General features: G+C 71.9%; 103 protein-coding genes, 7 tRNA genes and 1 pseudogene (2 of these 111 running past the window's edge). 85 read left to right on the top strand and 26 right to left on the bottom strand.

Annotated features, from left to right (window positions below; genetic code table 11):
- Positions 1 to 480 carry the 3' portion of an arginine repressor gene (locus CP982_RS09165; RefSeq protein WP_030680925.1) on the top strand. 66 nt of this gene lie to the left of the window's left edge, so only the last 480 of its 546 coding nucleotides appear in the window; the start codon falls outside the window, past its left edge; its stop codon occupies positions 478 to 480.
- Positions 481 to 624: 144 nt separating this feature from the next.
- Here the strand turns inward: CP982_RS09165 and CP982_RS09160 are convergent, their stop codons facing one another.
- Entirely contained in the window at positions 625 to 1,632 is a 1,008-nt protein-coding gene (locus tag CP982_RS09160; protein ID WP_150510053.1) for a bile acid:sodium symporter family protein, read from the bottom strand.
- Between the two features lie 176 nt (positions 1,633 to 1,808).
- Here CP982_RS09160 and CP982_RS09155 point away from each other — a divergent pair, with 176 nt between their 5' ends.
- The 5 genes from CP982_RS09155 (at position 1,809) to CP982_RS09135 (ending at position 7,851) form a co-directional block, all read left to right on the top strand.
- Positions 1,809 to 3,002, top strand: a complete 1,194-nt coding sequence (locus CP982_RS09155; RefSeq protein WP_138958637.1) for an argininosuccinate synthase — start codon at positions 1,809 to 1,811, stop codon at positions 3,000 to 3,002.
- A gap of 93 nt (positions 3,003 to 3,095) precedes the next feature.
- On the top strand, positions 3,096 to 4,526 hold the full coding sequence (argH, locus tag CP982_RS09150) for an argininosuccinate lyase (protein ID WP_150510052.1): 1,431 nt from the start codon (positions 3,096 to 3,098) through the stop codon (positions 4,524 to 4,526).
- A gap of 123 nt (positions 4,527 to 4,649) precedes the next feature.
- Entirely contained in the window at positions 4,650 to 5,627 is a 978-nt protein-coding gene (locus CP982_RS09145; RefSeq protein WP_150510051.1) for an aldo/keto reductase, read from the top strand.
- A 131-nt stretch (positions 5,628 to 5,758) separates the two neighbouring features.
- Positions 5,759 to 6,310 carry a TetR/AcrR family transcriptional regulator gene (locus CP982_RS09140; RefSeq protein WP_184925423.1) on the top strand — a complete coding sequence of 184 codons (552 nt, stop codon included), beginning with the start codon at positions 5,759 to 5,761 and terminating at the stop codon, positions 6,308 to 6,310.
- Complete coding sequence (locus CP982_RS09135; protein WP_150510049.1) at positions 6,307 to 7,851, top strand: MFS transporter; 1,545 nt, start codon at positions 6,307 to 6,309, stop codon at positions 7,849 to 7,851. Before CP982_RS09140 ends, CP982_RS09135 begins: the two co-directional genes overlap by 4 nt.
- A gap of 72 nt (positions 7,852 to 7,923) precedes the next feature.
- Here the strand turns inward: CP982_RS09135 and CP982_RS09130 are convergent, their stop codons facing one another.
- On the bottom strand, positions 7,924 to 8,529 hold the full coding sequence (locus CP982_RS09130; protein ID WP_225987046.1) for a lysophospholipid acyltransferase family protein: 606 nt from the start codon (positions 8,527 to 8,529) through the stop codon (positions 7,924 to 7,926).
- A 501-nt stretch (positions 8,530 to 9,030) separates the two neighbouring features.
- Here CP982_RS09130 and CP982_RS09125 point away from each other — a divergent pair.
- The 3 genes from CP982_RS09125 (at position 9,031) to CP982_RS09115 (ending at position 11,385) form a co-directional block, all read left to right on the top strand.
- Positions 9,031 to 10,221: a glycerophosphodiester phosphodiesterase gene (locus tag CP982_RS09125; protein WP_150510048.1), complete on the top strand. Its 1,191-nt coding sequence runs from the start codon at positions 9,031 to 9,033 to the stop codon at positions 10,219 to 10,221.
- A 74-nt stretch (positions 10,222 to 10,295) separates the two neighbouring features.
- The gene (locus CP982_RS09120; RefSeq protein ID WP_150510047.1) at positions 10,296 to 10,820 is read left to right on the top strand and encodes an RNA polymerase sigma factor; all 525 of its coding nucleotides are present in this window, start codon (positions 10,296 to 10,298) and stop codon (positions 10,818 to 10,820) included.
- A 40-nt stretch (positions 10,821 to 10,860) separates the two neighbouring features.
- Positions 10,861 to 11,385 (top strand): GNAT family N-acetyltransferase, encoded by a 525-nt coding sequence (locus CP982_RS09115; RefSeq protein ID WP_150510046.1) that lies wholly within the window; start codon positions 10,861 to 10,863, stop codon positions 11,383 to 11,385.
- Between the two features lie 7 nt (positions 11,386 to 11,392).
- Here CP982_RS09115 and CP982_RS09110 read toward each other — a convergent pair whose 3' ends face one another.
- On the bottom strand, positions 11,393 to 11,824 hold the full coding sequence (locus CP982_RS09110) for a hypothetical protein (protein ID WP_150510045.1): 432 nt from the start codon (positions 11,822 to 11,824) through the stop codon (positions 11,393 to 11,395).
- A 7-nt stretch (positions 11,825 to 11,831) separates the two neighbouring features.
- Positions 11,832 to 12,191, bottom strand: coding sequence for a hypothetical protein (locus CP982_RS09105; protein ID WP_144002436.1), 360 nt, complete (start codon positions 12,189 to 12,191; stop codon positions 11,832 to 11,834).
- Between the two features lie 91 nt (positions 12,192 to 12,282).
- Between CP982_RS09105 and CP982_RS09100 the strand changes: the two genes are divergently transcribed.
- The 10 genes from CP982_RS09100 (at position 12,283) to CP982_RS09055 (ending at position 26,174) form a co-directional block, all read left to right on the top strand.
- On the top strand, positions 12,283 to 12,963 hold the full coding sequence (locus CP982_RS09100; RefSeq protein ID WP_150510044.1) for an HAD family hydrolase: 681 nt from the start codon (positions 12,283 to 12,285) through the stop codon (positions 12,961 to 12,963).
- A 392-nt stretch (positions 12,964 to 13,355) separates the two neighbouring features.
- A complete protein-coding gene (locus CP982_RS09095) occupies positions 13,356 to 14,408 on the top strand; it encodes a methionine ABC transporter ATP-binding protein (RefSeq protein WP_144002434.1) in 1,053 nt (350 codons plus the stop codon).
- Entirely contained in the window at positions 14,405 to 15,154 is a 750-nt protein-coding gene (locus tag CP982_RS09090) for a methionine ABC transporter permease (RefSeq protein WP_150510043.1), read from the top strand. The genes CP982_RS09095 and CP982_RS09090 overlap by 4 nt, the downstream gene beginning before the upstream one ends.
- A gap of 96 nt (positions 15,155 to 15,250) precedes the next feature.
- Positions 15,251 to 16,084, top strand: a complete 834-nt coding sequence (locus CP982_RS09085; protein WP_150510042.1) for a MetQ/NlpA family ABC transporter substrate-binding protein — start codon at positions 15,251 to 15,253, stop codon at positions 16,082 to 16,084.
- Position 16,085: 1 nt separating this feature from the next.
- Positions 16,086 to 16,913, top strand: coding sequence for a MetQ/NlpA family ABC transporter substrate-binding protein (locus CP982_RS09080; protein WP_150510041.1), 828 nt, complete (start codon positions 16,086 to 16,088; stop codon positions 16,911 to 16,913).
- 174 nt (positions 16,914 to 17,087) lie between these two features.
- Positions 17,088 to 17,735 (top strand): GNAT family N-acetyltransferase, encoded by a 648-nt coding sequence (locus tag CP982_RS09075; RefSeq protein WP_150510040.1) that lies wholly within the window; start codon positions 17,088 to 17,090, stop codon positions 17,733 to 17,735.
- 322 nt (positions 17,736 to 18,057) lie between these two features.
- On the top strand, positions 18,058 to 19,269 hold the full coding sequence (cbiE, locus tag CP982_RS09070) for a precorrin-6y C5,15-methyltransferase (decarboxylating) subunit CbiE (RefSeq protein ID WP_150510039.1): 1,212 nt from the start codon (positions 18,058 to 18,060) through the stop codon (positions 19,267 to 19,269).
- Between the two features lie 313 nt (positions 19,270 to 19,582).
- Positions 19,583 to 23,806, top strand: coding sequence for a nicotinate-nucleotide--dimethylbenzimidazole phosphoribosyltransferase (gene cobT / locus CP982_RS09065; protein WP_150510038.1), 4,224 nt, complete (start codon positions 19,583 to 19,585; stop codon positions 23,804 to 23,806).
- Between the two features lie 198 nt (positions 23,807 to 24,004).
- On the top strand, positions 24,005 to 25,276 hold the full coding sequence (cobA, locus tag CP982_RS09060; RefSeq protein WP_150510037.1) for a uroporphyrinogen-III C-methyltransferase: 1,272 nt from the start codon (positions 24,005 to 24,007) through the stop codon (positions 25,274 to 25,276).
- 70 nt (positions 25,277 to 25,346) lie between these two features.
- Positions 25,347 to 26,174: a TrmH family RNA methyltransferase gene (locus CP982_RS09055; protein WP_150510036.1), complete on the top strand. Its 828-nt coding sequence runs from the start codon at positions 25,347 to 25,349 to the stop codon at positions 26,172 to 26,174.
- Between the two features lie 30 nt (positions 26,175 to 26,204).
- On the opposite strand, the gene CP982_RS09050 is transcribed toward CP982_RS09055, so the two are convergent.
- Positions 26,205 to 27,527: a serine/threonine-protein kinase gene (locus CP982_RS09050; RefSeq protein WP_170316626.1), complete on the bottom strand. Its 1,323-nt coding sequence runs from the start codon at positions 27,525 to 27,527 to the stop codon at positions 26,205 to 26,207.
- Positions 27,528 to 27,723: 196 nt separating this feature from the next.
- Between CP982_RS09050 and CP982_RS09045 the strand changes: the two genes are divergently transcribed.
- From CP982_RS09045 to CP982_RS09030, 4 genes are all read left to right on the top strand, one after another.
- On the top strand, positions 27,724 to 27,990 hold the full coding sequence (locus tag CP982_RS09045) for a hypothetical protein (RefSeq protein WP_030680993.1): 267 nt from the start codon (positions 27,724 to 27,726) through the stop codon (positions 27,988 to 27,990).
- 220 nt (positions 27,991 to 28,210) lie between these two features.
- On the top strand, positions 28,211 to 28,414 hold the full coding sequence (locus tag CP982_RS09040; RefSeq protein WP_144002424.1) for a hypothetical protein: 204 nt from the start codon (positions 28,211 to 28,213) through the stop codon (positions 28,412 to 28,414).
- Positions 28,415 to 28,672: 258 nt separating this feature from the next.
- Positions 28,673 to 29,629 (top strand): aminoglycoside phosphotransferase family protein, encoded by a 957-nt coding sequence (locus tag CP982_RS09035; protein WP_150510034.1) that lies wholly within the window; start codon positions 28,673 to 28,675, stop codon positions 29,627 to 29,629.
- Between the two features lie 69 nt (positions 29,630 to 29,698).
- Positions 29,699 to 29,998: a TFIIB-type zinc ribbon-containing protein gene (locus CP982_RS09030; RefSeq protein WP_150510033.1), complete on the top strand. Its 300-nt coding sequence runs from the start codon at positions 29,699 to 29,701 to the stop codon at positions 29,996 to 29,998.
- 108 nt (positions 29,999 to 30,106) lie between these two features.
- Here CP982_RS09030 and CP982_RS09025 read toward each other — a convergent pair.
- From CP982_RS09025 to CP982_RS09005, 5 genes are all read right to left on the bottom strand, one after another.
- A tRNA-Val gene (locus CP982_RS09025) sits at positions 30,107 to 30,181 on the bottom strand.
- A 43-nt stretch (positions 30,182 to 30,224) separates the two neighbouring features.
- A tRNA-Val gene (locus CP982_RS09020) sits at positions 30,225 to 30,296 on the bottom strand.
- Positions 30,297 to 30,350: 54 nt separating this feature from the next.
- Positions 30,351 to 30,422: transfer RNA gene (locus tag CP982_RS09015), tRNA-Val, on the bottom strand.
- A 1-nt stretch (position 30,423) separates the two neighbouring features.
- Positions 30,424 to 30,497, bottom strand: a tRNA-Cys gene (locus CP982_RS09010).
- Positions 30,498 to 30,537: 40 nt separating this feature from the next.
- Positions 30,538 to 30,610 (bottom strand) — tRNA-Gly (locus tag CP982_RS09005).
- 156 nt (positions 30,611 to 30,766) lie between these two features.
- Here CP982_RS09005 and CP982_RS09000 point away from each other — a divergent pair.
- The 3 genes from CP982_RS09000 to CP982_RS08990 all read left to right on the top strand — a co-directional run bounded on the left by CP982_RS09000 (position 30,767) and on the right by CP982_RS08990 (position 33,518).
- Entirely contained in the window at positions 30,767 to 31,810 is a 1,044-nt protein-coding gene (locus CP982_RS09000; RefSeq protein ID WP_150510032.1) for a chorismate-binding protein, read from the top strand.
- Positions 31,807 to 32,628, top strand: a complete 822-nt coding sequence (locus CP982_RS08995; protein WP_150510031.1) for an aminotransferase class IV — start codon at positions 31,807 to 31,809, stop codon at positions 32,626 to 32,628. The genes CP982_RS09000 and CP982_RS08995 overlap by 4 nt, the downstream gene beginning before the upstream one ends.
- Before the next feature lie 65 nt (positions 32,629 to 32,693).
- Positions 32,694 to 33,518, top strand: a complete 825-nt coding sequence (locus tag CP982_RS08990; RefSeq protein ID WP_150510030.1) for a GNAT family N-acetyltransferase — start codon at positions 32,694 to 32,696, stop codon at positions 33,516 to 33,518.
- A 37-nt stretch (positions 33,519 to 33,555) separates the two neighbouring features.
- On the opposite strand, the gene CP982_RS08985 is transcribed toward CP982_RS08990, so the two are convergent.
- Positions 33,556 to 34,077 carry a DsbA family protein gene (locus CP982_RS08985; protein WP_150510029.1) on the bottom strand — a complete coding sequence of 174 codons (522 nt, stop codon included), beginning with the start codon at positions 34,075 to 34,077 and terminating at the stop codon, positions 33,556 to 33,558.
- A gap of 186 nt (positions 34,078 to 34,263) precedes the next feature.
- On the opposite strand from CP982_RS08985, the gene CP982_RS08980 reads away from it, so the two are divergent.
- Both CP982_RS08980 and CP982_RS41630 read left to right on the top strand, forming a co-directional pair.
- Positions 34,264 to 34,701, top strand: coding sequence for a hypothetical protein (locus tag CP982_RS08980; protein WP_150510028.1), 438 nt, complete (start codon positions 34,264 to 34,266; stop codon positions 34,699 to 34,701).
- 234 nt (positions 34,702 to 34,935) lie between these two features.
- Positions 34,936 to 35,106: a hypothetical protein gene (locus CP982_RS41630; protein WP_170316395.1), complete on the top strand. Its 171-nt coding sequence runs from the start codon at positions 34,936 to 34,938 to the stop codon at positions 35,104 to 35,106.
- Positions 35,107 to 35,178: 72 nt separating this feature from the next.
- On the opposite strand, the pseudogene CP982_RS08975 reads toward CP982_RS41630, so the two are convergent.
- Positions 35,179 to 35,751 (bottom strand): annotated as a pseudogene (locus CP982_RS08975) (CGNR zinc finger domain-containing protein); the annotation flags it as partial.
- Positions 35,752 to 35,956: 205 nt separating this feature from the next.
- Positions 35,957 to 36,370, bottom strand: a complete 414-nt coding sequence (locus CP982_RS08970) for an SsgA family sporulation/cell division regulator (RefSeq protein ID WP_003959770.1) — start codon at positions 36,368 to 36,370, stop codon at positions 35,957 to 35,959.
- 191 nt (positions 36,371 to 36,561) lie between these two features.
- Here CP982_RS08970 and CP982_RS08965 point away from each other — a divergent pair, with 191 nt between their 5' ends.
- The 4 genes from CP982_RS08965 to CP982_RS08950 all read left to right on the top strand — a co-directional run bounded on the left by CP982_RS08965 (position 36,562) and on the right by CP982_RS08950 (position 37,971).
- Positions 36,562 to 37,008, top strand: a complete 447-nt coding sequence (locus tag CP982_RS08965) for a TIGR02611 family protein (RefSeq protein ID WP_150510026.1) — start codon at positions 36,562 to 36,564, stop codon at positions 37,006 to 37,008.
- Positions 37,009 to 37,104: 96 nt separating this feature from the next.
- Positions 37,105 to 37,176 (top strand) — tRNA-Val (locus tag CP982_RS08960).
- A gap of 179 nt (positions 37,177 to 37,355) precedes the next feature.
- The gene (locus CP982_RS08955) at positions 37,356 to 37,826 is read left to right on the top strand and encodes an SRPBCC family protein (protein ID WP_150510025.1); all 471 of its coding nucleotides are present in this window, start codon (positions 37,356 to 37,358) and stop codon (positions 37,824 to 37,826) included.
- A gap of 73 nt (positions 37,827 to 37,899) precedes the next feature.
- Positions 37,900 to 37,971, top strand: a tRNA-Val gene (locus tag CP982_RS08950).
- A 118-nt stretch (positions 37,972 to 38,089) separates the two neighbouring features.
- Here CP982_RS08950 and CP982_RS08945 read toward each other — a convergent pair.
- Positions 38,090 to 38,815 (bottom strand): 3'-5' exonuclease, encoded by a 726-nt coding sequence (locus tag CP982_RS08945; RefSeq protein WP_150510024.1) that lies wholly within the window; start codon positions 38,813 to 38,815, stop codon positions 38,090 to 38,092.
- A 167-nt stretch (positions 38,816 to 38,982) separates the two neighbouring features.
- On the opposite strand from CP982_RS08945, the gene CP982_RS08940 reads away from it, so the two are divergent.
- The 4 genes from CP982_RS08940 to CP982_RS08925 all read left to right on the top strand — a co-directional run bounded on the left by CP982_RS08940 (position 38,983) and on the right by CP982_RS08925 (position 43,556).
- Positions 38,983 to 39,549, top strand: coding sequence for a DUF4365 domain-containing protein (locus tag CP982_RS08940; RefSeq protein WP_150510023.1), 567 nt, complete (start codon positions 38,983 to 38,985; stop codon positions 39,547 to 39,549).
- Positions 39,546 to 40,817 carry a hypothetical protein gene (locus tag CP982_RS08935; RefSeq protein ID WP_372503508.1) on the top strand — a complete coding sequence of 424 codons (1,272 nt, stop codon included), beginning with the start codon at positions 39,546 to 39,548 and terminating at the stop codon, positions 40,815 to 40,817. Before CP982_RS08940 ends, CP982_RS08935 begins: the two co-directional genes overlap by 4 nt.
- Before the next feature lie 120 nt (positions 40,818 to 40,937).
- A complete protein-coding gene (gene thrS / locus CP982_RS08930; protein ID WP_150510022.1) occupies positions 40,938 to 42,917 on the top strand; it encodes a threonine--tRNA ligase in 1,980 nt (659 codons plus the stop codon).
- Between the two features lie 78 nt (positions 42,918 to 42,995).
- Complete coding sequence (locus CP982_RS08925) at positions 42,996 to 43,556, top strand: HIT family protein (protein ID WP_144002411.1); 561 nt, start codon at positions 42,996 to 42,998, stop codon at positions 43,554 to 43,556.
- An 88-nt stretch (positions 43,557 to 43,644) separates the two neighbouring features.
- Here CP982_RS08925 and CP982_RS08920 read toward each other — a convergent pair whose 3' ends face one another.
- Positions 43,645 to 45,300 (bottom strand): hypothetical protein, encoded by a 1,656-nt coding sequence (locus CP982_RS08920; RefSeq protein WP_150510021.1) that lies wholly within the window; start codon positions 45,298 to 45,300, stop codon positions 43,645 to 43,647.
- 213 nt (positions 45,301 to 45,513) lie between these two features.
- On the bottom strand, positions 45,514 to 47,721 hold the full coding sequence (locus CP982_RS08915; protein WP_150510020.1) for an elongation factor G-like protein EF-G2: 2,208 nt from the start codon (positions 47,719 to 47,721) through the stop codon (positions 45,514 to 45,516).
- Between the two features lie 260 nt (positions 47,722 to 47,981).
- Here CP982_RS08915 and pgsA point away from each other — a divergent pair, with 260 nt between their 5' ends.
- From pgsA to CP982_RS08840, 15 genes are all read left to right on the top strand, one after another.
- Entirely contained in the window at positions 47,982 to 48,656 is a 675-nt protein-coding gene (pgsA, locus tag CP982_RS08910; protein WP_150510019.1) for a phosphatidylinositol phosphate synthase, read from the top strand.
- On the top strand, positions 48,653 to 49,597 hold the full coding sequence (locus tag CP982_RS08905; RefSeq protein ID WP_150510018.1) for a phosphatidylinositol mannoside acyltransferase: 945 nt from the start codon (positions 48,653 to 48,655) through the stop codon (positions 49,595 to 49,597). The genes pgsA and CP982_RS08905 overlap by 4 nt, the downstream gene beginning before the upstream one ends.
- Complete coding sequence (locus CP982_RS08900) at positions 49,594 to 50,754, top strand: glycosyltransferase family 4 protein (RefSeq protein ID WP_150510017.1); 1,161 nt, start codon at positions 49,594 to 49,596, stop codon at positions 50,752 to 50,754. Before CP982_RS08905 ends, CP982_RS08900 begins: the two co-directional genes overlap by 4 nt.
- A 103-nt stretch (positions 50,755 to 50,857) precedes the next feature.
- Positions 50,858 to 51,403 carry a LemA family protein gene (locus CP982_RS08895; RefSeq protein ID WP_150510016.1) on the top strand — a complete coding sequence of 182 codons (546 nt, stop codon included), beginning with the start codon at positions 50,858 to 50,860 and terminating at the stop codon, positions 51,401 to 51,403.
- Positions 51,404 to 51,667: 264 nt separating this feature from the next.
- The gene (gene pdxS, locus CP982_RS08890) at positions 51,668 to 52,516 is read left to right on the top strand and encodes a pyridoxal 5'-phosphate synthase lyase subunit PdxS (protein ID WP_216678465.1); all 849 of its coding nucleotides are present in this window, start codon (positions 51,668 to 51,670) and stop codon (positions 52,514 to 52,516) included.
- A gap of 3 nt (positions 52,517 to 52,519) precedes the next feature.
- Positions 52,520 to 53,131 (top strand): pyridoxal 5'-phosphate synthase glutaminase subunit PdxT, encoded by a 612-nt coding sequence (pdxT, locus tag CP982_RS08885; protein WP_150510015.1) that lies wholly within the window; start codon positions 52,520 to 52,522, stop codon positions 53,129 to 53,131.
- Between the two features lie 49 nt (positions 53,132 to 53,180).
- Complete coding sequence (locus CP982_RS08880; protein ID WP_030681062.1) at positions 53,181 to 53,933, top strand: YebC/PmpR family DNA-binding transcriptional regulator; 753 nt, start codon at positions 53,181 to 53,183, stop codon at positions 53,931 to 53,933.
- Positions 53,934 to 54,037: 104 nt separating this feature from the next.
- Entirely contained in the window at positions 54,038 to 54,568 is a 531-nt protein-coding gene (gene ruvC / locus CP982_RS08875; RefSeq protein ID WP_150510014.1) for a crossover junction endodeoxyribonuclease RuvC, read from the top strand.
- On the top strand, positions 54,565 to 55,176 hold the full coding sequence (ruvA, locus tag CP982_RS08870) for a Holliday junction branch migration protein RuvA (RefSeq protein ID WP_150510013.1): 612 nt from the start codon (positions 54,565 to 54,567) through the stop codon (positions 55,174 to 55,176). The genes ruvC and ruvA overlap by 4 nt, the downstream gene beginning before the upstream one ends.
- A gap of 48 nt (positions 55,177 to 55,224) precedes the next feature.
- On the top strand, positions 55,225 to 56,310 hold the full coding sequence (gene ruvB, locus CP982_RS08865) for a Holliday junction branch migration DNA helicase RuvB (protein ID WP_150510012.1): 1,086 nt from the start codon (positions 55,225 to 55,227) through the stop codon (positions 56,308 to 56,310).
- Positions 56,311 to 56,487: 177 nt separating this feature from the next.
- On the top strand, positions 56,488 to 56,955 hold the full coding sequence (gene yajC, locus CP982_RS08860; protein ID WP_144002398.1) for a preprotein translocase subunit YajC: 468 nt from the start codon (positions 56,488 to 56,490) through the stop codon (positions 56,953 to 56,955).
- A 171-nt stretch (positions 56,956 to 57,126) separates the two neighbouring features.
- Positions 57,127 to 58,950: a protein translocase subunit SecD gene (gene secD, locus CP982_RS08855; protein ID WP_150510011.1), complete on the top strand. Its 1,824-nt coding sequence runs from the start codon at positions 57,127 to 57,129 to the stop codon at positions 58,948 to 58,950.
- Between the two features lies 1 nt (position 58,951).
- Entirely contained in the window at positions 58,952 to 60,085 is a 1,134-nt protein-coding gene (gene secF, locus CP982_RS08850; protein ID WP_150510010.1) for a protein translocase subunit SecF, read from the top strand.
- A gap of 17 nt (positions 60,086 to 60,102) precedes the next feature.
- Positions 60,103 to 60,642 carry an adenine phosphoribosyltransferase gene (locus tag CP982_RS08845; protein WP_229879022.1) on the top strand — a complete coding sequence of 180 codons (540 nt, stop codon included), beginning with the start codon at positions 60,103 to 60,105 and terminating at the stop codon, positions 60,640 to 60,642.
- Between the two features lie 190 nt (positions 60,643 to 60,832).
- Complete coding sequence (locus tag CP982_RS08840) at positions 60,833 to 63,430, top strand: RelA/SpoT family protein (protein ID WP_150510008.1); 2,598 nt, start codon at positions 60,833 to 60,835, stop codon at positions 63,428 to 63,430.
- Between the two features lie 87 nt (positions 63,431 to 63,517).
- On the opposite strand, the gene CP982_RS08835 is transcribed toward CP982_RS08840, so the two are convergent.
- Together CP982_RS08835 and CP982_RS08830 are read right to left on the bottom strand one after the other, a co-directional pair.
- Positions 63,518 to 64,750 (bottom strand): DUF349 domain-containing protein, encoded by a 1,233-nt coding sequence (locus tag CP982_RS08835; protein ID WP_150510007.1) that lies wholly within the window; start codon positions 64,748 to 64,750, stop codon positions 63,518 to 63,520.
- Between the two features lie 177 nt (positions 64,751 to 64,927).
- A complete protein-coding gene (locus tag CP982_RS08830; RefSeq protein WP_150510006.1) occupies positions 64,928 to 65,755 on the bottom strand; it encodes a peptidylprolyl isomerase in 828 nt (275 codons plus the stop codon).
- Positions 65,756 to 65,933: 178 nt separating this feature from the next.
- Between CP982_RS08830 and CP982_RS08825 the strand changes: the two genes are divergently transcribed.
- From CP982_RS08825 to rpsD, 5 genes are all read left to right on the top strand, one after another.
- Positions 65,934 to 66,647: an MBL fold metallo-hydrolase gene (locus tag CP982_RS08825; RefSeq protein WP_150510005.1), complete on the top strand. Its 714-nt coding sequence runs from the start codon at positions 65,934 to 65,936 to the stop codon at positions 66,645 to 66,647.
- Between the two features lie 15 nt (positions 66,648 to 66,662).
- The gene (gene hisS, locus CP982_RS08820) at positions 66,663 to 67,925 is read left to right on the top strand and encodes a histidine--tRNA ligase (RefSeq protein WP_150510004.1); all 1,263 of its coding nucleotides are present in this window, start codon (positions 66,663 to 66,665) and stop codon (positions 67,923 to 67,925) included.
- A gap of 172 nt (positions 67,926 to 68,097) precedes the next feature.
- Positions 68,098 to 68,739, top strand: a complete 642-nt coding sequence (locus CP982_RS08815) for a vitamin K epoxide reductase family protein (protein ID WP_150515388.1) — start codon at positions 68,098 to 68,100, stop codon at positions 68,737 to 68,739.
- Between the two features lie 56 nt (positions 68,740 to 68,795).
- The gene (locus tag CP982_RS08810) at positions 68,796 to 70,151 is read left to right on the top strand and encodes a replication-associated recombination protein A (protein WP_150510003.1); all 1,356 of its coding nucleotides are present in this window, start codon (positions 68,796 to 68,798) and stop codon (positions 70,149 to 70,151) included.
- A 329-nt stretch (positions 70,152 to 70,480) separates the two neighbouring features.
- A complete protein-coding gene (rpsD, locus tag CP982_RS08805; protein WP_144002388.1) occupies positions 70,481 to 71,095 on the top strand; it encodes a 30S ribosomal protein S4 in 615 nt (204 codons plus the stop codon).
- A 21-nt stretch (positions 71,096 to 71,116) separates the two neighbouring features.
- Here the strand turns inward: rpsD and CP982_RS08800 are convergent, their stop codons facing one another.
- Positions 71,117 to 73,351: an ATP-binding protein gene (locus CP982_RS08800; protein WP_170316394.1), complete on the bottom strand. Its 2,235-nt coding sequence runs from the start codon at positions 73,349 to 73,351 to the stop codon at positions 71,117 to 71,119.
- Between the two features lie 167 nt (positions 73,352 to 73,518).
- On the opposite strand from CP982_RS08800, the gene CP982_RS08795 reads away from it, so the two are divergent.
- The 13 genes from CP982_RS08795 to nusB all read left to right on the top strand — a co-directional run bounded on the left by CP982_RS08795 (position 73,519) and on the right by nusB (position 86,480).
- On the top strand, positions 73,519 to 73,986 hold the full coding sequence (locus CP982_RS08795; RefSeq protein WP_150510001.1) for a DUF948 domain-containing protein: 468 nt from the start codon (positions 73,519 to 73,521) through the stop codon (positions 73,984 to 73,986).
- 7 nt (positions 73,987 to 73,993) lie between these two features.
- On the top strand, positions 73,994 to 74,347 hold the full coding sequence (locus CP982_RS08790) for a DUF6167 family protein (RefSeq protein ID WP_150510000.1): 354 nt from the start codon (positions 73,994 to 73,996) through the stop codon (positions 74,345 to 74,347).
- Positions 74,347 to 77,016, top strand: a complete 2,670-nt coding sequence (gene alaS / locus CP982_RS08785) for an alanine--tRNA ligase (protein WP_150509999.1) — start codon at positions 74,347 to 74,349, stop codon at positions 77,014 to 77,016. Before CP982_RS08790 ends, alaS begins: the two co-directional genes overlap by 1 nt.
- The gene (gene ruvX / locus CP982_RS08780; RefSeq protein WP_144002380.1) at positions 77,016 to 77,489 is read left to right on the top strand and encodes a Holliday junction resolvase RuvX; all 474 of its coding nucleotides are present in this window, start codon (positions 77,016 to 77,018) and stop codon (positions 77,487 to 77,489) included. The genes alaS and ruvX overlap by 1 nt, the downstream gene beginning before the upstream one ends.
- A 125-nt stretch (positions 77,490 to 77,614) precedes the next feature.
- The gene (gene mltG, locus CP982_RS08775; RefSeq protein WP_150509998.1) at positions 77,615 to 79,282 is read left to right on the top strand and encodes an endolytic transglycosylase MltG; all 1,668 of its coding nucleotides are present in this window, start codon (positions 77,615 to 77,617) and stop codon (positions 79,280 to 79,282) included.
- Entirely contained in the window at positions 79,263 to 80,105 is an 843-nt protein-coding gene (locus CP982_RS08770) for a shikimate dehydrogenase (protein ID WP_150509997.1), read from the top strand. The genes mltG and CP982_RS08770 overlap by 20 nt, the downstream gene beginning before the upstream one ends.
- A gap of 148 nt (positions 80,106 to 80,253) precedes the next feature.
- Positions 80,254 to 81,438, top strand: coding sequence for a chorismate synthase (gene aroC / locus CP982_RS08765; protein ID WP_150509996.1), 1,185 nt, complete (start codon positions 80,254 to 80,256; stop codon positions 81,436 to 81,438).
- Positions 81,439 to 81,491: 53 nt separating this feature from the next.
- Positions 81,492 to 81,974, top strand: a complete 483-nt coding sequence (locus CP982_RS08760; protein WP_150515387.1) for a shikimate kinase — start codon at positions 81,492 to 81,494, stop codon at positions 81,972 to 81,974.
- Positions 81,971 to 83,062 (top strand): 3-dehydroquinate synthase, encoded by a 1,092-nt coding sequence (gene aroB / locus CP982_RS08755; protein ID WP_150509995.1) that lies wholly within the window; start codon positions 81,971 to 81,973, stop codon positions 83,060 to 83,062. The genes CP982_RS08760 and aroB overlap by 4 nt, the downstream gene beginning before the upstream one ends.
- Before the next feature lie 158 nt (positions 83,063 to 83,220).
- Positions 83,221 to 84,171, top strand: a complete 951-nt coding sequence (locus CP982_RS08750) for an AAA family ATPase (RefSeq protein ID WP_150509994.1) — start codon at positions 83,221 to 83,223, stop codon at positions 84,169 to 84,171.
- 161 nt (positions 84,172 to 84,332) lie between these two features.
- The gene (locus CP982_RS08745) at positions 84,333 to 85,433 is read left to right on the top strand and encodes an aminopeptidase P family protein (protein WP_150509993.1); all 1,101 of its coding nucleotides are present in this window, start codon (positions 84,333 to 84,335) and stop codon (positions 85,431 to 85,433) included.
- A 46-nt stretch (positions 85,434 to 85,479) separates the two neighbouring features.
- A complete protein-coding gene (gene efp, locus CP982_RS08740) occupies positions 85,480 to 86,046 on the top strand; it encodes an elongation factor P (RefSeq protein WP_138958567.1) in 567 nt (188 codons plus the stop codon).
- Between the two features lie 2 nt (positions 86,047 to 86,048).
- Entirely contained in the window at positions 86,049 to 86,480 is a 432-nt protein-coding gene (gene nusB / locus CP982_RS08735; protein WP_150509992.1) for a transcription antitermination factor NusB, read from the top strand.
- Positions 86,481 to 86,690: 210 nt separating this feature from the next.
- Here the strand turns inward: nusB and bldD are convergent, their stop codons facing one another.
- The gene (bldD, locus tag CP982_RS08730) at positions 86,691 to 87,191 is read right to left on the bottom strand and encodes a transcriptional regulator BldD (RefSeq protein ID WP_016638847.1); all 501 of its coding nucleotides are present in this window, start codon (positions 87,189 to 87,191) and stop codon (positions 86,691 to 86,693) included.
- A gap of 240 nt (positions 87,192 to 87,431) precedes the next feature.
- On the opposite strand from bldD, the gene pyrR reads away from it, so the two are divergent.
- From pyrR to metK, 13 genes are all read left to right on the top strand, one after another.
- On the top strand, positions 87,432 to 88,007 hold the full coding sequence (gene pyrR, locus CP982_RS08725; protein WP_030674879.1) for a bifunctional pyr operon transcriptional regulator/uracil phosphoribosyltransferase PyrR: 576 nt from the start codon (positions 87,432 to 87,434) through the stop codon (positions 88,005 to 88,007).
- Between the two features lie 124 nt (positions 88,008 to 88,131).
- Positions 88,132 to 89,109, top strand: a complete 978-nt coding sequence (locus CP982_RS08720; protein WP_138958565.1) for an aspartate carbamoyltransferase catalytic subunit — start codon at positions 88,132 to 88,134, stop codon at positions 89,107 to 89,109.
- A gap of 5 nt (positions 89,110 to 89,114) precedes the next feature.
- Positions 89,115 to 90,401 carry a dihydroorotase gene (locus CP982_RS08715; protein ID WP_150509991.1) on the top strand — a complete coding sequence of 429 codons (1,287 nt, stop codon included), beginning with the start codon at positions 89,115 to 89,117 and terminating at the stop codon, positions 90,399 to 90,401.
- Complete coding sequence (locus CP982_RS08710; RefSeq protein WP_150509990.1) at positions 90,398 to 91,027, top strand: PH-like domain-containing protein; 630 nt, start codon at positions 90,398 to 90,400, stop codon at positions 91,025 to 91,027. The genes CP982_RS08715 and CP982_RS08710 overlap by 4 nt, the downstream gene beginning before the upstream one ends.
- Complete coding sequence (carA, locus tag CP982_RS08705) at positions 91,024 to 92,166, top strand: glutamine-hydrolyzing carbamoyl-phosphate synthase small subunit (protein ID WP_150509989.1); 1,143 nt, start codon at positions 91,024 to 91,026, stop codon at positions 92,164 to 92,166. Before CP982_RS08710 ends, carA begins: the two co-directional genes overlap by 4 nt.
- Positions 92,159 to 95,467, top strand: a complete 3,309-nt coding sequence (gene carB, locus CP982_RS08700) for a carbamoyl-phosphate synthase large subunit (RefSeq protein ID WP_150509988.1) — start codon at positions 92,159 to 92,161, stop codon at positions 95,465 to 95,467. Before carA ends, carB begins: the two co-directional genes overlap by 8 nt.
- Positions 95,468 to 95,522: 55 nt before the next feature.
- A complete protein-coding gene (locus CP982_RS08695; RefSeq protein ID WP_150509987.1) occupies positions 95,523 to 96,635 on the top strand; it encodes a quinone-dependent dihydroorotate dehydrogenase in 1,113 nt (370 codons plus the stop codon).
- Positions 96,632 to 97,474: an orotidine-5'-phosphate decarboxylase gene (gene pyrF / locus CP982_RS08690; RefSeq protein WP_150509986.1), complete on the top strand. Its 843-nt coding sequence runs from the start codon at positions 96,632 to 96,634 to the stop codon at positions 97,472 to 97,474. Before CP982_RS08695 ends, pyrF begins: the two co-directional genes overlap by 4 nt.
- Before the next feature lie 412 nt (positions 97,475 to 97,886).
- Entirely contained in the window at positions 97,887 to 98,210 is a 324-nt protein-coding gene (locus CP982_RS08685; protein WP_016638838.1) for an integration host factor, read from the top strand.
- A gap of 62 nt (positions 98,211 to 98,272) precedes the next feature.
- Positions 98,273 to 98,830 (top strand): guanylate kinase, encoded by a 558-nt coding sequence (gene gmk, locus CP982_RS08680; protein ID WP_144002353.1) that lies wholly within the window; start codon positions 98,273 to 98,275, stop codon positions 98,828 to 98,830.
- 38 nt (positions 98,831 to 98,868) lie between these two features.
- The gene (rpoZ, locus tag CP982_RS08675) at positions 98,869 to 99,141 is read left to right on the top strand and encodes a DNA-directed RNA polymerase subunit omega (RefSeq protein WP_005319902.1); all 273 of its coding nucleotides are present in this window, start codon (positions 98,869 to 98,871) and stop codon (positions 99,139 to 99,141) included.
- A 109-nt stretch (positions 99,142 to 99,250) separates the two neighbouring features.
- Positions 99,251 to 100,459, top strand: a complete 1,209-nt coding sequence (gene coaBC, locus CP982_RS08670; protein ID WP_229879021.1) for a bifunctional phosphopantothenoylcysteine decarboxylase/phosphopantothenate--cysteine ligase CoaBC — start codon at positions 99,251 to 99,253, stop codon at positions 100,457 to 100,459.
- Positions 100,460 to 100,768: 309 nt separating this feature from the next.
- Positions 100,769 to 101,983 carry a methionine adenosyltransferase gene (metK, locus tag CP982_RS08665; protein WP_144002349.1) on the top strand — a complete coding sequence of 405 codons (1,215 nt, stop codon included), beginning with the start codon at positions 100,769 to 100,771 and terminating at the stop codon, positions 101,981 to 101,983.
- Between the two features lie 62 nt (positions 101,984 to 102,045).
- Here metK and CP982_RS08660 read toward each other — a convergent pair whose 3' ends face one another.
- From CP982_RS08660 to CP982_RS08645, 4 genes are all read right to left on the bottom strand, one after another.
- Positions 102,046 to 103,149 carry a hypothetical protein gene (locus tag CP982_RS08660; protein WP_150509984.1) on the bottom strand — a complete coding sequence of 368 codons (1,104 nt, stop codon included), beginning with the start codon at positions 103,147 to 103,149 and terminating at the stop codon, positions 102,046 to 102,048.
- A gap of 21 nt (positions 103,150 to 103,170) precedes the next feature.
- The gene (locus CP982_RS08655) at positions 103,171 to 104,805 is read right to left on the bottom strand and encodes a hypothetical protein (RefSeq protein ID WP_150509983.1); all 1,635 of its coding nucleotides are present in this window, start codon (positions 104,803 to 104,805) and stop codon (positions 103,171 to 103,173) included.
- Between the two features lie 323 nt (positions 104,806 to 105,128).
- Positions 105,129 to 105,884 (bottom strand): toll/interleukin-1 receptor domain-containing protein, encoded by a 756-nt coding sequence (locus CP982_RS08650; protein WP_150509982.1) that lies wholly within the window; start codon positions 105,882 to 105,884, stop codon positions 105,129 to 105,131.
- A 12-nt stretch (positions 105,885 to 105,896) separates the two neighbouring features.
- Positions 105,897 to 107,207 (bottom strand): helix-turn-helix domain-containing protein, encoded by a 1,311-nt coding sequence (locus CP982_RS08645; protein ID WP_229879020.1) that lies wholly within the window; start codon positions 107,205 to 107,207, stop codon positions 105,897 to 105,899.
- A gap of 222 nt (positions 107,208 to 107,429) precedes the next feature.
- Between CP982_RS08645 and CP982_RS08640 the strand changes: the two genes are divergently transcribed.
- Complete coding sequence (locus CP982_RS08640; protein ID WP_150509981.1) at positions 107,430 to 109,580, top strand: primosomal protein N'; 2,151 nt, start codon at positions 107,430 to 107,432, stop codon at positions 109,578 to 109,580.
- 118 nt (positions 109,581 to 109,698) lie between these two features.
- Here CP982_RS08640 and CP982_RS08635 read toward each other — a convergent pair whose 3' ends face one another.
- Positions 109,699 to 110,241 (bottom strand): hypothetical protein, encoded by a 543-nt coding sequence (locus CP982_RS08635; RefSeq protein ID WP_144002339.1) that lies wholly within the window; start codon positions 110,239 to 110,241, stop codon positions 109,699 to 109,701.
- A gap of 551 nt (positions 110,242 to 110,792) precedes the next feature.
- Here CP982_RS08635 and fmt point away from each other — a divergent pair.
- Together fmt and CP982_RS08625 are read left to right on the top strand one after the other, a co-directional pair.
- A complete protein-coding gene (gene fmt / locus CP982_RS08630; RefSeq protein WP_150509980.1) occupies positions 110,793 to 111,737 on the top strand; it encodes a methionyl-tRNA formyltransferase in 945 nt (314 codons plus the stop codon).
- A gap of 71 nt (positions 111,738 to 111,808) precedes the next feature.
- On the top strand, positions 111,809 to 113,278 hold the full coding sequence (locus CP982_RS08625; protein ID WP_150509979.1) for an RsmB/NOP family class I SAM-dependent RNA methyltransferase: 1,470 nt from the start codon (positions 111,809 to 111,811) through the stop codon (positions 113,276 to 113,278).
- Positions 113,279 to 113,313: 35 nt separating this feature from the next.
- On the opposite strand, the gene CP982_RS08620 is transcribed toward CP982_RS08625, so the two are convergent.
- Positions 113,314 to 114,683, bottom strand: the 3' portion of a protein-coding gene (locus tag CP982_RS08620) for an MMPL family transporter (protein WP_150509978.1). Its footprint extends 823 nt past the window's final position; only the last 1,370 of its 2,193 coding nucleotides appear in the window; the start codon falls outside the window, past its right edge; its stop codon occupies positions 113,314 to 113,316.

Here is a 114,683-nt window from a genome sequence, read left to right as displayed (position 1 = left end):
GCACGGCACCGCAGGATCGTCGACATCCTCAACCGGCAGCCGGTGCGCTCGCAGAGCCAGTTGGCGAAGCTCCTCGCCGACGACGGCCTGAGCGTCACCCAGGCGACCCTCTCCCGCGACCTCGACGAGCTGAACGCCGTCAAGATCCGCAACGCCGAGGGCGACCTCATCTACGCCGTGCCGAGCGAGGGCGGCTTCCGCACGCCGCGGGCCCCGCTCGGCGAGTCGGCGAAGGAGGAGCGGATGCGGCGCCTGTCCGGCGAACTCCTCATCTCCGCCGAGGCCTCCGCCAATCTCGTGGTGCTGCGCACCCCGCCCGGAGCCGCCCAGTTCCTCGCCTCCGCGATCGACCAGGCCGAGCTGCACGACATCCTGGGCACGATCGCCGGCGACGACACGGTGATGCTTATCAGCAGGGATGCGACCGGGGGCCAGGCCCTGGCCGACCACTTGCTGCGGCTGGCGTCCAACGAGCACTGAGGCCGGGCCCCGGCCTTGGCGCGGCCTGATCGGCCTGCGGCCTCGTCCTCAATCGCCGGACGGGCTTCAGTTCCCGCTGCTGGTCTTCTGTCTGCGGGCCATCCATGCCGCCACCAGTGGGTCGGTCGGCCTGCGGCCTCGTCCTCAATCGCCGGACGGGCTCGAAGGGGCCCGGCCTGCCTTGTCCTTGTGGGCCATCCATGCCGCCACCAGTGAGCCCGACACGTTGTGCCAGACCGAGAAGATCGCTGCGGGCAGGGCCGCCAGCGGGCTGAAGTGGGCGGTGGCCAGGGACGCGGCCAGGCCCGAGTTCTGCATGCCCACCTCGAAGGCCATCGCGCGCGACGCGGGTGCCCCGAGCCGGGCCAGGCGGCCCGCGCCGTAGCCGAGGGCGAGGCCGAGCCCGTTGTGCAGCACCACCGCGAGCAGGACGAGCGCGGCGGCCGACTTGATCGCCGCCGCGCTGCCCGCGACGACCACCGCGACGATGACGGCGATGGTGGCGGCGGACAGCCACGGCAGCGCGCCGAGCGCCCGGTCCACGTACCGGCCGAGGAAGAGCCGCACCAGCAGGCCCGCGACGACGGGCAGCAGCACCGTCTTGAGGATGTCCGTCACCATCGAGCCCGCGTCCACCGGCAGGTACTCGCCCGCGAGCAGCAGCGTCAGCGGCGGTGTGACGAGCGGCGCGACCATCGTGGAGACGGTCGCGACGGACACCGAGAGCGCGACGTCGCCGCGCGCCAGATACGTCACCACGTTCGAGGCGGTGCCGCTGGGCGCGCAGCCGACGAGGATCACCCCGGCAGCCAACTGCGGTGACAGGTCGAGGGCGTGGGCGACCAGCCAGCCGAGGCCCGGCATGATCACGTAGTGCGCGACGAGGCCGAGCGCCACGGCCCAGGGTCGCCGTGCGACCCCCTGGAAGTCCGCCGGGGTCATCGTCAGACCCATGCAGAACATCACCACGCCGAGCAGGTACGGCACGCTCGGCTTCCAGCCCGCGAAGGCGTCAGGGGCCGCGAGTCCGACGGCGCCCGCGGCGAGCACCAGGACGGGAAAGACGGTGACGGCCCGGCGCGCGGCCCGGTCGGCGCCGCCCGGGGCCCCGACGGCCGCCGTGGCGCTGGGAGTCGTCTGTTCGGTCCGCACCCGGAGATGCAACGTCCAGCGACCGCGGGGGCGCAACCCCGTCTCGATATGTGGTCACTACATGCGTCCCGTGCGCCGCGGAGCGCGTCCCGGATTGACGAAACATGCGGAGCAATGCATACTCATGCATATCAGTGAATGCACTGAGCGAGCGAATGCACTGTGAGGAGAAACCCGTGACCGAGCGCGTCGTACTCGCCTACTCGGGCGGCCTGGACACCTCCGTCGCCATCGGCTGGATCGCCGAGGAGACGGGCGCCGAGGTCATCGCCGTCGCCGTGGACGTCGGCCAGGGCGGCGAGGACCTGGACGTCATCCGCAAGCGCGCGCTCGCCTGCGGTGCCGTCGAGGCCGAGGTCGCGGACGCCAAGGACGAGTTCGCCGACGAGTACTGCCTCCCGGCGATCAAGGCCAACGCCCTCTACATGGACCGGTACCCGCTGGTCTCCGCCCTGTCCCGGCCCACCATCGTCAAGCACCTGGTGGCCGCCGCGAACAAGCACGGCGCCGGCATCGTCGCCCACGGCTGCACCGGCAAGGGCAACGACCAGGTGCGGTTCGAGGCCGGCATCCAGGCGCTCGGCCCGGACCTGAAGTGCATCGCCCCCGTGCGGGACTACGCGATGACGCGGGACAAGGCCATCGCCTTCTGCGAGGACAAGGGCCTGCCGATCGCGACCAGCAAGAAGTCGCCGTACTCCATCGACCAGAACGTCTTCGGGCGGGCCGTCGAGACGGGCTTCCTCGAGGACATCTGGAACGCGCCGATCGAGGACGTCTACGAGTACACCTCCAACCCCGCGACCCCGCGCGAGGCCGACGAGGTCGTCCTCACCTTCAAGGAGGGCGTCCCGGTCGCCATCGACGGCAGGCCCGTCACCGTCCTCCAGGCGATCCAGCAGCTCAACGAGCGCGCGGGCGCCCAGGGCATCGGCCGGATCGACATGGTCGAGGACCGGCTCGTCGGCATCAAGTCCCGTGAGGTGTACGAGGCCCCGGGCGCGATCGCGCTGATCACCGCCCACCAGGAGCTGGAGAACGTCACGGTCGAGCGCGAGCTCGCCCGGTACAAGCGGCAGGTCGAGCAGCGCTGGGGCGAACTGGTCTACGACGGCCTGTGGTTCTCCCCGCTCAAGCGGGCCCTGGACGGCTTCATCAACGAGGCCAACCAGCACGTCAGCGGCGACATCCGGATGACCCTGCACGGCGGCCGCGCCGTCGTCACCGGCCGGAAGTCCGAGCAGTCGCTCTACGACTTCAACCTCGCGACGTACGACACGGGTGACACCTTCGACCAGTCGAAGGCCCAGGGCTTCATCGACATCTTCGCCCTGTCGTCGAAGATCGCCGCCAAGCGCGACCTGGCCTGAGGCCCCCAGCGGTAGCGTGAGGTCCGCCTCCCCGAAGCGCGCGGCGCCGGGGAGGCGGCCGCACATCACCACCTTCTTCAAGGAGTACGTGCAGTGAGCAGCAACAGCGGTGACGTCCGGCTCTGGGGCGGACGGTTCGCGGACGGTCCGGCGGAGGCCCTGGCCCGGCTTTCGGCTTCCGTGCACTTCGACTGGCGCCTCGCGCCGTACGACATCGCGGGCTCGCGAGCCCACGCGCGCGTGCTGCACACGGCGGGGCTGCTCACGGCCGACGAGCTGGAGCGCATGCTGGCGGGCCTCGACCTGCTCGAAGGGGACGTGGCGTCCGGCGCGTTCGTGGGCACCGTCGCCGACGAGGACGTGCACACCGCCCTGGAGCGCGGCCTCCTGGAGCGGCTCGGCCCGGACCTCGGCGGCAAGCTGCGCGCGGGCCGGTCCCGCAACGACCAGGTCGCCACGCTCTTCAAGATGTATCTGCGCGACCACGCCCGGATCATCGGCGGCCTCGTCACCGACCTCCAGGAGGCGCTCATCGGCCTCGCCGAGGCGCACCCGGACGTCGCGATGCCCGGCCGCACCCACCTCCAGCACGCCCAGCCGGTCCTCTTCGCCCACCACGTGCTCGCCCACGTCCAGTCCCTGTCCCGGGACGCGGAGCGGCTGCGGCAGTGGGACGAGCGCACCGCCGTGTCGCCCTACGGCTCGGGCGCGCTCGCGGGCTCGTCCCTCGGGCTCGACCCGGAGGCGGTCGCCCGGGACCTCGGCTTCGAGCACGGCTCGGCCGCCAACTCCATCGACGGCACGGCCTCGCGGGACTTCGTCGCCGAGTTCGCCTTCATCACCGCGATGATCGGCGTGAACCTCTCCCGGATCGCCGAGGAGGTCATCATCTGGAACACGAAGGAGTTCTCCTTCGTCACGCTCCACGACGCCTTCTCCACCGGCTCCTCGATCATGCCGCAGAAGAAGAACCCGGACATCGCGGAGCTGGCCCGGGGCAAGTCCGGCCGCCTCATCGGCAACCTCACGGGCCTCATGGCCACCCTCAAGGCGCTCCCGCTCGCGTACAACCGCGACCTCCAGGAGGACAAGGAGCCCGTCTTCGACTCCTGCGACCAGCTGGAGGTCCTGCTGCCCGCCTTCACCGGCATGATGGCGACGCTCACCGTCAACCGGGAGCGCATGGAGGAGCTGGCCCCCGCCGGGTTCTCGCTCGCCACGGACATCGCCGAGTGGCTGGTCAAGCAGGGCGTGCCGTTCCGCGTCGCGCACGAGGTCGCGGGCAGTTGCGTCAAGGAGTGCGAGGCGCAGGGCATCGAGCTCGACCAGCTCACCGACGAGCAGTTCGCGAAGATCTCCCCGCATCTGACCCCGGAGGTCCGCACCGTCCTGAACGTGCCGGGCGCCCTCGCGTCCCGCGACGGCCGCGGCGGCACCGCCCCCTCGGCGGTCGCCGTCCAGCTCGCCGAGATCAAGACGGACGTGGCCGCCCAGCGCCGGTGGGCGACCGCCAGGACCGCGTAGCGAGCGGCCCCGGGGCGCCCCGCCAGGGCCCGCCCACCCGGGGAGGGTTACGTTGAGCGGAGGGGAGTGCGCGACCCGCGTGCTCCCCTCGCCGCGTCCCACCCCCGAAGCGTGGAGCCCCTCATGCCCTTCGCCCGCCTGGCCGAAGCCACCACCCCCACCGCCCACATCGGCCTCGGCCTGGCCGCCGTCGGCAGGCCCGGCTACATCACCCTGGGCCGCGAGGCCGACCTGCCGCCGTCCCGCAGCGTCGAGGCCCTGCGCGAGCGCGCCTTCGAACTCCTCGACGCCGCCTACGCCCTCGGCGTGCGCTACGTCGACGCGGCCCGCTCCTACGGCCGCTCCGAGGAGTTCCTCGCCGACTGGCTGGCGAGCAGGCCTGCCGCCGACACCGCCGACGTCGTCGTCGGCAGCAAGTGGGGCTACACCTACACGGCCGACTGGCGCACCGACGCCACCGCGCACGAGGTCAAGGACCACAGTGTCGCCGCGTACGACCGCCAGCGCGCCGAGACCGCCGCGCTGCTCGGCGGGCGGCTCGACCTCTACCAGATCCACTCGGTCACGCCCGGGAGCCCGGCGTTGACCGACAAGGAGCTGCACGCCCGGCTCGCCGACCTCGCCGCCGAGGGCGTCACCGTCGGCCTGTCCGTGAGCGGCCCCGAGCAGGCCGCGGCGATCCGCGCCGCCCTGGACGTGACGGTCGGCGGCGCGCCGCTCTTCCGCACCGTCCAGGCGACCTACAACGCCCTGGAGACCTCGGCCGGGCCCGCGCTCGCCGAGGCCCACGACGCGGGTCTGACCGTCCTGGTCAAGGAGGGCATGGCCAACGGCCGCCTGGCCGGTGAACACGCGCCCGCCGCCCTGCGCGCCGTCGCCGAGCGGACCGGCCTCGGCTGCGACGCCGTCGCCCTGGCCCTGGTCCTGCGCGAGCCCTGGGCGGGCGTCGTGCTCTCCGGCGCCGCCACCTCCGTACAGCTCGTGTCGAACCTGCACGCCGCGGCCGTCGATCTGGACGCGGAGGACCTGGAGCGCGCCGGGGCCCTGGCCGAGGAGCCCGCCGCGTACTGGAGCACGCGGGCCGCGCTGCCCTGGCACTGAGGCCCGGACGCCGAAGCCCTGACACCCTGACGCCGACTCGCTGTGCCCGTCTCTCCGAGGGCGTGCCCCGGCGGTAAGACCCGTACGCCTCTCGTGAGACAAATCTGTCTCATGTGGTCTATGGTTGTCTCATGTCTGTCGACCGAGACCAGGTGCTGCGCGGTGCCGCCGCCCTGCTCACCCGCAAAGGCTCCGCGACCATGGACGAGGTCGCGAAGGCCGCGGGTGTCAGCAGGGCCACCCTGCACCGTCACTTCGCCGGGCGGGACGCGCTCGTCCGCGCGCTCGAAGACCTCGGCCTGAGGGAGTGCGAGCTCGCCCTCGACGCCGCCCGCCTCGACGAGGGCGGCGCCGCCGACGCGCTGCGGCGCCTGGTCAAGGAGCTCCAGCCCGCCGCCGGACTGCTCGCGTTCCTCGTCACGGAGAACGCGCTGTTCGAGGGCGAGTCGCAGCACGAGGGCTGGTCCCGGATCGACACCCGCGTGGCCGAGCTGTTCCGGCGCGGTCAGGAGAGCGGCGAGTTCCGCATCGACCTGACCCCGGTCTGGCTCACCGAGGCCCTGTACGGCCTCGTCAGCTCCGGCGCCTGGGCCGTCCTCGACGGCCGCGTCGCGAGCAAGGACTTCAGCTACATGATCGCCGAGCTGCTCATCGGCGGCGCACGACGGAGAGTGGAACCATGACCAGGACCGCACAGCGCACCTCGCCGACCGAGGTGGCCCGCCCGCCCGGCCGGTGGCTGGCCCTGGCCGTGCTCGTCCTCGCCGTGCTCCTCGTCGCCGTCGACGCCACCGTCCTCGGCCTCGCGACGCCGTACATCAGCGAGGACCTCAAGCCGTCCGGGAACCAGCTCCTGTGGATCGGCGATGTCTACTCGTTCGTGATCGCCGGCCTGCTGGTGTCCATGGGCAGCCTCGGCGACCGCATCGGCCGCAAGAAGCTGCTGCTCGTCGGGGCCGTCGCCTTCGGCGCGGTGTCCGTGCTCAACTCCTACGCCACCACGCCGGAGCTGATGATCCTGGCGCGGGCGCTGCTCGGCGTCGCCGGCGCGACGCTGATGCCCTCGACGCTCGCCCTGATCCGGAACATCTTCCACGACCCGCGCGAGCGCAGCATCGCCGTCGGCGTGTGGGGCGCCATGGCGTCGGCCGGCGCGGCGATCGGCCCGGTCGTCGGCGGCTTCCTGCTGGAGCACTTCTGGTGGGGCTCGGTCTTCCTGATCAACCTGCCCGTGATGGCCGTGCTCGTCCTCGTCGGCATCAAGCTGCTCCCCGAGTCCAAGAACCCCGCGCCCGGCCCCTGGGACCTGATCAGCGTCGCCCTGTCCCTCATCGGCATGATCGCCGTGGTGTACGCGGTCAAGGAGGCGGCGGCCACCGGCGCGGGCTGGGAGGTGTTCGCCGCGGGCGCCGTCGGTGTCGGCGCGCTCACCTGGTTCGTCCGGCGCCAGCTCACCCTCCAGGCGCCGCTCCTGGACATGCGGCTGTTCCGCAACCGCGGCTTCTCCGCCGCCGTCCTCGCCGACCTGCTGACCATCCTCGGCCTGTCCGGTCTGGTCTTCTTCCTGTCGCAGTTCCTGCAACTAGTCCAGGGCAGGCAGCCGTTCGAGGCGGGCCTCGCCGAACTGCCCGCCGCGCTCGGCGCGGTGACGGCGGGCCTGATCGCGGGCCTGGTGGCACGCCGGTTCTCGGTGCGCGCCGTGGTCGCGGGCGGACTCGCGGCGGTGGGCCTCGCCCTCGCCTCGCTCACCACCCTGAGCCAGCACACGGGCTATCCGCTCCTCGGCGCCGCGCTCCTCGTGGTCGGCGTCGGCGCGGGCTTCTCCTTCACGGTGACCGCCGACGTGATCCTGTCCAGCGTGCCCAAGGAGCAGGCGGGCGCGGCCTCCGCGGTCTCGGAGACGGCGTACGAACTGGGCGCGGCCCTCGGCATCGCCCTGCTCGGCTCCATCGTCACGGGCGTCTACCGCGACTTCACCGCCCCGGCGGGCACCCCGGCCGACGTCGCGTCGGCCGCGCACGAATCCCTCGGCGGCGCCGTCGAGGCGAGCGCCGGCCTTCCCGCGCACACGGCGGGCCCGCTCGTGTCGGCCGCGCAGGACGCCTTCGTCGACGGCCTGCGGGTCGCCGCGGGCGTCGGCGCCGCGGTGCTGCTCGCCACGGCCGTCGCGGCCTGGTTCCTGCTCAAGGGGCAGAAGCTGGACGACGGCGTCGAGCACCCCTGACGCCGCCGCCCGGCCCACGGCGAAGGGCCGCACCCCGCGCGGGGTGCGGCCCTTCGCCGTGGGCGGCCCTGCTCAGGCCGCCTTCGCCTTCGTGGCGTACATGTCCACGTACTCCTGCCCGGACAGACGCATGACCTCCGTCATCACGGAGTCCGTCACCGCGCGCAGCACATAGCGGTCGCGGTCCATGCCGTCGTAGCGGGAGAACTCCATCGCCTCGCCGAAGCGGACCGTCACCCGGCCCGGGCGCGGCAGGCCCTTGCCGCCCGGCTGCAGCTTGTCCGTGCCGATCATGGCGAACGGCACCACCGGCGCGCCCGTCATCAGCGTGAGCCGGGCGATGCCCGTGCGGCCGCGGTAGAGCCGGCCGTCGGGGGAGCGGGTGCCCTCCGGGTAGATGCCGAACATCTGGCCGTCGTCCAGGACCCGCTTGCCGGTCATCAGGGCGGCCACGCCGCCCCGGCCGCCGTCGCGGTCCACCGGGATCATGCCGACGCCGGTGAAGAACCACGCCATGAGGCGGCCCTTGAGGCCCTTGCCCGTGACGTACTCGTCCTTGCCGATGAAGTAGACCGCCCGGTCACAGACGACAGGCAGGATCATCGAGTCGATGAACGTGAGGTGGTTTCCGGCCAGGATGACCGGACCGGTCCCGGGGATGTTCTCGGCACCTTCCACTCTCGTGCGGAACGTCAGGCGCAAGATCGGTCCGAGCACTGCCTTCAGGAGCGCTAGACGGGACAACGGTTCCTCCGGTGTCAACGGGTCGACGGCAAGTCGCTGCAGGTGAGGACCATACTCGCGGGTCCCCGTTGAACGCACATCGGGTTCATGCGACCGATACGCAGAGTTGACCTGAGTTTGCGTGCCCCTTGCCCCACGAGGGTCCTTCGACCACGACCGTATCGCCGTACGAACTGCGCGGCTTGTCCGAGTGGCCCTTCTCACGCTCGCCGACGGCCGCGTCCGGAAGCCCGCCCGGGGCCCGGACGGCCTGAAGCCCGCCTCCCGCCCGCGCCGGGCACGCGCGCCCTCGCGCCCCGTGCGGCCTTCGGCCATCGCGCGTCACCCGTACGTTCGACCCCGGGTCTCCCGTACGTCACCTGTCGCCACCTACGATCGGTGCCGCTTTGTCAGGTGCAAGGCGGCACAAGGCAGTACACGAAGAGGGAGCCCTCCATGGCGAACGAGGAATACGGCGCGACGGCCGAGCGGCGGACGGGGACGAGCCCGGGGCGGCGGGCCGTCCTGGGGGCCGCGGTCCTCGGGGCGGGCGCGGCCGTCGCGGGCGCGCCCGGCGTGGCGAGAGCCGAGGGCCGCCACGGGCACGGGCACGGCGGCGACCTGCCGGTGCCCACGGTCATCGCGCACCGCGGCACGAGCGGCTACCGGCCCGAGCACACGCTCGGCTCGTACCAACTCGCCCTCGACATGGGCGCGGACGTCATTGAGCAGGACGTCGTGCCCACCAAGGACGGCCATCTCGTCTGCCGTCACGAGAACGACATCACCGCGACCACGGACGTCGCCGCGCACCCGGAGTTCGCGGACCGCAAGACGACCAAGTCGGTGGACGGCGCCCAGCTCACCGGCTGGTTCACCGAGGACTTCACGCTCGCCGAGCTGAAGACGCTGCGCGCCAAGGAGCGCATCCCCGGCACCCGCCAGCGCAACACCCTCTACGACGGCCGCTGGGAGGTGCCGACCCTCGAAGAGGTCCTGCGCTGGGCCGAGCGCGCGGGCCGCGAGCGCGGCCGCCGGGTCTGGCTGCACATCGAGACCAAGCACCCCACCTACTTCCGCAAGCTGGGCCTCGGCCTCGAAGAGCCCCTCGCCAAGCTCCTGCGCCGCTACAACCGGCACCGCAGGCACTCGCCGAACTTCCTGCAGTCCTTCGAGCCCAGCAGCATCCAGCGGCTCCGCAAGCTGGTCGACGCGCCCGGCGTCGTCCTGCTCTCGACGGCGAACTCGCGCCCGTGGGACTTCGTCGAGGCGAACGACCCGCGCACCGTCGCCGACCTCATCAAGCCCGAGGGCCTGCGCTGGATGGCCTCGTACGCCAAGGGCATCGGCCCGACCCTGGACCTGATCATCCCCAAGGGCCCCGACGGCAAGCTCCTGGAGCCGACCACGCTGGTGCGCGACGCCCACGCGGCGGACCTGATCCTGCACCCGTACACGATGCGCAACGAGAACACCTTCCTGCCCGCCGACTTCAAGAAGGGCACCGACCCCACCGCGTACGGCGACGCCTTCGGCGCGTTCAAGAAGTACTTCGCCACCGGCATCGACGGGATCTTCTCCGACAACCCGGACACGGCGCTCCTCGCGGCCGCCGACTTCCGGGCCGGCGGTTCTGTCAACGAATGACGGAGAACTCCCGGTTGGGGTGAGCCGCGGCCGTTTCGGAAACCCGGCGCCGAAACGGCCGCGTCGTCGCGGATATGACGCCCTCGCTCTCGCCCGACCTCGTCACCGCCCTGCGTCCGCTGCTCGCCGCGGAGGCCTCGGCGGAGGCGCACGGCTCCGGCGCCGAACCCGGCGACCTCGAGCAGGCCGTGTGGCTGCGCCTGCTCGAACACCTGGACGCCAAGGGGTCGCTCACCGACCCCGCCGACTGGCTGCGCGCCGCCGTCCGCGACGAGGCCCACCGCAGCCGGCACACCGCCCGCCGCGAGCGGCCGTACGTCACCGAACCGGCCGACGACCTCCAGGGCGGCCCCGAGCAGCGCGTGCTGCGGGCCGACCGGCACCGCATCCTGCGCGCGGCCGTACGCAAGCTCCCCGGACGGTGTCCTCGGCTCCTGGCTGCACTTCTGTCGCCCAAGGACCTCACTTACCGTGAAATCGCAGGAGAGTTGGGAATGTCACAAGGATCTTTGGGGCCGGAACGTTCCCGATGCCTGGGATGCCTGCGCAGAATGCTCGCGCAAGAGGTTGCGACTCCTGGCCCGTGGGGAAAGGAGTGAGGGACAACCGGTGGAGCAGGTGAGCGGGAGGCATGCACACATGGGCATGAGCGTGACCATCTCGGAAGCGGCGGCCGACGACCAGGACGCCGCCGAGCAGATCCTCAAACTGCAGTACCTCTGCTACCAGAGCGAGGCCGAGCTCTACGGCGACTACTCGATCGAGCCCCTGACCCAGTCCCTGGACTCCCTCAAGGCCGAGCTGGCCGGGGGCACCGTCCTGGTCGCGCGGCTCGGCACCGAGGTCGTGGCCTCCGTACGGGCCAGCGTCGACGGGACGGGTACGGCCCGCGTCGGCAAGCTCGTCGTCCACCCGCGGATGCAGCGGCACGGCCTGGGCGGGCGGCTCCTCGACGCGATAGAGCGACGGCTCGGCGAGGGCGGTGCGGCCCGCCGCTTCGAGCTGTTCACCGGCCACCGCAGCGAGAGCAACCTCCAGCTGTACCGCAAGCACGGGTACGCGCCGGTGAGCACCCGGCGCGTGGACGAGAAGCTGACGGTGGTGACGCTCGCCAAGGACGCCACCGACGCCGCCCCCGCGCCGGCCTTCGTGGCCAGCGCCTAGGCGCAGGTCAGGGCCGCCTGGAGCGGCGCAGCCAGTACAGGGCGGTCACCGGAAGCAGCACGGGGATGAACAGGTACCCCATGCCGAAGTCCGACCAGACCGTCGCGTCCGGGAACGCGGACGGCTCCGCGAGGGTCCAGGCCCCGACCCCGAGCACGCCGACCAGCTCGGCGGCGCAGCACACCAGCGCCGCCCTGCGGGCCGTCTCGCCGCCGCGCACCAGTGAGTACGTGATGAAGCCGTAGACCACACCGGCGAGCGCCGACAGGGTGTAGGCGAGCGGCGCCCTGTCGAAGTCCGTCGCGATCTGCACCGCCGAGCGCGACACGGCGCCGACCACCATCACGCCGTACAGCCACACCAGCAGGATGCCGGGGCCGCTGATCAGCTTCTGCCGCTTCGGCCCGTCCTGCTCGGGTGCCTTTCCGGACGCGGTCACGGCCACCTCAGCCTCCCCAGATGTCGTACAGGCGCACTTCGAGCACGGCGAGGACCACGCCGCCCGCGGCGACGGTCGCCGAGCCCCAGCGGGTGCGCTCGGCCAGCGACATGAAGCCCGCCGCCGGGACGCAGGCGAACGAGCCGATCAGATACGCCACGAAGATCGTCGTGCCCTGCTCCGGGTGCTCGCCCCGGGCCAGCTGCACAATGCCGACGATCAGCTGGATCAGGGCGAGGAGGGTGACCACGCCCATGCCGATGAAGTGCCAGTCCTTCGTCGGCTGGTCCCGGTAGGCGGCGAAGCCGCACCAGGCCGCGAGCGCGAGCGCGGCCACGGAGGTCGCGACGGTCAGGGCAACAAGCATGCCGAGACCCTATTACGGGCCAAAAGGCCCGATGCGCGCGGCCCCGGGGGCCCGGGAGCGGCCGGGCGGTGTCCGCGTAGGGTCGATCCCCATGAACACCCAGGCTGATCCCCGGAAGATCCAGGCAGAGGCGCTCCTGTTCGACAACGACGGCACGCTGATCTCCTCGATGGAGTCGGTGACGCGGTGCTGGACGCGCTGGGCGGGGGAGTACGGGATCACCGCCGAGGACTTCGGGCGGGTCGAGCTGCACGGACGCCCCGCCGCCGAGATCGTCGCCGATCTGCTGCCCGCCGAGCGGGTCGCGGAGGCGGTCGCGCGGATCGAGGATCTTGAGGTCTCCGACGTCGCGGGCGGCGTCGTCGCGCTGCCCGGCACCCTCGATCTGCTCGCCTCGCTGCCGCCCGAGCGCTGGGCCGTGGTCACCTCCGCCACCCGCCGCCTGGCCGAGGCCCGCCTCGGCGAGGTGGGCATCCGCCCCAAGACGCTGATCGCCGCCGACGACATCACCCGCGGCAAGCCCGACCCGGAGCCCTTCCTGCTCGCCGCGCGGACGCTCGGCGTCGACCCGGCGCGCTGCGTGGTCTTCGAGGACGCCCCCGCGGGTCTCACGGCGGGCCGGGCCGCGGGCATGACCACCGTGGCGTTGACCACAACGCACTCCGCGGCCGAGCTGTCCGCCGATGTGCTCGTGCGGGACCTCTCGGAGGTGTCGGCGCAGGCCACAGCGGGTGGGGTGGAGATCGTCACCCGCGTCGGAAGGGGCCTGTGAGGCGACGCCGACCGTCCGACTGGCGGGCGTCGAGCGTCCGCTATTCGGACAGCGGTGGCGGTGCGACGCGGCCCGCGTGTTTTACTGTCCGCATGACCACGACGAGCAACCGCACCCTTGCGACCGAGGCGATGACGACGCCCGGTGCTCGTTGTATGTGTCGAATGTGCGCCTTCTGAGGGCCCCTGTACCACTGAGCCTCGCGCCCCGAAGCGAAGCCGCCGTGCCCCGCACCCCGCGTCCCGCCCCCGGGCGACACGGAGGAAGCGAGCCCGCCCCGCGCACACGTCCTCCGGTTCCACCGCCACCGCGAGAACCGTGCCGCGTTCCGAACGAATGCCCCGTGCCCCGGCGACACCATGCGCCGCGCACTCGACAGTGACGGAAACCCAGTGATCACCACTTCCGGCCTTACCAAGGTCTACCGCTCACGCGGTCGTGAAGTAACCGCCCTCGACGGAGTCGACCTCCACGTACGCGAAGGCGAGGTGTACGGCGTCATCGGCCAGTCCGGCGCCGGCAAGTCCTCGCTCATCCGCTGCGTGAACCTCCTGGAGCGTCCCAGCTCCGGCACCGTGACGGTGGCGGGCCAGGACCTCACCGCGCTCGCCGGACGCGGCCCGCGCGCGGGCAAGGAGCTGCGGGCCGCCCGCAGCCGCATCGGCATGGTCTTCCAGCACTTCAACCTGCTGTCCTCGCGCACCGTGCAGGCCAACATCGAGCTGCCGCTCGAAATCCTCGGCCTGTCCGGCAAGGAGCGCAGCCGCAAGGCGCTCGAACTGCTCGACCTCGTCGGCCTCGCCGACAAGGCCAAGTCCTACCCGGCGCAGCTCTCCGGCGGCCAGAAGCAGCGCGTCGGCATCGCCCGCGCCCTCGCGGGCGACCCGAAGGTGCTGCTCTCCGACGAGGCCACCAGCGCCCTCGACCCGGAGACCACCCGCTCCATCCTCCAGCTCCTGCGCGACCTCAACCAGCAGCTCGGCCTGACCGTCCTGCTCATCACGCACGAGATGGACGTCGTCAAGACCGTCTGCGACTCGGCCGCGCTGATGGAGCGCGGGCAGATCGTGGAGTCCGGCACCGTCAGCGAGCTCCTGGCCACGCCCGGCTCGCAGCTCGCCGCCGCGCTGTTCCCGCTCAGCGGCGCCGCCTCCGGCGACCACCGCACCGTCGTCGACGTCACCTTCCACGGCGAGGCCGCGACGCAGCCGGTCATCTCCCAGCTGTCGCGCACGTACAACATCGACATCTCGATCCTCGGCGCCGCCATGGACACCGTCGCGGGCAAGCAGGTCGGGCGCATGCGCATCGAGCTGCCCGGCCGCTTCGAGGAGAACGTCGTGCCCATCGGCTTCCTGCGCGAGCAGGGCCTCCAGGTCGACGTCGCCGGGCACGACACGCCCGCGCCGCAGGACTCCGTGCTGGTGAAGGAAGGTGCCAAGTGACCTGGGACGAAATGCAGCCCCTGCTGGAGCAGGCCTGTTGGGACACCCTCTACATGGTCGGCTGGTCGGCGCTCATCGCGGTCGCCGCGGGACTGCCGCTCGGCCTGCTCCTGGTGCTCACCGACCGCGGCGGCCTGCTGCAGAACGTCGTCGTGAACAAGGTGATCGGGCAGGTCGTGAACATCGGCCGCTCGATGCCGTTCATCATCCTCATGGTCGCCCTGATGGGCTTCACGCGCTCCATCGTCGGCACCACCATCGGCCGTGAGGCGGCGATCGTGCCGCTCGCGATCAGCGCCATCCCGTTCTTCGCCCGCCTCGTCGAGACGGCCGTGCGCGAGGTCGACCACGGCCTGGTCGAGGCCGTGCAGTCGATGGGCGGCAACACCTGGACGATCGTCCGCAAGGTCCTCGTACCGGAGTCGCTGCCGTCGCTGATTTCCAGCGCCACCACGACCGTGGTCGCCCTCATCGGCTACTCGGCCATCACCGGCACCGTCGGCGCGGGCGGCCTCGGCGACCTCGCGGTCCGCTACGGCTACCAGCGCTTCGAGACCGAGCTGATGTGGATCACCGTCGGCATCCTCGCCGTGGTCATCTCGATCATCCAGTTCGTCGGTGACTTCGCCGCGCGCAGGCTCCACCGGCGCGGCGGTCACTCGGGGCCCGCGCCGACCCTGAAGCTGCTGCGCGCCAAGACCCCGAAGACCCTCACGGCCGAGGCCGAGCCCGTCAAGGCCTCCTGAGCCCCCAGATCTGCTGAGTTCGCCCAGCGAACGCCCAGCGCCACCCCGCAGCCACCGACCGCGGGGGTGTACCACCCATGGAGAAAGGCACTTTTCGTGCGTAACACCACCAAGATCACAGCTGCTGTCCTGACCGCCGGAGCCCTCACCCTGGGGCTCACCGCCTGCGGTTCGGACAAGGGCTCCGCGGGCGACAAGGACGGCCCGCTCGTCGTCGCCGCGACCCCGACCCCGCAGGGCCAGATCCTCGACTTCGTCCAGAAGAAGCTGGCGAAGAAGGCGGGCCTCGACCTGGAGGTCAAGGAGTTCACCGACTACGTCACGCCGAACACGGCGACGCAGCAGGGTGAGGTCTTCGCGAACTACTTCCAGCACAAGCCGTACCTGGACGACTTCAACAAGAAGAACGGGACGGACATCGTCCCCGTCCCGAACGGCACGGTGCACCTGGAGCCGCTGGGCGTCTACTCGAAGAAGGTCAAGGGGCTCGACGAGCTCGGCAAGGGCGCGACGGTCGCCATCCCGAACGACACCACCAACGAGGCGCGCGCCCTGAAGCTCCTCGCGGACAACGGCGTCATCAAGCTCAAGGACGGCGTCGGCTTCGAGGCCACCCCCAAGGACATCGCGTCCAACCCCAAGGGCCTGAAGTTCAAGGAGCTGGAGGCCGCGGCCCTGCCGCGCACCATCAAGGACGTCGACGCCGCGGTCATCAACGGCAACTACGCCCTGGAGGCCGACCTCAGCCCCGCCAAGGACGCCCTCGTCGCCGAGAAGGCCAAGGGCAACCCCTACGGCAACTTCCTCGCCGTGAAGAAGGGCAACGAGAACGACCCGCGCGTGAAGAAGCTCGTCAAGCTCCTCACCTCGCCCGAGGTCAAGAAGTTCATCGACGACAAGTACGACGGCTCCATCGTCGCGGCGTTCTGACATGCGGACGCCGGTCACAGCCGTGGCGGCCGGGGCCCTGGCCCTGGCGCTCGGCCTGACCGCCTGCGGCTCGGGCTCCGGCTCCGACGGCGACAAGCTCGTCGTCGGAGCCACCCCGACCCCGGCCGGTGAGGTCCTCGAGTACATCCAGAAGAACCTGGCCGAGAAGGAGGGCCTCGACCTCCAGATCCGCGAGTTCACCGACTACGTCGCGCCGAACACCGCACTCCAGGAGGGCTCCCTCGACGCCAACCTCTACCAGCACACCCCCTACTTGAAGGACTTCAACTCCTCCAAGAAGGCGGACCTGGTGCCGGTGACCGAGGTCTACCTGCCGCCGATGGGCGTGTACGCGGACTCCGGCAAGAAGCTCCAGGACGTCACCCAGCTGAAGTCCGGAGCCACCGTCGCCGTCCCGAACGACACCACCAACGAAGGCCGGGCGCTCCAACTGCTCGCCTCCAAGGGCGTGATCGGGCTCAAGAAGGGTGCGGGTGCGAACGCCACCCCCGAGGACATCGCGGCCAACCCGAAGAAGCTCACCATCAAGCCCCTGGAGCCCGCGCAGCTGCCGCGCTCCCTGAAGGACGTCGACGCGGCCGTCATCAACAACAACTTCGCGCTCGACGCGGGCCTGAGCCCCAAGGAGGACGCCATCCTCCTGGAGTCGGTGAAGGACAACCCGTACAACAACGTCCTCGCCGTGAAGCGGGGCAACGAGGACGACCCCGAGGTCAGGAAGCTCGCCAAGCTCCTGAAGTCGCCCGAGGTGAAGAAGTTCATCGAGGACGAGTACAAGGGGTCGGTGCTGCCCGTCACGACGGGCTGACCCGCACCGGTGTCCTGGCCACACGCACGGGGTCCTCTTCGCGACGCGGAGAGGACCCCGTGGTGCGACTGCGCGTCAGCATGCTGCATGCTGAACACTTCAGCAGGCCTGAAGGTCCCCCAGGGCCACCACGGTTCACGGAGCGACAGGCCCGAGAAGGTTACGGAGCGGCGCATGACTACAGCCTCCACAGGCTCCTCGGGGTTTCCCGACATCTCCATCAGCACGGAGCGGTTGGTGCTGCGCCCTCTCGACGAGGCGGACGTCCCCGCGTACGCGGAGATGATGAACGACGAGCTCGTCACCGCCTGGACCGCCGTGCCCCAGCCGTACACCGAGGCCGACGCGCGCGCCTGGATCACCGAGCAGGCCCCCGCCGAGCGGGCCGCCGGGCGCGGCATCTCGCTCGCCGTCACCGAGTTCCTCACCCAGCGCCTGGTGGGCGCCGTCCAGCTGCGCCGCACCGACTGGCGGGTGCGCTCCAGCGAACTCAGCTACGTGACCGCCCCCTGGGCCCGCGGCGAGGGCTACGCGTCCGAGGCCGCGCTCGCCACCGCCCAGTGGCTCTTCCACGACCAGAAGTTCGAGCGCATCGAGCTGCGCACCGCCGCCGACAACACCGCGGCGCAGCAGGTCGCGCAGAAGATCGGCTGCATCAGCGAGGGCGTCCTGCGCGGCGCCTGGATAGCACGGGTCAGAAACGGCGGCGACCCGCTCGGCGGCTGGATCGACCTGCGCACCGACCTCATCGTGTGGAGCCTCCTGCCGGAGGACCTCGAAGGCGTCACGGAACACCTGACGGCGTTCTCCGACTGGAACTGAGCGCCTCGGGCGGCGTGAGCTGCCCATCGGCCTGCGGCCTCGTCCTCAGGCGCCGGACGGGCTGGACCCATCGGCCTGCGGCCTCGTCCTCAAACGCCGGACGGGCTGGATTCCACCGTGACGTCGCCGTGCGACGTCCCCTGGCCGCACAGCAAGTACTCTCCCACCGGCCCGCGGCCTCGTCCTCACGCGCCGGACGGGCTGGATTCCACCGGGACGCCGCCGTGGCGGCGTTCCCCGGCCGCGCAGCAGGTACGCTCCCACCGGGCCGCACCCACCGGCCTCCCACCCGACGACCCGCGACCGCAGGAGACAGACGACGATGGCCGACCGGGTCACGGTGATCGGCTGGGACGGCTCGCCGCTGACCACCGCGGCACGCTCCGCGCTGAGCGCCGCGACACTCGTGGCGGGCGCCGCCCACCACCTCGCGCTCCCCGAGGTCCCGCCGACGGCCGAGCGCATCCGCCTCGGCAGCGTCTCCCTCGCCGCCCGCCGCATCGCCGCCCACCGCGGCACGGCGGTCGTCCTCGCGGACGGCGACCCCGGCTTCTTCGGCGTCGTCCGTACGCTGCGCGCCCCGGAGTTCGGCCTGGAGGTCGAGGTCGTCCCCGCCGTCTCCGCCGTCGCCCAGGCCTTCGCCCGGGCCGGCATGCCCTGGGACGACGCCCAGGTCGTGGTCGCCCACCGGCGCACGCTGCGCCGGGCCGTGAACGTCTGCCGCGCGCACAGCAAGGTCGCCGTGCTCACCTCGCCCGGCGCCGGGCCCGCGGAGCTCGGCCTGCTCCTCGACGGCGTCCACCGCACCTTCGTCATCTGTGAGGAGCTCGGCACCGAGCGGGAGCAGGTCTCCGTCGTCACCTCGGACAAGGCCGCCGACCACAGCTGGCGCGACCCCAACGTCGTCATCGTCATCGGGGGCGCCGCCGCCCACGACAGCGGCTGGATCGCGGGCCGCGACCCCGGTACGGACCCGCGCGGCTGGGCCCTGCCCGCCGCCGCGTACGGCGGCGAGCACGAGCTCGGCGAAGGCGAGACCGACCGCATCCGCGCCGCCCAACTCGCCCGCCTCGGCCCCCGCGTGGGCGACCTGGTCTGGGACATCGGCTGCGGCAGCGGCGCGTTCGCCGCGGAGGCGGCGCGGTTCGGCGCCGCCGTCATCGCCGTGGACCGCGACCCGGACGCCTGCGGCCGCGCCACGGCCGTCGCGCGCCGCTTCGGCGTGCAGGCCCACATCGTGCACGGCACCGCGCCGCACGTCCTCGAAAGCCTCCCGGAACCCGACGTCGTACGCGTCGGGGGCGGGGGAGCGGCGGTGGTCTCCGCCGTCGCCGACCGACGCCCGGAGCGCATCGTCACGCACGCCCCGACCCGCGACGCCGCCGAACTCCTGGGCCGGAACCTGTCGGAGCACGGATACGCCGTCGAGTGCGCCCTCCTGCAGTCCGTCGAACTCGACACCCGCGCCTGGACGGAGCGGAAGCGGACCGTCGTCTTCCTGCTCTCCGGGCTGCTTCTCGACCGCACCGCGTGACCCTGGCGGCCCTCCTACCGCGCGGTGCGCGGTAGGCTGGCCGATCGTTGTACCGCACCTGGGCGCCCGGCGATTCCTGAGTCAATGTCCGGAAAGCTCGCCCGTTTTGGGGGGTGCGTGTGGTACGGCGGGACCGCTGGACGCGCGACGTGGCGCAGTCCACAGCGGACCGTGGCCGATCACGCTGCCGCGGTGGCGGAGCAACCGCGACAATGCCTTGTGGTCCGTACGCGGCGCGTTGCCGCTCGGCTCGCGAGCTCGTTGTGGATGACGGGCGGTCACAGAAGGACTAACCGATGGGCGAGGGGTACGCATGACCGACACCGGCCAGGTCCCGGGCGAGGGGCAGCCGGAGGGCGCAGGCATGGTGGAGCAGTCGGGCGTCCCCGCGCCGGGCCCCTACACCTTCCTCGACCCCTCCGAGCACCCCGCCGAGGACGACGACCTGCTGCTGATGCCGGGTGCCCAGGGCGCGTGGAGCGAGGCGCAGGCCGCGCAGCCGGGCATCGCGCAGCAGCCACCGTCCGGAGCGCCCGCCGCGGGCGTGGCGCCCGTGCGGACGGCCGCACCACAGGGCGTGCCGCAGGGCGGCGCGCCGGGCGTGCCCGCCCAGCCGGGCGCGGTGTCCGCGCAGTTCGGGCAGGAGCACGCCGCCCCGGCGGCGTTCGCCCAGGCGGTTCCGGCCGCGCAGCCGGTGCAGGTCGGCCAGGCTCAGGCGGGGCAGGCCCAGGCGGGCCAGGAGCAGCCCTTCGCGGCCCCGGCCCCCTTCGTCCAGGAGCAGGCCCTCCAGGAGCAGGCCGCCCACCAGCAGGCCGCCCACCAGCCCGGACCGCACGAGACGGCGGGCCGGGACAGCGGCTCCGTGGACCTGACCGGTGTCCCGTTGCCCTCGGGCCCCGCGCACACCCCCGCCTCGCACCACGGGACCGCCCGCCGCCCGCTGCACCGCGGCCCGGCCGCGCCCGTCGTCCCCGACGGCGCCGCGAGCCCCGTGCTCTCCCTCGCCGACCGCGGCCCCGCGGGCGCCGCGCCGCACGCCGTGCCGGTACGCCGGCCGGGCCCGCCCACCAGCGGCCCCGAGTACCTGGACGTCCCGCGCGAGGACACCGGCGCCCTGCCGGGGCCGCAGCTCGGCGAGATCCCGCCGCAAGGCGCGATGCCCTGGGGCGCGCAGCCCCCGACCCCGGTCGTACCGACGCAGAACCCCCAGGGCACCGCTGCAGAAACGGTCGTCCCAGAGGCCACTGAGGTCCCGGAAGTCCCGGCAGGCCCGGGAGACCCGGCAGTACTGGCTGCCCCGGTGGCCCCGGAAGGCGCGTCCGTCGCGGCGGCCCCGCTTGGCACAGGTCCCTCGGAGGCCCCGGCCACCTCGGACGCCCTGGATACCCCGGAGGTCTCCGCCGTCGCAGAGGCCTCCGACGACACGCACGTCGCGAACGCCCCTGTCGTCACAGACGCCGCACCCGCCCCGGAAGGCGCGCCCGTCGCGCCCCAGCTCGCCCCGACGGACGCCGTCCCGCAGCCGGTCGAGGCATCGGGCGCAGCCGGTGACGCGGCGGCGCCCGACGGGGCGCAGGAGATGCCGTCGGCGCACACCGCCGACCCCGCGCAGCCGGAGAGCGCCGAAAGCGCCGTCCTCGCCTCCGATGCCCCGGACGCGCCCGGTACTGCGGATTCCGCTGTTCCGAGCGCCCCCGAGGCGGACGCGCCGGCGCAATCCGCCGTCCCCGAGCCTGCCGAGTCCGGGCCCGCCCAGGACGCCGCGCACGGCCCGGCCGAGACCGCCGCCGCAGCCGGGACCGCCGAGGGCACGGACGGCACGGAGGGGCCGGACGCCGAGGCCGCGCCCGTCGCCTCCGAGGCCGTCACCGTCCGGGTCGCGCCGGGCGTCCCCGTGCCGCCCCCCATGTCCTTCGTCGACGACGAGCCCGCGTTCGTCGACGACGAGGCTCCGTTCGCCGACGCGTCGGCGCCGGGTCCGGCGGTCGCGCAGCCCGAGGCCGCCGCCGTCGCCCCGCAGGCTCCCGACGCCGCCCAGCCGTGGCCGGAGGCGGGCGCGCAGCAGCCCCAGGCCATGCCGGGTCCCGACGTGCAAGTGCCCCCGCCGCTCGGTCAGTTCGTGCCGGTCGAGGGCTCGGTGCCGACCACCCCGCACCTGGCGCCGACGCCGCCGCGACCGCTCGCCGTACCGCCGGAGTACTTCGCTCCGCAGCAGCCCGACGAGACGGCCGCGCAGGAGCCGCCCGCCGCCGCCCCGGCGGCGGACGCCGCGGCCCAGGGCCCGGCCGTACCGGACGCCGCCGTGTCCCCCGCCCCCGTACCGGCGGCAGAGCTGCCGGTCGCCGACGAGGCCGCGCCGCAGGAGCGGCCCGTCTCCGAGGCCCCCGCCGCCCCCGAAGCCCCCGCCGCCGTCGAGGCGCACGCCGAGCCCGGGGAGCAGCCCGTACCCACCGTGCCCGCACCCCGCGACGGCGACCGGCCCACCGCCGCTCCCGCCGCCACCGCGGCACCCGCACCCGTCGCCGCGCCGGACGGCCAGCTGCCGCCCGCCCAGGAGACGACCGACCCCGACGAGCCGATGCACGTACCTCACCCGGCCGAACCGACCGACCCCGCCACCCCGGCCGCAGCCCCCGACCTCGCCGTCCCCCTGGGCCCCGGGGAAGCCACCGGCCTGCCCGAGCACCTCGGCGAGGCCCCCGAGGGCCCCGAGGACCTGGGCACCCCGCCGCTCCCGGACGAGTCCGACCTCGCCGAGCCGCTCCCGGCGGACGCGGCGCCGGTCGAGCCCGCCGCCCCGCTCGACCCGCCCGCCCCGGGCTACGCCGACGCCGAGCGCGAGGCCGTCCTGCGCGTCATGCGCGAGCGCCGCGACATCCGCAACGGCTTCCGCAGCGACCCCATCCCGCACGAGGTGCTGCTCCGCGTCCTGGAGGCGGCCCACACCGCGCCGTCCGTGGGCCACTCCCAGCCCTGGGACTTCGTGGTCATCCGCTCCGCCGAGACCCGCGGGACCATGCACGAACTGGCCCAGCGCCAGCGCGAGGCGTACGCGAAGTCGCTGCCCAAGGGCCGCGCCAAGCAGTTCAAGGAACTGAAGATCGAGGCCATCCTCGACACGCCGGTGAACATCGTCGTCACCGCCGACCCCACCCGCGGCGGCCGCCACACCCTGGGCCGCCACACCCAGCCGCAGATGGCCCCGTACTCCTCCGCGCTCGCGGTGGAGAACCTGTGGCTCGCGGCCCGCGCCGAGGGCCTCGGCGTCGGCTGGGTCAGCTTCTTCGACGAGCGCGAGATGGTCCGTGCCCTGGGCCTGCCGGAGCACCTGGAGGTCGTGGCGTACCTCTGCGTCGGCTACGTCGACGAGTTTCCGGACGAGCCCGAGCTGATGCAGGCGGGCTGGTCGAAGCGCCGTCCGCTGTCGTGGGTCGTCCACGAGGAGACGTACGGCCGTCGCGCGCTGCCCGGCGAGGACCCGCACGACCTGCTCGCCGAGACCGTCGGCAACATCCGCCCGCTGGACGCCAAGGCGCTCGGCGAGGCCTGGGAGCGCCAGAAACGCATGACCAAGCCCGCCGGGGCGCTCGGCATGCTCGAAATCATCTCCGCCCAGCTGTCCGGACTGTCCCGGATGTGCCCGCCGCCGATCCCGGAGCCGGCCGCCGTCGCGATCTTCGCGGGCGACCACGGCGTGCACGCCCAGGGCGTCACGGCCTGGCCCCAGGAGGTGACCGGCCAGATGGTCGCCAACTTCCTGGGCGGCGGCGCCGTCTGCAACGCCTTCGCCACCCAGGTCGGTGCCGAGGTCTGCGTCATCGACGTCGGCGTGGCCAGCGAACTCCCGGCCACGCCCGGCCTGCTGCCCCGCAAGATCAGGCCCGGCACGGCCGACATGACCACGGGCCCGGCCCTGACCCGCGACGAGGTCAAGGCCGCCATCGAGGTCGGCATCGAGACGGCCCGCGACCTGGTCGCGGCGGGCAACAAGGCCCTCCTGACCGGTGAGATGGGCATCGCCAACACCACCGCGTCCGCGGCTCTGATCTCCGTCTACACGGACGCGGACCCCCTTGAGGTCACCGGCCGCGGCACCGGCATCAACGACGAGATGCACGCCCGCAAGGTCGAGGTCGTCCGCCGCGCCCTGGAGCTGCACCAGCCGGACCCGGCCGACCCCATCGGCGTCCTCGCCGCCATCGGCGGCCTGGAGCACGCGGCGATGGTGGGCCTGCTCCTCGGCGGCGCCTCGCTGCGCACCCCGGTGATCCTGGACGGCGTCAGCGCCGGTGCGGCCGCCCTGGTGGCCCGCGCCATCGCCCCCGAGGTCCTCGCCGCCTGCATCGCGGGCCACCGCAGCGCCGAGCCCGGCCACGTGGCCGCCCTGAACAAGCTCGGCCTGCGCCCCCTGGTGGACCTGGACCTCCGCCTGGGCGAGGGCACCGGCGCCCTGCTCGCCCTCCCGGTCGTACAGAGCGCGGCACGGGCGATGCACGAGGTCGCGACGTTCGACTCCGCGGGCGTCACGGAGAAGTAGCACGGCGCGGGACCGGGGGCGCGGCACCGGGGCGGTCGGCCGCCCCGGCCCTTGCCCCCGCCCCCCCGCCGCGAGCCCCTTGCCCCGCCGTGGCCCCCGCCCCCGCCGTACGCTGAAGCCACCTCTAAAATCCGCACGTCAGGGCCGCTCCAGAGCAGTAGCGCCCACTCTCCCGCCCCGACGAGGAGCCGCACCGCCATGGCCGTACACCCCGCCTACCCCGTAGGCCTCCGCCTCACCGGCCGCCGCGTCGTGGTCCTCGGCGGCGGCCAGGTGGCCCAGCGCCGCCTCCCCGCCCTCATCGCGGCGGGCGCGGACGTCCACCTCGTCTCGCCGTCCGCCACCCCGTCGGTGGAGGCGATGGCGACCGGCGGCGAGATCACCTGGCACCGGCGCAGGTACGAGGAGGGCGACCTCACCGGCGCCTGGTACGCCCTGATCTCCACCAGCGACCCCGAGGCCAACACGCTGGCATCGGCCGAGGGGGAGCGCGACCGCGTCTGGTGCGTCCGCTCCGACGACGCCGACGAGGCCACCGCCTGGACCCCGGCCACCGGCCACAGCGCGGGCGTCACCGTCGCCGTCCTCACCACGGACGCCAAGGAGCGCGACCCCCGCCACACCGCCGCCATCCGCGACGCCGTGGTGGAGGGCCTGCGCGACGGCACCCTGGTGGCCCCGCACCACCGCTCGCGCGCCACCACCGGTGCCGTCTCGCTCGTCGGCGGCGGCCCCGGCGACCCCGACCTGATCACGGTCCGCGGCCGCAGGCTCCTGGCCGAGGCGGACGTGGTCATCGCCGACCGGCTCGGCCCGCGCGACCTGCTCGCCGAGCTGCCGCCGCACGTCGAGGTGATCGACGCGGCGAAGATCCCGTACGGCCGCTTCATGGCCCAGGAGGCCATCAACAACGCCCTGATCGAGCACGCGAAGCAGGGCAGGTCCGTCGTCCGGCTCAAGGGCGGCGACCCCTACGTCTTCGGCCGCGGCATGGAGGAGCTCCAGGCCCTGGCCGAAGCGGGCATCCCGTGCACGGTCGTGCCCGGCATCTCCAGCTCGATCTCGGTGCCGAGCGCCGCGGGCATCCCGGTCACGCACCGGGGCGTGGCCCATGAGTTCACCGTGGTCAGCGGCCATGTGGCCCCCGACGACGAGCGCTCCCTCGTCGACTGGCCCGCCCTGGCCAAGCTGCGCGGCACCCTCGTCATCCTCATGGGCGTCGACAAGATCGGCCGGATCGCCGAGGCGCTGACCGCCCACGGCAAGCCCGCCGACACCCCCGTCGCGCTCATCCAGGAGGGCACGACGGCCGCCCAGCGCCGTGTCGACGCCACCCTGGCCACGGTCGCCGAGGCCGTCCGCACCCATGAGGTGAAGCCCCCCGCGGTCATCGTCGTGGGCGATGTGGTGGCCGTGCGCGCCCCCGGTGCGGCGGGCACCGACACCCCCCACGAGCCCCGGAACCCGTAACCGTAACCATCGGTAACGGAACCCTCTCGCAGCCGTTGGCACCTCTCCCCGGACAAGGCAGTATCACCCTGTGGCCGATCTCAGCAGCATCGAAACCATCGAGGACCCGGACGACCCGCGCCTGCGCGACTACACCGGCCTGACCGACGTCGAGCTGCGCCGCAAGCGCGAGCCCGCCGAGGGCCTGTTCATCGCCGAGGGCGAGAAGGTCATCCGGCGCGCCAAGCTCGCCGGCTACGAGATGCGCTCGATGCTGCTCTCCGCCAAGTGGGTCGACGTCATGCGCGACGTCATCGACGAGGTGCCCGCCCCGGTCTACGCGGTCAGCCCCGAGCTCGCCGAGCGCGTCACCGGCTACCACGTGCACCGCGGCGCCCTCGCCTCCATGCAGCGCAAGCCGCTGCCCACCGCCGACGAGCTCCTGCGGACCCACCGCCGCGTGGTGGTCATGGAAGCCGTCAACGACCACACGAACATCGGCGCGATCTTTCGGTCGGCCGCGGCCCTCGGCATGGACGCCGTCCTGCTCTCCCCGGACTGCGCCGACCCCCTCTACCGCCGCTCCGTGAAGGTCTCCATGGGCGCGGTCTTCTCCGTGCCGTACGCCCGTCTGGACTCCTGGCCCAAGGGCCTGGAAGGGGTGCGCGACGCGGGCTACAACCTGCTCGCCCTGACCCCCGACGAGAAGGCCAGGACCCTCGACGAGGCCGCCCCCCACCGCATGGAGCGCGTCGCCCTGATGCTCGGCGCGGAGGGCGAGGGACTGTCCCGGCAGGCCCTGGTCGCCGCCGACGAATGGGTGCGCATCCCGATGGCGCACGGCGTCGACTCGCTGAACGTGGGCGCGGCGGCGGCCGTGGCCTTCTACGCCGTGGCGACGGGCCGCCCCGCGTCCTGACCCGTCAGCGGCCGCCGCGGGCGCCGACGGTCACGAACCGCTGTCGTGCCCCGGGCGCACATCGCTGACGCCCTGCTCCTGCCGGACGTCGCCGAGCCCGCGCGCGGGCCCCTGGCAGCCCTGCGCGGCCGCGATCCCCAGGGCCACGAGCAGCGTCACGACCACGAACACGAAGAGCCGCTGCCGCAGCAGCCGGGGGTTGGCGGGCCGCAGCCGGGTGCCGGTGGTGCGCGGCCCCTGCCGCCCGGTGCCGCTGCGCGGGCCGGTCCTGCCGCTGGAGCCCCGGGTGCCGCGCGGCGCGGACGGCCGCGAGCCGCCCGTACGCGCACCGCCGGTCTTGGAGCCGCCCGTACGCGGACCGCCGTCGCGGGAGCCGTTGGTCCGGGGCCCACCGGTGCGCGGCGGGGGAGTGCCCGGCGCCGCGCGGCGCTGGGTGCGCTGCTCCGCGTACTCCTCGGCGAGACGACCCGTCGGGCGCTCGTGCTGCTCCTGGCGGGGTGCGGGCGGCCGCACGTCGCTGAGCCCCTGCGCCTCGCGGGCCGCGATCTCCTTGAGCCGCAGCGACAGTTGGAGCGTGCTGGGACGTTCCTCCGGGTCCTTGGCGAGACAGGCCCGCAGCAGCGGCGCAAGCGCGTCCGGCACGCCGCGCAGCTGGGCCTCCTCGTGGACGACCCGGTAGAGCATGACCTCGGAACTGCCGTGCCCGAAGGGCGAGTCCGCCATCGACGCGTACGCGAGGGTCGCCCCGAGCGCGAAGACGTCCGTGGCGGGCGTGACGGCGGCGCCGCGCACCTGCTCGGGGGCGAGGAAGCCGGGCGAGCCGACGGCCGTGCCGACGTGGGTCAGGGTCGAGGCGCCGGTGGCCCAGGCGATCCCGAAGTCGATGATCCGCGGCCCCTTCGGGGACAGCAGGATGTTCGACGGCTTGAGGTCCCGGTGCACCACACCGGCCTCGTGCACGGCGACGAGCCCCTCGGACAGGGCGGCGCCGACGACGGCGACCTCGGCGGCGGACAGCGGCCCTTCGGCCGCGACCTTGTCGTGCAGCGAGGGACCGGGGACGTACTGCGTGGCGAACCAGGGCCGGTCGGCCTCCAGATCGGCGGCGACGAGCCGGGCGGTGCACCCGCCGCGGATGCGCCGGGCGGCCGAGACCTCCCGCGCGAAGCGCGAGCGGAACTCCTGGTCCTCGGCCAGATCGGGCCGGATCACCTTCAGCGCCACACGCTGCCCGCGACGGTCGGAGCCCAGATAGACGACACCCATCCCGCCGGCGCCCAGCCGCCTGTGCAGCCTGAACGAGCCGACGACACGCGGGTCCTCGCGCCTCAGGCGCATCATCGCCATGTTCATCCCCGCTGCCCGGTCCGTCTGACGAGCCACAGCTTACGTTTCCACGGCCCGGGCCGTGCAGAGGCCGCGCCCTCGCGGTCCGATCGATTGTCAGTGCCCGGTGCGAAACTTGAAAAGTGGTCAGGTGGCGCGCGCCCAGGGCTCATCGCCGTCACCCGCACCCCCAACCACCCACCGTCGAAGGGGGATTGATCCCGTGAAGGGTGATCGCGTGGAGATAGTCGTGGACGCCGGGGACACGACGCGTACGTACGAAGTGGTGGCGAGCAGGGCGGGCCGCCGTGTGGAGACCGCCGTCCGCAGGGGAGTGGTGGAAGTGAGCGAAGTCACCCGCAGCGGCTCCGTCGTGCGCACCGCACGGTTCATGGCGACCCGCGTCCTCGCCCTGGTCGAGCAGCCCGTCCCGAGGGAGGACAGCTCGGAGCGAACCGGACGCCCCCTCGGGGAAGACCCTGAGACCTAGGAGGGACCTAGGTCTCCGTCTCCACCCACGGGAGTAGTTGTGTGACGAGCGGTCATCCTCCGGGAGGCCCGCCAATCGGTACGAGGGCATGACGTGCGACGCGCCCCCCGCGCCTAAATTTGAGGTCAAGCGGCGGGTGCAGCACTCGTCCCCCGAGGTCAGACACCCGCCGCTGCCAACGAACCTCCATGAACAACAAAGTCAGGAAGGGAGAGTGGCCATGGCGGACACCGCGCCGCGGACGATGATCCGCACACGGGGACGCAAGCTCTCCACCCTGGGCGTCCGGCCTTCCGGAACCCGCCACCCGCTGGTGGCCACGCTCATGGTCCTCCCCCTGGCAGCGCTGCTGATCGTCGCCTTCGGCGGCTGGGAGGCAGTGCTCACACAAGCGTCGTCCGTGGGCGAGATGCTGGGGCGCTGAGCGGCGCCCCAGGCCCGGAAGAGCGGTCCGGGCGGGGACATCCGGCCATGAAACCCCGTGGGGACGGGGGTGCGGCGGACGGCACACAGCCCGCGCAGCTGGGGAGCTGCGCGGGCTGTTCTTTTCTCCCCGCCATGGGGATCTGCCCGCTATGGGGACCTCCCCGCCACGGGGATCTGCCCGCCATGGGGACCGGGGCACCTCCGTGCGGCTCCACCCCGTACGCTCACGGCAGCCCCGCACCCTCTCAGGACCTCCGTGACCCTCCTCCCCGCCCTGGCCGCCCACGCCGAGTTCCGGGCCCACGCCCCCGCCCCGCACGCCTGCCCGTGCGCCCCGCCCGCCGCCGTCCTCGCCGACCGCCCCGACGCCGCGGTCGTCCGCCACGGGGAGGTCGTGGCCAAGGCCCACGCCCCAGGCACCCCTGAGCGGCCGCTGGCCGCACGTCTGGCCACCGCGGCCCACCCCGACCTCGCGGGCGTCCTCCTGGCCCCGCTGAGCCCGCACCCCGCCCCGCTGCACGGCCGCCTGGTCACCCTCTGGCCGCACGGCACCCCGGTGGACCGGAACGACCCGGACGCGGCCCCCTGGGAGGCCGTCGCCACCCTCCTGGCCAGGCTGCACCGCACCCCGCCCGTACGGCTGCCGTCCGGCCTCCCGCCCATGCGGGGCCCGGAGAAGGCGGCCCGGGCCCTCGCCCGCCTGCGCGCGGCGACGGCGAAGGCCCCGCACCCCGATGCCCCCGCCGTCGAGAGCGCCTGGGCGGCCCTGCCCCCCTGGGCCCGGGCCGAGGCCTCGCCGCCGGGCAGGCCGTACCTGTGCCACGGCGACCTGCACCTGGGCCAGCTCGTCCGCGCCTCCGACGGCCGGTGGCTGCTGATCGACATCGACGACCTGGGCCTCGGCGACCCCGCCTGGGACCTGGCCCGGCCGGCCGCCTGGTACGCCTGCGGACTGCTCGGCGCGGCGGAGTGGACGCGGTTCCTGGACGCGTACCGCGCGGCGGGCGGCCCGGCCGTCCCCGCCGACGGCGGCGACCCGTGGCCCGCGCTCGACGTCCCGGCCCGCGCGTTGACCGTGCAGACGGCCGCGCTCGCGCTCACCAAGACGGTGGCCGACGGCCGTGACCTGGACGAAGTGGAGCGGGACGTCGTCGACGCCTGCCGCCGGATGATCGCCGTCCCTCCCGATCCGGCGCCCATCGGCCCGAAGTAGGGTGCGACGCACCGAAGCCGGGCAGACATCCGGCGAAACTGTCACGACCGGCCAGGAGTTGAGCCGCCCATGCACTGTCCCAAATGCCACGCGCCGATGCACACGTACAACCGCAACGGCGTCCAGATCGAGCAGTGCGGCGGCTGCCGCGGCATATTCCTCGACTACGGCGAGCTGGAGGCCCTGACGCGCCTGGAGGGCCAGTGGAGCGGCCACCAGGCCCCGCCCGTGCCGCCCGCCGCGCCCCAGGGCTACCCGGCCGCGCCCGCCCCCGCCTGGGGCGCCCCGCACCACGGCCACCACGAGCACCACGGCCACCACGGTCACAAGCGGCACAAGAGCTTCGGCCACATGCTGTTCTCGTCCTGACCCGGTTCCCGGCGGGCGGAGGCCGTTGGCGGTCCCCGCCCGCCGGGAGCACCGGCACGCGCACACGACGAAGCCCCCGGCCGATGACGGCCGGGGGCTTCGTGGAGCTGGTGCGCGATACTGGGATTGAACCAGTGACCTCTTCCGTGTCAGGGAAGCGCTCTCCCGCTGAGCTAATCGCGCGGGACCATCAGCGAGTGTATACCCGCAGGTGGTAGGTGCTGCGTGCGCGATACTGGGATTGAACCAGTGACCTCTTCCGTGTCAGGGAAGCGCTCTCCCGCTGAGCTAATCGCGCGGGGAAACCTCTGCGTGATCACAGACCCGTGAGTCTCATGATCAGAGATTCCAGTGGACGATACTGGGATTGAACCAGTGACCTCTTCCGTGTCAGGGAAGCGCTCTCCCGCTGAGCTAATCGTCCTTGGAGGTGGAGACGGGATTTGAACCCGTGTAGACGGCTTTGCAGGCCGTTGCCTCGCCTCTCGGCCACTCCACCAGGAGTACGGGGTTTCGGGATGATCCCCCGCGTTCCTGCGAGCGGACGACCAGGTTCGAACTGGCGACCTCAACCTTGGCAAGGTTGCGCTCTACCAACTGAGCTACGTCCGCTTGTCTTTCCCAGTCCGCTTCCGCGTCCCGGCGACGTGTTGAACTCTAGCGGATTCCTGGGCCAGTACAAAAACGCGTTTGCGCAGCGTGCTGCGCTGCCGCCCTGGTCACCCGGGCCCGGGGCGCCGCAGGAGCGCCGGTCATAGACTCGCAGCCGTGCACGACCTGCCTCCTCTGGCCCGCTTCGGCGGCCTTGTCGCGACCGATCTGCGCGACGTGACCAGCGACCCTTCCGCCCTGGACGGCAGCGGCTTCTGGGCCGTCTGCGCGGACTTCGAGGGCCGCCTGGTGTGCGCCCGCTTCGGCCGTGTGCGCGAGGAGCCGGTGCCCGCCCCCGTGCCCGGGGCCTGGCACGGCCCGGCGGCCGGTGACTGGACGTCCTCCCTCGACCGCGCCGCGTATACGGACGGCGTACGCCGGATCCGCGCGCACATCGCGGCCGGGGACGTCTACCAGGCGAACCTCTGCCGGGTCCTGTCCGCGCCCGTCCCCGGCGACGCCGACATCGACGCGCTGACCGCCCTCCTCGCGCGCGGGAACCCCGCTCCGTACGGCGGAACGATTCGCCTGCCCGGGCACGGCGTGGAGGTCGCCACCGCCTCGCCCGAGCTGTTCCTGCGCCGCACGGGCGGCGTCGTCGAGTCGGGGCCGATCAAGGGCACCGGCCGGACCGAGGCGGACCTCCTGGACAAGGACTACGCCGAGAACGTGATGATCGTGGACCTCGTCCGCAACGACCTCGGACGCGTCTGCGGGACCGGCACCGTGACCGTGCCCGACCTGTGCGTCGTCGAGAAGCACCCGGGCCTGGTCCACCTCGTCTCCACCGTCCGCGGCGAGCTGCGCCCCGGAGCGGGCTGGCCGGAGCTGCTCGGCGCCGCGTTCCCGCCCGGCTCCGTCACCGGCGCCCCCAAGTCCAGCGCCCTGCGGATCATCGAGGCCCTGGAGACGGCGCCCCGCGGCCCCTACTGCGGCGGCGTCGGCTGGGTCGACGCCGATCGGGGCACGGCCGAGCTGGCCGTCGGCATCCGCACGTTCTGGATCGACCGCGCCGACGGCGTCCTGCGGTTCGGCACGGGCGCCGGCATCACCTGGGGCTCCGACCCCGAGGGGGAGTGGCGCGAGACCGAGCTGAAGGCCGAGCGGCTGCTGGCGGTAGCGTCGGGAACGTACGAACCAACGGGAGGAACCCCTTCGTGAAGATATGGCTCAACGGCGGCCTGCACGCTCTCGAATCCGCGCGCGTCTCCGTCCTCGACCACGGCCTGACCGTCGGCGACGGCATCTTCGAGACGGTGAAGGCGGTCGCCGGACGGCCCTTCGCGCTCACCCGCCACCTCGACCGGCTCGCCCGCTCGGCGCGCGGCCTCGGCCTGCCCGAGCCGGACCTGGACGAGGTCCGCCGCGCCTGCGCCGCCGTCCTGGAGGCCAACCCCATGGCCCTCGGGCGGCTGCGCATCACCTACACCGGCGGTCTCTCCCCGCTCGGCTCCGACCGCGGCGACCACGGCCCGACCCTCGTCGTCGCCCTCGGCGAGACCACGCGCAGGCCCGACTCCACCGCCGTGATCACCGTCCCCTGGACCCGCAACGAGCGCGGCGCCCTGACCGGCCTGAAGACCACCTCGTACGCGGAGAACGTGCTCGCGCTCTCCCGTGCCACCGAACAGGGCGCGACCGAGGCGCTGTTCGCGAACACCGTGGGCCGGCTGTGCGAGGGCACCGGGTCGAACGTCTTCGTCGTCCTCGACGGCGAGATCCACACGCCGCCGGTGGCCTCCGGCTGCCTCGCGGGCATCACGCGCGCGCTGGCCGTCGAGTGGACCGGCGCGCACGAGACCGACCTGCCGTTCGACGTCCTGGACCGGGCCGAGGAGGTCTTCCTCGCCTCCACCCTGCGCGACGTGCAGGCCGTTCACCGCGTCGACGGCCGTGACCTGCCCGGCGCCCCCGGCCCGGTGACCGCCAAGGCCATGCGCGTCTTCGACGAGCGCGCCGCCGACGACCTGGACCCGTAGGGGATGGGCCCGGCCGACGCGAAAAACAGATGACGTGGGGGCGCGGGATGGGTACAACTCCCGTGATGACCACGACTCTGCGGCCGGCCGGGCCGCTCCAGCAGAGCACTGACGGCTCGAAGTCACGCGCGTACGACGTGTGCGTGAACAGCCGCCCCGTCGGCCGGATCCAGCTGGCCACGCACTCCGTCTTCGGTCGCCGCGTCGCCGAGATCCTGGAGTTGCGGATCGACGAGCGGGACCGCCGCCGCGGCCGTGCCACCGTGGCGGCCCTCGCCGCCGAGGAGGTGGCGCGCGGCTGGGGCTGTACCCGCATCGAGCTCAAGGTGCTCGCGGACGCGCCGGGCGCGCTGGACCTCGCCACCGCGCTCGGCTACGTGGAGCGCAACCGCAACATGTCCAAGGCGCTGCCCGCCGCGCCGCCCGCCCTGCCCGAAGGCGTGCGGGCGCGCCCCATGACGGACGCCGAGTTCCCGGACTGGCTGGCGCACGCGAAGGAGACCTACGCCCACGAGTGGATCGAGCGCGGCGTCCCCGAGGCCGAGGCGCACGACAAGGCCGCGCGGGACTACGCCCGCTTCCTGCCCGAGGGCCCGGCCACCCCGGGCACCCGCCTGAGCGTCCTGACCGAGGCGGAGGCGGTGGTGGGCACCCTGTGGATCGCCGAGCGCGACGACGAGAGCTTCGTGTACGACGTCGAGGTCCGCGAGGAGCACCGCGGCCGCGGCCACGGCCGCTCGCTGATGCTCCTCGCCGAGAGCCAGTGCCTGGCAGCGGGCAGGACCCGCATCGGCCTGAACGTGTTCGCGGGCAACACCCCGGCCCTGCGCCTGTACGCGTCGCTCGGCTACGAGCCGGACGCGTACTACCTGTACAAGCAGCTGTTCTGACCCGTACGGGCCGCCGCGCGGGACCCGGCGGCCGGTGTCAGCCCCGCGCGAGCAGGCGGTCGGTGATCTCCTCGACGCGCTCGCGCAGGCCGTCCTGGCTCTTGCCGCCGTCGAGGCGCTCGCCGCCCACGACGTACGTCGGCGTCCCGGTGACCCCGATCGCCTTGCCCTCGGCCTGGTCGGCGTCGACGATCAGGATGTGCCGCCCGTCCACCAGGGCGGTGTCGAACTCCTCGGCGTCCAGGCCGAGTTCCCGCGCCACCTCGACCAGGAGGGGTTCTCCCTTGCGGTCCAGGTCCTCGACCCGGGCCAGGACCGCCTCGACGTACTCCCAGCCCTTGCCCTGCTCCAGGGCCTCCTCCGCGGCCTGCGCGGCGGCGAAGGAGTGCCGGTGCTTCTCCAGCGGGAAGTGGCGCAGACGCAGCTCGGCGCGGTCGCCGTAGCGCTCCCGCAGGGCGCGCACGTCGTCCAGGGCGGTGCGGCAGTCGGGGCACTGCAGCTCGCACCAGAAGTCGATGACGACGGGGCTGGCGGGGCCGGTGGTGGAAGAGTCGTTCATGCGCACAGTCTCCCAGGCGGCCGCCCGCCCACCGGCACCTGGGGAGGAGGGCCGACCCGGATATCTCCCTGATGTCCGCCGTACGCCGTGGCTACCAGTGCCCGGCCAGGTGCAGGATGGAAGGGACAAGCGTGACCACACCGTGCCCGCGCGACCGCACCACACCCGCACGCCTGGAGGACCGGGATGATTGCCGAGACCATCTGCTCCGCCGTCGCCGCGGCCGGCCTTGGCATAGCCGCCGTCACGGCGTACCGCAAGCGTTTCCTCGCCGCGGCCCGCCTCGCGGCCTATGCCCTGGTCCCGCTGGGCCTGGTCATGACCGGCGCCGTCGAATGGGCGGCCGAGACCGCCTTCAGCCCGGTCGCCTGGGCGGGCTTCGGCGTCCTCGGCACCGCGTGGCTGCTGTTCCTGGGCACGCGCTCGGCCGAGCGCCGCGCCGGAGGCACCCGCAAGGAGCGCAGGGCGGCGGCGAAGGCGGCCCAGCGCGACGCGGTCGCCCCCGCGGCCTCCGCCCCCACCCTCGGCGCGGGCGCCAGGCCCACGGCCAAGGCGAAGCCGGCGGCGGCCCCCGCGGAGGACTTCAGCGACATCGAGGCCATCCTCAAGAAGCACGGGATATGAGCCGAAGCCAAGAGCACGGCCGCTGAGCCACGGACGCTGAGGCACGGCCGCTGAGCCGGGCGGCTCGCGCGCCGGTCGTCACCCTGCGGGGTCGCCGGTTCGAGCGTATCCGCGGACACCGATCGCAAGTACGCCGCGCCGGGCCCACCAAGGTCACGGAATGCGGCGAACTGCCGCTGCGACCGGGCGTGTTGGTCAGCGGGGGTGTGTGCGCTACGCCATCATCACGGCGAGATGCTGGACACCACCACACAGAGCGAACCCGCCCCGCCCGACGGGCACGGAACCGCCGACGAGCCGCGAGGCTGCCTCTTCGCCCTCTCCCAGCCCCCGCTGATGATCTTCCTGGCGGTGATCGGCTGCCTGCTGCTCATGGCCTCACTGCACGACCTGTTCCTGCTGTAGCCCCCGCTCCAGGCGCTCCCGCTCCAGCTTGTCCCGTTCGAGATCACCGCCCTGAGGGGTGCCCTGCTCCAGACCCGCCGCCTCCCGGCGCCGGGCCCGGTAGGCGGCGACGTGCAGACGGTTGCCGCAGGTGCGGCTGTCGCAGTAGCGGCGCGAGCGGTTCCGGGACAGGTCGATGAAGGCCCTGCGGCAGTCCGGCGCCTCGCAGCGGCGCAGCCGCTCCTGCTCGCCCGCGACGACGAAGAAGGCCAGCGCCATCCCGCAGTCCGCCGCCAGGTGGTCGGCGACGGAGGCGCCGGGAGCGAAGTAGTGGACGTGCCAGTCGTAGCCGTCGTGGTCGGTCAGACGCGGCGTGGTGCCCGCCGCGGCCACCAGCTCGTTCAGCAGGGACGCGGCGGCATGCGCCTCGGCGGCCGCGAAGACCTCGGCGAACCGGCCGCGGATGCGGTGCACGGCCGCCAGGTCCCGCTCCGTGAGCGTCCCGACGTCACTGATCGAGTGGTTGCGTACGAACGCGCGCAGGGCCGCGACGTCCGCCAGTCCCTCGGGGTTGCCACCGCCCTCGTCGTCCGGGTCGTCCGGGGCGGAGTTCACCAGATCGACCACGGCGTCGAGCGCGCACCTGGTGTCATGGGTGATCAGCACGATTCGCTCCCTGGCCTGATGAGGGTCGGGCGGGCGCCCGCCTGATGCTGGCCGATGCTAGCGGCTCACGCCGTACGCGCCACGGCGCCGGAGCCGCGGAGTGCCGCGGCACCGGCGCCGGTGTCTGCTGTGCCTGCTATGTCGTTGTCGTACCCACCCCGTCTCCCCGAGTGGACGGCGGTGGGCGGCTCCCGGACGGGCCGGACTAGCTTTCGGCCAAAATGTGCGAGAGCTCCGTGTCGAGATCGAAGTGACGATGCTCGGTGCCGGGCGGCACGGCCGCGTCGGTCCGCTTCAGAAACGATTCCAGGGCCCGCGCCGGGGCCTCGAGCAGAGCCTCACCCTCGGGGGAGCTCAGGGCGATGCAGACGACGCCCTGACCGTGGCTGCGGGACGGCCAGACACGGACGTCGCCGGTGCCGGTGGGCCGGTGCAGGCCCTCGGCGAGGAGGTCGCGGGCGAACACCCACTCGACGGTCTCCTCGGCTCCGGTGTGGAAGGTGGCGTGCACGGCATAGGGATCGGCTGTGTCATACCGCAGTCCTGCGGGTACAGGCAGTGAGGACTCGCTCGACACAACGAGGCGCAGGTGCAGCTCGCAGCTGACCGTGGTGTTCATAAGCGCCAAGGCCTTTCGCTCAGTGTGCGCTCGGGGATTCGCACGTCGGCGAAATCGACATGCCACCTACGGTGCCGTTGTAAACCCCTCTGAGAGTTTTGGGTGTCTTTAGGTGGCTCGTATGGCGGACTGTCCGATTGGTTCGTACGGCCATTCCGGTGACGGGTTTCCGTCCGGTAGGGTTTGGCGGCATGAATACGGGGAGTAACGAGCCGACGGTGGCCGAGGCGGCCGAGGGCGCGGAGGGCACGACCAAGCCCGAGAAGCCCTTCGGATCGCGGGCGCCGGAGTTCGTCAAGGCACGTCGCGCACTGCACCTGAGCTGGCAGGTCGGCGTCTTCATCGTCGGGCTCGCGGTCGTGGTCGTGGGCATCATCATGCTGCCGCTGCCGGGACCCGGCTGGGTAGTGATCTTCTGTGGCATGGCGATCTGGGCGACCGAGTTCGTCTGGGCGCAGCTCGTGCTCCGGTGGACGAAACGGAAGGTCACCGAGGCCGCACAGCGCGCGCTCGACCCCAGAGTCCGCCGCCGCAACATCATCCTCACGTCGATCGGTCTCGTGATCGTCGGCGCCCTCGCCGGGGTCTACCTCTGGAAGTACGGCCTCGAGATGCCGTGGAAGATCAACGATCAGTGAGCGGCGCCCCGGCGGACTCCGCGAGCCCGCCGGGGACCGGCTCGGTCAGCTGGTCACAAGCACCCTCTGACATGGGGTAATGTTCTCTCTGTGCCCGGGCGATTAGCTCAGTGGGAGAGCGCTTCGTTCACACCGAAGAGGTCACTGGTTCGAACCCAGTATCGCCCACCCGGGATTGTGGCCCGGAGGCTGGAAACAGCCTCCGGGCCACTGTCGTATTTGACGCCCTTTCATGAAATTCACGGACCACCCCGAACCGTCCGGAATAACTGCTTCCTATTTCTTCGAGTTGACGCCCCGTCGGAAACGGGGCGCGGATCGCGGCCCGCGGCGGCAGACTTGAAGCCATGGACTGGTGCCATTACCGCTTCCGCAGCGTATGGAATCTGCGCGCCGAGCCCGCCGTCGTCTATGCGGCTCTCGAACGCGCCCAGGACTACCCCGCCTGGTGGCCCCAGGTCCGCGAGGTCGCCCTCCTCGACGACCGCAGCGGCACCGCGCGCTTCCGCTCCGTCCTGCCGTACGACCTAGTGATCACCGCCCGCGAGCGGTGCCGGGACCCCGGGCGCGGCGTCCTCGCCATCACCATGACCGGCGACCTCGACGGCTGGGCCCGCTGGACCCTCACGCCCGCGCCAGGCGGCGGCACCCGCGCGCGCTACGACCAGGAAGTCGACGTCCGCAAACCCCTGCTGCGCCGCCTCGCCGTCCCCGGCAGGCCGCTCCTCCTCCTCAACCACGCGCTGATGATGCGCGCAGGACGCCGCGGTCTCGCCGCCCGCCTCGACCGGGAAGGACCGCACGCTGCACGCCCTTGAGGGGTCGCGGCCGTCGGGCGAGCGGGCGGTTTGAAGGATCGGCGCCCGGACCTGTATTGTTCAGTGCGTTCCCGGGCGATTAGCTCAGTGGGAGAGCGCTTCGTTCACACCGAAGAGGTCACTGGTTCGAACCCAGTATCGCCCACCCGGAGAATGCCGGTCCGTCGCAGACGGACCGGTTTTTTCATGCCCGAAGGCCATGGCCCGGAGCCTGCTGCCCGACGCGCGGAGCCCGCCGGCCGACGCTTGCGCCCCGTCAGGCCTCAGGCGGCCGCGGGCAGTTCGGGCCGCAGCGGCCACGCCGGGTCCACCGTCTCCGACGAACCGCTGCGCGCGAACCACGTCTGCAGCCCCCGCGCCTGCGCCGCGTGCCACACCGCCTGCAACGTGTGCAGCTCGGCGGGCGACAGGCGGTCGAGCCGCGCGGCGAAACGACGGCCGAGAGCGCGCACCAGATCCAGCGCCGCCTGCGCGTCGGCCGCCGCGTCATGGGCGCCGCTCAGCTCCACCCCGTAGAGCTCGCACAGGTCCGACAGCGTGCGCCGCCCTTTGCGGTACCGGTCCAGATGCCGGTCCAGGACCCGCGGATCGAGCACGCACAGCGGTGAGCCCCCCACATAGCGCGAGAGCGACGAGGCGCGGTGCCTGCGCAACTCCCGGTCCAGGAGCGTCAGGTCGAACGGCGCGTTCATCACCACCAGCGGCCGCCCCGCCGCACCCTGCTCCGCCAGCTCCCGGCCTATCTCCTCCATCACCGGCGCCGGCCAGCGGCCGTTGCGCTCCAGATGGTCCTGTGTCAGGCCGTGCACCGCCGTCGCCGCCGCCGGCACCTCCACCCCCGGATTCACCAGCCAGCGTGTCACTCGCGGGCGGGCCCCCGCGCCGTTCTGCACGACGACGGCGGCCGACACGATCCGGTCGGTCTCCACGTCGACACCCGTCGTCTCCGTGTCGAATGCGGCCAAGGGCCCCTCGTACCAGCACGTCATCCCGACGCAACTCCTCGTTCAGATGTGGCAGTTGACCTCCGCTCCTGCCTCACGCAGGTGATACCCGGGCCGTTTGCGCCGAACCCGCTCAGGAGACAACACAGGTACGGAGCCGACTGATTGACGGCTCAAGCGGGGATTTCACCGGTTCGGAAGGCTTTCAGGACATGGCGCTCGCGCAGCCCGAACAGGGCGGGCTGCTGCCCGAGCGGATCGCACCGCCGCGCGGCACACTCGCCACCACCGCCTGCATGGAGACCCTTCAGGTGGGCTATCTGCACGCGGTCGCCGCGGCGGCCGGATGCTCCCTCTCGCAGCCCTTCCCTGACAACGGCATCGACTGGCACGTCAGCCACAGTGCCCCCGGCCACACCGTCGACGACGAAGTCACCATCAAGGTGCAGCTCAAGTGCACCTACCAGATCCCGCCCCGCCCCAAGGGCCCCGCCTTCTCCTTCACCCTGGACAACGCCCACCTGGAGAAGCTCGCCCGCACCCCGGTATCGGTGCACAAAATACTGGTGGTCATGCTCGTGCCCCGGTCCCAGGACGACTGGCTGCGCGCCGGCCACGACCGGCTCGACCTGCGGCACTGCTGCTACTGGACCAACCTCGCCGGACACCCCGTGACCGGCAGACGGAGGACCACCGTCCGCGTCCCCACCGCACGGATCTTCGACGACCGCGCACTCTGCGAGATCATGACGCGCGTCGGCACGGGAGGGAGACCCTGATGCACCGCCCGATCGACGACCCAGCCCCCGCACGCGGCGACGACCCGGTCACCGCGCCCGCCGCACGAGGACTGCGCGGCGTACGACCCCACCCCGTCGAAGCCCCCGGCACCTGGTCCGAACCGCCCGACCCCGGCCGCGTCGACCCCGCCGTGCTCATCGCCCTCCTCCACCGGCACGGCTGGCAGCGCCGCGGCGGCGCCGCCGGACGCTACTCCCGCTGGACCCCGCCGGGACCGGCCGCCCGCGGCACCAGCCTGCTCGTCCCCGAGAACCGCGCCTTCCCCGACAGCGACGACCTCATCGACGAGGCGCTCACCGCCCTCACCCGCAGCCCCGCGCCCTCGGCCCGCGACGTACTCGTGTCGCTCACCGTGCCCAGCGACGAGATCCGCTGGTGGCGCGACGTCCCCGGCGGGCCCGCGGGCACCGCGTCCTGGACCGTGGAGGAACAGCTGCGGGCCGCCGCCCGGCAGATGCTCCTCGCCGGGGCCCTCGCCGCGCGCGAGCGCGCCGGGTACTACGGCGCCCGGCACCGCCGCCCCGCCACGGCCTCCCTGGAGAACGTCCTCGTGGGCACCGCGCCCGGCGGGCGCCGCCTCACCGCCTTCGTGCCCGTCTCCGCCGCCCGGCCGCTGGCCGTACGGTTGCACCAGGCGCTGTACGCGGCCCGCGAGGCCGTCGACTACCGGCGGGCCACCGGCGGCATGGACGCCTTCGACGGCGCCGTCGCGGCCGGCGTCAGCCACGAGCTGGTCGAGGCCGTCGTCGCCCTCGTGCGCGGCACCGAGGGCGCCCGCGTCCACGTCGAGTGGTCGCCCGCCGCGGGCGTCCCCGAGGGCTGCGCGGCCGCCACCGAGCCCGTCGAGTTCTCCCCGGGCGACCTCGCCGTCCTGCGCGAGGCCAGCGCCCGCTACCTGCGCGACGAGCCGTCCGTGCCGGTGCGGATCACCGGGGCCGTGGTGCGCATGCGCCGCTCGGGGCCGCGCGGCGCGGGCACGGTCCGGGTGCGGGTGCTCGCGGGCGCCGAGGTCCCGCACGTACGGATGTCCCTCGACGAGGAGGCGTACCGGATCGCCGGTCACGCCCATCTGGTCGGCCTGCCGATCCGCGTGCACGGCCGTCTGGAGAGCCGCGGCGGCTTCCGCAGGCTCACCGGGGCCACGCAGGTGGTGCCGGTGCAGGTCGACGACGCCGAGCGGGACCGCTTGCTGAAGTCGCTCCAGGAGAACCTCGACTTTTTCGAGGAGGCGTGCAGCACCGACTGAGGGCGGGGGAGCGCGGGCCGCCCGCGGACAACCGTTTCGCGGTGGGCCCCACCGGCTCGGTACGATTCGTTGCGCGAGCAGGCGAGGATCTGCCGCAGCCCCCTCAGACAGGAGAGACCGGTGTCAGACGTCCGTGTGATCATCCAACGCGATTCCGAGCGGGAAGAGCGCGTGGTGACCACGGGCACCACGGCCGCCGAGCTCTTCGCGGGCGAGCGCACCATCGTCGCCGCGCGCGTCGGGGGCGAGCTGAAGGACCTCGCGTACGAGATCGAGGACGGCGAGGAGGTCGAGCCGGTCGAGATCTCCTCCGAGGACGGCCTGAACATCCTGCGCCACTCCACCGCGCACGTCATGGCCCAGGCCGTGCAGGAGCTCTTCCCCGACGCCAAGCTCGGCATCGGCCCGCCCATCCGGGACGGCTTCTACTACGACTTCGACGTCAAGGAGCCCTTCACCCCGGAGGACCTCAAGCGCGTCGAGAAGAAGATGCAGGAGATCCAGAAGCGCGGGCAGAAGTTCTCGCGCCGGGTCACCACCGACGAGGACGCCCGCGTCGAGCTCGCCGACGAGCCGTACAAGCTGGAGCTCATCGGCCTCAAGGGCAACGCCGCGCAGGCCGCCGACGGCGCCGACGCCGAGGTGGGCGCGGGCGAGCTGACGATCTACGACAACCTGGACGCCAAGACCGGCGAGCTGTGCTGGAAGGACCTCTGCCGCGGTCCGCACCTGCCCAGCACCCGTGTCATCCCGGCGTTCAAGCTGATGCGCTCCGCCGCCGCCTACTGGCGCGGCAGCGAGAAGAACCCGCAGCTCCAGCGCATCTACGGCACCGCGTGGCCGTCCAAGGACGAGCTGAAGGCGCATCTGGAGTTCCTCGCGGAGGCTGAGAAGCGCGACCACCGCAAGCTCGGCGCCGAGCTCGACCTGTTCTCCTTCCCGGAGGAGCTGGGCCCGGGCCTCGCGGTCTTCCACCCCAAGGGCGGCGTCATCCGCAAGGTGATGGAGGACTACTCCCGCAAGCGGCACGAGGACACGGGCTACGAGTTCGTGAACACCCCGCACATCTCGAAGGAGAAGCTCTTCGAGACCTCGGGGCACCTGCCGCACTACGCGGACGGCATGTTCCCGGCAATCGAGTTCGACGAGCAGAACTACCGCCTCAAGGCGATGAACTGCCCGATGCACAACCTGATCTTCAAGTCGCGCGGCCGGTCCTACCGCGAGCTGCCGCTGCGTCTCTTCGAGTTCGGCACGGTCTACCGCTACGAGAAGTCGGGCGTCGTGCACGGCCTGACCCGCTCGCGCGGCTTCACCCAGGACGACTCGCACATCTACTGCACCAAGGAGCAGATGGCGGAGGAGCTCGACAAGCTCCTCACCTTCGTCCTGGACCTGCTGCGCGACTACGGCCTGAACGAGTTCGAGCTGGAGCTGTCCACCCGCGACGACTCCGACAAGTTCATCGGCTCGGACGAGGACTGGGCCGAGGCCACCGAGGCGCTGCGCCAGGCCGCCGAGAAGCAGGGCCTGCCGCTGGTGCCGGACCCGGGCGGGGCCGCGTACTACGGGCCGAAGATCTCCGTCCAGGCGAAGGACGCGATCGGCCGGTCCTGGCAGATGTCGACCCTCCAGGTGGACTTCAACCAGCCGAAGCGGTTCGGGCTCGAGTACACCGCCGCCGACGGCTCCAAGCAGCAGCCGGTCATGCTGCACCGCGCGCTGTTCGGCTCGATCGAGCGGTTCTTCGGGGTGCTGCTTGAGCACTACGCGGGTGCCTTCCCGGCGTGGCTGGCTCCGGTGCAGGCCGTCGGCATCCCGGTCGGGGACGCGCACGTGCCGTACCTCCAGGAGTTCGCGGAGGAGGCGAAGAAGCACGGCCTTCGGGTCGAGGTGGACGCCTCTTCGGACCGGATGCAGAAGAAGATCAGGAACGCGCAGAAGTCCAAGGTGCCGTTCATGGTGATCGTCGGCGACGACGACATGAACGCGGGCGCGGTGTCCTTCCGCTACCGCGACGGCTCGCAGGAGAACGGCATCCCGGCCAGCGAGGCCATCGCCAAGATCCTGAAGGTGGTCGAGGAGCGCACCCAGGTCTGACGCCCGCCCGCGTCACGGCCCGGCTGCGAGGGGCGGTCCCGTTCGGGGCCGCCCCTCGTCGCGCTCCCGGTGGCGAATATGCTGACCACCATGACGAGTGAGCCGGAGCAGCAGATCGGAGTGGGGACGCAGGACGCGTTCCAGCGCCTGTGGACGCCCCATCGGATGGCGTACATCCAAGGCGAGAACAAGCCGACCGGTTCGGGGGCCGACGACGGCTGCCCGTTCTGCTCCATCCCGGCCAAGTCGGACGAGGACGGGCTGATCCTCAAACGGGGCGAGCACGTGTACGCGGTGCTCAACCTCTACCCGTACAACGGCGGGCATCTGATGACGGTCCCCTACCGGCACGTCGCGGACTACACGGAGCTGACGGGTCCGGAGACCCTCGAGCTGGCCGAGCTGACCAAGCAGGCGATGACCGCGCTGCGCGCGGCGTCGGGCGCGCACGGCTTCAACCTGGGGATGAACCAGGGCACGGTCGCGGGCGCGGGCATCGCCGCGCATCTGCACCAGCACATCGTGCCGCGCTGGGGCGGCGACACGAACTTCATGCCCGTCGTCGGGCACACCAAGGTGCTGCCCCAACTCCTGGCCGACACCCGCAAGATGCTCGCGGAGGCATGGCCCGCGGCCTAGGGCGCGGAAGCGCCCCGAAGGGGCGCGGGGAACTGCGCGACCGGCCACAGCCGGCCCGCAGATTCGGCACCGCGCCCCAGCGGAGCGCTTACGCGCCGTAGACGTCCGCCTGGCGCGGCATGGGGTCTTGGACCGCGCCGCTGAGGAAGGTGGCGCGGCCGCTGAAGCGGTCGGTGTTCACGCCGTTCTCCTCCAGGACCTTGATGGCGGCCGTGTGGACGACGCGCAGGACCGGGGTGGCGGCGCGCAGCGCGTCGTCGGCCATGAAGCGGTGCCGCCAGGGCTTGTCCGCCCAGGCGTGGCGCAGGCCGAAGGGCTCGGGCAGGACCAGCTTGCCGCCGAGGTAGTCCAGGATCGGCGGATACCACGTGAAGGGGGCGCGGACCGCGAGGCGCACGACCTCCTGGGCGTCGACGAGCGGGAGGCTGCGGGTCGTGGTCTCCCAGAACTTGATGGTCTTGCTGACCGTCTTGGTCTTGGGCGAGGGCTTGCTGGTGAACAGCGAGTGCACGGGGCCCAGGGCGTGGCCGGTGACCTCGATGCGCAGGGTCTCGTGCAGGACCGTCACCGTGATCAGCATGGTGATGACGAGCTGGCCGTCCCAGAGCGTGAACTGCACGCCCAGGTAGTGGCGGTCGCCGCTGCCGAACTGCTGCTCGTTGCAGATGCGCTGTATTTCGTGGCCCTTGATCTGGAAGGCCTCGACGTCCGTGCCGGAGGGGCGGGAGACCGAGCCGGCGTTCTCCCCGACGGGGGTGACGATCCAGTGCCTTATCGACGGGGTGGTGAAGCCGCCGGTGTGCAGCGGGCCGCGCTCGAGCATGCGGAGCTGGTCGTGCACCGCCCGTATGACGTCCCAGCTGCGGAACGGGTTGATCTCCTTGCCGTCCTCGCGGGGGACGAGCTCCTCGGCGAGCTGCCAGCTGCCCCAGCGGGTGCCCATGCCCAGTATTCCCTTGGGGCCCGCGTAGAAGACGGAGTTGCTCTGCTGCTCGGCGGAGAGGCGGGCGAGGCCCTGGCGCAGGCGCTCGGCGGAGGCGTCGCCGGGGCTGCCGGGCACGGCTTCGGGAATCTTCGCGCCGATGCCGCCGCCGGAGAGGAGCGCGCTCCACCGCTCGCGCAGGTCCTTGGCGGTGCCTTCGGCTATGTGCTTGGCCCAGAACCAGCCGATGACGGGCACCACGGGGCACAGGCGCAGATACCAGGCCAGGAGGCCGTGGAAGGGCAGCTTGACGAGGAGGATGACCACGACGACTCCGACGGCGACGAGGAGGGCCGTGGCGATCGCCTGGGTGCGCTTGTCCTTCTGCTTGGTGATCCAGCGGCGGGCGGTGAAGACCAGGAGCCAGGCGAGCAGGCCGGGCAGGAAGAGCAGTCCGCACACGGCCATGACGAGGGTGAGCCAGCTGTCGCGGTGGCGGCGGATGCCGGTGGCGGCGAGGCAGTGCTCGACGACGGACTGCGGGTCGATGCCGAAGGCCTGGATGAGGGGGCTGCGGGCGCCGCCGAGCATCCGCACCTGGACCGTTCTGGCGAAGGCCTCGCCGAGGCTGGGCTTGAACAGGGACCAGAGGCCCGGTTTCACCACGGACTTGTGCCAGTCGTTGTTGGCCTTGAGGATCTCGTCGACCTCGCCGTCGCGGTATGCCGCGGAGGCCAGGGCGTGGGTGGCCGCGGTCTGTCCGGCGGCGCCGGAGAGCGGTACCTGGGCCCCTGGCCTGAAGTCGAATGCGTCGTCCGCCACCTGCCGCCCCCATCGCCGCGCCGCTGACCGCCGCGGCCCTTCCCGATTGCCTTGTTTCCCGACTGTGCGGCCCGGCACACCTGTTGACCTGGCCGGTACGGCTGTTGATCAGGTCATCAGCGTATCGGGGCCCACCGACATCCGTCAGGTGTCGGTCGAATGCCGCCCGCGAGGAGGAGGCGGAGCGGGCGGCATTCGGCCAGTGCGGCCCAACTAGGCGGTGTCCTGGGCCTGTTCGCGAATCTTGTGGGCCAGTTGCGGGGGCATCGGTTCGTGCCGGGCGTAGGCGCGGCTGAAGCGGGCCGTGCCCTGGGACAGGGATCTGAGGTCGACGGCGTACCGGCCGATCTCGATCTCGGGCACCTCCGCGCGGACGAGGGTGCGTCCGCCGGGCGCCTGTTCGGTGCCGACGACGCGGCCGCGTCTGCCGGACAGGTCGCTCATGACCGCGCCCACGTACTCGTCGGCGATGAGGACCTGGACGTCGGCGACGGGTTCGAGGAGGTGGATGGCGGTGCCCGCGGCGGCCTCGCGCAGGGCGAGGGCGCCGGCGGTCTGGAAGGCGGCGTCGGAGGAGTCCACGGAGTGGGCCTTGCCGTCGAGGAGCGTGACGCGCACGTCGATGAGCGCGTAGCCCGCGGCGACGCCCTTGGCGGCCTGGGCGCGGACGCCCTTCTCCACGGAGGGGATGAACTGGCGCGGCACCGCCCCGCCGACGACCTTGTCGACGAACTCGATGCCGCTGCCTCCGGGCAGCGGTTCGACCTCGATCTCGCAGATGGCGTACTGGCCGTGGCCGCCGGACTGTTTGACGTGGCGGCCGCGCCCCGCGGACTTGGCCGCGAAGGTCTCGCGCAGGGACACCTTGTGCGGGATGACGTCCACCTGGACGCCGTAGCGGCTGCGCAGCCGCTCCAGGGCGACGTCGGCGTGGGCCTCGCCGAGGCACCACAGGACGACCTGGTGGGTGTCCTGGTTCTGTTCCAGGCGCATGGTGGGGTCTTCGGCGACGAGGCGGGAGAGGCCCTGGGAGAGCTTGTCCTCGTCGGCCTTGCTGTGTGCCTGGATGGCGAGCGGCAGGAGGGGGTCGGGCATGTCCCAGGGCTCCATGAGGAGCGGGGCGTCCTTGGCGGAGAGGGTGTCGCCGGTCTCCGCGCGGTTGAGCTTGGCGACGCAGGCCAGGTCGCCCGCGATGGCCTGGGAGAGGGTGCGCTGCTGTTTGCCGAAGGGCGCGGAGAGGGCGCCGACGCGCTCGTCGACGTCGTGGTCCTCGTGGCCGCGGTCGGCGAGGCCGTGTCCGGAGACGTGCACGGTCTCGTCGGGCCGGAGGGTGCCGGAGAAGACGCGGACCAGCGAGATCCGGCCGACGTACGGGTCGGACGCCGTCTTGACGACCTCGGCGACCAGGGGTCCTTCGGGGTCGCAGGTGAGGGCGGGCCGGGGTGCGCCGTTGGGTGTGGTGACGGCGGGCGCGGGGTGCTCCAGAGGGGTCGGGAAGCCGCCGGTGACCAGCTCCAGGAGCTCGACGGTGCCGATGCCCTGGCGGGCGCCCTCGGCGGCTGGGGCGGCGGCGAGCACCGGGTGGAAGATGCCTCGGGCGACGGCCCGCTCCAGGTCGTCCACGAGGGTCTTGAAGTCGATCTCCTCGCCGCCGAGGTAGCGGTCCATGAGGGACTCGTCCTCGCTCTCGGCGATGATGCCCTCGATGAGCTTGTTGCGCGCTTCCTCGATGGCGGGCAGCTGGTCGTCGCCCGGCTCGGACTCCTTGCGTTCGCCCGAGGCGTAGTCGTAGACGCGCTGGGACAGCAGGCCGATGAGTCCGGTGACGGGTGCGTGTCCGTCGGGCCCCGGCTCGCCGTGCAGCGGCAGGTACAGGGGCAGGACCGCGTCGGGGTCGTCGGCGCCGAACGCCTCGGCGCAGGTGCGCGTCATCTGTGTGAAGTCCGCGCGCGCGGATTCCAGGTGGGTGACGACGATGGCCCGGGGCATGCCGACGGCGGCGCACTCCTCCCAGACCATGCGGGTGGCGCCCGTGATGCCCTCGGCGCCCTCGGCCGCCGAGACGACGAAGAGGGCCGCGTCCGCCGCGCGCAGACCGGCCCTCAGCTCTCCGACGAAGTCGGCGTAGCCGGGCGTATCCAGGATGTTGATCTTGTAGCCGCCCCATTCGACGGGGACGAGGGACAGCTGGACCGAGCGCTGCTGCCGGTGCTCGATCTCGTCGTAGTCGGAGACCGCCGTGCCGTCCTCCACGCGGCCCGCCCGGTTCACCGCCCCCGCGGTGAGCGCGAGGGCCTCCACCAGAGTCGTCTTGCCCGATCCGCTGTGGCCGACCAGCACCACATTCCGTACGGACGCGGGATGGTCGGCCGTCGCTGCCCTGCCGGCGGCTCCGGGGTGTGCGTTCGCCTTGTCGCCCATGCCTTGGCCTCCCGGTTACGTGCGTGGTGAGGAGGCACAGCCCCCTCGGGGATGCTGGCTGAAGCGCGGACACGCGGGACCCGCGTGCGGGGGCGGCTCCGACGACGCCCGCGGTGCTTCCGAGCTTTCCACTTGCGTCACTGTGCGTCCATACGTCGTACGCGATCGTGAGGGGGCGAGCCGCCGTGTCCGGGGCGTGACTACGATGGGTCGGCCGGTGGCCAACGGGGCCGCCGTGCGCACCGACCCTCGGGAAGGCCATGCTGAACAAGTACGCGCGTGCGTTTTTCACGCGTGTCCTCACGCCGTTCGCCGCGTTTCTCATCCGTCGCGGGGTCAGCCCCGACACGGTCACGCTCATCGGTACGGCCGGAGTGATGGCGGGAGCGCTGGTCTTCTACCCCCGCGGGGAGTTCTTCTGGGGCACGGTCGTCATCACGCTGTTCGTGTTCTCGGACCTCGTCGACGGCAACATGGCACGTCAGCTGGGCCGCTCCAGCCGCTGGGGCGCGTTCCTCGACTCGACGCTCGACCGGGTCGCCGACGGCGCGATCTTCGGCGGCTTCGCGCTCTGGTACGCGGGCTCGGGCGACGACAACATCCTGTGCGCCGTCTCGATCTTCTGCCTGGCCAGCGGCCAGGTGGTGTCGTACACGAAGGCGCGCGGCGAGGCGATCGGCCTGCCCGTGGCGGTGAACGGCCTGGTGGAGCGCGCCGAGCGCCTGGTGATCTCGCTCGTCGCCGCGGGCTTCGCGGGACTGCACAAGTTCGGGGTGCCCGGCATCGACGTCCTGCTGCCCGTGGCCCTGTGGATCGTGGCCGTCGGCAGCCTCGTCACGCTCGTGCAGCGCGTCGTGACGGTGCGCCGCGAGTCCGCAGAGGCGGACGCCGAGGCCGCGCGGGAAGCCGCCCAGCGGAGCGGGACCGCCTCATGAGCCGCGCCGCGGACAAGCTGACGGACGCGCTGTACGGGGTGGGCTGGAGCACCGTCAAGAAGCTGCCCGAGCCGGCCGCCGTGCGCCTGGGCCGCGGCATCGCGGACCTCGCGTGGAAGCGCCGCGGCAAGGGCGTCCTCCGCCTGGAGGCCAACTACGCGCGCGTGGTGCCCGACGCGACGCCGCAGCGCCTCGCGGAGCTGTCCAAGGCGGGCATGCGGTCGTACATGCGCTACTGGATGGAGTCCTTCCGGCTTCCGGCCTGGAGCGAGGACCGCATCAAGAACGGCTTCACGCCCCAGGACCTGCACCATCTGACCGACGGCCTGGACAGCGGCAGGGGCGTCGTCCTCGCCCTGCCGCACCTGGGCAACTGGGACCTGGCGGGCGCCTGGGTCACCACGAAGCTGAAGACGCCGTTCACGACCGTGCAGGAGCGGCAGAAGCCCGAGTCCCTGTATGACCGCTTCGTGGCCTACCGCAGCGGCCTGGGCATGGAGGTCCTGCCGCACACCGGCGGCTCGGCCTTCGGCACCCTCGCCCGGCGGCTGCGCGCGGGCGGGCTCGTCTGCCTGGTGGCCGACCGGGACCTGTCGGCGTCCGGCGTCGAGGTGAAGTTCTTCGGCGAGACCGCGCGGATGCCCGCGGGGCCCGCCGCGCTCGCCCAGCAGACGGGCGCCCTGCTCCTGCCGGTGACGCTCTGGTACGACGCGTCGCCGGTGATGCGCGGCCGTGTGCACCCGCCCGTCGAGGTCCCCGCGACGGGCACCCGCGCGGAGAAGACGGCGGCCATGACCCAGGAGCTCGCCGACGCCTTCGCCACAGGCATCGCCGAGCACCCGGAGGACTGGCACATGCTGCAGCGTCTGTGGCTGGCGGATCTGGACCCGGCGAAGGCGCCCCGGGCGGCGGCCGGACCCCGGGGTGAGGGGACGCCGTGAAGGTCGGCATCGTCTGCCCGTACTCGTGGGACGTGCCGGGCGGCGTCCAGTTCCACATCCGCGATCTGGCCGAGCACCTCATCCGCCTGGGGCATGAGGTGTCCGTCCTCGCTCCGGCGGACGACGAGACCCCCCTGCCGCCGTACGTGGTGTCGGCGGGCCGTGCCGTGCCGGTTCCGTACAACGGCTCGGTGGCGCGGCTCAACTTCGGCTTCCTGTCGGCCGCGCGGGTGCGCCGCTGGCTGCACGACGGCACCTTCGACGTCATCCACATCCACGAGCCGACCTCGCCGTCGCTGGGCCTGCTGACGTGCTGGGCGGCGCAGGGACCGATCGTGGCGACGTTCCACACGTCCAACCCGCGCTCCCGGGCCATGATCGCGGCGTACCCGATCCTGCAGCCCGCCCTGGAGAAGATCAGCGCGCGCATCGCGGTCAGTGAGTACGCCCGCCGCACGCTGGTCGAGCACCTGGGCGGCGACGCCGTCGTCATTCCGAACGGCGTGGACGTCGACTTCTTCGCCGACGCCGAGCCCAAGCCCGAGTGGCAGGGGCAGACGCTCGGCTTCATCGGCCGCATCGACGAGCCCCGCAAGGGCCTGCCGGTCCTGATGAAGGCGCTGCCCCGGATCTTCGCGGAGTGCCCGGACGCGCGGCTGCTCGTCGCCGGGCGCGGCGACGAGGAGGAGGCCGTGGCCTCGCTCCCGGCCGCGCTGCGCGAGCGCGTGGAGTTCCTCGGCATGGTCAGCGACGCGGACAAGGCACGGCTGCTGCGCAGCGTCGACGTGTACGTCGCGCCGAACACCGGCGGCGAGAGCTTCGGCATCATCCTCGTCGAGGCGATGTCGGCGGGCGCCCCCGTGCTCGCCAGCGATCTCGACGCCTTCGCGCAGGTCCTCGACCAGGGCGCGGCGGGCGACCTGTTCGCGAACGAGGACGCGGAGTCGCTCGCCGAGGCCGCGGTGCGCCTGCTCGGCGACCCCAAGCGCCGCGAGGAGCTGCGCGAACGGGGTAGCAAGCACGTGCGCCGCTTCGACTGGTCGACGGTCGGCGCGGACATCCTGTCGGTGTACGAGACGGTGACGGACGGCGCGGCGGCGGTCGCCGCGGACGAACGCACGGGCCTGCGCGCCCGCTTCGGCCTGGCGAGGGACTAGCGGCCCGGTCGGCCGGGCGGCTCGGGCAACGCCGGGGCAAGCACGGGGCACCGGGGCCCGGCCCTGCCGTCGCTGCCCGGCCCCAGCGGTAGCCTAGGCCGCTGTGACCTCCACTTTGATCTGGATCGCGGCCGCCCTGTTCGCGATCGGCCTCTACCTGAGCTGGACCGCGGGCCGCCTGGACCGGCTGCACGCGCGCATCGACGCGGCCCGCGCCGCACTCGACGCGCAGCTGCTGCGGCGCGCCTCGGTGGCCCAGGAGTTGGCCACCTCCGGAGTGCTCGATCCGGCCGCGTCGATCGTCCTGTACGAGGCGGCGCACGCGGCCCGGCAGGCGGAGGAGGAGCACCGCGAGGTCGCGGAGAGCGAGCTGAGCCAGGCCTTGCGCGCGGTCTTCGGAGAGGCGCAGCAGGTCGAGGCCGTGCGGGAGGCGCCGGGCGGCGAGGAGGCCACGCGGGAGCTCGCCGCGGCCGTGCGCCGGGTGCCGATGGCGCGGCGCTTCCACAACGACGCGGTGCGCGCGGCCCGCGCGCTGCGCCGCCACCGCAAGGTGCGCTGGTTCCGGCTCGCCGGGCACGCGCCGTTCCCGATGGCGGTGGAGATGGACGACGAGCCCCCGGTGGCCCTCGCGGACCGTACCGCGGCGTAGCACGGAGGGGTCACCGAGCGTCGTACCCCCGTCACGGGAGCGGACCGGAGGTCCGCAAAACGATCCACCGCCTCACCATTGGCCCTTGCTGTGGCCTGGTCCGCAGGCGTTTCCTCAAGTCGGCGGAATCGCCACCCGCAGCTCTCAGCAGCTCGCTTTCCCCGAGTCTCCACCGAGTGAGGTCAACCCGTGTCCAGCACGCTCTCCAGCAACGCCACCACCGCCGAGAACACGGCCACCGGCACCGCCCGCGTGAAGCGCGGCATGGCCGAGCAGCTCAAGGGCGGCGTGATCATGGATGTGGTCAACGCCGAGCAGGCGAAGATCGCCGAAGACGCGGGCGCGGTCGCCGTCATGGCCCTGGAGCGGGTCCCGGCCGACATCCGCAAGGACGGCGGCGTGGCCCGGATGTCCGACCCGAACATGATCGAAGAGATCATCGAGGCCGTCTCCATCCCGGTCATGGCCAAGTCCCGCATCGGCCACTTCGTCGAGGCCCAGGTCCTGCAGTCGCTCGGCGTCGACTACATCGACGAGTCCGAGGTCCTGACCCCGGCCGACGAGGTCAACCACAGCGACAAGTTCGCCTTCACCACCCCCTTCGTGTGCGGCGCCACCAACCTGGGCGAGGCCCTGCGCCGCATCGCCGAGGGCGCGGCCATGATCCGCTCCAAGGGCGAGGCCGGCACCGGCAACGTGGTCGAGGCCGTGCGCCACCTGCGCCAGATCAAGAACGAGATCGCCAAGCTGCGCGGCTTCGACAACAACGAGCTGTACGCCGCCGCCAAGGAGCTGCGCGCCCCCTACGAGCTGGTCAAGGAGACCGCCGAGCTCGGCAAGCTGCCGGTCGTGCTGTTCTCCGCGGGTGGCGTCGCCACCCCCGCCGACGCCGCGCTGATGCGCCAGCTCGGCGCCGAGGGCGTCTTCGTGGGCTCCGGCATCTTCAAGTCCGGCGACCCGGCCAAGCGCGCCGCCGCCATCGTGAAGGCCACCACCTTCTACGACGACCCCAAGGTCATCGCGGACGCCTCCCGCAACCTCGGCGAGGCCATGGTCGGCATCAACTGCGACACGCTGCCCGAGGCCGAGCGCTACGCGAACCGCGGCTGGTAACCGATGGCGCACGACGTACCCGTGATCGGCGTCCTGGCCCTCCAGGGCGACGTACGGGAGCATCTGATCGCCCTGGCCTCGGCGGACGCCGTGGCCAGGCCGGTCCGGCGCCCCGAGGAGCTCGCCGAGGTCGACGGCCTGGTCATCCCCGGCGGCGAGTCCACCACCATCTCCAAACTGGCCGTGCTCTTCGGCCTGTTGGAGCCCCTTCGCGCGCGCGTGCACGCCGGAATGCCGGTCTACGGCACCTGCGCGGGCATGATCATGCTCGCCGACAAGATCCTCGACCCGCGCTCGGGCCAGGAGACGATCGGCGGCATCAACATGATCGTGCGGCGCAACGCCTTCGGACGGCAGAACGAGTCCTTCGAGAGCGCGGTCGACATGAAGGGTGTCGAGGGCGACCCTGTAGAGGGCGTCTTCATCCGGGCCCCCTGGGTGGAGTCGGTCGGCGCCGAGACCGAGGTGCTCGCCGAGCACGGCGGCCACATCGTCGCCGTCCGTCAGGGCAACGCGCTCGCCACGTCCTTCCACCCGGAGCTGACGGGCGACCACCGGGTGCACGGGCTGTTCGTGGACATGGTCAGGGCCGAGCAGGGGCGGCGGTCCTTGTAGGATCTCTGACGTTCGTTATCGAGGTTGGTTACGCGAAGGAGACAGGCAGATGTCCGGCCACTCTAAATGGGCTACGACGAAGCACAAGAAGGCCGTGATCGACGCCAAGCGCGGCAAGCTCTTCGCGAAGCTGATCAAGAACATCGAGGTCGCGGCCCGCACCGGCGGCGCCGACCTGGACGGCAACCCGACGCTCTTCGACGCCGTGCAGAAGGCCAAGAAGCAGTCGGTGCCCAACAAGAACATCGACTCCGCGCTCAAGCGCGGCGCAGGCCTCGAGGCCGGCGGCGCCGACTACGAGACGATCATGTACGAGGGCTACGGCCCGAACGGCGTCGCGGTGCTCATCGAGTGTCTGACGGACAACCGCAACCGCGCCGCCTCCGAGGTCCGCGTCGCCATGACCCGCAACGGCGGCTCCATGGCCGACCCGGGCTCCGTGTCGTACCTGTTCAACCGCAAGGGCGTCGTGATCGTCCCCAAGGGCGAGCTGTCCGAGGACGACGTCCTGGGCGCCGTCCTGGACGCGGGCGCCGAAGAGGTCAACGACCTGGGCGAGTCCTTCGAGGTGCTCAGCGAGGCCACCGACCTGGTCGCGGTCCGCACCGCCCTCCAGGAGGCCGGGATCGACTACGACTCGGCCGACGCCAACTTCGTCCCGACCATGCAGATCGAGCTGGACGAGGACGGCGCGCGCAAGATCTTCAAGCTGATCGACGCGCTGGAGGACAGCGACGACGTGCAGAACGTCTTCGCCAACTTCGACGTCTCCGACGAGGTCATGGAGAAGGTCGACGCCTGACCTGACGAGGCACACGGGCCGACGGGACACACCCCGTCGGCCCGTCGCTTTGTCAGTGGCACCCGATAGCCTGCACAAACAGGCGATCGACTGAGGGGGATGCGGTGCGGGTACTGGGCGTTGACCCGGGTCTCACCCGGTGCGGTGTCGGCGTCGTCGAGGGCGCCGCGGGCCGCCCGCTGACGATGCGCGGCGTCGGCGTCGTCCGCACCCCCGCCGACGCGGAGCTCGGCAGCCGCCTCGTGGCCATCGAGGCGGGCATCGAGCACTGGCTGGACGAGCACCGTCCCGAAGTCCTCGCCGTGGAGCGCGTGTTCAGCCAGCACAACGTGCGCACGGTCATGGGCACGGCCCAGGCCAGCGCCGTCGCCATGCTGTGCGCGTCCCGCCGCGGCATCCCGGTCGCCCTGCACACCCCCAGCGAGGTCAAGGCCGCCGTGACCGGCTCGGGCCGGGCCGACAAGGCCCAGGTCGGAGCGATGGTGACGCGGCTGCTCCGGCTCGACGCGCCGCCCAAGCCGGCCGACGCCGCCGACGCCCTCGCGCTCGCCATCTGCCACATCTGGCGCGCCCCCGCGCAGAACAGACTCCAGCAGGCCCAAGCCCTGCACGCAAGGAAAGGCCGTACGGCATGATCGCCTTCGTCAGCGGCCCGGTCGCCGCCCTCGCCCCGGACACCGCCGTGGTCGAAGTGGGCGGTGTCGGCATGGCCGTCCAGTGCACGCCCAACACGCTCTCCACGCTCCGCGTCGGCAAGACCGCCAAGCTCGCCACCTCCCTGGTCGTCCGGGAGGACTCGCTCACGCTGTACGGCTTCGCCGACGACGACGAGCGGCAGACCTTCGAGCTGCTCCAGACCGCCAGCGGAGTCGGTCCGCGCCTGGCCCAGGCCATGCTCGCCGTGCACAGCCCGGACGACCTGCGCCGCGCGGTCTCCACCGGGGACGAGAAGGCGCTCACCGCCGTGCCCGGGATCGGCAAGAAGGGCGCGCAGAAGCTGCTCCTGGAGCTGAAGGACCGCCTCGGCGAGCCCCTCGGCACCGGCGGCCCGGCCGTCGGCACCCCCGTCACCCAGGGCTGGCGCGAGCAGCTGCACGCCGCGCTCATCGGCCTCGGATACGCGACGCGAGAGGCCGACGAGGCGGTCACCGCCGTCGCCCCGCAGGCCGCGGCGGCCGGAGGGAATCCGCAGGTCGGCCAGCTCCTGAAGGCCGCCCTCCAGACGCTGAACCGCACCCGCTGAGCCCCACCTCTCCATCGGCCCGACGACAGACCCCGCGAGGCACACCGCATGAACTGGGACGACCCGACCGACGAGACCACGGCCGCACCCGGCGCGGCCGACGAGCGGCTCGTGGGCGCCGTCGCCGACGGTGAGGACCAGGCGGTCGAGGCCGCCCTCCGCCCCAAGGACCTGGGTGAGTTCATCGGCCAGGAGAAGGTCAGGGAGCAGCTCGACCTCGTGCTGCGCGCCGCCCGGGCCCGCGGCGCCACCGCCGACCACGTCCTGCTCTCCGGCGCCCCGGGGCTCGGCAAGACCACCCTGTCGATGATCATCGCCGCCGAGATGGGCGCCCCGATCCGCATCACCAGCGGCCCGGCGATCCAGCACGCGGGCGACCTCGCGGCGATCCTGTCCTCGCTCCAGGAGGGCGAGGTCCTCTTCCTCGACGAGATCCACCGCATGTCCCGGCCCGCCGAGGAGATGCTGTACATGGCGATGGAGGACTTCCGCGTCGACGTCATCGTCGGCAAGGGCCCCGGCGCCACCGCCATCCCCCTGGAGCTGCCGCCGTTCACCCTGGTCGGCGCCACCACGCGCGCGGGACTCCTGCCGCCGCCGCTGCGCGACCGCTTCGGCTTCACCGCGCACATGGAGTTCTACGAACCGGCCGAGTTGCAGCGAGTGATCCACCGCTCGGCGAGCCTGCTCGACGTGGAGATCGACACGGACGGCGCCGCCGAGATCGCGGGCCGCTCCCGTGGCACCCCGCGCATCGCCAACCGCCTGCTGCGCCGCGTACGGGACTATGCGCAGGTCAAGGCGGACGGCGTGATCGACCGCGAGATCGCGGGCGCCGCCCTCGGCGTCTACGAGGTCGACTCGCGCGGCCTCGACCGCCTCGACCGCGCGGTGCTCGAAGCCCTCCTGAAGCTCTTCGGCGGCGGCCCGGTCGGCCTGTCGACACTGGCCGTGGCGGTGGGGGAGGAGCGCGAGACGGTCGAGGAGGTGGCCGAGCCGTTCCTGGTGCGCGAGGGCCTGCTCGCCCGCACCCCTCGCGGCCGCGTCGCCACGCCCGCCGCCTGGTCGCATCTGGGCCTGACCCCGCCGGGACAGGGGACGCGAAGTGGCCAACAAGACCTGTTCGGGACGTGACACGGACGGTGACGGCGCGGAGAGTCGCACGGTCAGGAACTGCGGTGCCATGCTGAGCGTTGTTCGTTAGGCGCGGACTCGCTTAGACTCCGCCGATGCCGCCTCTATAGGCAGCGCCGCCCACCCCCATCCATCAGGCCGCCCCCACACGCGGTCGTGCGAAGGAAACTCCGTCCCGTGAATATCGTGACCCTCCTCCCGTTCATCGTGCTCATCGGGGCCATGTTCCTGATGACCCGGTCCGCCAAGAAGAAGCAGCAGGCGGCCGCCCAGATGCGCAGCGACATGACGCCTGGCACCGGCATCCGCACCATCGGAGGCATGTACGCCACCGTCAAGGAGGTTCACGACGACTCGGTCCTCCTTGAGGTGGCCCCGGGCGTCCACGCGGTTTACGCGAAGAACGCCATCGGCGCCGTCCTGGACGACGACGAGTACAACCGCATCGTGCACGGCGCGGAGCCCGAGGACGACACCCCGGTGGTGCCGGACGACGCCTCCTCCCTCACCGAGACCGACGAGACCGACGAGCCCGTGTCCGACGACTCGCGCATCGACCTCGGCAAGAAGGACGCGGCCGACGAGGCCCCCGAGGCCGCAGACGCAGAGCCGAAGAAGACCGACGGCGAGTCCGGCGCGAAGTAGTCACAGCCGGGGGCCCGACGTGCGCCCGCTCGCGCACCGCGGCCCCCGCCGCAGGTGATTTCGCGCCGCGTCTCGACACAACTTCATGGCCGCCCGCCCGGGACCCCCTCCGCTCAGCGAAGGCCAGGGGAGCACCCCGCAGGCCGGCGGTTGGACAGGGAGAACGAGAAGGTGGCAGCACCCAAGAAGGGCCGAAGGCAGGGAACCCAGGGGAAACCGGGTCGCACCCTGGTCTTCATCCTGATCGCCCTGGTGGCGCTCACCGGGGGGATGTTCCTCTCCGGGCACACCACGCCCCGCCTCGGTATCGACCTCGCCGGTGGTACGAGCATCACGCTCCAGGCGAAGAACGAGCCGGGCCAGAAGAACGCGATCAACGAGACCAACATGAACACCGCTGTTGACATCATCAACAAGCGTGTCAATGGTCTGGGTGTCTCCGAGGCCGAGGTCCAGACCCAGGGCTCCGAGAACATCATCGTCAACATCCCCAAGGGCACGAACGCCAAGCAGGCGCGAGCGCAGGTCGGCACCACCGCGCAGCTCTTCTTCCGGCCGGTCATCGCCCGTCAGCCCAGCGTTCCGGTGGACGGCGGCAAGAAGGGCGACAAGGGCGACAAGGACAAGAAGGACAAGCCCAGCTCGTCCCCGACCCCCGGCGCCAGCGACAAGGGCACGGACAAGGACGGCGACAAGGGCGACAAGTCCGGCGACAAGTCCAAGGACGAGTCCGCCTCCCCCTCCTCGACGCCCACGACCCAGGGCCGTTCCGTCACCGACGGCCTGAAGGACGAGCCCACCCCGTCCGGGAAGTCCAGCGACAAGCCGCAGGACAAGAAGGACGAGACGCCGAAGCCCGACCCCACCGGCGCCCCCTCCGCCCAGCTTCAGGAGCAGTTCGCCAAGCTCGACTGCACCGACCCCAAGGTCCGCACGAAGATCAAGGAAGGCATCAAGCCGACCGATCCGGTCGTGGCCTGTGGCAAGGACAGCGACGACAACTGGAACAAGTTCATCCTTGGCCCGTCCGAGGTCAGCGGCAAGGAGGTCGACGACGCCAAGGCCGTCTTCGACACCCAGGGTGCCGCGGGCTGGAAGGTCACGATGGACTTCTCCAAGACCGGCGCCAAGCAGTTCGGCGACATCACCGGCAAGCTCGCCGGCAAGCAGTCCCCGCAGAACGAGTTCGGCATCGTCATGGACGGCGAGGTCGTCTCCTGGCCCTTCGTCCAGCAGGCGCTGACCGGCGGCCAGGCCGAGATCTCCGGCAGCTTCGACCAGGACGAGGCCAAGGACCTGGCCAACATCCTGTCCTACGGCGCGCTCCCGCTGACCTTCAAGGAGCAGAGCGTCACCACCGTCAGCGCGGCCCTCGGCGGCGAGCAGCTGCGCGCCGGTCTGATCGCCGGCGCCATCGGCCTCGCGCTCGTCATCATCTACCTGGTGGCGTACTACCGCGGCCTGGCGCTCATCGCCATCGCGAGCCTCGGTGTCTCCGCGGCGCTGACGTACACGATCATGACGCTGCTCGGCCCGACCATTAAGTTCGCGCTGAACCTGCCCGCCGTCTGCGGTGCGATCGTCGCCATCGGCATCACGGCCGACTCCTTCATCGTCTACTTCGAGCGCATAAGGGACGAGATCCGGGAGGGCCGTACGCTGCGGCCGGCCGTCGAGCGCGCCTGGCCGCGGGCCCGGCGCACCATCCTGGTGTCGGACTTCGTGTCGTTCCTCGCCGCCGCGGTGCTCTTCGTCGTCACCGTCGGCAAGGTCCAGGGCTTCGCGTTCACGCTGGGTCTGACCACGCTCCTCGACGTCGTGGTGGTGTTCTTCTTCACCAAGCCGCTGATGACGATCATGGCCCGCAAGAAGTTCTTCGCGAGCGGCCACAAGTGGTCCGGTCTCGACCCGAAGCGGCTCGGAGTCACCCCTCCGCTGCGCCGCTCGCGCCGTACGAGCGCCCCCGCCGCCCCCGTCGACCCGAAGGAGGCGTGAGATGTCGAAGCTCGGCAATCTCGGCGCCCGGCTCTACCGCGGCGAGGTCGGCTACGACTTCGTCGGCAAGCGCAAGATCTGGTATGGCATCTCGATCCTCATCACCATCACGGCCTTCGTGGCCCTGATGGTGCGGGGCCTGCACATGGGCATCGAGTTCGAGGGCGGCGCCGTCTTCAACACGCCCAAGACCAGCGTCTCCTCCGCCACGGCCGAGGAGGTCGCGGAGGAGGCCTCCGGCCACCAGGCGATCGCCCAGCGGCTCGGCAACGACACGCTGCGCATCCAGATCAGCGGCGTCGACACCGACAAGTCCGACCACATCAAGTCCGAGCTCGCCAAGGAGCTGGACGTGAAGGCGGACGACATCAACGCCGACCTGGTGGGTCCCAGCTGGGGTGACCAGATCGCCAACAAGGCCTGGCAGGGCCTGGCGATCTTCATGATCCTCGTGGTGATCTACCTGGCCATCGCCTTCGAGTGGCGCATGGCCCTGGCCGCGCTCATCGCGCTCATCCACGACCTCACCATCACCGTGGGTGTGTACGCACTCGTCGGCTTCGAGGTGACGCCGGGTACGGTCATCGGTCTGCTGACGATCCTCGGCTACTCGCTGTACGACACGGTCGTGGTCTTCGACAGCCTCAAGGAACAGTCGAAGGACCTCGCCAAGCAGACCCGCTTCACCTACAGCGAGGTCGCCAACCGTTCCATCAACAGCACGCTGGTCCGGTCGATCAACACGACGGTCGTCGCGCTGCTCCCGGTGGCCGGTCTGCTGTTCATCGGCGGCGGCTTCCTCGGCGCCGGCATGCTGAACGACATCTCGCTGTCGCTGTTCGTCGGTCTCGCCGCGGGCGCGTACTCGTCGATCTTCATCGCCACTCCGCTGGTCGCCGACTTCAAGGAGACCGACCCGCAGATGAAGGCGCTCAAGAAGCGGGTGCTCGCCAAGCGCCGGGCGGCCGCCGCCAAGGGCGAGTCCGAGGAGGCCCCGGCGCCGGACGCCGACGCCACCGAGGACACCGAGGACGGCGACGACACGGCCCCCGCGGTCGTCGGCCCGCGCTCCGGCCCCCGCGCCCAGCCCGTCCGCAACCGCGGCCGCGGCCGCCCCTCGGGCAAGCGCCGATGACGGAGACGGAAACCCCGATGACCGGGATCAAGGAACTGCTGCTCAGCCGCATCCGCGACGTGGCGGACTACCCCACGCCCGGAGTGATGTTCAAGGACATCACCCCGCTGCTCGCCGACCCGGCGGCCTTCGCGGCGCTCACCGACGCGCTCGCCGACCTGAGCGTGCGCAGCGGCGCCACGAAGATCGTCGGCCTGGAGGCCCGCGGCTTCATCCTGGGCGCCCCGGCGGCCCTGCGCGCCGGAGTCGGCTTCATCCCGGTCCGCAAGGCGGGCAAGCTCCCCGGAGCCACGCTCAGCCAGGCCTACGACCTGGAGTACGGCAGCGCCGAGATCGAGGTGCACGCCGAGGACCTCGCCGCGGGCGACCGCGTCATGGTCATCGACGACGTCCTGGCCACCGGCGGCACCGCCGAGGCGTCGCTGCGGCTGATCCGCCGTGCCGGTGCCGAGGTGGCCGGGGTGGCGGTCCTGATGGAGCTGGGCTTCCTGGGCGGCCGGGAGCGGCTGGTTCCCGCTCTGGACGGTGCTCCCCTGGAGGCGCTCCTCACGGTCTGAGGACCCCGTGGGGCCGCTGCGGCGGCCCCACGGGACAGCGAGGCGGGCCCGGCGGAATCCGGCGCCCGCCTCTGGCGTTTCTCCAGTACGGAGCCGTCTCACCGGCCGAAGGCGAGCCGTGGGCCCAGGATCGATACCATGGGCACTTCGGGACCTGACCGGGGGACCCGATCGCGCACAGGGAGCGCTCTTGCCAGACGAGTCCCAGCCACTTGCCGCCGCCAAGCCCGTCCAGGAGTCCGAGCGGGCCACGGCGCCCGCCGCCACGCCCGCGCGCCCGGCGCCGAGCACGCCCTCGGCGGCCCCCGCGCCGGGCGGGACGACCACGCCCGGCGGCACCCCGGCGCGCGGCGAGCAGAGCGAGCAGGCCGACCGGCCCGACGGTCCTGAGCGGGCGGCCGAGCGCCAGGCCCGCCCCAAGCCGCAGCCCGAGCGCGCCGCCCCGCCGCCCGCGGCGGCCCGCCCCGCCACCGGCAAGCCGGAGCGCTCCGGCTCCTCCAACCGGGTGCGCGCCCGCCTGGCCCGTCTGGGTGTCCAGCGCTCCAATCCGTACAACCCGGTTCTGGAGCCCCTGCTGCGGATAGTGCGCAGCAACGACTCCAAGATCGAGACCGCCACGCTGCGCCAGATCGAGCGCGCCTACCAGGTCGCCGAGCGCTGGCACCGCGGCCAGAAGCGCAAGAGCGGCGATCCGTACATCACCCACCCGCTGGCCGTCACCACGATCCTGGCGGAGCTGGGCATGGACCCGGCCACGCTCATGGCGGGCCTGCTGCACGACACCGTCGAGGACACCGAGTACGGCCTGGACCAGCTCCGCCGCGACTTCGGCGACCAGGTCGCCCTGCTCGTCGACGGCGTCACCAAGCTGGACAAGGTCAAGTTCGGCGAGGCCGCGCAGGCCGAGACCGTGCGCAAGATGGTCGTCGCCATGGCCAAGGACCCCCGCGTCCTGGTCATCAAGCTCGCCGACCGCCTGCACAACATGCGCACCATGCGCTACCTCAAGCGCGAGAAGCAGGAGAAGAAGGCCCGCGAGACGCTGGAGATCTACGCTCCACTCGCCCATCGCCTGGGCATGAACACCATCAAATGGGAGCTGGAGGACCTCGCCTTCGCGATCCTCTACCCCAAGATGTACGACGAGATCGTGCGCCTCGTCGCCGAGCGGGCCCCCAAGCGCGACGAGTACCTGGCCATAGTGACCGACGAGGTCCAGGCCGACCTGCGCGCGGCCCGCATCAAGGCCACCGTCACGGGCCGCCCGAAGCACTACTACAGCGTCTACCAGAAGATGATCGTCCGCGGCCGCGACTTCGCGGAGATCTACGACCTGGTGGGCATCCGCGTCCTCGTCGACACGGTCCGCGACTGCTACGCCGCCCTCGGCACGGTGCACGCGCGATGGAACCCGGTCCCCGGCCGGTTCAAGGACTACATCGCGATGCCCAAGTTCAACATGTACCAGTCGCTGCACACGACGGTCATCGGCCCCAACGGCAAGCCCGTCGAACTCCAGATCCGCACGTTCGACATGCACCGCCGCGCCGAGTACGGCATCGCCGCGCACTGGAAGTACAAGCAGGAGGCCGTCGCCGGCGCCTCCAAGGTGCGCACCGACGCCCCCAAGTCGTCCGGCAAGAAGGACGACCACCTCAACGACATGGCGTGGCTGCGCCAGCTCCTGGACTGGCAGAAGGAGACCGAGGACCCGGGCGAGTTCCTGGAGTCCCTGCGCTTCGACCTGTCGCGCAACGAGGTCTTCGTCTTCACCCCCAAGGGCGACGTCATCGCGCTGCCCGCGGGCGCCACTCCCGTGGACTTCTCGTACGCGGTCCACACCGAGGTCGGCCACCGCACCATAGGCGCCCGGGTCAACGGCCGGCTCGTGCCGCTCGAATCGACCCTCGACAACGGCGACCTGGTGGAGGTCTTCACCTCCAAGGCCGCGGGCGCGGGCCCGAGCCGCGACTGGCTCGGCTTCGTGAAGTCGCCCCGCGCGCGCAACAAGATCCGGGCCTGGTTCTCCAAGGAGCGCCGCGAGGAGGCCATCGAGCAGGGCAAGGACGCCATCGTGCGGGCCATGCGCAAGCAGAACCTGCCGATCCAGCGCATCCTCACCGGCGACTCCCTCGTCACGCTCGCGCACGAGATGCGCTACCCCGACATCTCGTCGCTGTACGCCGCGATCGGCGAGGGCCACGTCACCGCGCAGAGCGTGGTGCAGAAGCTCGTCCAGGCCCTCGGCGGCGAGGAGGCCGCCAACGAGGACATCGCCGAGAGCGCACCGCCCGCCCGCAGGGGCCGCTCCAAGCGCCGCTCCAGCGCGGACCCCGGCGTCGTCGTCAAGGGCGTCGACGACGTGTGGGTCAAGCTGGCCCGCTGCTGCACGCCGGTGCCGGGCGACCCGATCATCGGCTTCGTCACGCGCGGCAGTGGCGTATCGGTTCACCGCAGCGACTGTGTGAACGTGGACTCGCTGTCCCGTGAGCCCGAGCGCATCCTCGAGGTCGAGTGGGCGCCCACGCAGTCCTCGGTGTTCCTCGTCGCCATCCAGGTCGAGGCCCTGGACCGCTCCCGGCTGCTCTCGGACGTCACGCGCATCCTCTCGGACCAGCACGTGAACATCCTCTCCGCGGCCGTCCAGACCTCCCGCGACCGCGTCGCCACCTCCCGCTTCACCTTCGAGATGGGCGACCCCAAGCACCTGGGGCACGTCCTGAAGGCCGTCAGGGGAGTGGAGGGCGTGTACGACGTGTACCGGGTGACGTCGGCGCGCAGGCCGTAGGCCGTCCCCCCGAGAACCGGGCTCTACGTAGAGGGGCTCCCGTACGCGATGTACGGGAGCCCCTCTACGTAGCAGACGAAAACCGGCTCAGCCGCCGAACTCCTGCAGGCCCTTGAGCGCCTGGTCCAGGAGCGCCTGACGGCCGTCGAGCTCCCGCTGGAGCTTGTCCGCCTTGGCGTTGTTGCCCGCCGCGCGCGCGGCCTCGACCTGGCCCTTCAGCTTGTCCACGGCGGCCTGGAGCTGACCGGTCAGGCCCGCGGCACGGGCCCGCGCCTCGGGGTTGGTCCGGCGCCACTCGGCTTCCTCGGACTCCTGCAGGGCCCGCTCCACCGCGTGCATCCGGCCCTCGACCTTGGGCCGGGCGTCACGCGGGACGTGACCGATGGCCTCCCAGCGCTCGTTGATGGAGCGGAAGGCCGCGCGGGCCGCCTTCAGGTCCGTCACCGGAACGAGCTTCTCGGCCTCGTCCGCCAGCTCCTCCTTGAGCTTGAGGTTCTCGCCCTGCTCGGCGTCACGCTCGGCGAAGACCGAGCTGCGCGCCGCGAAGAACACGTCCTGGGCGCCGCGGAAGCGGTTCCACAGGTCGTCCTCGTGCTCGCGCTGGGCGCGGCCCGCCGCCTTCCAGTCGGCCATCAGCTCGCGGTAGCGCGCCGCCGTGGGACCCCAGTCCGTCGAGTTCGACAGGGCCTCGGCCTCCGCGACCAGCTTCTCCTTGGCCTTGCGGGCGTCCTCGCGCTGCGCGTCCAACTGCGCGAAGTGGGCCTTGCGGCGCTTGGAGAACGCCGAGCGGGCGTGCGAGAAGCGGTGCCACAGCTCGTCGTCGGACTTGCGGTCCAGGCGCGGCAGCCCCTTCCAGGTGTCCACCAGGGCCCGCAGGCGCTCGCCCGCCGACCGCCACTGCTCGCTCTGCGCGAGCTCCTCGGCCTCCGCGACCAGCGCCTCCTTGGCGTGCCGCGCCTCGTCCGACTGCTTGGCCTTCTGCGCCTTGCGCTCCTCACGGCGCGCCTCGACCGACGCGACGAGCTTGTCGAGCCGCTTGCTCAGCGCGTCCAGGTCACCCACGGCGTGCGCCTCGTCGACCTGCTGACGCAGGTGGTCGATGGCGACCGTCGCGTCCTTGGCCGACAGGTCGGTCGTCTGTACCCGGCGCTCGAGAAGTCCGATCTCGACGACCAGACCGTCGTACTTGCGCTCGAAATAGGCCAGGGCCTCGCCGGGAGATCCTGCCTGCCACGAACCGACCACTCGCTCGCCGCCGTCGGCCGTACGCACGTACACGGTCCCCGTCTCGTCGACGCGGCCCCACGGGTCGCTGCTCACAGCGCCTCCTCCACATGATGCCTGCACAAGGCCACGGGCCCCCGGCATCGTCCACAGTTTCGTCACCGCCAACATAGGCGACCGGCGGGGCGGCTGTCCGCATCCAGCACGAGCGAAATTCACCGCCCGCGCCCGGGACGCGCGCGGGGTCGCCTTCCGGACTTCCCCGGTGCCGCGTCAGGACTTCCGTACGGTCGCCTTGTCGATGACCACGGTCGCGTTCGGCGCCCCGTCGCCCCGGCCGGAACTCTCACCCGCGGCAGCGATCTTCTTCAGGACCTTCATGCCCGAAGCGGAGACGGTCCCGAACGGTGTGTAGTCGGGCGGCAGCTGACTGTCCTGGTAGACGAGGAAGAACTGGCTGCCGCCGGTGTCGCGGCCCGTCTTCTTCGCGGCGTCGTAGCGGTTCGCCATCGCCACCGTGCCCGCCGGGTACACACCGCCCTTCAGGCGCTTGTCCTTCAGGTTCTCGTCCGGGATCGAGTAGCCGGGGGTGCCCTCGCCGGTGCCCTTGGGGTCGCCGCACTGCAGCACGTTGACGTTGCCCGAGGTGAGCCGGTGGCACGCGGTGTGGTCCAAGTACCCCTTCTTCACCAGGAAGTCGAAGGAGTTGACGGTGTGCGGGGCCTTCGCCGCGTCCAGGTCGAGGTCGATGTCGCCGCACGTCGTGCCCAGCTTCATCGTGTACGAGGCCGACTTGTCGACGGTCAGGGCCGGCTCCTTCTTGAAGCTGAGCGGCTTGACCTTGCCCGGGGCCGCCTTGCGGCAGGGGTCCGCGGGCTTGCTGGGCGACGGGCTCGCGGCGGCGTCGTCCTCGGTGGAGCCGCCGTCGTCGAACGCGCCCGCCGCGTACGAGGCGGCGCCCCCGGCCACGACCAGGGCGAGCGCGCCCGCGACGACCCCGTTGCGCAGGCGTCGACGGCGCTGGGCGACCTCCCGCCGCTGCTGTTGCCGCACGTACTTCTCGCGTGCGAGCTGCTTACGCCGCTGCTGCTGGCTGACCACCGGGCCCACTCCTCGAACGTCTCGTCCGCCGTCACGTGTGTCGTCGGCGCGCGGCACGAGGGGCCGCGCGTGCCCCGTACCGTATATGGGTTAGCTGTGGAATCGGCAGCGCCGGTAGGCTCTGACCCGCCGCAATCTCCGCTGCCACGCCGCCGTACGACCAAGACGAAGGACGATCGTGCTCATTGCCGGGTTTCCCGCCGGGGCCTGGGGCACCAACTGCTATCTGGTCGCCCCCGCCGCAGGCGAGGAGTGCGTGATCATCGACCCGGGGCACGAGGCCGCTCCGGGCGTCGAGGAAGCGCTCAAGAAGCATCGGCTCAAGCCCGTCGCCGTGGTCCTCACGCACGGCCACCTCGACCACGTCGCCTCGGTCGTCCCGGTCTGCGGCGCGCACGACGTGCCCGCCTGGATCCACCCCGAGGACCGGTACATGATGAGCGACCCGGAGAAGGCCCTCGGCCGCTCCATCGGGACCCAGCTCATGGGCGAGCTGACGGTCGGGGAGCCCGACGACGTGCGGGAGCTGACGGACGGGGCGAGCCTCAGCCTCGCCGGGCTCGACCTCACCGTCGCGCACGCGCCGGGCCATACGAGGGGGTCGGTGACCTTCCGGCTGCCCGAGACGGCCGACATCCCGTCGGTCTTCTTCTCGGGCGACCTGCTCTTCGCCGGCTCCATCGGACGCACCGACCTGCCCGGCGGCTCCCACGCCGAGATCCTCGACTCGCTGGCCCGCGTGTGCCTGCCGCTCGACGACTCGACCGTGGTGCTTTCGGGCCACGGCCCCCAGACGACCATCGGCCAGGAGCGCGCCACCAATCCGTTCATGCGGCAGGTGGCCTCCGGCCTCGGGGCGGACCCGACGTCCGCACCCCGACGAGGAATGTGACGAGAGACTGCTGAAGTGAGCACCTTCAAGGCCCCCAAGGGCACGTACGACCTGCTGCCGCCCGCCTCCGCGACGTATCTCGCGGTGCGCGAGGCCATCGCGGCACCCCTGCGCAACTCCGGGTACGGCTATGTGGAGACCCCCGGCTTCGAGAACGTCGAGCTGTTCGCGCGCGGCGTCGGCGAGTCCACGGACATCGTCACCAAGGAGATGTACGCCTTCGAGACCAAGGGCGGCGACCAGCTCGCCCTGCGCCCCGAAGGCACCGCCTCCGTACTGCGCGCCGCCCTGGAGGGCAACCTGCACAAGGCGGGCAACCTCCCGGTCAAGCTCTGGTACTCGGGCTCGTACTACCGCTACGAGCGCCCGCAGAAGGGCCGCTACCGCCACTTCTCCCAGGTCGGTGCCGAGGCCATCGGCGCCGAGGACCCGGCGCTCGACGCCGAGCTGATCATCCTGGCCGACCAGGCGTACCGCTCCCTCGGCCTGAGGGAGTTCCGCATCCTGCTGAACTCCCTCGGCGACAAGGAGTGCCGCCCCGTCTACCGCGCCGCGCTCCAGGACTTCCTGCGCGCGCTCGACCTGGACGAGGAGACGCGCCGCCGCATCGAGATCAACCCGCTGCGCGTCCTGGACGACAAGCGCCCCGAGGTGCAGCAGCAGCTCGTCGGCGCGCCGCTCCTGCGCGACTACCTGTGCGACGCCTGCAAGGCGTACCACGAGCAGGTGCGCGAGCTGCTCGCCGCCGAGGGCGTCCGCTACGAGGACGACCCGAAGCTGGTCCGCGGCCTGGACTACTACACGCGCACGACCTTCGAGTTCGTCCACGACGGCCTCGGCTCGCAGTCCGCGGTCGGCGGCGGCGGCCGCTACGACGGCCTGTCGGAGATGATCGGCGGCCCCGCCCTTCCGTCCGTCGGCTGGGCGCTCGGCGTGGACCGCACGGTGCTCGCCCTCGAGGCGGAGGGCGTCTCGCTGGAACTGCCCGCGGCCACCAGCGTCTTCGCGGTGCCGCTCGGCGACGAGGCGCGCCGCGTCCTGTTCGCCAAGGTCTCGCAGCTTCGCAAGGCCGGGATCGCGGCGGACTTCTCGTACGGCGGCAAGGGCCTGAAGGGCGCGATGAAGAACGCCAACCGCAGCGGCGCCCGCTTCACCGTCGTCGCCGGTGAGCGCGATCTGGCGGACGGCGTCGTCCAGCTCAAGGACATGGAGTCCGGCGAGCAGGAGGCCGTCGCCGTGGACGAGATCGTGGAGATCCTCAAGGGCAAGCTGGCCTAGCGCTACGGCGGGCACAGGGGTGGGGCGCGCGAGCGCCCCACCCCTGTGCCGTTCACGCCCCCCGTGGGTGTCCGCTTTTGTCCACCCGACGGTGGACTCACAGGAGCTTGCGGCACAATGACCCTGCTTTAGGCCACCCACGAGCGATGGAAACGGCGTGATGAGCGAACCGATGTCAGTGAAGCAGTCAGTGAAGGACGGTGCCGCTTCGGGCGAGGACCGTGCGGACGTGTCCCGTTCCGTCGGCGGGAGCCGGGCGTTCGCGCTGCTTCTGGTGGTCACAGGTGTGGCGGGGCTGTGGGCTGCGTGGATCATCACCCTTGACAAGTTCGAGTTGCTGAAGGACCCGAATTTCCAGCCGGGGTGCAGCATCAACCCGGTGGTGGCCTGCGGCAGCATCATGAAGAGCGAGCAGGCGGAGGCGTTCGGGTTCCCGAATCCGATGCTGGGGCTCGCGGCCTACGCCGTGGTGATCGGCGTGGGGATGAGCCTGCTGGCGGGGGCGCGGTTCCCGCGCTGGTACTGGCTGACGTTCAACGCGGGCACGCTGTTCGGGGTGGGTTTCTGCACGTGGCTGCAGTTCCAGTCCCTGTACCGGATCAACGCGCTGTGCCTGTGGTGCTGCCTGGCGTGGGTCGCCACGATCCTGATGTTCTGGTACGTGACGTCGTTCAACATCCGCAACGGCTTCCTGCCCGCGCCCCGCTGGACGAAGACCTTCTTCGAGGACTTCACCTGGGCGCTTCCCGTCATGCACGTCGGCGTGATCGCCGTGCTGATCTTCACGCGGTGGGGCGCCGACCTCTGGGCCTGAGCCCGGTGACGGCGGCCCCGGACGGATTGTCAGTGGGGTGACATAGGGTTCTCGACGTGGAGCCCGACCTGTTCACCGCCGCAGCAGAGGACCGCCAGGAGAAGGACCCGGCGAGCAGTCCTCTGGCCGTCCGCATGCGCCCGCGCACGATCGACGAGGTCGTGGGCCAGCAGCATCTCCTGCGCCCGGGGTCGCCGCTGCGCCGCCTCGTCGGCGAGGGCGGCGGCGGGCCCGCGGGCCCGTCCTCGGTGTTCCTGTGGGGCCCGCCCGGCATCGGCAAGACGACCCTGGCGTACGTGGTCTCCAAGGCGACGAACAAGCGCTTCGTGGAGCTCTCCGCGATCACCGCGGGCGTCAAGGAGGTCCGCGCGGTCATCGACGGCGCCCGCCGGGCCATGGGCGGCCACGGCAAGGAGACGGTGCTCTTCCTCGACGAGATCCACCGCTTCAGCAAGGCCCAGCAGGACTCGCTGCTCCCGGCCGTGGAGAACCGCTGGGTGACCCTGATCGCGGCGACCACCGAGAATCCGTACTTCTCGGTGATCTCCCCGCTCCTGTCCCGCTCCCTGCTCCTGACCCTCGAGCCGCTCACGGACGACGACCTGCGGGACCTGCTGAAGCGCGCGCTCACCGAGGAGCGCGGCCTCGGCGGCGCGGTCACCCTGCCCGAGGACGCCGAGGCCCATCTGCTGCGCATCGCGGGCGGGGACGCCCGCCGGGCCCTGACCGCCCTGGAGGCGGGCGCGGGCGCGGCCCTCGCCAAGGGCGAGGGGGAGATCACGCTCCAGACCCTGGAGGAGTCGGTCGACCGCGCGGCGGTGAAGTACGACCGCGCTGGCGACCAGCACTACGACGTCGCGAGCGCCCTCATCAAGTCCATCCGCGGCTCGGACGTGGACGCTGCCCTGCACTATCTGGCCCGGATGATCGAGGCGGGCGAGGACCCCCGCTTCATCGCGCGCCGTCTGATGATCTCCGCGAGCGAGGACATCGGCCTCGCCGACCCCAATGCCCTGCCCATCGCCGTGGCAGCGGCCCAGGCGGTCGCCATGATCGGCTTCCCCGAGGCCGCCCTGACCCTGAGCCACGCCACCATCGCCCTCGCCCTCGCCCCGAAGTCGAACGCGGCGACGACGGCGATCGGCGCCGCCCTCGAAGACGTCCGCAAGGGCCACGCGGGCCCGGTCCCGCCCCATCTGCGCGACGGCCACTACAAGGGCGCGGCCAAGCTCGGCCACGCCCAGGGCTATGTGTACCCGCACGACCTGCCCGAGGGCATCGCCGCCCAGCAGTACGCCCCGGACACCCTCAAGGACCGCGAGTACTACACCCCCACCCGCCACGGCGCCGAGGCGCGCTACGCGGACGCGGTGGAGTGGACCCGCAATCACCTCGGTCGCAGGCGGCCCTGAGCAGCCTGTAGACTTCCCCGAAGTGCTGAGTCCCGTGTCCGGTCCCGTACCGGCGCCACCAGAGCGGGACATCCAGCCGGAGATCCGGCCCCCGGGCGGGGATCTCCAGGAGCGTCGCGCACCGTCGAAGGTGTCGCGGGCAGCCCACCACCCCCCCGGATCCGGGAATCGGTAGGTGGGCCACTCGCGTGCTGCACATAGTGCCCAGACCCAGGAGCGGCTGCCGGGCGAGTCCCCCGAGGACCCGCCGGGTTTCCCGGGCTGCGGATGTGACCTCCCCTAACCCTGGTGAAGCCGATTTCGTACAGAAGAGCAGAGGTGTTTGGTTCATGGCGAACCAGTCCCGCCCCAAGGTCAAGAAGTCGCGTGCCCTCGGCATCGCGCTGACCCCGAAGGCCGTCAAGTACTTCGAGGCCCGTCCCTACCCGCCGGGGGAGCACGGCCGCGGCCGCAAGCAGAACTCGGACTACAAGGTCCGTCTGCTCGAGAAGCAGCGTCTGCGCGCGCAGTACGACGTGTCCGAGCGTCAGCTCGTCCGCGCCTACGAGCGTGCCTCCAAGGTCCAGGGCAAGACCGGTGAGGCCCTGATCGTCGAGCTGGAGCGTCGTCTCGACGCCCTGGTCCTGCGTTCGGGCATCGCCCGCACGATCTACCAGGCCCGCCAGATGGTCGTCCACGGCCACATCGAGGTCAACGGCCAGAAGGTCGACAAGCCGTCCTTCCGCGTGAAGCCGGACGACGTCGTCATGGTCCGCGAGCGCAGCCGCCAGAAGCCGCTGTTCGAGGTCGCGCGCGAGGGTGGCTTCGCCGCCGACGGCGAGACCCCGCGCTACCTCCAGGTGAACCTGAAGGCCCTGGCCTTCCGCCTGGACCGCGAGCCGAACCGCAAGGAGATCCCCGTGATCTGCGACGAGCAGCTCGTCGTCGAGTACTACGCCCGCTGATCCGGACGTAGCCTCACCTGCTCAGCCCGCCGTCTCCCCGCCCTTCCGGGTCGGGGAGGCGGCGGGTTCGCGCGTTTGCGGGCCCTGTCCCTCGGCCGGTGCCCCGCGCCGGCCCCGCGGCACCCCCGGCGCCGCGGCGCGGCCCCGGCGCAGTGCCCGCGCCACCGCCGCGTCCGGCGGGAGCAGCGCCCCGGCCCGCAGCTGCGCCTCGTACAGCTCGTCGCCGAGCCGTTCCCTGGCGCGCGCCTCGCACAGCGCGTGCGGGCCGCCGAAGTACTGCGAGCCGAACAGCGGAAGCCCCACCGACAGCCAGATCCGCGAGGCCACGCCCTGGAGCACGGCCGCCTCCGCCGCGTCTCCTTCCACCGCCGTGAACAGCGCGAGCAGCTCGACCGCCAGGACCGTGCCCAGCAGGTCGTGGAAGGTGTGGTCGAGGTCGAGGCAGCGCGTGACGAGCTCGCGCGCCAGCTCCGGCTCGCCCCGCGTCCACGCCGCGTACCCGAGGACGTACAGCGCGTAGGCGAGCGTCCAGCGCTCGCCGTGGTCCTCGCACACCTGACGCACCTCCTCGCACAGCTCCACGGCGTCGCCGAGCGACCCCTGGAAGGCCAGCGCCATCGCCAGCTCGACCTGGCCCATCAGCACGTTGCTGTTCAGCTCGCCGATGCGCCGGTACTCGTCGAGGGCCGCGCGCAGCAGCCGCTCCGCGCGCGGCATGTCGTCCGAGACCAGGGCGAGGCAGCCCAGGCGGTGCACCGCGTACGCCGCCGCGACGGCGCTGCCGGTGCGCTCGGCGGTGTCCTGGCACTCCTGGAGCGCGCACAGCGCGGGCACCGTGTCGCCCTGCAGGATCGCCACGTAGCCGAGCACCCACAGCGCCTTCAGCCGCGACTGCTCGCCGACGCCCCCTTCGCCCTCCAGGTCCACGGCCCGGTCCAGCCAGTGCCTGCCCTCCGCGAGCCGTCCGCAGCCCACCCAGCAGAACCACAGCGTGCCCGCGAGGTACTGGCCGAGGTACGTCTCCTCCGGCTCGGTCAGACAGAACTCCAGGGCGGCCCGCAGATTGGGCAGCTCGCACTCGACGAGGGTGGCGACCTCCGCCTGCCGGGGCGAGAACCAGTCCAGCTCGCACCAGGTGGCCAGGCCCATGTACCAGTCGCGGTGCCTGCGCCGCATCCGCGCCGTGTCCTCGGTGGCCCGCAGCCACTCCGCGCCGTAGGCCCTGACGGTGTCGAGCATGCGGTAGCGCACGCCCGTGGGGCTCTCCTCGCGGGTGAGGACCGACTGCGCGAGGAGCTCGTCCACGACGTCGAGCACCTCCTCGGCGAGCAGCCCGTCGCCGCTGCACACGTATTCGACGGCATCCAGGTCGAAGGGGCCGGAGAAGACCGAGAGCCGTGCCCACAGCAGCCGCTCCTGCGCCGTGCACAGCTCGTGGCTCCAGCCGATCGCCGTACGCAGCGTCTGGTGCCGGGGCAGCAGGTCGCGCCGGGCGCCCGTCAGCAGCCGGAAACGGTCGTCCAGGCGGGCGAGGAGCTGCCCGGGGGACAGGGCGCGCAGCCGTCCGGCGGCGAGTTCCAGGGCGAGCGGGATGCCGTCCAGGCGGCGGCACAGCTCCAGGACCTCGGCGCGGTGGCCGCCGTCGAGGGCGAAGCCGGGCAGACAGGCCGAGGCCCGGTCCGCGAACAGGGCGGCCGCGTCCGGCTCCGCCATCGGCGCGAGCGGGAAGACGCGCTCGCCCGCCAGGTCGAGGGGCCTGCGCCCGGCGGCGAGCACGCGAAGGTCCGGGCAGCGAAGGAGGAGGTCCCGCACCAGCGAGGCGGCGGCCGCCACGAGGTGCTCGAACCCGTCCACCACGAGCAGCAGTTCCCGCCCGGCGAGCCGGTCGAGCAGCACCTGGCGTGGCGAGCGGCTGGTGTGGTCGGTGAGCCCCAGGGCACCGGCGAGCGCGTGCTCCACCAGGTCGGGGTCGCGCACCGAGTCCAGCTCCACCAGCCAGGCGCCGTCGCGCGGCCGCACGGCGGCGGCCGCCCGCACCGCGAGCCGGGACTTGCCGACGCCGCCGACCCCGGTCACCGTGGCCAGGCGGCCCGCGGTCAACACCTCGGTCAGGGCGGCCAGTTCGGTGCCGCGGCCGACGAAGGCGGTGAGCTCCGCCGGGAGGTTCCCCGCGGGCCGCTCGACGGGGGCGGCCGCCGCGGGGCCGGCTGCTGCTGAATCGTTCCGACGGTCGTCGGGGCGCTGAGGGCGTCGCATGGGGTACGGAGCGTACTCACGCGTACGCGGTCCGTACAATCAGTCCGCGTGGGTTCTGTGAGAGCCCCCCGCTCCAAGTGCCGCGTGCGGTAATGCGGTACGGAGCCGGGGCCCCGGCGCGATAGGGTCGGAGCACGACTTTTCGACGTTCGGCGACCTTGGATCCCATGGGGAGTCCAGGGCGGTGTCTCAGGGAGCGGTGCACAGTGTCCGGTGGAGAGGTGGCCGGGATCCTGGTGGCCGTCTTCTGGGCGATTCTGGTCTCCTTCCTGGCGGTGGCGCTGGCGAGGCTGGCGCAGACGCTCAGGGCGACCACCAAGCTCGTCGCGGACGTGACCGAGCAGGCGGTGCCGCTCCTCGCCGACGCCTCGACGGCGGTGCGCTCCGCGCAGACGCAGATCGACCGCGTGGACGCCATCGCGTCGGACGTCCAGGAGGTCACGTCGAACGCGTCGGCGCTGTCGACCACCGTGGCCTCCACCTTCGGCGGCCCCCTCGTCAAGGTCGCGGCGTTCGGCTACGGGGTGCGCCGGGCCATCAGCCGCAAGGAAGTGCCCGCCAAGCCGTCCCGTCGTACGGTGATCGTGGGCCGCACCCTCCCGTCGGCACGGCGGGGCAAGCGGAAGAAGGACTGACGCAGCGATGTTCCGACGTACGTTCTGGTTCACCGCGGGCGCGGCCGCCGGCGTCTGGGCCACCACCAAGGTCAACCGCAAGCTGAAGCAGCTCACCCCGGAGAGCCTCGCGGCGCGCGCCGCCGACAAGGCCGTCGAGGCCGGGCACCGGCTCAAGGACTTCGCGCTCGACGTCCGTGACGGCATGGCCGAGCGGGAGGCCGAACTGGGCGACGCCCTCGGCCTCAACGCCCCGGTCGACCCCGAGCTGCCCGCCCAGCGCCGCCTCGCCCTCGTCGACCCCGCCACCGACAAGAACCCCAAGTCCCTCGCAAAGACGACGGACACGACGTACTCGTACAACCGGAATGAGGACCACTGATGGAGTCGGCTGAAATCCGTCGCCGCTGGCTGAGCTTCTTCGAGGAGCGTGGGCACAAGGTCGTGCCGTCGGCGTCACTGATCGCGGACGACCCGACGCTGCTCCTCGTCCCCGCGGGCATGGTGCCCTTCAAGCCCTACTTCCTGGGGGAGACCAAGCCGCCCGCCCCGCGCGTCACCAGCGTCCAGAAGTGCGTGCGCACGCCGGACATCGAAGAGGTCGGCAAGACGACCCGGCACGGCACGTTCTTCCAGATGTGCGGCAACTTCTCCTTCGGTGACTACTTCAAGGAAGGCGCGATCAAGCTCGCCTGGGAGCTGCTCACCTCGCCCCAGGACAAGGGCGGTTACGGCCTCGACCCGGAGAAGCTCTGGATCACCGTCTACAAGGAGGACGACGAGGCGGAGCGCATCTGGCGCGACGTGATCGGCGTCCCCGCCGAGCGCATCCAGCGCCTGGGCATGGGCCCGAACTTCTGGTCCATGGGCGTCCCCGGACCCTGCGGCCCGTGCTCGGAGATCAACTACGACCGCGGCCCCGAGTTCGGCGAGGAGGGCGGCCCGGCCGTCAACGACGAGCGCTACGTGGAGATCTGGAACCTGGTCTTCATGCAGTACGAGCGCGGCGCGGGCACGGGCAAGGAGGACTTCCCGATCCTCGGCGACCTCCCGTCGAAGAACATCGACACGGGCCTCGGCCTGGAGCGCCTGGCGATGATCCTGCAGGGCGTGCAGAACATGTACGAGACCGACACCCTGCGCGTCGTCATCGACAAGGCCACCGAGCTGACCGGCGTGCGCTACGGCGCCGAGCACGGCTCGGACGTCTCGCTGCGCGTGGTCGCCGACCACATGCGCACCTCCGTGATGCTCATCGGCGACGGCGTCACCCCCGGCAACGAGGGCCGCGGCTACGTCCTGCGCCGCATCATGCGCCGCGCCATCCGCAACATGCGCCTGCTCGGCGCCACGGGCCCGGTCGTCGCCGAGCTGGTCGACACGGTCATCAAGACCATGGGCGAGCAGTACCCGGAGCTGCTCACCGAGCGCAAGCGCATTGAGACCGTCGCGCTCGCCGAGGAGGCCGCCTTCCTCAAGGCCCTGAAGGGCGGCACGAACATCCTCGACACCGCCGTCAGCGACACCAAGGCCGCCGGTTCCACCGTGCTGCCCGGCGACAAGGCGTTCCTGCTCCACGACACCTGGGGCTTCCCGATCGACCTGACCCTGGAGATGGCCGCCGAGCAGGGTCTCTCGGTCGACGAGGACGGCTTCCGCCGTCTGATGAAGGAGCAGCGGGAGCGCGCCAAGGCCGACGCCCAGGCCAAGAAGACCGGCCACGCGGACATGGGCGCCTACCGCGCGATCGCCGACAGCTCCGGCGCCACCGACTTCACCGGCTACGCCCTCACCGAGAACGAGGCCGTGATCGTCGGCCTGCTGGTCAACGGCGCCTCCTCGCCCGCCGCCACCGAGGGCGACGAGGTCGAGGTCGTCCTGGACCGCACCCCGTTCTACGCCGAGGGCGGCGGCCAGATCGGCGACACCGGCCGCATCCGCCTCGACAGCGGCGCCGTCATCGAGGTCCGCGACGTCCAGAAGCCGGTGCCGGGCGTGCACGTCCACAAGGGCGTCGTGCAGGTCGGCGAGGTCACGGTCGGCGCCCCGGTGTGGGCCTCGATCGACTCCCACCGCCGCCGCGCCATCGCCCGCGCCCACTCCGCCACGCACCTCACGCACCAGGCGCTGCGCGACGCCCTCGGCCCGACGGCCGCCCAGGCCGGTTCCGAGAACCAGCCGGGCCGCTTCCGGTTCGACTTCGGCTCGCCGTCCGCCGTGCCCACGGCCGTGATGACGGACGTCGAGCAGCGGATCAACGAGGTCCTCTCGCGCGAGCTGGACGTGCAGGCCGAGGTCATGTCCCTGGACGAGGCCAAGAAGGCGGGCGCCATCGCCGAGTTCGGCGAGAAGTACGGCGAGCGCGTGCGGGTCGTGACCATCGGCGACTTCTCCAAGGAGCTGTGCGGCGGCACCCACGTGCACAACACCGCCCAGCTGGGTCTGGTGAAGCTGCTCGGCGAGTCCTCCATCGGCTCCGGCGTGCGCCGCATCGAGGCCCTGGTCGGCGTCGACGCGTACAACTTCCTGGCCAAGGAGCACACGGTCGTCGCCCAGCTCCAGGAGCTGGTCAAGGGCCGTCCGGAGGAGCTGCCCGAGAAGATCTCCGGCATGCTCGCCAAGCTGAAGGACGCCGAGAAGGAGATCGAGAAGTTCCGCGCGGAGAAGGTCCTTGCGGCCGCCGCCGGTCTCGCCCAGGGCGCCAAGGACGTCCACGGCGTCGCCCTCGCGGTCGGCCGGGTCCCGGACGGCACCGGCGCGGACGACCTGCGCAAGCTGGTCCTCGACGTGCGCGGCCGCATCCCCGGCGACCGCCCGGCCGTCGTCGCCCTGTTCACCTCGGCCAACGGCAAGCCGCTCACGGTCATCGCCACCAACGAGGCCGCGCGGGAGCGCGGCCTCAAGGCCGGTGACCTGGTCCGCACCGCCGCCAAGACCCTCGGCGGCGGTGGCGGCGGCAAGCCGGACGTCGCCCAGGGCGGTGGCCAGAACGTGGCCGCCATCGGCGACGCCATCGCCGCCGTCGAGCGCCTCGTCGGCGAAACCGCCTGATGAGCTCCGTCCGACGGGGCCGCCGCCTCGCGATCGACGTCGGGGACGCCCGGATCGGGGTCGCCTCGTGCGACCCCGACGGGATCCTCGCGACGCCGGTGGAGACGGTGCCGGGCCGGGACGTCCCGGCCGCGCACCGCCGGCTGCGCCAGCTCGTCGAGGAGTACGAGCCCATCGAGGTCGTCGTCGGACTCCCTCGCTCCCTCAAGGGGGGCGAGGGCCCGGCGGCCGTCAAGGTCCGCGCCTTCGCCCAGGAGCTCGCCGCCGGGATCGCCCCCGTTCCGGTGAGGCTCGTGGACGAGAGGATGACCACAGTGACGGCAAGTCAGGGCCTGCGCGCCTCCGGGGTGAAGTCCAAAAAGGGCAGGTCTGTCATCGATCAGGCCGCGGCGGTCATCATCCTGCAGCAGGCCCTGGAGTCCGAACGGGCGTCAGGCAGGGCTCCGGGCGAGGGCGTCGAAGTGGTCATCTGATCGCGATACGGTAACGTTCCGCGCGGTGCGGCGGCGTTCGAACAGCCGCCGCACAGCATCAAGAGGCGGAACGGTTGCCCTGGGATCCAGACGGCGGCCCCCGCCTCGCGGCTCGTAGGGGATCGATGACTGAGTATGGCCGGGGCCCAGGCTCCGAACCGTGGCATCCGGAGGACCCGTTGTACGGGGACGGCGGATGGGGAGGTCAGCAGGGCGCGCCCGGCCAGCCTCCCTACGGCGGCCAGGGGCAGTACCACCCGCAGCAGCCGCAGCAGGCCCACCCCCAGCAGCAGCCGTACGGCGAATGGGACGAGGGCCAGCAGCAGTCCTACGGTCATCAGCAGGGGTACGACCCCCTGCAGGCGCAGTACAACGGCGGCCCCCAGCCGCACGAAGGCGGCTGGGACACCGGCCAGGCCGGCCAGGTCCCCTACGGCAGTGACCCGGCCGACCCCTACGGGCAGCAGCCCGCCGCCTATGGCGAGGAGCGCCCGGACTTCTACGGCACGCCCGAGGCGTATCCGCCGCCGGAGCCGCCGGGGCGGCGCCGTCCCGCCCCCGAACCCGACCATGAGACTGGCTGGGATCCCGGCCCGGACCAGGGTGAACACGCGTTCTTCGCGGGCGGCGACGAGGACGAGGATGCCGCCGACGCGGGCCGCGGCAGCCGCAGCGAGCGGCGCGGCCGCGGCGGCAAGAAACCCAGGAAACGGCGCAGTGGCTGCGCCTGCCTGGTCGTGGCCGCGGTGTTCGCGGGCGGCATCGGCGGGGTCGGGTACTTCGGTTACCAGTTCTACCAGGATCGTTTCGGCACGGCCCCCGACTACGCGGGCGACGGCATCGACACCAAGGCGACGGTCACGATCGACAAGGGCGCCACCGGCGGCGCCATCGGTCAGGCACTCAAGGACGCGGGCGTCGTCAAGAGCGTCGACGCGTTCGTCTCCGCGCAGGGAAAGAACCCCGAGGGCCAGAAGATCCAGGCGGGCGTCTACACCCTGAAGAAGCAGATGTCGGCCGCCTCCGCCCTCGAATTGATGCTCAGCCCGAAGAGCCGCAACAACCTCATCATTCCGGAAGGCAAGCGGAATGCGTGGGTGTACGAGAAGATCGACGAGCGGCTCGAACTCGACAAGGGCACCACGAAGAACATCGCCCGGAAGGACTGGAAGAAGCTCGGACTTCCCCAGTGGGCGGTCAACAACATCGGCAGCAAGGTCAAGGACCCGCTCGAAGGCTTCCTCTACCCCTCCAGCTATCCGGTCGCCAAGGGTCAGAAGCCCGAGGACGTCCTGAAGAAGATGGTCTCCCAAGCCGCCGAGGAATACGACGAGTTGGGCGTCGAGGCCAAGGCCAAGGAGCTGAAGCTCAAGAACCCGTTCGAACTGATCACGGTCGCGAGCCTGGTCCAGGCCGAGGGCAAGACCCACGAGGACTTCCGCAAGATGGCCGAGGTCATCTACAACCGCCTGAAGCCCGGCAACATGGAGACGGTCGGTTTCCTCCAGTTCGACTCGACCTTCAATTACCTGATGGGTCAGAGCGAGATCAAGATCAGCGAGAAGGAAATCAAGACCAACCCCGACCCGTACAACACGTACAAGCACACGGGACTGCCGCCGGGCCCCATCGGAAATCCGGGCGAGGTGGCCATGAAGGCGGCGCTCAACCCGTCGAAGGACGGCTGGCTCTACTTCGTCGCCACCGACGGCATGAACAAGACCGAATTCGCCAAGACCCACGCCGAATTCTTGAGGCTGAAGGAAAAGTTCAATGCGAGCACAGGCGGCTGAGGCCCGGCACCGGGCGGCCGTACTCGGATCGCCCATCGCCCACTCCCTCTCCCCGGTGCTGCACCGTGCCGCGTACCAGGAGCTGGGCCTCGCCGAGTGGCGTTACGAGCGCTTCGAGATCGACGAGGCGGCGCTGCCCGGGTTCGTCGAGCGGCTCGGGCCCGAGTGGGCGGGGCTCTCGCTCACCATGCCGCTGAAGCGCGCGGTGATGCCGCTGCTCGACGAGGTCAGCGAGACCGCCGCGTCCGTGGAGGCCGTCAACACGGTCGTGCGCACGGACGACGGACGGCTCCTCGGTGACAACACCGACATCCCCGGCATGGTCGCGGCGTTGCGCGAGCGCGGCATCGAGCAGGTCGAATCCGCCGCGATCCTGGGCGCGGGCGCCACCGCCTCGTCCGCCCTCGCCGCCCTCGCGCGGATCTGCACCGGCGAGGTCGTCGCCTACGTCCGCAGCGCGGAGCGCGCCGCCGAGATGCGGCAGTGGGGCGAGCGGCTCGACATCGAGGTGCGCACCGCCGACTGGGCGGACGCCGAGCAGGCGCTGCGGGCGCCGCTGGTGATCGCCACCACCCCGGCGGGCAGCACCGACGACCTGTCCCACGCCGTGCCCGAGCGGCCCGCCACGCTCTTCGACGTGCTCTACGACCCGTGGCCCACCGTCCTCGCGGCCCGCTGGTCGGCGTACGGCGGGGCCGTGGTCAGCGGCCTCGACCTGCTCGTGCACCAGGCCGTCCTGCAGGTCGAGCAGATGACGGGGCAGTCGCCCGCGCCCCTGGACGCCATGCGCAAGGCGGGCGAACAGGCGCTGGCCGCGCGCTGAGCCGCGGCCCGGACTTGCCCATCCAGGTGTCCGCCGACTGGACCGGGGCCGGTACCGGGCGCTGGACGTGGGAGGATCAGGGAAGGCGGGCCAGGCCGCGCACCCGGTCGCGCCGTCGCAGTTCCAGGCGCGAGCAGGAGGAGCACCGTTGAGCAGGTTGCGCTGGCTGACCGCGGGGGAGTCCCACGGCCCCGCACTCGTCGCGACGCTGGAGGGACTTCCCGCCGGCGTGCCGATCACCACGGAGATGGTGGCGGACCACCTGGCCCGGCGCCGCCTCGGTTATGGACGCGGCGCCCGGATGAAGTTCGAGCGCGACGAGGTCACCTTCATCGGCGGCGTGCGGCACGGCCTGACGATGGGCTCGCCGGTCGCGGTCATGGTGGGCAACACCGAGTGGCCCAAGTGGGAGCAGGTCATGGCGGCCGACCCGGTCGACCCGGCCGCCCTCGCCGAGCTGGCGCGCAACGCGCCGCTGACCCGCCCCCGCCCCGGCCACGCCGACCTCGCGGGCATGCAGAAGTACGGCTTCGACGAGGCCCGGCCGATCCTGGAGCGTGCCTCCGCCCGCGAGACCGCGGCCCGCGTCGCGCTCGGCGCGGTGGCCCGCTCCTACCTGAAGGAGACGGCCGGGATCGAGATCGTCTCGCACGTGGTGGAGCTGGCGAAGGCCAAGGCCCCCTACGGCGTGTACCCGGTGCCCGCCGACGTCGAGCGCCTGGACGCCGACCCGGTGCGCTGCCTCGACGCGGCCGCGTCGAAGGCGATGGTCGCGGAGATCGACCAGGCCCACAAGGACGGCGACACCCTCGGCGGCGTCGTCGAGGTGCTCGCCTACGGCGTGCCCGTCGGGCTCGGCTCGCACGTGCACTGGGACCGCCGTCTGGACGCGCGCCTGGCCGCGGCCCTCATGGGCATCCAGGCCATCAAGGGCGTCGAGGTCGGCGACGGCTTCGAGCTCGCCCGGGTGCCCGGCTCGCAGGCGCACGACGAGATCGTCTCCACCGGCGAGGGCATCAAGCGGGTCACCGGCCGCTCCGGCGGCACCGAAGGCGGTCTGACCACCGGCGAGCTGCTGCGCGTACGCGCCGCGATGAAGCCCATCGCGACGGTGCCGCGCGCCCTCGCCACGGTCGACGTGGCCACCGGCGAGGCCACCAAGGCCCACCACCAGCGCTCGGACGTGTGCGCGGTCCCGGCGGCCGGGATCGTCGCCGAGGCCATGGTCGCGCTGGTCCTGGCGGACGCGGTCGCGGAGAAGTTCGGCGGCGACAGCGTGCCGGAGACCCGGCGCAACGTGACGTCGTACCTCGACCACCTCCAGATCCGGTGAGCGACCCGGCAGCGGAGGGCGTCCACGCGCCGCGGATCGTGCTCGTCGGGCCCATGGGCTCCGGCAAGTCCACCGTCGGCGGGCTGCTCGCCGAGCGGCTCGGCCTGCCCTACCGCGACACCGACGCCGACATCGTCGCCGCTGAGGGCCGCGAGATCTCCGACATCTTCGTCGAGGACGGCGAGGAGCACTTCCGCGCCCTGGAGCGCGCCGCGGTGCGCTCCGCCGTCGCCGGGCACGAGGGAGTCCTCGGCCTCGGCGGCGGCGCGATCCTCGACGAGGGCACCCGGTCGCTGCTGCGCGGCCTGCCCGTCGTCTACCTCTCGATGGACGTCGAGGAAGCGGTGCGCCGCGTCGGCCTCGGCGCCGCCCGGCCGCTGCTCGCCGTCAACCCGCGCAAGCAGTGGCGCGAGCTGATGGAGGCGCGCCGCCATCTGTACGAAGAAGTCGCCCGCGCCGTCGTCGCCACCGACGGCCGGACCCCCGAAGAGGTCGCCGAAGCGGTCCTCGACGCCCTGGAGTTGACTGAAGCATGAGTGAGGCAGTGACGCGGATCCCCGTCGGCGGCACGGCGGGTACGGAACCGTACGAGGTGCTCGTCGGGCGGCAGCTGCTCGGTGAGCTCGGCGGCCTGATCGGCGACTCGGCCAAGCGCGTGGCCGTCATCCACCCCGAGGCGCTCGCCGACACCGGCGAGGCGCTCTGCCAGGACCTGGCGGACCAGGGCTACGAGGCGGTGGCCATCCAGGTGCCCAACGCCGAGGAGGCCAAGACCGCCGAGGTCGCCGCCTACTGCTGGAAGGCGCTCGGCCAGTCCGGCTTCACCCGCACCGACGTGATCGTCGGCGTGGGCGGCGGCGCCACCACCGACGTGGCCGGGTTCGTGGCCGCGACCTGGCTGCGCGGGGTGCGCTGGATCGCGATCCCCACGACCGTGCTCGCCATGGTGGACGCGGCGGTCGGCGGGAAGACCGGCATCAACACCGCCGAGGGCAAGAACCTGGTGGGCTCCTTCCACCCGCCCGCGGGCGTGCTGTGCGACCTCGCGGCCCTCGACTCGCTGCCGGTGCACGACTACGTCTCCGGGCTCGCGGAGATCATCAAGGCCGGGTTCATCGCGGACCCCGCGATCCTCGACCTGATCGAGGCCGATCCGCAGGCGGCCCGCACGCCCGCGGGGCCGCACACCGCCGAGCTGATCGAGCGGTCCATCAGGGTCAAGGCCGATGTCGTCTCCGGCGACCTGAAGGAGTCCGGCCGACGGGAGATCCTCAACTACGGCCACACGCTGGCGCACGCCATCGAGAAGAACGAGCGCTACAAGTGGCGGCACGGCGCCGCCGTCGCGGTCGGCATGCACTTCGCGGCCGAACTCGGCCGACTGGCCGGGCGGTTGGACGACGAGACGGCGGACCGGCACCGCACGGTCCTGGAGTCCGTCGGCCTGCCCCTGAGCTACCGCTACGACCAGTGGCCCAAGCTCCTGGAGACGATGAAGGTCGACAAGAAGTCCCGTGGCGACCTGCTGCGCTTCATCGTCCTCGACGGCCTCGCCAAGCCGACCGTCCTCGAAGGACCGGATCCGGCGGTGCTGCTCGCCGCGTACGGCGAAGTCGCCGGCTGACCGTTCGCCCGGCCCGCGCGCGGGCCGGGCGAAACAAGCCACGGGCACTTCGGGGCCGCCCCGGCCGTTCACACAACGTCGGCCGGGGACGGTACCGTTCAGTGCGGGTGGCCCTGCCGCCCGTACCAGGTCAGTCGCACGAGACGGAGTGGCACCGGATGCAGCACACCGTGGGGTCTCCGCTGCCGCCGCCCCCTCAGCCGGGGCACGGACCGGCCACCGGCTGGTCGACGACCGCCCCTCACCCGAGCGTGCCGCAGCCGGGTCCGGTGCCCGTCGGAGCGCCCGCGCCGGGCTTCGCCGGTGCCCCCTCCGGCCCCGTGCCGCACCACCCGGGCCAGGCCCCCCTGCCGAGCGCGACACACGCCCCCGGGGCCCCGCAGGCCCCGCACGCCCCGGCGGCGGCGCCGCACCCCCACCCGGCCCCGCACGCCACGCACCACGCCCCGGCGCCGCCCGCCCGCGACACCACGAGCCACATCCAGCTCCCGCCCGGCGGCCCCGTCGCCGTGCCCAGCCCGCCGCCCGGCACGGCCCCGGCCGACACGGGCTCCACGACCCTCGCCGTGCTCCTCATCGGCCCCGCGGGCGCGGGCAAGACCAGCGTCGCCAAGTACTGGGCGGAGCACCGCCGGGTGCCCACGGCCCACATCAGCCTCGACGACGTCCGCGAATGGGTCCGCTCGGGCTTCGCCGACCCCCAGACGGGGTGGAACGACAACTCCGAGGCGCAGTACCGCCTGGCCCGCCGCACCTGCGGCTTCGCCGCCCGGAACTTCCTGGCCAACGGCATCTCCTGCGTCCTCGACGACGCCGTCTTCCCGGACCGCCCGGTCGTCGGCCTCGGCGGCTGGAAGCGGCACGTGGGCCCCGGCCTGCTGCCCGTCGTCCTGCTGCCGGGCCTTGAGGTCGTCCTGGAGCGCAACGCACAGCGCTCGGGCAACCGCCGCCTCACCGACGAGGAGGTGGCCCGCATCCACGGCCGCATGGCCGGCTGGTACGGCTCGGGCCTGCCCATCATCGACAACTCCCAGCTGGACGTCCCCGCCACCGCCCGCTTCCTCGACGAGGTCCTGGCCCGGGCCCTCACGAGCCCGCCGAAGTGGTAGCCCCGAGCCGGTAGCCGACGTCCCCGCCCCTGCGCCGAGGCCCGGGCGGCGGGTCCCGCCCCGTCAACCGCTCCGCCCCCGTCCCCTCGTACGCGCGGCGCCGACGCCCGGTCGGACGCGCTGAGACGGCCCGGACCGGGGCGCGCTCTTAGGCTCGCCCCATGTCAGAGGTGTACGCGGCTCGGCGGGAGCGGCTCAAGGAGCGGTGCGCGGGCGGCGGCGCGGCCCTGGTCTCGCGGCCCGCCAACATCCGCTATCTCGCGGGCGCCGCGCCCAGCGGGGCCGCCCTGCTCCTGGGCCGGTCCGAGGACGTCCTGCTGTGCCCGCGGCCGCCGGGGGAGGAGGACGGGCCCCAGCGGCCCGACGCCGAGCTGCGCACCCGGGTGCTCGACACCCCGGACGGCGACGCCGCCGTCGCGGCGGCCGGACAGGCGGCGGCGCAGGGCGCGGAGTCCCTCGCCGTGGAGGAGCACCATCTGAGCGTGGCCCGGCACCGGGCCCTGGCCTCCGTGGCGCCCCGGCTCCGCCTGGTCGACCTCGCACGCGGCGTGGAGCAGCTGCGCCTCGTCAAGGACGAGGAGGAGATCTCCTGTCTGCGGATCGCGGCGGAGATCGCCGACCAGGCCCTCGGGGAGCTCCTGGAGTCGATCCTGGTGGGGCGCACCGAGCGCCATCTCGCCCTGGAGCTGGAGCGGCGGCTCGTCGACCACGGCGCGGACGGCGCCGCCTTCCCCACCTCCGTGGCCACCGGGCCGCACTCCGGGCGCGGCGGCCACCGCCCCACCGACCGGCGCGTCGAGGAGGGGGACTTCCTGTCCGTGTGCCTCGGCGCCGCCTACCGCGGATACCGGAGCGAGGTCGGGCGGACCTTCGTGATCGGCACCTCGCCCGCGGACTGGCAGATCGAGCTGTACGACGTCGTCTTCGCCGCTCAGCGAGCCGGTCGCGAGGCCCTCACACCCGGTGCCGCCTGCCGCGACGTGGACCGCGCGGCCCGCCACGTCCTGGCCGCCGCCGGGTACGCGGAGGGCCTCGGACCGCGCACCGGACACGGCGTGGGGCTCGAAATCACCGAGGACCCGCAGTTGGCGCCCGCGGCCATGGGTAAACTGGACGCTTGCGTGCCGGTCACCGTCGAACCGGGGGTTCACCTCCCGGGCCGGGGCGGGGTCCGGATCGATGACACGCTCGTCGTTCGCTGCGAAGCGGACGGCGGACCCGAGCTACTCACCATCACGACCAAGGAGCTGCTCGCGCTGTAGCGCGTGCGCCGGGGTCGTCCACGTCAGTCCAGGAGATTCCGCAACCGTGGCTTCCACGAACGACCTCAAGAACGGCATGGTGCTCAAGCTCGACGGGGGCCAGCTCTGGTCCGTCGTCGAGTTCCAGCACGTCAAGCCCGGCAAGGGCCCTGCCTTCGTGCGCACCAAGCTGAAGAACGTGCTCTCCGGCAAGGTCGTCGACAAGACGTTCAACGCCGGCGTCAAGGTCGAGACGGCCACTGTCGACAAGCGCGACATGCAGTTCTCGTACATGGACGGCGAGTACTTCGTCTTCATGGACATGGAGACCTACGACCAGCTGCACATCGACAAGAAGGCCGTCGGCGACGCCGCGAACTTCCTGATCGAGGGCTTCACCGCCACGGTGGCGCAGCACGAGGGCGAGGTCCTCTTCGTCGAGCTGCCCGCCGCCGTCGAGCTGACCATCCAGGAGACCGAGCCGGGCGTCCAGGGCGACCGCTCCACCGGCGGCACCAAGCCGGCCATCCTGGAGACCGGCCACCAGATCAACGTGCCGCTCTTCATCACCACCGGTGAGAAGATCAAGGTCGACACCCGCGACAGCGGCTACCTCGGCCGGGTGAACAGCTAACCGTGGCCGCCCGTAACACGGCCCGCAAGCGCGCCTTCCAGATCCTCTTCGAGGCCGACCAGCGTGGCGTCGACGTGCTCACCGTGCTCGCGGACTGGGTGCGTCACTCGCGGACCGACACCCGGCAGCCGCCCGTGAGCGAGTACACGATGGAGCTCGTCGAGGGCTACCAGGAGTACGCGGCCCGCATCGACGAGCTGATCTCCCAGTACGCGGTGGGGTGGACGCTCGACCGCATGCCGGTCGTCGACCGCAACATCCTGCGGCTCGGCGCGTACGAACTGATCTGGGTGGACGGCACGCCGGACGCCGTCGTGCTCGACGAGGCCGTCCAGCTCGCCAAGGAGTTCTCGACCGATGACTCGCCCGCTTTTGTGAATGGGCTGCTCGGTCGGTTCAAGGACCTCAAGCCGGGCCTTCGCCGGGACGCCTAGCGTCCGCGTCGGTTCGATTTCGCGGTACCCCGGAGGGCCCGCGGCCAATACGGCCGCGGGCCCTCCGGGGTTTTCCGTACGGCGGTGAAATCCATCCGGCCCGACAAAGCCCTCACCGGGCATGACAAAGCCGCCGGGGTGGCCGGAAACCCTCTCTGGGTTTCCGGCCACCCCGGCGGCACGTTTCTGCTGGAATCGCCCTTGACGGGCTCAGACCTCTTCGTGGGCCACGGCGCGGCGCGCGTCCGCGTCCAGGACGCCCCAGCTGATCAGCTGCTCGGTGAGCACCGACGGCGACTGGTCGTAGATCACGGCGAGGGTGCGCAGGTCGTCCTGGCGGATGGAGAGCACCTTGCCGTTGTAGTCACCGCGCTGCGACTGGATCGTGGCGGCGTACCGCTGCAGCGGGCCTGCCTTCTCGGCGGGGACGTGGGCGAGGCGCTCCAGGTCCAGGACCAGCTTGGGCGGCGGCTCGGCGGCACCGCCGGGCGGGGTGCCCGGAAGGAGTTCCTGCACCGGAACGCCGTAGAAATCCGCCAGCTCGGCAAGGCGCTGCACGGTCACGGCGCGGTCGCCGCGCTCGTACGACCCCACCACGACCGCCTTCCAGCGACCCTGGGACTTCTCCTCGACACCGTGGAGGGAAAGGCCCTGCTGGGTACGGATGGCGCGGAGCTTGGCCCCGAGCTGTTTGGCGTATTCGCTGGACATATAGCTCCCCGGACGCTGTGACAACGTGCGGCTCCGCCGCGCGGCTGGTGACTCACTGTGAGGTTACGCAGCGTTACTTGGCTGCGTCAAGCCGAATGGGTCCGAGGGCCCCTTCCGAGGGGGAGGTGACGGCCCACGTTGCCGTTGCTGGTACCGTAAAAGACGCTGTAGGCGCCAGCTGGCGCAAATTCGACGTCCTTTAAAGTCCGTCCCGTGAGGCGGAGAAGGAGGTCCGTTTTCATGGACACGCATGCCTCCGGTGTGCCGCGGCCCGTTCTCGAAGGCCCGGACATCGCACGGGTGTTGACCCGTATCGCCCACGAAATCGTGGAGCGCGCCAAGGGCGCCGACGATGTCGTTCTGCTCGGCATTCCGACCCGCGGCGTCTTCCTCGGCCGGCGGCTCGCCGCCAAGCTCGAGGAGATCACCGGCCGCAAGGTCCCCGTCGGCTCCCTCGACATCACGATGTACCGCGACGACCTGCGCATGCACCCGCCGCGTGCGCTCGCCCGCACCGAGATCCCCGGTGACGGCATCGACGGCCGCCTGGTCGTCCTCGTCGACGACGTGCTCTTCTCCGGTCGCACCATCCGCGCCGCCCTCGACGCCCTGAACGACATCGGCCGCCCGCGCGCGGTGCAGCTCGCCGTTCTCGTCGACCGCGGTCACCGAGAACTGCCCATCCGCGCCGACTACGTCGGCAAGAACCTCCCGACGTCGCTGCGGGAGACGGTCAAGGTCCAGCTCGCCGAGGAGGACGGCCGCGACGCCGTGCTGCTCGGTGCCAAGCCGACCGCCGCGGCCGGCGAGCAGTAGCCCGCCCCGTACCGGTACCGGACCCGCCGGGTCCGTACTGACGCGCGCCCGCGTGCCCGCTGCCCGGCCCAGGGGCGCCCCCCCGGCCTGAAGCACACCTGAAATCCCTTACGGAGCCCACCAGATGATGCGACACCTCATCTCGGCCGCCGACCTCACCCGCGACGACGCCGTGCTCATCCTCGACACCGCCGAGGAGATGGCCCGCGTCGCGGACCGGCCGATCAAGAAACTGCCGACGCTGCGCGGCCGTACCGTCGTCAACCTCTTCTTCGAGGACTCGACCCGCACCCGGATCTCGTTCGAGGCCGCCGAGAAGCGGCTCTCCGCGGACGTGATCAACTTCAGTGCCAAGGGGTCGAGCGTCTCCAAGGGCGAGTCCCTGAAGGACACCGCGCAGACCCTGGAGGCCATGGGCGTCGACGCCGTCGTCATCCGGCACGGGGCCTCCGGCGCGCCGTACACACTCGCGAACTCCGGCTGGGTCGACGCGGCCGTCATCAACGCCGGCGACGGCACCCACCAGCACCCCACGCAGGCCCTGCTCGACGCCTTCACCATGCGCCGCCGCCTCGTCGGCCGCGACACCGGCCTCGGCCAGGACCTGAGCGGCAGGCGGATCACGATCGTCGGTGACGTGCTGCACAGCCGCGTCGCCCGCTCGAACGTCGACCTGCTGCACACCCTCGGCGCCGAGGTCACCCTGGTCGCCCCGCCCACCCTGGTGCCGGTCGGCGTCGAGCACTGGCCGTGCGAGGTGTCCTACGACCTGGACCGGGTCCTGCCGAAGTCCGACGCCGTGATGATGCTGCGCGTCCAGCGCGAGCGCATGAACGCCGCGTTCTTCCCGACCGAGCGCGAGTACTCGCGCCGGTACGGCCTGGACGGCGACCGCATGGCCAAGATGCCCGACCACGCGATCGTGATGCACCCGGGCCCGATGGTCCGCGGCATGGAGATCACCGCCGAGGTCGCCGACTCCGACCGCTGCACGGTCGTCGAGCAGGTCGCCAACGGCGTCTCCATCCGCATGGCCGTCCTCTATCTGCTGCTCGGCGGCCAGGAGCCCGCCGTCACCCACACCCGTACCGAGGAGAAGTAACAGTCATGACCAAGATCCTTATCCGTGGTGCGCGGGTGCTCGGCGGCGAGCCGCAGGACGTGCTGATCGACGGCGAGACCATCGAGGCCGTGGGTGACTCGCTGAGCGCCGAGGGCGCCACCGTCGTCGAGGCCGACGGCAAGGTCCTGCTGCCGGGCCTGGTCGACCTGCACACCCATCTGCGCGAGCCCGGCCGCGAGGACTCCGAGACGGTCCTCACCGGCACCCGCGCGGCCGCCAGCGGCGGCTACACCACCGTGTTCGCGATGGCCAACACCTTCCCGGTCGCCGACACCGCGGGCGTCGTCGAGCAGGTCTGGCGGCTCGGCAAGGAGTCCGGCTACTGCGACGTGCAGCCGATCGGCGCCGTCACCGTCGGTCTGGAGGGCAAGAAGCTCGCCGAGCTGGGCGCCATGCACGAGTCGGCCGCCGGGGTCACCGTCTTCTCCGACGACGGCAAGTGCGTCGACGACGCCGTGATGATGCGGCGCGCCCTGGAGTACGTGAAGGCCTTCGGCGGCGTCGTCGCCCAGCACGCCCAGGAGCCGCGGCTCACCGAGGGCGCCCAGATGAACGAGGGCGTCGTCTCGGCGGAGCTGGGGCTCGGCGGCTGGCCCGCCGTCGCCGAGGAGTCGATCATCGCCCGGGACGTGCTGCTCGCCGAGCACGTCGGCTCCCGGGTGCACATCTGCCACCTGTCCACGGCCGGGTCCGTCGAGATCGTCCGCTGGGCCAAGTCCCGCGGCATCGACGTCACCGCCGAGGTCACCCCGCACCACCTGCTCCTCACCGACGAGCTGGTCCGCTCGTACAACCCGGTCTACAAGGTCAACCCGCCGCTGCGCACGGAAGCCGACGTGCTGGCGCTGCGCGAGGCCCTGGCCGACGGCACCATCGACATCGTCGCCACCGACCACGCCCCGCACCCGCACGAGGACAAGGACTGCGAGTGGGCCGCGGCCGCCATGGGCATGGTGGGCCTGGAGACCGCCCTCTCGGTCGTCCAGCACACGATGGTCGACACCGGCCTGCTCACCTGGGCCGGGGTCGCCGACCGGATGTCCGCCAAGCCCGCCGAGATCGGGCAGGCGAAGGGCCAGGGCCGCCCGGTCGCGCCCGGCGAGCCCGCGAACCTCACGCTCGTCGATCCGGCATACCTTGGAGAGGTGGACCCCGCGGGCTTCGCCTCCCGGAGCCGCAACACCCCCTACGAGGGCCGTGAGCTTCCGGGACGCGTCACGCACACCTGGCTCCGGGGTCGGGCCACGCTCGTCGACGGGAAGCTTCAGTGACCGCAACGCATCTCCTCACCTCCTCCGCCCTGCCCCAGCTGGCCGCAGACGAGAAGTCCGCGCAGGTCACCGACTGGGGTGCGCGGATCGGCTGGGTCGTCGGAATCCTGCTCTTCATCGCGCTCGTCTACTGGCTGATGCGCGAGGGCTGGAAGTGGCGCGGCACCCTCCAGGGCGACCTCCCCGAGCTCCCCGACGCGCCGTCCGACCCCGGTGCGACGAAACTTGAGCTGACCGGCCGCTACCACGGCTCGACCACGGCCGGCCAGTGGCTGGACCGCATCGTGGCGCACGGCCTGGGCACCCGCAGCCGCGTGGAGCTGACCCTCACCGAGGCGGGCCTGGACGTCGTCCGCCCCGGGGCGCGGGACTTCTTCATCCCGAAGGAGGCCCTGCGCGAGGCTCGCCTCGACAAGGGCATCGCGGGCAAGGTCCTCGCCGAGGGCGGCCTGCTGATCGTCACCTGGGCACACGGCGACAAGCTGATCGACTCCGGCTTCCGCTCCGATCACGCCGCGGAGCAGGCCGACTGGGTCGAGATCCTCAACAACATGATCGACAACACCGAGATCGACGGCACCGGCGCCGGGATCCAGAGCACGACGGAAACGGAAGGCGCACGATGACGACCTCCACCAAGGGAGCCGTGAAGACTCCCGCCGTACTCGTCCTTGAGGACGGCCGCGTCTTCCGCGGCCGCGCCTACGGCGCGGTGGGGGAGACCTTCGGCGAGGCCGTCTTCTCCACCGGCATGACCGGCTACCAGGAGACCCTCACCGACCCCTCGTACCACCGCCAGGTCGTCGTGATGACCGCGCCGCACATCGGCAACACCGGTGTCAACGACGAGGACCCCGAGTCGCAGCGGATCTGGGTCGCGGGCTACGTGGTCCGCGACCCCGCCCGGGTGCCCTCCAACTGGCGCTCCCGGCGCTCCCTCGACGAGGAGCTCAAGCGACAGGGCGTCGTCGGCATCAGCGGCGTCGACACCCGCGCCCTGACCCGCCACCTGCGCGAGCGCGGCGCCATGCGCGTCGGCGTCTTCTCCGGCGAGGCGATCGCCGCCGACGCCGAGCTGATCGCCAAGGTGCAGGCGCAGCCGCAGATGAAGGGCGCGAACCTCTCCGCGGAGGTCGCCACCAAGGAGACGTACGTCGTCCCGGCGATCGGCGAGAAGAAGTTCACCGTGGCCGCCGTCGACCTCGGCATCAAGGGCATGACCCCGCAGCGCATGGCCGAGCGCGGCATCGAGGTGCACGTGCTTCCCGCCACCGCGACCGCCGAGGACGTCTACGTCGTGAACCCCGACGGCGTGTTCTTCTCCAACGGCCCCGGCGACCCGGCGACCGCCGACGGCCCCGTGGCCGTCATGCGGGAGGTCCTCAAGCGCAAGACGCCGCTGTTCGGCATCTGCTTCGGCAACCAGATCCTCGGTCGCGCCCTCGGCTTCGGCACGTACAAGCTGAAGTACGGCCACCGCGGCATCAACCAGCCCGTGCAGGACCGCACCACGGGCAAGGTCGAGGTCACCGCGCACAACCACGGCTTCGCCGTCGACGCGCCGCTCGACCAGGTCTCCGACACCCCCTTCGGACGCGCCGAGGTCTCCCACGTGTGCCTCAACGACCAGGTGGTGGAGGGGCTCCAGCTCCTCGACCAGCCCGCGTTCAGCGTCCAGTACCACCCCGAGGCGGCCGCCGGCCCGCACGACGCCGCGTACCTCTTCGACCGTTTCACCACCCTGATGGAGGGCCAGCGTGCCTAAGCGCACCGATATCCAGTCCGTCCTGGTCATCGGCTCCGGCCCGATCGTCATCGGCCAGGCCGCGGAGTTCGACTACTCCGGCACCCAGGCGTGCCGCGTCCTCAAGTCCGAGGGCCTGCGCGTCATCCTCGTCAACTCGAACCCGGCGACGATCATGACCGACCCGGAGATCGCCGACGCCACGTACGTCGAGCCGATCACCCCGGAGTTCGTCGAGAAGATCATCGCCAAGGAGCGCCCCGACGCGCTCCTGCCCACCCTCGGCGGCCAGACCGCGCTCAACACCGCCATCTCGATGCACGAGCAGGGCGTCCTGGAGAAGTACGGCGTCGAGCTGATCGGTGCCAACGTCGAGGCGATCAACAAGGGCGAGGACCGCGACCTCTTCAAGGACGTCGTCGAGGCCGTCCGTGCCAAGATCGGCCACGGCGAGTCCGCGCGCTCGGTGATCTGCCACTCCATGGACGACGTCCTGGGCGGCGTCGACGAGCTCGGCGGCTACCCGGTCGTCGTGCGGCCCTCCTTCACCATGGGCGGCGCAGGATCCGGCTTCGCGCACAACGAGGACGAGCTGCGCCGCATCGCGGGCCAGGGCCTCACCCTCTCGCCGACCACCGAGGTGCTCCTGGAGGAGTCCATCCTCGGCTGGAAGGAGTACGAGCTGGAGCTGATGCGCGACAAGCACGACAACGTCGTGGTCGTCTGCTCCATCGAGAACTTCGACCCGATGGGCGTGCACACCGGCGACTCGATCACCGTCGCGCCCGCGATGACCCTCACCGACCGCGAGTACCAGATCCTGCGGGACGTCGGCATCGCGATCATCCGTGAGGTCGGCGTCGACACCGGCGGCTGCAACATCCAGTTCGCGGTGAACCCGGTCGACGGCCGCGTCATCGTCATCGAGATGAACCCGCGCGTCTCGCGGTCCTCCGCGCTCGCGTCGAAGGCCACCGGCTTCCCGATCGCGAAGATCGCTGCGAAGCTGGCCGTGGGCTACACCCTCGATGAGATCCCCAACGACATCACCGAGAAGACCCCGGCCTCCTTCGAGCCGACCCTCGACTACGTCGTCGTCAAGGCCCCGCGCTTCGCGTTCGAGAAGTTCCCGCAGGCCGATTCCACGCTGACCACGACCATGAAGTCGGTCGGCGAGGCCATGGCCATCGGCCGCAACTTCACCGAGGCCCTGCAGAAGGCGCTGCGCTCCCTGGAGAAGAAGGGCAGCCAGTTCTCCTTCACCGGCAAGCCCGGCGACAAGTACACGCTGCTCCGCGCCGCCGTGCGCCCCACCGACGGCCGCATCAACACCGTCATGCAGGCCATCCGCGCCGGCGCCACGCCGCAGGAGGTCTTCGACGCCACGAAGATCGACCCGTGGTTCGTCGACCAGCTCTTCCTGATCAAGGAGATCGCGGACGAGCTGACCGAGGCCGACGACCTCACCATGGAACTGCTCGCCGAGGCCAAGCGCCACGGCTTCTCCGACACGCAGATCGCCGAGATCCGCGGTCTGCGCGAGGACGTGGTGCGCGAGGTCCGGCACGCCCTCGGCGTCCGTCCCGTCTACAAGACGGTCGACACCTGCGCCGCCGAGTTCGCCGCGAAGACGCCGTACTTCTACTCCTCCTACGACGAGGAGTCCGAGGTCGCGCCGCGCGAGAAGCCCGCGGTGATCATCCTGGGCTCGGGCCCGAACCGCATCGGCCAGGGCATCGAGTTCGACTACTCCTGCGTGCACGCCTCCTTCGCGCTGCACGACGCGGGCTACGAGACCGTCATGGTCAACTGCAACCCGGAGACCGTCTCCACGGACTACGACACCTCCGACCGGCTCTACTTCGAGCCGCTCACCTTGGAGGACGTCCTGGAGATCGTCCACGCGGAGTCCCTCGCGGGCCCGATCGCGGGCGTCGTCGTCCAGCTCGGCGGCCAGACCCCGCTCGGCCTCTCGCAGGCCCTGAAGGACAACGGCGTGCCTGTCGTCGGCACCTCGCCGGAGGCCATCCACGCCGCCGAGGACCGCGGCGCCTTCGGCCGCGTCCTCGCCGAGGCGGGCCTGCCCGCGCCCAAGCACGGCACCGCCACGACCTTCACCGAGGCCAAGGCCATCGCCGACGAGATCGGCTACCCCGTGCTCGTGCGGCCCTCGTACGTGCTCGGCGGCCGCGGCATGGAGATCGTGTACGAGGAGGCCCGCCTCCAGGCGTACATCGCCGAGTCCACCGAGATCGGCGCCGACCGCCCGGTCCTCGTCGACCGCTTCCTCGACGACGCCATCGAGATCGACGTGGACGCGCTCTACGACGGCCACGAGCTGTACCTGGGCGGCGTCATGGAGCACATCGAGGAGGCCGGCATCCACTCCGGCGACTCGGCGTGCGCGCTGCCCCCGATCACGCTCGGCGGCCACGACATCAAGCGCCTGCGCACCTCCACGGAGGCCATCGCGCGCGGCGTCGGGGTGCGCGGCCTGATCAACATCCAGTTCGCCATGGCCGGGGACATCCTGTACGTCCTGGAGGCCAACCCGCGCGCCTCGCGCACCGTGCCCTTCACCTCGAAGGCCACCGCGGTGCCGCTCGCCAAGGCCGCCGCCCGCATCTCGCTCGGCGCGACGATCGCCGAGCTGCGCTCCGAGGGGCTGCTTCCGGCCACCGGTGACGGCGGCGAGCTGCCGCTCGACGCGCCGATCTCCGTCAAGGAGGCCGTGATGCCCTGGTCGCGCTTCCGCGACATCCAGGGCCGCGGCGTCGACACCGTGCTCGGCCCCGAGATGCGCTCCACCGGCGAGGTCATGGGCATCGACTCCGTCTTCGGCACGGCGTACGCCAAGTCGCAGGCGGGCGCGTACGGGCCGCTGCCCACCAAGGGCCGCGCGTTCATCTCCGTCGCCAACCGCGACAAGCGCTCGATGATCTTCCCGGCGCGCGAGCTCGTCGCGCACGGCTTCGAGCTGCTCGCCACGTCCGGCACGGCCGAGGTGCTCAAGCGCAACGGCATCAACGCCACGGTCGTGCGCAAGCAGTCCGAGGGCGAGGGCCCGAACGGCGAGAAGACCATCGTCCAGCTGATCCACGACGGCCAGGTCGACCTCATCGTCAACACCCCGTACGGCACCGGCGGCCGCCTCGACGGCTACGACATCCGCACCGCGGCCGTCGCCCGGTCCGTGCCGTGCCTGACGACGGTCCAGGGCCTCGCCGCCGCCGTCCAGGGCATCGACGCGCTCCACCACGGCGGAGTGGGCGTCCGCTCGCTCCAGGAACACGCACAGCACCTGACTGCGGCCCGCGACTAGTAGCCCACGAGGGGGACACCGGAAACGGTGTCCCCCTCTTCATGAGGACACCAGCATGTACGCATTCTTCTTCCGGCTCGTCTTCCGGCGCATGGACCCCGAGCGCGCCCACCACCTGGCCTTCGGCTGGATCCGCCGCATCGCGCGGATCCCGGTCCTGCGGACCTTCGTGGCCGCCGCCCTCGCCCCCCGCCACAAGGAGCTGCGCACCGAGGCCTTCGGTCTGCGCATGCACGGCCCCTTCGGGCTCGCCGCCGGGTTCGACAAGAACGCCGCCGCGATCGACGGCATGGCCATGCTCGGCTTCGACCACGTCGAGATCGGCACGGTCACCGGCGAGCCGCAGCCCGGCAACCCCAAGAAGCGGCTCTTCCGCCTCGTCGAGGACCGCGCCCTGATCAACCGCATGGGCTTCAACAACGACGGCTCGGCGGCCGTCGCCGCGCGCCTGGCGGCCCGCGAGGAGGTCTTCAGGACCGTCGTCGGCGTCAACATCGGCAAGACCAAGGTCGTGCCGGAGGCCGAGGCCGCCGCCGACTACGTGAAGTCCACCGAGCGCCTGGCCCGCCACGCCGACTACCTCGTCGTCAACGTGTCCTCGCCGAACACGCCGGGCCTTCGCAACCTCCAGGCCACCGAGTCGCTGCGGCCCCTGCTGAGTGCCGTGCGCGAGGCCGCGGACCGCAGCGTCGAGGGCCGCCGCGTCCCGCTGCTCGTCAAGATCGCGCCCGACCTGGCCGACGAGGACGTCGACGCGGTCGCCGACCTCGCCGTGGAGCTCGGTCTCGACGGCATCATCGCCACGAACACGACCATCGCGCGCGAGGGCCTCGGCCTGGCCTCCGACCCCGAGCTGGTCAAGGAGACCGGCGGTCTTTCCGGCGCGCCCCTCAAGGAGCGCTCCCTGGAGGTCCTGCGCCGCCTCTACGCGCGCGTGGGCGACCGGATCACCCTGGTGGGCGTCGGCGGCGTCGAGAACGCCGAGGACGCCTGGCAGCGCATCCTCGCGGGCGCGACCCTGGTGCAGGGCTACAGCGCGTTCATCTACGAGGGCCCGTTCTGGGCGCGCGGCATCCACAAGGGCCTCGCCGCGCGGCTCGCCACCTCCCCGTACGCCACGCTCGCCGAAGCGATCGGCGCCGACACCCGAAAGGCCCCCGCCGCATGAGCCCCCAGGAACCCTTCGGCGCGCGGCTGCGCCACGCCATGGACACCCGCGGCCCGCTCTGCGTGGGCATCGACCCGCACGCCTCGCTCCTGGCCTCGTGGGGCCTGGACGACGACATCAAGGGCCTGGAGACCTTCACGCGCACCGTCGTGGAGGCCCTGGGCGACCAGGTCGCCGTCTTCAAGCCGCAGGCCGCGTTCTTCGAGCGCTTCGGCTCGCGCGGCGTGGCCGTCCTGGAGCGGGCCGTCGCGGAGCTGCGCGCGGCCGGGGGCCTGGTCGTCATGGACGCCAAGCGCGGCGACATCGGCTCCACCATGGCCGCGTACGCGGAGGCCTTCCTGCACCCGGACGCGCCGCTGTTCTCGGACGCCCTGACGGTCTCGCCGTACCTCGGGTACGAGTCCCTGCGGCCCGCCGTCGATCTCGCCCGGGAGAGCGGCTCGGGGCTCTTCGTGCTCGCCCTGACGTCCAACCCCGAGGGCGCGGAGGTGCAGCGTGCCGAGCGTGCCGACGGCCGTACCATCGGCGCGACCATGCTGGGCCACCTGGCCCGCGAGAACGCCGGGGCCGCGCCCATGGGCTCGTACGGCGCGGTGGTCGGCGCCACCCTCGGCGACCTGTCGTCCTTCGACCTGGACATCAACGGGCCGCTCCTGGCCCCCGGCATCGGGGCGCAGGGCGCCACGCCCGCGGACCTGCCCCGCGTCTTCGGCGCGGCCGTGCGCAACGTCGTGCCGAACGTGAGCCGCGGCGTGCTCAAGGCGGGCCCCGACGCCGGGGCGCTGCGCGAGGCCGCCGCGCGCTTCGCGGACGAGGTGCGGCAGGCGGTCGGCGGCTAGCCCCCGCCGAGCCTCGGGCGTCCGCCCCGGAACCGGTTGATCCGGTCCGGGGCGGACGGGTGTCCGGCCCGGCGACCGACCTCGCGAAAGGTCGGTCCTCGGCCATGTGTGTGTTCCGCATTCGGCCCCGTGGACGTTCTGCGGACGTCGTGCACCGAGGGCATCAGCCCGCCGAACTGACGCGTTGCTTACACGACACCCGGCCAAATCAGGGGTGAATTGCCCGATATGCCGGGCTCAACAGAGGCTGACCTGGACTTTTCGCTTGTTCTCGCTGACTCAGGCGGCCATGGCCGCTAGTCTCCGACCAGAGCCAACGGGCAAGCGCGTTGCACGTTGCTCCCCTGGTGTGGGGCGACTAGGTTCCTCACCGGTCCGTATCCGACAGTTCGATCTTCGAGGTGACGTAGGCGTGGCTCTTCCGCCCCTTACCCCTGAACAGCGCGCAGCCGCGCTCGAAAAGGCCGCCGCGGCTCGCCGGGAGCGGGCCGAGGTCAAGAATCGACTCAAGCACTCCGGCGCCTCCCTTCACGAGGTCATCAAGCAGGGCCAGGAGAACGACGTCATCGGCAAGATGAAGGTCTCCGCCCTCTTGGAGTCGCTGCCCGGCGTGGGCAAGGTCCGCGCCAAGCAGATCATGGAGCGCCTCGGCATCTCCGAGAGCCGCCGCGTGCGCGGTCTTGGCTCCAACCAGATCGCGTCCCTGGAGCGCGAGTTCGGCGGCAGTGGCGCCTGACGGCCGCGCGCCGTCCTGCGAACCTGGTCTCAGGCACCTCTGAGAACCTGGATAATCGCTGCATGAGTGAACGTCCGCGGCTGACCGTGCTCTCCGGCCCCTCCGGGGTCGGCAAGAGCACGGTCGTCGCCCATATGCGCAAGGAACACCCCGAGGTCTGGCTCTCGGTCTCGGCGACGACCCGCAAGCCGCGCCCCGGCGAGCGCCATGGTGTGCACTATTTCTTCGTCTCCGACGAGGAAATGGACAAGCTGATCGCCAATGGTGAGCTCCTGGAGTGGGCGGAGTTCGCGGGCAACCGCTACGGCACGCCCCGTCGCGCGGTCATGGACCGCCTGGAGGCGGGCGAGCCCGTCCTCCTGGAGATCGACCTCCAGGGCGCCCGGCAGGTGCGGGAGTCCATGGGCGACGCCCAGCTGGTCTTCCTCGCCCCGCCGAGCTGGGACGAGCTGGTGCGCCGCCTCACCGGGCGCGGCACCGAGGCGGCCGAGGTGATCGAGCGCAGACTCAAGGCCGCGCGCGTGGAACTGGCCGCGGAGCCCGAATTCGACACCACCCTGGTCAACACCTCGGTCGAGGACGTGGCGCGCGAGCTGCTAGCCTTGATGAAAGTTGTTTGATCTTCACCCCTTTCTTCACCCCCTTCGGAAGGCAGAGAGTGTCCTCTTCCATCACCGCGCCCGAGGGCATCATCAACCCGCCGATTGATGAGCTGCTCGAGGCCACCGACTCGAAGTACAGCCTCGTGATCTACGCCGCCAAGCGCGCCCGTCAGATCAACGCGTACTACTCGCAGCTCGGTGAGGGCCTTCTCGAGTACGTCGGCCCGCTCGTGGACACCCACGTGCACGAGAAGCCGCTGTCGATCGCGCTCCGCGAGATCAACGCCGGTCTGCTGACGTCCGAGGCCATCGAGGGCCCGGCCCAGTAAGCAGTCATACGTTCACCACAGGCCCGGCAGAGCACCTGCCGGGCCTGTGGTGTGTCATGGAGTCGTACGCGCGCCGCAGCGGCCGCGCGACCGAGTGCGGGGAGGCACGGTGGACAAGCCGAAGGTCGTTCTGGGGGTCAGCGGTGGGATCGCCGCCTACAAGGCGTGCGAGCTCCTTCGCCGGCTCACCGAGTCCGGCCACGACGTACGCGTCGTGCCCACCGCCTCCGCGCTGCACTTCGTCGGCGCCGCGACCTGGTCCGCGCTGTCCGGCCACCCCGTCTCCACGGAGGTCTGGTCCGACGTCCACGAGGTGCCGCACGTGCGCATCGGACAACACGCCGACCTGGTGATCGTGGCGCCCGCCACCGCCGACATGCTGGCCAAGGCCGCCCACGGCCTCGCCGACGACCTGCTCACGAACACGCTCCTCACGGCCCGCTGCCCGGTGGTCTTCGCCCCGGCCATGCACACCGAGATGTGGGAGCACCCGGCCACCCAGGAGAACGTCGCCACGCTGCGCCGCCGCGGCGCCCTCGTCGTGGAACCGGCCGTCGGCCGCCTCACCGGCGTCGACACCGGCAAGGGGCGCTTTCCCGAGCCCGCCGAGCTCTTCGACGTCGTACGCCGCGTCCTCGCGCGCGGAACGGCCGCCCAGGACCTCGCGGGCCGGCACGTCGTCGTCAGCGCGGGCGGCACCCGCGAGCCCCTCGACCCCGTGCGCTTCCTCGGCAACCGCTCCTCCGGCAAGCAGGGCTACGCCCTCGCCCGCAGCGCCGCCGCGCGCGGGGCCCGCGTCACGCTCGTCGCGGCGAACACCGCGCTGCCGGACCCGGCGGGCGTCGACATCGTGCCCGTGGGCACCGCCGTCCAGCTCCGCGAGGCCGTCCTGAAGGCGGCCGCCGACGCCGACGCGGTGGTGATGGCCGCCGCCGTGGCCGACTTCCGCCCGGCCGCGTACGCCGCCGGAAAGATCAAGAAGCAGGACGGCGAGGACCCGGCTCCGCTCACCCTCGTCCGCAATCCGGACGTCCTCGCCGAGCTCTCGGGCGACCGCCCCCGCCCCGGCCAGGTCGTCGTCGGCTTCGCGGCCGAGACGGACAACGTGCTGGCCAACGGCCGGGCCAAGCTCGCCCGCAAGGGCTGCGACCTCCTCGTAGTGAACGAAGTCGGTGAGCGCAAGACGTTCGGCTCTGAGCGGAACGAGGCCGTGGTGCTCGGTGCCGACGGCAGTGAGACGCCGGTGCCCTACGGCCCCAAGGACGATCTCGCCGACACGGTCTGGGATCTGGTCGTACCGCGCCTTGACCGGTCGTAACGCGCCTGAAGCCATCGGTCCGGATCGTGGCCGGGCCGATGGCCGGAAAAGGACCCCGGCGCACCCTTCGCCCCTCCGGGCGCTTTAAACCCACCCTAAACCCGCCAAATGCGGGCCTTGAGCCCTCTGGTGGAGGCCGATCGTCGTATCGCACAATGCAGTGCCGCAGGTCACAGGCCTCTCTTCTGACGAGAGAGGTGGCCATGCGGCCGTGTGTGACCGATAAACTGGTCTCGGACGTCGTCGAGCGCAGCTCTCGGCCCGTCCATCAATGATCAGCCAGCAGCCGCTGCAACCACAGGGAGCGATGTGTCCCGCCGTCTCTTCACCTCGGAGTCCGTGACCGAGGGTCACCCCGACAAGATCGCTGACCAGATCAGCGACACCATTCTCGACGCGCTTCTGCGTGAGGACCCGACGTCCCGGGTCGCCGTCGAAACGCTCATCACCACCGGCCTCGTGCACGTCGCCGGTGAGGTCACGACCAAGGCGTACGCGCCGATCGCGCAGCTGGTGCGCGAGAAGATCCTCGAGATCGGATACGACTCCTCCAAGAAGGGCTTCGACGGCGCCTCCTGTGGCGTCTCGGTGTCCATCGGCGCGCAGTCCCCGGACATCGCGCAGGGCGTCGACACGGCGTACGAGAGCCGTGTCGAGGGCGACGAGGACGAGCTCGACCGGCAGGGCGCCGGTGACCAGGGCCTGATGTTCGGCTACGCCTGCGACGAGACCCCGGAGCTGATGCCGCTCCCGATCCACCTCGCGCACCGCCTCTCGCGCCGCCTCTCCGAGGTGCGCAAGAACGGGACCATCCCCTACCTGCGCCCCGACGGAAAGACCCAGGTCACCATCGAGTACGACGGCGACAAGGCCGTCCGCCTCGACACGGTCGTCGTCTCCTCGCAGCACGCGTCGGACATCGACCTGGAGTCGCTGCTCGCCCCCGACATCCGCGAGTTCGTCGTCGAGCCGGAGCTCAAGGCCCTGGTCGAGGACGGCATCAAGCTGGAGACCGAGGGCTACCGCCTCCTGGTCAACCCGACCGGCCGCTTCGAGATCGGCGGCCCGATGGGTGACGCGGGCCTGACCGGCCGCAAGATCATCATCGACACCTACGGCGGCATGTCCCGCCACGGCGGCGGCGCCTTCTCCGGCAAGGACCCGTCCAAGGTGGACCGCTCGGCGGCGTACGCGATGCGCTGGGTCGCCAAGAACGTGGTGGCCGCGGGCCTCGCCTCGCGCTGCGAGGTCCAGGTCGCCTACGCGATCGGCAAGGCCGAGCCGGTCGGTCTGTTCGTCGAGACCTTCGGCACCAACACCATCGACACGGACAAGATCGAGCAGGCCATCAGCGAGGTCTTCGACCTCCGCCCGGCCGCGATCATCCGCGACCTCGACCTGCTCCGCCCGATCTACTCCCAGACCGCCGCGTACGGCCACTTCGGCCGCTCGCTGCCGGAGTTCACGTGGGAGAAGACGGACCGCGTGGACGCGCTGCGGAAGGCCGCGGGTCTGGAGAGCTGATCTCCTGTCGCTTGTTCACCGAGGCCCGGTGCCCCTTAGCGGGGGCACCGGGCCTCGGTGCGTCAGCCGTCGGAGCCGTTCGGCATCGACACGTCGTCGTCCCCGTCGGGGTCTTGAGGCCCGAAGCGCCGCCGGATGTCGTCAACGACATCGGGCTTGTCGTGGGCGTGGGCAAGCTTGATGAGCCGCTCGACGAACAGGTCGTGCTCCGGGGCGTCGGGGGAGATGCCGAACCATTTCAGGAAGGCATCGACCGTGTCCGTGCCTGCCGCTTCGTCACTCGTTCCGGCCTCGTAGGGGATCGAGTCGTCGGCCCACCCGGTGGGGGATTGCTGTTCGCTGTCGGTCCCGAACGGTTCGGCGACGGAAAGGGGCGGTGATACGAGGTGCTCGAAGGGAGGCGCGACCACATCGTTGTTCGCCGCCGCCGACAGGCGGGCCAGCAGGCCAATCCGATCGACGGTGCCTTCGACTTCCTCGTCGTTGCGTGAAAGCCACCAGACGACAGCGCTGCCAGCGTCCTTGAGGACGTCATTGCCGAGGTAGGTCCTTTTGCTCCGTTCGTAGTTGCGTTCGTGCTCCCAGACGTCTTCGTCCTTACGGACGTCGGAGAGCTTGCTCAGGCGCTCGCGATCCTGTTCCGGCAGGCTCAGCGATACGTCTTGGGCCATGGCCAGCACACGGCCCGTGGGATCCATCCGCATGGTGCCCAGTGCCCCGTTGAGCTGGTGCTGCACGAATGCGCTTCGCGTGGGTGGCTGCCCTTCCGTGAGTTGCTGTGCTCGTTGAAGGATGGCGTTCACCGCCAGACCCGCGGGGTTGATGACCGGAGCGTCCTCTGGGGCTTCCAGTTCGGCCCAGAGAACGGTCGCGGCGAACGAGAAGTCGTAGTCAGGGGTGGCACTCGGCAGCGCGACGTGGGTGACCCGCCGCTCAGGGCGCTCCAGCGTGAAGAGTTCAGGCTGCGGCCCAGGGGCCGCGGCGGACGACACCTCGTCGGCGCCTCGGCTGAGGGCGTTGTGGGTGACGGCCGCGATGAGCAGCAACAGCATGGCTGTCGCGGGCCAGGCCCACGGCGGCCAGCTCGTGCTCAGGCCGAGGATGACAAGGATCAGCCCCAAGATGATGGTCACGAACAACGTCATGGTCTTCTGGCCGGAACGCATGGCGAACCCCCGATGTCCACGTCAGACGGCGTTTGGATACGACTCGATGCCTTGCTGGATATCGATCGCGTGGAGCAGGTGGTCGACGGTGTCCGCACGATCGGCGATGGCTCCGTCAGCCGCGTGCTGCCATGCCCGCGCGGCCCGGTAGAGACGCCCGGCAGTGCGGGAGTCCGCAGCGCAGGCAGCGGCCAGAACCTCAAGGATGTGGCCCCGATGCTCGGCGTACTCGATGCACGCGCTGAGCCAGTGGGGTAGGTACCCGGCCCACGACTCGTCCGGTCGGCGCAACGCCGCCGACCACCCCTGGGCCAGCAACGCCCGGACACGCGGCGAGCGGATGCGGCGGATGGGATCGGCCAGTGCGAGGAACAAGGCGCTGTCCCTCTCTGCCCATGAGTTCTGGTCCCTGTCCGTACTCAGCCGGGTGAGCATCAACTCATAGAGACGGTTCTCGGAGCGGGCCAGCGACAGAACCGCTTTCCGGGCGGCCACGCCGTCCCGGGCCTTGCCACGGCGCGCCAGGTGGTGAAGTCGTACCAGAGCTTGGTCAGGGTGGGTGGGTGCCATGGACTCCGAACAGACCAGCACGAGGGTGTGCCTCAGACGTTCGTTCGTGTCTGCCGCCGTGGACCAGTCGTAGATCTGTTGGCGGAAATAACGGCCGTGCTGGTCATCGGAGAGGCCGAGCGCCAGGAGTTGGGCCGCGTCCGGCAGGTAGCGCGGAGATGCGTCGGTGCGTGCCCACCGCTCCACAAGGGCCCTGAGGTCCTCCGGGCGCTGACAGCGCAGTCCCTGTTCAGCGAATCGGGCGACGGCCGCCTGCCGTTCGGCAGGTTCGAGGCCCGGCGAGGACATGCAGTCCCGGAACCAGTCGCGCAGCTGCCGCCTGACATCCGGCATGTACGTCCAGAAGTGGTCACGAACGGCGCTGTCATAGCCCGGTAGGGCGAAGGACACGCGGCCGTCGGCGTCGACCTCGGCACGCACAGCGGTGAACTCCGCGTACAGATCGGTGCGATCGAGCCGAGGAGTCTCGTCATGCGGGTGGCTCAAGGCTTTGAGCAGGGTGTTCGTGGCGGAGAGGATGGTGCTCGGTGGTGAGCCGTGGAACATGGCGAGGGACAGCAGCAGTGCCCGGCGGCGCCCACTTTCCTCGGCTGCGATGTCCGCGGCGACACGGCCGGCCTGGTCGTGCTCGTCGGCCAGGGCCGCGGTGAGCCACTGGGGGAAATCTCGATTCGCCCCATCGGTGTCGCGGTGCCGCCTGATCCCGTCGGCGAGTGCCGCCACCGTACGCAGTGGAGCGCGGGCCAGGTACTTCCTGAGCTCCTTGCCTTCGAGCTGTGTAGCGGTGGGTTCGATGTTCTCGCACCGCAGGTGCCTGGCGAGCACGCGCATGCCGCTGGGGCGGCCGATCTCGGCGCTGAGGTGCCTGAGGTCGTCGCGCAGCAGGTAGCCGAGGTGGCGCGGCAGCACTACGACGAGATGGGCGTCGAGCGGGCCGAGGCGGTCACGGAAGGCGAAGAGGTCCCGTTGGATCTCCACATACCGCGCCTCCTCTGCTTCCGACAGGTCCAGCAGGAGTCGGTCTCCGGCACTTACCTCGCGTGCGTCGAAGACGGAAGCAGCGGAGTCGTCCAGGGTGTCGGGCAATTCGTGAAGACTTCCCTGTGAGTCCGGGAGTTCGTGCAGCAACATCACAGCTGCCGCACGCCGACCGCTGCCGGGTGGGCCATCGAGCAGGACGACGCGAGCCTCTCGCAGCACCTCGCGGACCCTTGTGAATTGTGGTGGATCCACGAAACGTTGATAGAGGTGGATGCGGTCGGTCCGAGAGATGGTGCGGGGCCGACGTCCTGCCTGGTCACGGAGGCGGGATGTGGCCGCCGCCGCAGCCACGTAGAAGTTGTACTGAGGGCCCTCGCCTCCGTGTACCGAGCCGTGGGATTCGTGGACGTACGTACCGCCGTTCTCCGTCACCGCTCGCCTTTTCCGTGCGTGGGGCGGGTGCGAGGGCCGAACCGCTGGCGGACTGTGCCGTTGTCCCCTGTGTAGTAGGTGGTGCCGTCACCGTTCTCGTGGTGGTTGTTGACCATGTCGCCGCTGCCGGTGTGCATGGGGCTGTGGGATTCGCCGACGAACGTTCCGACTGAGCCGCCGACGTGCCCGATGCCACCACTCTGACGCTTGTTGTGGACGCTGGTGCGTTCGTCGGACTCATCACTGCGCTGGGTCGGCTCTTGCCTGTCCATTGCGGCCAGGCCGGGGACCTGCTGCACAAGGCGGTCGCCGAGGCTCACCAGGTCCGTGGCGAAGGTGCGCAGCTGGACGCGCGCGTACTGGCACACCGCCAATTGCGCGATGGTCTTGGGAAGGCGGTGGGGGTTGAGCTGTTCCAGCTTGCGTGCTGCCAGGACGGGGACGACGAGCACTCCTGAATCGAAGGCTTCCTCGATCTCGCGGCGCACCCAGTCCTGCGGGTTGGCCAAAGCCCGCCTGCCCGGATTCTTGGGATCCGGGGCATCGAGCCAGTGCTCGTCGACGATCACGAGCAGGACCCGGCTCCGGCGGACCGCCTGGGGTAACGCCTTAGTGAAGTCGTTCCCGACCCCGATGGATCCGCCGGCCAGGAAGATGCTGTCGGGGCCGAACCTGTCTGCCAGCGCCTGCTGGCACATGTAGGCGATCTCCTTGCCGCCCTTGGTGCGGAAGTTGATGAAGATCTCGTGCATGGCTGGACCTCTCTAGGAAGCGGTCGTGCAGGCGATCGCGTCGGCCAGATCGGGAGCGAGGGCACGCACCGACGGCCGGTCGCGGTGGCGTCCAAGCGTGTGGGAGAGCCGGCGCAGGTCGGCTGTCACCGTCGCGGAGCGGGTGAGACCTACGGACGTGAGGGCCTCGGACGCGATCTCACACGCGTGATCGACCTCGCCGGCTGCGGCGTGAGCGAGCGCACGCCGGACGTTGTGTCGGCCGCGTGTCCGGAAGGCATGTGCGGGAACGCGGCTGGTCTCCTTGTCGAGCAGCGCCGCTGCCTGTGCGGGGCGGCCCAAGTCGTAGAGGCACCAGCCGGTGAACATCGAGACCACGTCCGGTAGGTGCGAGGTACCGAGGACCGGCTGAGCAGGATCAGCCACGTCCCGCGCCAGCAGTTCACGGGCACGGTCGAGACTGCGCATGCAGGCTGTGTAGTCGCCCGCCACGGCGGCACTCTGCGCCAGGTGCTGCGCGGCAAGGCCACGCACGCGCGAGGACGCGTCACTGCGCAGCGCTTGCTCGGCGAGCTGGCCGGACTCAGTGACGTCTCCTCGGTACAGGCTGATGAGCGAGTGCCGGACGTTCGCGTAGGTCGCGAGGTCAGGGTCATCGCCGACGTCCGCGAGCCGCGCGGCGCGCTGGGTCCACCAGCGGGCCATCCCATCCTTGCCGCATTCCTGAGCCATCCATCCCGCGTACTCGGCGTAGCGTGACGCGATGAGCAGCAGGGCTCGCCGCGTATGGGGACCCGTGTGCGTGGCCAACTGCTCGAGGCTGTGAGCTTGTGCGGCAAGAGCGGGCAGCACCCCCGCGGGACCGGAAGCTTGACCGAGCTGCCGGAGCTGATCGAAGACCAAGCGGGCCGCATCCACGACCGTCGCTGCCGTCTCGTCGGGAGGCGGACTGACCAGACCGTCGCTCACTTGCAGAGCCAAGGCGGACGCCGCTCCCGCCGAGATCACTCGACGACGTGTCATTCTCTGGATGCTGCTTGAGCCGTCCTTGTCCACGTGCATCAACCACACCTCACTGTCGTGACCCGGACTGACCGGAGACGGATGGGATGAGCGGGCCGGGATCAGATCAGCGAGCGCGCCGTCGGCCTTGAGCTGGGCGTCGCATAGGCGTGCCAACTCGGGTGTGGGACGTTTGAGGCCCCGCTCGACCTTGCTGAGCTGGCTTTTGCTGTAGTGCACGCGCTGACCGAGCTGTTCCAGGGAGAGCCCGGCGTCCAGGCGCCTGCTGCGCAGTTCCCGTCCGAAGTTGCGTGTCTCTTCCGGCACTTCAACCTCCGTCACTCTCCGGCCGGTAGCCGGTGAGCGCCGGAATTCAGCGTCTGGCAGCCGACCGGTCCGAACAAGGCGAATGGAGCGTTTCCCGTTTCCTCATCCGGAGGGAACCCGACCTCTCCCCGGGTGTCGAGAAAGCGAAATCGGCCAGGCGGGTGCCCGTGCGGGGTGGGGACGGGCCGGTTGTCCCGCCGCCGTCGGTTGTCCGACCCGTCTGGTAGGAATTTGGCTGTGAGCAGCGAGAACGGGTCAGGTGGCGGGGCGGCGGGCGACGGGCCGGAGCAGCTTGCGCTCATTCGGGAGAGCGTGCGGAAGGCGAAGGCGCCGAAGGCCAAGCCGCGGACGTGGCGCGGGGCCGCGCTCGCCGAGCACCTGCCGGTGGCGCGGGTCGTCGTCGACAAGGGCGTGCTGCACCTCGACCGGTACTTCGACTACGCGGTGCCGCGGGAGCTCGACGAGCAGGCGCAGCCCGGGGTGCGGGTGCGCGTGCGCTTCGGCGCCGGTTCGCGGAACGTGCGCGAGGGGCGGCGCGAGGGCGGTGGCCTGATCGACGGCTTCCTGGTCGAGCGCGTCGCCGATTCGGACTACGGCGGACCGCTGGCGGCCATCGCCCAGGTCGTGTCGCCCGAGCCCGTGCTCGACGAGGAGCTGCTCGGGCTCGCCCGGGCGGTGGCCGACCGCTATGCGGGAAGCCTCGCGGACGTGCTGCAGCTGGCGATTCCGCCCCGGCACGCACGGGCCGAGGGGCGCCCCTCGCCGCCCGCCCCGGCGCCGCCTTCAGCGCCGGAGGCCGGGTCGTGGCGTCGGTATGCGCGCGGGCCCGAGTTCGTCGCGGCGCTCGCGGCGGGCGGGGCGCCCCGGGCCGTGTGGACCGCGCTTCCGGGGCCGCTGTGGGCCGAGGAGATCGCCCGGGCCGTGCGGGCGACGCTGGCTTCGGGGCGCGGCGCGCTCGTCGTCGTGCCCGCGGGGCGGCCCGCGGCCCGGGTGGACGCGGCGCTGCGGGCGCTGCTCGGCGAGGGGCAGCACGCGCTGCTGACCGCCGACGCGGGGCCGGAGCGGCGCTATCGGGAGTGGCTGGCCGTGCGGCGCGGGGCCGTCCGGGCCGTGGTGGGGACCCGGGCCGCCATGTTCGCGCCGGTGCGGAATCTGGGGCTCGTGGTCGTCTGGGACGACGGCGACGCCAGCCACAGTGACGACAACGCGCCGTTTCCGCACGTGCGGGAGGTCCTGGAGCTGCGGGCGTCGCGGGACAGGTGCGCCTTCCTCCTCGGGAGCTGGGGCTGCACGGTCGAGGCCGCGCAGCTCGTCGAGAGCGGCTGGGCCGTGCCCGTGGTGGCCGACCGGGAGCAGGTGCGGGCCGCGGCGCCGCTGGTGCGGACCGTGGGGGACGGCGACCTCGCGCGCGACGAGGCCGCCAGGGCGGCCCGGCTGCCGAGCCTGGCCTGGCAGATCGCCCGGGACGGGCTGAAGCACGGGCCGGTCCTCGTGCAGGTGCCCCGGCGCGGGTACGTACCGCGGCTCGCGTGCGAGCGGTGTCGGGAGCCCGCGCGGTGCCGGCACTGTGCGGGGCCGCTGGAGGCGCGCGGCGCCGGGGCCCTGGTGTGCGGCTGGTGCGGGCGGGACGAGGCGGCCTGGCACTGCCCCGAGTGCGGGGGCTTCCGGCTGCGCGCGCAGGTCGTGGGCGCGCGGCGGACCGCCGAGGAGCTGGGGCGGGCGTTTCCCGCGGTGCCGGTGCGGACCTCGGGTCGCGAGCAGGTGCTCGACACGGTGGGCGGGGCGCCCGCCCTGGTCGTGAGCACGCCGGGCGCGGAGCCCGTGGCCGAGGGGGGCTACGCCGCCGCGCTGCTCCTGGACGGCTGGGCCATGCTCGGCCGGCCGGACCTGCGGGCGGGCGAGGACGCGCTGCGGCGGTGGATCGGCGCCGCAGCGCTGGTCCGTGACCAGGGCGCGGGCGGCACGGTGGTGGTCGTCGCCGAGCCGACGCTGCGGCCGGTGCAGGCCCTGGTCCGGTGGGATCCGGTCGGGCACGCGGTGCGGGAGCTGTCCGAGCGGGCGGAGCTGGGCTTTCCGCCGGTGTCACGGATGGCATCCGTGACGGGCACCCCCGAGGCCCTCACCGAACTGCTCGCGCAGGCGGAGCTGCCGTCGGACGCCGAGATCCTCGGCCCCGTACCGGTCCCCGCCACCGACCCCGGCCGCCCCCGCCGCCCCGGCGACGCGCCACCGGGCGAGCACTGGGAGCGCGCCCTGGTGCGTGTGCCTCCCGGCAGCGGCGCGGCCCTGGCCCGCGCCCTCAAGACGGCGCAGGCCGCGCGGATGGCACGGGGGGTGGCGGCGCAGCAGGCGGTTCGGGTGCGGATCGATCCGGCGGACATCGGGTGACGGGGGCCGGTGGGGCTTCCGAGGGATGTCATGGCCGGGTGGTGGTGGGCTGGGCGTCCTGTCACAGGACACAGCGATGCCCCTCTGCCCGGGCCCGGGCAGAGGGGCATCGTGGACGTCAGCCGTTGCGCGGGCCGGGGAAGGCGCCAGGGCGGACGTCGTCACGGAGGCCGGGGCTGCCCGCGGTCGGCTGGGTCGGCATGGCACGGGCCGCGGGGACGGAGGGGAGGGGGGCGCCCACGGGGACCGTGCGGGTCGTGGCGGAGGGCTCGGTGGCGCGGTCCGGCTCGGCGGTCGTCGTGGTCTGCGCCGTGGTGCGGCGGGCGCCGTACCGGCGGTGGACCGCCTGCTTGGTGACGCCGAGCGCGGAGCCCACCGCGTCCCACGAGAAGCCAAGGGAGCGGTCGAAGTCGACCGCGGCGGTGACCAGCGTCTCGACGCTGTCCCGCAGTTCCTGGGCGAGGCGGACGGTCGGAGCGGGTGCGCGTCCGTACACGACGAAGCCCGCGGAGGGGCTGGAGCGACGCGGGCGGTAGACGTTGCCAAGCTGCGCGGTGAGGGTGCGCAGTGCGTCCACCTGCCGGCGGACCCGCTCGATGTCCCGTACCAGGAGGTGCAGGCTGGCCCGTGCCTGGGCGTCGTGGGTTGCGTGGTCGGCCATGAACAAGCCTCTCGAACCGGCGTTGAGGGATCGGGGTGTTGGGGAGTGGTCGGGGTGAGGGGGACGGGTGCGGGGACACGAAGTCACCGGGAACGGCGGGAACGGCGCGAACGGGGAGCAGGGAACGGGGAACGGCGGGGAATGAAGGAGAGGGCCGCGTGCGCGGCCCGTTCCGGTCAACCTTTTCTTGACCAACGCGCTACGTCGTAAGGGGTCACGGTCCCAGGGCGTATCCGCATATGCGCAGGGCGCGCGGGGGTGCGTACGCCCCCGGAGCGCCTCCCCGGTGTACCCTCCCGCGTCCCCGGGGCGGTGCCGGGACGGCTCGGGAGTGCGTTCCGGGGCGCGTTCCGCGAGCTCCGCCGCTCGGCTCGTCGGGCCTTCTTCCGGGACGGGTCCGTCAAGTCAGCTGAAATGGTGTCAAAAGGGTTCGTGCGCCGCCCCCAGAGGCGAGAACCGCGGCGGCCCATAGACTGGTGCGCTGCCGTCACCGCACGGCGCGCCGCCGCCGACAGCCGCCGCCGACCCCCAGAAATCCGAGGTAGCACCCAGTGAAGCTGGTCTTCGCAGGCACCCCCGAGGTCGCCGTCCCCGCCCTGGACGCCCTGATCGCCTCCGGCCGGCACGAGGTGGCCGCCGTCGTCACCCGCCCCGACGCCCCGGCGGGACGGGGCCGCAGGCTGGTCGCGAGCCCGGTCGCCGAGCGCGCGGAGGAGGCCGGGATCGAGGTGCTCAAGCCCGCGAAGCCGCGTGACGAGGAGTTCCTCGCCCGGCTCCGGGAGATCGCGCCCGACTGCTGCCCGGTGGTCGCCTACGGCGCGCTGCTGCCCAAGGCGGCCCTGGACGTCCCCGCCCGCGGCTGGGTCAACCTGCACTTCTCGCTGCTGCCCGCCTGGCGCGGCGCGGCCCCGGTGCAGCACTCCATCATGGCCGGTGACGAGATCACCGGCGCCTCGACCTTCCTGATCGAGGAGGGCCTGGACTCCGGCCCCGTGTACGGCACGGTCACCGAGGAGATCCGCCCCACCGACACCAGCGGTGACCTGCTGACCCGTCTCGCGTTCGCGGGTTCGGGGCTGCTCGCCGCGACCATGGACGGCATCGAGGACGGCTCGCTGACCGCCCTTCCGCAGCCCGCCGACGGCGTCACCCTCGCACCGAAGATCACGGTCGAGGACGCGCGCGTCGACTGGGCGACGCCCGCGCTCCGCGTGGACCGCGTGGTGCGCGGCTGCACCCCCGCGCCGGGCGCCTGGACCGTCTTCCGCGGCGAGCGCCTCAAGCTGATCCAGGCCGTGCCGGTGCCGGACCGCACCGACCTCGCGCCCGGTGAGCTCTCCGTCGGCAAGAAGAACCTGTACGTCGGCACGGGTTCGTACGCCGTGGAGCTGCTGTGGGTGCAGGCGCAGGGCAAGAAGCCGATGGCCGCCGCCGACTGGGCCCGCGGGGTGCGGATCGCCCCGGGTGAGACCTTGGGCGCGGGCGACGTACGCTGAACTGGTCCGTCCGTCGGCCCGCAGCGGGCCGACGGCCTTGGCGGACGTCGGATCCTCACAGCGGAGCACCTTTGAACGACCAGCCGAGCCGCCGTCCTCGCACCCAGGCGAACCCCGGGAAGTCCGGGAAGCCCGGCAGGCCCCACAAGCCCTACCGGCGCCCGCAGAAGGACCCCGTGCGCTTCCTCGCCTTCGAGGCGCTGCGGGCCGTGGACGAACGCGACGCGTACGCGAACCTGGTCCTTCCGCCCCTGCTGCGCAAGGCCCGTGACAAGGGCGACTTCGACGCCCGGGACGCGGCCCTCGCCACGGAGCTGGTCTACGGCACGCTGCGCCGCCAGGGCACGTACGACGCGATCGTCGCGGCCTGCATCGACCGGCCGCTGCGCGAGGTCGACCCGCCCGTGCTCGACGTGCTGAACCTGGGCGTGCACCAGCTGCTCGGCACCCGCATCCCCACGCACGCCGCCGTGTCCGCGTCCGTGGAGCTGGCGCGCGTGGTCCTCGGCGACGGACGGGCCAAGTTCGTCAACGCGGTGCTGCGCAAGGTCGCGGGCGACGACCTCGACGGCTGGCTGGAGAAGGTCGCACCGCCGTACGACGACGACCCCGAGGACCATCTCGCCGTGGTGCATTCGCATCCGCGATGGGTCGTCTCGGCGCTGTGGGACGCGCTCGGCGGCGGCAGGGCCGGCATCGAGGACCTGCTCGAAGCCGACAACGAACGGCCCGAGGTGACCCTGGTGGCCCGGCCCGGCCGGTCCACGGCCGCCGAGCTGCTCGACGCGCTCGGCACCGAGGCCGCCGTGCCGGGGCGCTGGTCGCCGTACGCCGTGCGGCTCGCCGAGGGCGGCGAGCCCGGGCGGATCGACGCGGTCCGCGAGGGGCGCGCCGGGGTGCAGGACGAGGGCAGTCAGCTCGTCGCCCGCGCCCTCGCGGACGTGCCGATCGAGGGTCCTGACACGAAGTGGCTCGACGGGTGCGCGGGGCCCGGTGGCAAGGCCGCGCTGCTCGCGGGGCTCGCGGCCGAGCGCGGGGCGGTCCTGCTCGCCTCCGAGAAGCAGCCCCACCGGGCCGGGCTCGTGGGCCAGGCCCTCGCGGGGAACCCCGGCCCTTACCAGGTCATCGCGGCCGACGGCACGCGTCCGCCGTGGCGGCCCGGCACCTTCGACCGGGTCCTCATGGATGTGCCCTGCACCGGCCTCGGCGCGCTGCGGCGGCGGCCCGAGGCGCGGTGGCGGCGGCGCCCCGAGGACCTGGAAGGGTTCGCTCCGCTACAGCGGTCGCTGCTCCGAAAGGCGTTGGAGTCCGTGCGCGTGGGCGGCGTCGTCGGGTACGCCACGTGTTCGCCGCACCTCGCGGAGACCCGGGCCGTCGTGGACGACGTGCTCAAGCAGGGGGACGGCGGCGCCGAGCTGGTCGACGCGCGGCCGCTGTTCCCCGGGGTCGCAGGCCTTGGCGACGGGCCCGATGTGCAGCTGTGGCCTCACGTGCACGGTACGGACGCGATGTACTTGGCGGTCATCCGGCGTACGGGGTGACCCTGGGGCCCGTTCGGCGCGCCGCGCGCCCGTCCTCAGACGTCGGACGGGCTCGCATCTCCCGGTGGGCTCGATCGCTTCGGCTGTTCCTCGGCCAGGGCGTGCGGCCACCAGATCCTCGGGCCGACGTCCAGGAACAGGCTGGTGACCAGGATCGAGCGGACGACGAAGGTGTCCAGGAGGACGCCCAGGGCGACCGCGAAGCCCACTTCCACGAAGGCGACCATCGGGATCGTGCCGAGGACGGCGAAGGTGCCCGCGAGGACCAGGCCCGCCGAGGTGATCACCGCGCCGGTGGCTGCCAGTCCCGTCACGACGCCGGTGCGGGTGCCGTGCGTGCCCGCGTCCTCGCGGATGCGGGTGGTCAGGAAGATGTTGTAGTCGATGCCCAGGGCCACGAGGAAGACGAAGACGAACAGCGGGAAGTCCGTCGACTCCCCGGGGAAGTCGAAGACGTGGCGGAAGACGAGCGCGCTGATGCCGAGGGCCGTGGAGAAGGACAGGACCACGGTGGCGATGAGGAGCAGCGGCGCCACGATCGCCCGGAGCAGCACGCCGAGGATCAGCAGGACCACCACGAGCACGAGCGGGATGACCAGTTTGTCGTCGTGGATCGTGGCCTTGTCCATGTCGAGCAGCGTGGCCGTGCCGCCGCCGATCTTCGCATCCGCGTCGGGTACGTCGTGGACGGCGTCCCGCACCCGTTCGACGGTGTCCTTGGCCGCCTCGCTGTCGGACGGGTCCGTGAGGGTCGCCTCGTACAGGACCTTGCCGTCGTGTTCGGGTTTCGTGCCGGGCGGCACGGCCACCGTCGCCGGGTCCACGCCGCGGGTGCCGCTCACGACGCGGCCGACGTCCTCGGCCTTGGCCTTGTCGGCGACCACGACCAGGGGGTCGCCGCTGCCCGCCGGGAAGTAGTCCGCCGAGACCTCCTGGCCGGTGACGGAGTCGGGCTTGTCGAGGAAAGCGTCCTCGTTGCTGACGCCCGCCGCGCGCAGCTGCGTCAGGCCGAGGGCCAGTGCCGCGAGCGCCATCGCGGTGACGACCCACGTCACGCGGGGGCGGCGCGCGATGCGGCGGCCCATGCGCGCCCACACGCCCTTCTCCGCGGGGTCGGCGGTGCCGTGGCGCGGGATCTTCGGCCAGAACAGCCAGCGGCCGCAGATCACGAGCAGGGCGGGGAACAGCGACAGCATCACGAGCAGCGCGACGCCCACACCGATGGCGGCGACGGGACCAAGGCCGCGGGTGGAGTTCATCTCGGCCACGAGCAGCACCAGCATGCTCAGGACGACCGTCGCGCTGGAGGCGATGACGGCGGGCCCCGCCCGGTGCAGGGCGAGGGCCATCGCCTCGTGCCGGTCCTCGTGGCGGCGCAGCTCCTCGCGGTAGCGGGCGACCAGGA

Source organism: Streptomyces spectabilis, assembly GCF_008704795.1.
Taxonomy (GTDB): Bacteria; Actinomycetota; Actinomycetes; order Streptomycetales; family Streptomycetaceae; genus Streptomyces; species Streptomyces spectabilis.
This window is presented reverse-complemented; position numbering and strand designations above follow the sequence as displayed.

Bases quoted from the DNA above. Each gene is read 5' to 3' on its own strand.
- CP982_RS08985 (WP_150510029.1), bottom strand. From the start codon at position 34,077: ATGAACGACTCTTCCACCACCGGCCCCGCCAGCCCCGTCGTCATCGAC.
- CP982_RS09080 (WP_150510041.1), top strand. From the start codon at position 16,086: ATGCGGACGCCGGTCACAGCCGTGGCGGCCGGGGCCCTGGCCCTGGCG.
- CP982_RS08925 (WP_144002411.1), top strand. From the start codon at position 42,996: ATGCTGACCACCATGACGAGTGAGCCGGAGCAGCAGATCGGAGTGGGG.
- CP982_RS08905 (WP_150510018.1), top strand. From the start codon at position 48,653: ATGAGCCGCGCCGCGGACAAGCTGACGGACGCGCTGTACGGGGTGGGC.
- CP982_RS09100 (WP_150510044.1), top strand. From the start codon at position 12,283: ATGAACACCCAGGCTGATCCCCGGAAGATCCAGGCAGAGGCGCTCCTG.
- CP982_RS08940 (WP_150510023.1), top strand. From the start codon at position 38,983: ATGGCGCTCGCGCAGCCCGAACAGGGCGGGCTGCTGCCCGAGCGGATC.
- CP982_RS08955 (WP_150510025.1), top strand. From the start codon at position 37,356: ATGGACTGGTGCCATTACCGCTTCCGCAGCGTATGGAATCTGCGCGCC.
- carA (WP_150509989.1), top strand. From the start codon at position 91,024: ATGACGACCTCCACCAAGGGAGCCGTGAAGACTCCCGCCGTACTCGTC.
- bldD (WP_016638847.1), bottom strand. From the start codon at position 87,191: ATGTCCAGCGAATACGCCAAACAGCTCGGGGCCAAGCTCCGCGCCATC.
- pdxT (WP_150510015.1), top strand. From the start codon at position 52,520: ATGGCGCACGACGTACCCGTGATCGGCGTCCTGGCCCTCCAGGGCGAC.
- ruvA (WP_150510013.1), top strand. From the start codon at position 54,565: ATGATCGCCTTCGTCAGCGGCCCGGTCGCCGCCCTCGCCCCGGACACC.
- CP982_RS08745 (WP_150509993.1), top strand. From the start codon at position 84,333: ATGTCAGAGGTGTACGCGGCTCGGCGGGAGCGGCTCAAGGAGCGGTGC.
- CP982_RS08980 (WP_150510028.1), top strand. From the start codon at position 34,264: ATGATTGCCGAGACCATCTGCTCCGCCGTCGCCGCGGCCGGCCTTGGC.
- ruvX (WP_144002380.1), top strand. From the start codon at position 77,016: ATGAGCTCCGTCCGACGGGGCCGCCGCCTCGCGATCGACGTCGGGGAC.
- CP982_RS08990 (WP_150510030.1), top strand. From the start codon at position 32,694: ATGACCACGACTCTGCGGCCGGCCGGGCCGCTCCAGCAGAGCACTGAC.
- pgsA (WP_150510019.1), top strand. From the start codon at position 47,982: ATGCTGAACAAGTACGCGCGTGCGTTTTTCACGCGTGTCCTCACGCCG.
- cobA (WP_150510037.1), top strand. From the start codon at position 24,005: ATGGCCGTACACCCCGCCTACCCCGTAGGCCTCCGCCTCACCGGCCGC.
- CP982_RS08750 (WP_150509994.1), top strand. From the start codon at position 83,221: ATGCAGCACACCGTGGGGTCTCCGCTGCCGCCGCCCCCTCAGCCGGGG.
- CP982_RS08720 (WP_138958565.1), top strand. From the start codon at position 88,132: ATGATGCGACACCTCATCTCGGCCGCCGACCTCACCCGCGACGACGCC.
- CP982_RS08660 (WP_150509984.1), bottom strand. From the start codon at position 103,149: ATGCGTTCCGGCCAGAAGACCATGACGTTGTTCGTGACCATCATCTTG.
- CP982_RS09105 (WP_144002436.1), bottom strand. From the start codon at position 12,191: ATGCTTGTTGCCCTGACCGTCGCGACCTCCGTGGCCGCGCTCGCGCTC.
- pyrF (WP_150509986.1), top strand. From the start codon at position 96,632: ATGAGCCCCCAGGAACCCTTCGGCGCGCGGCTGCGCCACGCCATGGAC.
- CP982_RS09040 (WP_144002424.1), top strand. From the start codon at position 28,211: ATGGCGGACACCGCGCCGCGGACGATGATCCGCACACGGGGACGCAAG.
- CP982_RS09145 (WP_150510051.1), top strand. From the start codon at position 4,650: ATGCCCTTCGCCCGCCTGGCCGAAGCCACCACCCCCACCGCCCACATC.
- CP982_RS09075 (WP_150510040.1), top strand. From the start codon at position 17,088: ATGACTACAGCCTCCACAGGCTCCTCGGGGTTTCCCGACATCTCCATC.
- mltG (WP_150509998.1), top strand. From the start codon at position 77,615: ATGACTGAGTATGGCCGGGGCCCAGGCTCCGAACCGTGGCATCCGGAG.
- cobT (WP_150510038.1), top strand. From the start codon at position 19,583: ATGACCGACACCGGCCAGGTCCCGGGCGAGGGGCAGCCGGAGGGCGCA.
- CP982_RS08695 (WP_150509987.1), top strand. From the start codon at position 95,523: ATGTACGCATTCTTCTTCCGGCTCGTCTTCCGGCGCATGGACCCCGAG.
- CP982_RS09140 (WP_184925423.1), top strand. From the start codon at position 5,759: ATGTCTGTCGACCGAGACCAGGTGCTGCGCGGTGCCGCCGCCCTGCTC.
- CP982_RS08945 (WP_150510024.1), bottom strand. From the start codon at position 38,815: ATGACGTGCTGGTACGAGGGGCCCTTGGCCGCATTCGACACGGAGACG.
- CP982_RS08715 (WP_150509991.1), top strand. From the start codon at position 89,115: ATGACCAAGATCCTTATCCGTGGTGCGCGGGTGCTCGGCGGCGAGCCG.
- pdxS (WP_216678465.1), top strand. From the start codon at position 51,668: ATGGCCGAGCAGCTCAAGGGCGGCGTGATCATGGATGTGGTCAACGCC.
- CP982_RS09030 (WP_150510033.1), top strand. From the start codon at position 29,699: ATGCACTGTCCCAAATGCCACGCGCCGATGCACACGTACAACCGCAAC.
- CP982_RS08915 (WP_150510020.1), bottom strand. From the start codon at position 47,721: ATGGGCGACAAGGCGAACGCACACCCCGGAGCCGCCGGCAGGGCAGCG.
- CP982_RS09050 (WP_170316626.1), bottom strand. From the start codon at position 27,527: ATGAACATGGCGATGATGCGCCTGAGGCGCGAGGACCCGCGTGTCGTC.
- gmk (WP_144002353.1), top strand. From the start codon at position 98,273: ATGAGTGAACGTCCGCGGCTGACCGTGCTCTCCGGCCCCTCCGGGGTC.
- CP982_RS09115 (WP_150510046.1), top strand. From the start codon at position 10,861: ATGGGCATGAGCGTGACCATCTCGGAAGCGGCGGCCGACGACCAGGAC.
- CP982_RS09120 (WP_150510047.1), top strand. From the start codon at position 10,296: ATGACGCCCTCGCTCTCGCCCGACCTCGTCACCGCCCTGCGTCCGCTG.
- pyrR (WP_030674879.1), top strand. From the start codon at position 87,432: ATGGACACGCATGCCTCCGGTGTGCCGCGGCCCGTTCTCGAAGGCCCG.
- alaS (WP_150509999.1), top strand. From the start codon at position 74,347: ATGGAGTCGGCTGAAATCCGTCGCCGCTGGCTGAGCTTCTTCGAGGAG.
- cbiE (WP_150510039.1), top strand. From the start codon at position 18,058: ATGGCCGACCGGGTCACGGTGATCGGCTGGGACGGCTCGCCGCTGACC.
- CP982_RS09125 (WP_150510048.1), top strand. From the start codon at position 9,031: ATGGCGAACGAGGAATACGGCGCGACGGCCGAGCGGCGGACGGGGACG.
- CP982_RS08880 (WP_030681062.1), top strand. From the start codon at position 53,181: ATGTCCGGCCACTCTAAATGGGCTACGACGAAGCACAAGAAGGCCGTG.
- CP982_RS08790 (WP_150510000.1), top strand. From the start codon at position 73,994: ATGTTCCGACGTACGTTCTGGTTCACCGCGGGCGCGGCCGCCGGCGTC.
- rpsD (WP_144002388.1), top strand. From the start codon at position 70,481: ATGGCGAACCAGTCCCGCCCCAAGGTCAAGAAGTCGCGTGCCCTCGGC.
- CP982_RS08635 (WP_144002339.1), bottom strand. From the start codon at position 110,241: ATGGCCGACCACGCAACCCACGACGCCCAGGCACGGGCCAGCCTGCAC.
- CP982_RS08845 (WP_229879022.1), top strand. From the start codon at position 60,103: ATGACCGGGATCAAGGAACTGCTGCTCAGCCGCATCCGCGACGTGGCG.
- CP982_RS08815 (WP_150515388.1), top strand. From the start codon at position 68,098: ATGTCAGTGAAGCAGTCAGTGAAGGACGGTGCCGCTTCGGGCGAGGAC.
- CP982_RS08650 (WP_150509982.1), bottom strand. From the start codon at position 105,884: ATGCACGAGATCTTCATCAACTTCCGCACCAAGGGCGGCAAGGAGATC.
- CP982_RS09135 (WP_150510049.1), top strand. From the start codon at position 6,307: ATGACCAGGACCGCACAGCGCACCTCGCCGACCGAGGTGGCCCGCCCG.
- CP982_RS08970 (WP_003959770.1), bottom strand. From the start codon at position 36,370: ATGAACACCACGGTCAGCTGCGAGCTGCACCTGCGCCTCGTTGTGTCG.
- CP982_RS08965 (WP_150510026.1), top strand. From the start codon at position 36,562: ATGAATACGGGGAGTAACGAGCCGACGGTGGCCGAGGCGGCCGAGGGC.
- CP982_RS08800 (WP_170316394.1), bottom strand. From the start codon at position 73,351: ATGCGACGCCCTCAGCGCCCCGACGACCGTCGGAACGATTCAGCAGCA.
- ruvB (WP_150510012.1), top strand. From the start codon at position 55,225: ATGAACTGGGACGACCCGACCGACGAGACCACGGCCGCACCCGGCGCG.
- CP982_RS08795 (WP_150510001.1), top strand. From the start codon at position 73,519: ATGGGGAGTCCAGGGCGGTGTCTCAGGGAGCGGTGCACAGTGTCCGGT.
- CP982_RS08770 (WP_150509997.1), top strand. From the start codon at position 79,263: ATGCGAGCACAGGCGGCTGAGGCCCGGCACCGGGCGGCCGTACTCGGA.
- CP982_RS08760 (WP_150515387.1), top strand. From the start codon at position 81,492: ATGGGCTCCGGCAAGTCCACCGTCGGCGGGCTGCTCGCCGAGCGGCTC.
- aroB (WP_150509995.1), top strand. From the start codon at position 81,971: ATGAGTGAGGCAGTGACGCGGATCCCCGTCGGCGGCACGGCGGGTACG.
- secF (WP_150510010.1), top strand. From the start codon at position 58,952: ATGTCGAAGCTCGGCAATCTCGGCGCCCGGCTCTACCGCGGCGAGGTC.
- CP982_RS41630 (WP_170316395.1), top strand. From the start codon at position 34,936: ATGCTGGACACCACCACACAGAGCGAACCCGCCCCGCCCGACGGGCAC.